The organism is Pseudophaeobacter sp. EL27 (genome assembly GCF_900313025.1).
Lineage (GTDB): Bacteria > Pseudomonadota > Alphaproteobacteria > Rhodobacterales > Rhodobacteraceae > Pseudophaeobacter.
In genome coordinates, this window is sequence record NZ_OMPQ01000008.1 from 1 (window position 1) to 115,343 (window position 115,343).

Below are 115,343 nucleotides of genomic sequence, written 5' to 3' on the forward strand. Positions count from 1 at the left end.
AAGCCAGCCTGACTGCGAGACTGACAAGTCGAGCAGAGACGAAAGTCGGCCATAGTGATCCGGTGGTCCCGAGTGGAAGGGCCATCGCTCAACGGATAAAAGGTACGCCGGGGATAACAGGCTGATACTGCCCAAGAGTCCATATCGACGGCAGTGTTTGGCACCTCGATGTCGGCTCATCTCATCCTGGGGCTGGAGCAGGTCCCAAGGGTACGGCTGTTCGCCGTTTAAAGAGGTACGTGAGCTGGGTTTAGAACGTCGTGAGACAGTTCGGTCCCTATCTGCCGTGGGTGTAGGATACTTGAGAGGAGTTGCCCCTAGTACGAGAGGACCGGGGTGAACGAACCACTGGTGGACCAGTTGTCGTGCCAACGGCAGTGCTGGGTAGCTATGTTCGGACAGGATAACCGCTGAAGGCATCTAAGCGGGAAGCCCCCCTCAAAACAAGGTATCCCTGAGGGCCGAGGTAGACCACCTCGTCAATAGGCCAGAGATGTAAGCGTGGTAACACGTTCAGTTGACTGGTACTAATCGCCCGATTGGCTTGATCTGATCTAGTAATAGACAGCCAAGAACCAAATAAGCACCACATGACAAAGACTTAATGTTGATTGTTTCTTCCGATATCAGCTGTGAAAACCGAAACATTCGGTGACATTACTGACGTGCGGCAACGGGCATTTGCTAAAGCAAATACCCTGCCTGCCGCGCGACCTCTTGGCGGAGCCAAGAGGGTCGGACTTGGATTTTTCTTGGTTTGGTGGCGATAGCGAGAGCAAAACACCCGGTCCCATCCCGAACCCGGAAGTTAAGTGCCTTTGCGCCAATGGTACTGCGGCTTAAGTCGTGGGAGAGTAGGTCACTGCCAAACCTAGTAAAATCCAAAATCTCAAAACGATAACATTAAGAATACCCTTCAGATCAAATCGCCCTGAAGGGGACACGCAGAATTGCTACCGGCAATACTGCAATTGTCCTCAAGTAGCCCAACGGGCAAGAGGACAAACGGGCTCAAATAGCGCTCCGCGCGGTAGCCCAAATAAAGTGTCGCGGGATGGAGCAGCCCGGTAGCTCGTCAGGCTCATAACCTGAAGGTCGTAGGTTCAAATCCTACTCCCGCAACCAGTAATCTAAAATAATATCAATACCTTACACCCCGCCTTGGCGGGGTTATCTGCGTTGCGCTAAACACGTTGGAAGCACTGTGGAAGCAATAGGAGCGTTTGGAGCTGTAGCAATTTCGTAACACTTCCGCAGCGCCAGGAAAGGCGATCGCAACGCAAAAACTAGCAGAAGGACAAAGCGGGTCGTAGTGTCCCTGCACTCTCCTGTAATCCGTTTGCTTTCAGTGGTGCTACTTCATACAATTTAGAGATGTTGAGATTTCTTTTTAGAGCTTTTTTTAAGCCGAGCTATCGACCTCGGGCTAAGCCACACAAGAAACCGGTTAGAGAAACGCTTGCCTATAAGGCAGGCCGCAGTATTGCCGCTTCTTCGGCGCAACCAAAAACGCCGCAGTCTAGTGCGCCCAAAAGGGTCGATGCGTTCGATGCAACGACCTCGCACTCAGTTACACTGCCACGCGTACTAGAAGGGCGAGCTTACGTTACAGACGGTGACACAATTACGATCCAAAAGACCCAAGTACGGCTTTACGGAATAGACGCACCGGAACTGCATCATCCCTACGGCAAGAAGGCCAAGTGGGCCATGGTGCATCTGTGTAAGGGCCATCGTATACGCGCGGAGATCACTGATGAAGATGAATATGGCCGTACAGTTGCAAAGTGCTTCCTGCCCGATGGTCGTGATCTATCCGAGGAACTAGTTAAACAAGGCCTAGCTATCGACTGGCCAAAGTTCTCAGGTGGTAAATACAGTAATCTTGAGGTCGCTGGCATCCGTAAGAAGCTTTGGCTTGCCGATGCTCGCCAAAAAGGCCGCATACATGTTTTGGAAAAATTTGATGCGCGAAAGAATGGTGAAAGCAAAGAAAAATGAAAAACCGGCCCATTGCAGCCTTTCGAGCGAAACGAGCCTAAGGGCCGCTCCCAGCCGCAGAGCGGACATGCTTCTATGCAAGTGGGGGTGGGAAATCGAAAATTCGCTGCGAATCGCACGAATGACGGCAAGGTGCAGGTAGATGCATCACGTATTCTTGTGTTGTCCTATTGATCCTTCACCCATCATGCGTTTCAAGTACTGACATTGATCAAATGGATTTGGGCGACGGGTATGGAAAACACTTTATTTAGAATCTTTGAGGGCATCCAAGAAGACAGCACCGCATCGCTATTTGTCACCATTTTAATTGCGTGGTTCACCGTTGCGTTTCTTTTCCTATTAGTCGGTACATTTCGTACTTGGACTATGACTGCCGCGATTGTCCGCCTCACACCGAATACCCTTTCAGCAATCGGCGTACTGGGTACATTTACGGGTATTCTAATCGGTCTTTTGGATTTCGACATTAGTGACATCGATCAAAGTGTCGAAGGTCTACTTGAGGGACTGAAAATCGCCTTCGCGACAAGTATCGTGGGTTTGGCGGGCTCCATTCTGTTTAGGCTTGTAGTCGCAATCATACCTGCGCGTCAGCAAAGCGATGACATTGGGGCCGACGACATTCACGCCGTCTTGACCGAAATTCGAGACAAGGCCGACGCCTCGCAGACGAAATCCGAAGAGCAGCTCACTGCACTTTGCAATGCCATCTCGTCTGATGGTGACAGCAGTCTGCTAACTCAAGTTCAAAAGATGCGCACCACTCTCCAAGACGGCCAGAACGAACTCATCTCGGAATTTAAGAGCTTCGCTGAGCACATGGTCGAAAACAACCAAAAGGCCATTATTGAAGCATTGGAAACTGTCATCAAGGATTTCAATGACAACCTCACCGAACAGTTCGGTGAGAACTTCAAAGAGCTAAACAGCGCCGTTGCCGCGCTCGTTGATTGGCAGGAGAAGTACAAAGACCACGTCACCAAATACGAGGAGCGGATTGATGTGGTCACAGCATCAATGGAAGCGACCGAGACAGCTATGGGGAAAATTACGGAACACACTGAAAAAGTTCCCGAAGCGCTTGCGCCTCTTGAACCCGTCTTGGCCGGGCTTGAAGGACAATTGTCGAGCCTCGACACGCATCTCGAAGCGCTGGCAGGATTGCGTGACCGCGCGATTGAGGCGTTCCCTTTTATCGAAGAAAACCTAAAGACCGTCACATCTCAGTTCTCGGAAAGCGCAACGGAGAATGTCGCGGCGATGCGTGAAAGCGTCAAGGAGAGTAAAGCTTCCTACGAGGTACTGCGACAGTCCCACACAAAGCTCATTGATCAATCTTCCGACGCGCAACAAAGCTTCTCCACCGAATTGGAGAAAACTATGTCGCGCCTGACGGACCAAGCAATCAACGAGTTCCAGAAGCATGAGGATCTGATTTCACAAGCCTCTGAAAAGGCACAGACATCGATCAATGAATCTTGGGCGCAAAGCACTGAGAAACTCAATGAGAATTTCGAGAACTTCGACAAAAGTATGCAAGATGAACTAACACGCGCAATCGAGTTGCTCGGGCAAAACTTGGCGTCCGTGTCCGAGAAATTGGTCGACGACTACACGCCGCTGACGCAAAAGCTCCAAAAGCTTGTCGCAAACGGCGGTAGCGTCTGATCATGGCGGCCCTATTTCAAAAACGCCAAGGTGATGACGGAAATGAATGGATGTCCGTCTCCGACTTGATGGCCGGGCTGATGGTAATTTTTCTATTCATTGCCATCGCCTACATTCGCCCCGTTGCAGAAAAGAACGCGGAGATCACTGCGATAAACGAAGAGATCACCGAGATCGTCGAAGAGGTATCTGAGAAGAACGAGCAGATCACGCAGATCGCTCAAACGTTCATACAAAACGAGACGCTGATTTACGACGCGCTTTGGGAGGAGTTTTCAGGCGACCTTGACGCGTGGGATGCTGAACTGGATCGCGAAAGTCTAACCGTCAGATTTCGCTCTCCAAAAGTTCTCTTTGCGCGCAGCGAAGCGCGCTTAACACGCCAGTTTGAAAGCATTATCGAGGACTTCTTTCCTAGATATCTCAGGGTTCTTCACCCCTTCAAATCCTCCATCGAAGAAATCCGCATTGAGGGACACACATCTTCGGAATGGACGTCAAAATCGAACGATATCGATGCTTACATTGGCAACATGGGGCTCTCACAGGAACGGACCCGTGAGGTGCTCCTCAAATGTCTGAGTCTACAGGAAACGCAGAGCCAAATGGAATGGGTGCGCCCATTGCTGACGGCCAATGGCCTCTCATCCAGCCGATTGGTTTTTGACGACAAGGGCGTTGAGGATCCCGTGCGCTCGCGCCGTGTAGAATTTCGCGTTCGTTCGATAGCAAGAACCGAAATCATCCGCATTTTAGAGCAGGTCGAATGAAGCTTTCCGTTTCATTCCCAGCTCTCGCAGCCCAAAGGCAGCGCATGAATGCACCTGTCTCAAAATGGGAACTCAAAGCGGAAAGCCTGTCCCCGCGCGAGCTCATTTTGGCCGAGTTGGAGACAGGGATCGTCATCGAACTGGACGATCTGGAAACTTCAACCGGCGGTTTGCTATCCTATAAAGGAGAACAAGTCCTCCTCTACATCAAAGATACAGGATCATCCCAATGGGTGCTGGAAAACGAACCTGAAAAGTCACGAAAATTCCATGTCGCCGAATGCAGTACGTTGGAGTCCATGAGGCAAAAGGGACGGTTTGAACGCTATGTTGTCATCAGCGGCAACGACGGTGTTTTCCCTGTGGATTGGAAAGACCCGGACACAGGGGAAAGAGGTGAGACAAAGGCCGAATTGAAGGTCTGCAAGAACTGCTTGAAAGCACTTGATTGGCTCGGGTACGAGAACCCTGGAAATCGAGAGGCATATGAGCAAGGTCAAAAAATGACTAAGCGCGATATTTTTCAAACTTTTGATATTTCTGACTTCTTTCTATCCTACTCAACATACTTCCATCAAAAACCGTCTCGCAAGGCCAGCGAAGCCGAACTCAACACCTATGTTCCCCAATGGGCAGAAATCTCTCACAGGAAAAGAGCACAGTCAAAGTGGCGCTGTGAGAAATGCAATGTTGACCTCAAGCATGCATCATGGGCGCTACATTGCCACCATCGCAATGGTGTGGTTACGGATAATCGAGCCTCGAACTTAGAGATCCTGTGCGCAATGTGTCACGCAGATCAGCCTAATCACGGGCACATGAAGGTCAATGCGAGAACAAAATCCATTATCTTCCAAGCCCGCGCCTGAACACTAGAGCCTATCCCAAAAGCTGCAAGTAGAGCATGCGGTCTAAAAGGATGGATATATATGCGGACCAAATCGATGGCAAAAGCGTCGATATTCTGATGCTTAGCTCAATTTGTGTTGATAAAATTATGCGGATGAAGGGCCAAGCGATGTTGGCGAATTTGACAAAGCTACCTTCGCCTATGAAGCGCCAGATAGTGCCCAGGCGAAAATTTGGTTGCGTCGCTTTCGCTTTGTCCGAGGCCATGCCTTCGTTTCACCCGCAAAGAACGTTCTAGATGCTTTGTCTACGAACGATCCCTTTGCCTTCCATATTTCTATACTTTCCTGTCAATTTTCGCTTTCGGGGAAACTTCAACCCGTCATGATGGTCTGTAAGAAATATCTGCTAAGGGCTACTCATTTGACGTTGTGAAGTTCACTTCTTGCGCATAGCTGCCGTTCGAGCGGTGCGCAGCGAAAGTCTGGTTCCCGCCCTGTATTACTTAAACCGATACCGCGTGGCTGCCTTTCTGAGGCGTTCTGGCAGGGGCGTGGGGTGTTCCCCTGATAGCCGTTTCAGTGTTTCGATATGGCTATCTAGGAAGTCTTGGAATTCGGCTGGTTGAACTTCTGAGGCGGTAGCCCGTGATACGAACAGCCCAAGGATTTGCCGGTCCAGCATGCGCATGTGTTCGGCGCGGTTGGTTTCGATCACTTCGCTCGGCAGGACGCCAGAACAGTTTTCGTGCAGATCATTGACAATGACGCTGGCGACAGCGTGCCAAAGGTCATGTGTGGGCCAGCGGGCGCGGTTGCTGTCGGTTGTGGGGCAGGTGTAGCGGATCTTTTCGCAGAACTCGGTGTAGGCGTCGCCTACCATATCGCGCAGATCCTGCCAGCTTCGCATTTCCCAGCGGTTGCGCAGTTGCTTGGACCCCATGCGTAGCTCAATGCGCCAGACTTGGCTTGCCAGTCGGTCGGACAGATCCAGGGGCGGGCGGTTCAGTTGGGCGCGGGCGTCGTTCCAGATGGTGAGCCAGCCCAGCTTGCCCTTTTGCATGACCTCTTGTCGTTTGTCATAGATCGCCAATTGCCGGTTGGCGACGGCCCCGGCGCGCAGCCCGGTGACGCGTGCGCCTGTGGCGTGGGTCTCGGTCTCATCGACCCCGGTATATTCCTGCACGCGGGTGCCGGGTGGCACCACCAGCGCCTCGCGGTCTGGTTCAAACCAGGGGGCGAGAAAGTCGATGGCGTAGTCCACGCGGGTTACGCGCAACAGGTGGTCGGCATAGCGGATGCCAAACGCATTCATGCAGGTCCGAAAGTGTTCCTCTGCGGCGCCCAGGCCACCAGTGGCCAGTAAGAACGCCCGAAAGTCTACGGTAATGCCAGGATTGTTCGCAGCGCGGTTTTCCGGGTCGAGAAAGTACCATTCAGCTCCGTATTCGCCAGTATGGGCGGAAAAGGCGGAACCGCCTGTGCGGCGCACTGAGAGAGCTACAGAACCGAATTCTACAACAGTCTCGGCATTGGTTTTGATTGCCAGGGCCTTAGCCTCTGCCAGGGCTTCACGCAGTGCAGGCGGAATATCGGTTTCCACGGTGAATTTCAGCCCATCAAAGCCAGAATGCAGGATATCCGCTTCCATTTACGCTGACCTTCGCTTTCGTATTCGTGGAGGGGGGTGTTACAAGACCCCCCTTTATTTCGCCGTCTTAGCGCTGCGGTTTGGGGAGTGTTTATTGGGTGTGCCCCGCCGGTAATGGTGCCTCCGGCGGGGCAGCTTGTGTTTTGGGGCCGGGCGGTGCCCGGCTTGGGTGTTAGTGCTGGGCGCTCAACTGTCTGCTGATCCAGATTTCTGCGCGTTCCGCGCATTTGGCGATATTCAGCAGGTCAGAATGGAAGAACCCGGACGTGTTTTTCCACTCGCCATCTGCGGTTTTGTAAGCGCGGGTAATATCGACGGAGTATGACCCGTCATTTTTCCAGATTGTGGCGGTGGTCAGGCCCAGTTTGATCTTATGGGCGGGAAGATTGGACATGTTATGTCTCCTGAATTGATTGTGTGATTTTAGATGTGAGAAAGGCGCGGGATGCCATTTGACCCCGCGCCTTGGTGAAGCCATCCGGCCCCAAAATCCCGCGCGGTGCTGCCAAGCCCAACGCGGGCAAAACTCATGCGGCGTTGTAGCTGCTGGTGCTGCCGTGGCGGCGTGTTTCGCCCCAGGCCAGAAGATCGCGGCGGCGATAGCGTACAGAGCGGCCTGATTTGTAGAACTTGGGGCCGTATCCGGTGACGCGCCATTTCTGGATGGTGCGGACGCTTTGGCACAGGAAGTCTGCGGCCATGCGTTCGTCAATGAAGCCGTCCAGATAATCCTGGGCGGGGGCGTTGTTTGCGTTAGCTGGTGTCTTGTTGAGCATCGTCAACTCCTGTTTGTTGGTTTGATGCTCTTGTCTTCGCTCAATTAGAAACCAGTAAAAACAGCAGTAAAATCCCCAGCAATTTACTGTTTATTGGTTTTCTTCAACTCATTGAAAAGAGGAGAAAAATATGTACGGATACCTTCGTCCCCAGGTTTAGTGTCGCTGTAGCTTGCTCCAGGTTGGATTGTCTGGAGGCACTGTCGAACGAGGGGGAAGTGGGATTTGGCTGACTTGGAAATGTCTATCAAGCCCTTTTGCAAGAGAGTTGCGAAGGCTTCTTCCACATCTGCTTTGATTGATGGGCGGCCCCGTTGCAGATCCGTGGTGGTCTCGTGGCTGATTCCGACAAGCCTGTCACGTACTTGTGTTGCTAGCACACGAACTTCTATGAACTCTAAGCCGTTGACCGTGAGTGTCGCGTTGTCCCATCGGACGCGGCCTGCCCAATAGGCTGCGGGGATTTCATAAGGCTGACTTTCCATCCGGCGGGGCGGTTCAAAGCCATAGGCTACGAGTATACCACTTTTAAGTGCTTTCAAGGTGGCTTCGTACCTTCTGCTGTACCAAGCCGAGCGTTTACTCATTACATTTGACATGGCGTTTAAACCAGAAATTGTTGCTTGGTTTGTCTCGGTTCCTTGGGCTTGTGCGTCTTGCAGTGTGTTTGTCAAAGCGCTTAGGGCGGACGCTTTATGCACACGCTGATAAGCTTCCTTCTCGGCGTCAGGAGAAAAGTGGAATGCAGCTTTGCTGAGATAAACGCCGCGCTGCCAAAGGGTCAGTAATGGAAGGGTCATGTGTCACTTTTACGGTTATGTTACCTATACGTAGGCAATGGCCGGTCCCTACGTATAGGTAACGGTCGGTGAGTGGGTCTAGAAACCCTTATACGTAACGTACGGGATTAGCGGCAACCTTAGCCCCTACGTATCGGTACGTGATCCTATACGGCGCGCAGCCTCGGTCGCCTCATATCCCCGACGATAGATCCCAGCCGCGCGGCGTTTTCTTCCGCGGCCTGCCGGACCGGATCATCCGCCAGATGGGCGTAGCGCATTGTGGTTTGGATCTGGCTATGCCCCAGCAACCGCCCGACCATCTGAATAGCCATTCCAGAGGATACGGCATTCGACGCATAGGTGTGGCGCAGGTCGTGGATGCGGACCCCGGCCAGACCTGCCCGCGCTCGGATGCGTCGCCAGGGATGCTGCAAATCGGTGGCGTATTGGCCCGCAAGTTTGCCTTCAATCACATAAGGATTGCCGGGTGTGCGCGGCAAATGGGTCAGGACGTCTCGCGCAGGTTGGGGCAGGGGGATGCGCCGTGCCCCTGTCTTGGTGTCCGGCAATTCCATGCCGGTGTCGGTAATGTAACCCCACTTCAAAGTCTGGATCTCGCCCAGGCGGCACCCGGTCAGGATCAGCAGCCGGAACGCAGCCACCACAAAGGGCGTTTCCGTGCCTTCGCGTTCAACCTCGCTTAGGACATGACCAAGGCGTTGCAACTCATTCTGGTTCAGATAGCGCTCGCGCTTGATTTCGCGGTATTTCGGAACATGACGGCAGGGATTTGAGCCATCCGGGCGCAGCCCCCAGATCTCAGCCAGATTGAACATTTTGGACAGCACGCCCAGGGTGCGGTTGGCCTGATAGGGCTTGTCGCGGAACCTGTGGTGCAACTCGGCAATGTCGCGGCGCTCCACATCGACCACTTTGAAACTGCCGATGGCGGGAACAATGAACAGGTCAATGGCGCGGCGGTATTCCTTTTGTGTCGAAGGCTTGCAGCGTTCTTTGGCGTGGGCCTCAAAGAACCGTTCACAGAGCGCGGCAACGGTGGGGGCTTTGCGGTGCTGGGAAATGTCCTCTGCGGGGTTCTCGCCCTTGGCGACCTGTCCCATGATCTCCTTGGCCAGCTTGCGGGCTTCTTCCACGGTGATCTTGCCATGACGCCCCACCGAAACGCGACGGGTGCGCCCGCCCTTGCGATATTGCGCCTGATAGGTTTTGGCCCCGGATGGCATCACCCGCAGCCCAAACCCGGCAATCTGGCTGTCCCAGACAAAGTAATCCTTGGCCGCTGGCTCCAGCGCATCAACCGCCCGTTTGGTGAGTTTTACCATCTCTATTCCCCTACCCCTGAAAGCTCTCGTGGAAGCACTGTGGAAGCAACTGGAAGCACACCACGGAGTAAGCCGTAGAAGATGAGTGCGCGACGCGTCAATTTAAAATGTGCAATAACAATAAGATAGGGTAGGTGGGCGTGAGGGGGCGTAACCGGTGCAACTTGGCCTAGGCTCTCTCATAACCTGAAGGTCGTAGGTTCAAATCCTACTCCCGCAACCAGTGTCCACAGAACGGCCGGAAGCATAACGCTTCGAGGCCGTTTCTTTTTGCCCCAAACTCAGCAAACCAGCCAGTTCCCTAACAAGCTCAATCTCCCCGACAGCCGGATCTCGGAGAGCATACTGCGGATATCGGAAGAGATCCTGTCGAGGTTATTTGAAACATTCGCAATCAGAATTCATAGCATCCTCGGTCGTTCAACGGGGGAGCTATTTGTGGTACACGAAACGCTCTTCGGCTCACTGGCAGAAGCCAGATCAACGCTGAAAAAATGGCAAGTGGACTACAACACCCAAGGATCGCACTCGGCTCTTGGAAGCACGACGCCCAGAGAATTTGCAGAGAAATGAACGATGGAAAAACTTACCGCGTAGGCCCATCAAAGCAAACCCAAGGACTCTCCACGAGGTGGAGGAAACTTGGGGCTCAGGTCACTCCAAGTGAGGCGGCGGATGCAATCTTTGGGGAGACGGCGGGTGAAAAAATGGCAGGAATTTCCTTGAAAACTTCATCTTTCCTTTATCTAGTGCCACGGAGGGAAATCGAGACAAGGTTTGAAATCGTTGAATGAAGCAAAAAGAGCCCTGATCGCCTTTGTTGACGACCATCCGCTGTTTCTTTCGGGCATTCAACACTGGGAAGCAGATTTAGAGCATCCAGTCGATTTCACCTGTTACGCGTCCGGTCTGGACCTGTTGCTGGCTTTGGATCAGGGTGTCGTGTTTGATGTTATCGTAACTGATCTGACCATGCGGGAGATGAACGGAATGGTTTTGATTTCCGCTATTCGGCAACGTGGCATCAAGACACCTGTCATTATCCTTACGGCCTCTGAAGGGGGAGAGCAGAAAGCTCATTCCGAGCTGATCGGGGCCTTTTGCTATCTGCATAAGACGAGTGATCCGGAGGTTTTGTTGAATGCTATCGTTGAAGCACAAAAGGCGGGAGACATTTCGGCGAGCACGTTGCAACGAAGCTCAAGCCGAGAAATTTCCGGTGTAGAGGGGGGCAGCCAGATTGTTGTACCCAAGCTAAGCCCACGGCAAATTCGAATATTGGCACTGATAGATAGGGGAATGTCCAACCAAGAGATTGCGGATGAATTGGTGATCAGCGAAAACACTGTCAAATCACATGCAAAGGTGATCTTTCGCGAGTTGGAAGTGACCACAAGAACTGCCGCGGCAAGCAGGGCGAGGACACTGGCGCTGATTTGAGCCAACTTACTGCAACGAGAGTTTTTCAATTTCTGATCGCAGTTGCTCTGGCGTGAACGGGGCTTGGAGCACGGGATCTGCGGGTGCGACGTCAAAATGAGTTTTCAAGCGATCAATTACCAGTACCGGTATGGCATCATTCTTGCTTAATCTTGGCCTCTGTGATGTGAGCGGCTCTTCCGGGTCCCAGATGATGAGATCTGGAGTAATACCCAAAGTGGATGTCAACAGCCGCGCCCGTGCCTCATCGGTTGCATGGGCAAATTTCCACATCCACGTAGAAAACATCTCGGACCAGCCGTCGTGAATTGTGTCGTCGTGTCTGCCAATGACCAATATGAAAGGTAGCTCATCCGCAGCGCCCTGTTGTTCAGTTTCAGCGCCTTCAGGCAAGATCAGGGAAACCCTGGTGCCATGTCCGGGCCTCGAATGAAGCTCTAATCGGCCACCAAGTAACTCTGCGAGCGTAGATGAAATGGCTAGGCCTAAGCCCAATCCAGGCTGGTTCTGATCGTTTGGAAGGCGCACGTATTCTTCTAGAACTCTTGCTTGTTGCTCTTCAGCGATGCCGGGACCATCATCCGAAACTGTCAGCACAACCTCCCCCTCTTGGGCCTGCACCTGTAGGATGATTGAGCTGCCGTCGAAAGAATACTTGATTGCATTGGACAACAGGTTTCTAAGCACCCGCAACAAAACATGTCGGTCTGTAGCTAGGTTGGCGTCTGCTACGTCCAACTGGATGGAAATAGAACGGTCTTTGGCGCGATCGGAAAACTCCCCTTCAAGCTGTTCAATCACAGCCGGCACATCAATCGAAACAAGAGAGAGATCTGTCTCCGACATTTCGAGCTGACTAAAGTCGACCAAGGCCGACAGCAGATGCTGTTGACTGGAAACTGTCTGTTCGATCATTGTGATCAGGTCTTGATTTTCTGGACCTTTGGTCCGAGCGCTCAAGGCTCTTAAAAGGTGCTTTTGGGCGACCAAAGGTTGGCTCATGTCATGACTAATGGCGGCCATGAAACGCGTTTTCTCCGCGTTCAGTCGCTCGATTTCTACATTCTTTTCATAGATCTGGCGGGTTGCATCACGGCCAAGGTCAGTAATGATCCCCTGACGGGTTCTGTCGGACACCTTTTCATTTGTGATGTAACAAAATGCAAAATAGAGAAAAATAAACAGGCCAAACACCTGGATCGGCCCTGCGGAAAACAGAACCAGTGCGGTACCAAACGGAAGTAGGGATGTGACAGCGAGAGCGATGTAGCCAGGGCGATAAACCGTTCCTTCCATACCTCCTCCCGAGGTGATGGAGGTTAGAAAAACCCCTGCGACGAAGGTCTTAATCTCTGACGCGGGATCTGTCTGATAAATCGCAAATCCCCCCCAGACCAATCCAGTCAAGGCGGTTACAAAAACATGGCCTCGAAGATAACTTTGGGTCTGTTCGGGCATGACCTCGTTTGGCCAAACAACATTGGCGTAGATCAATGTCAGGGCGACCATAGTGCCAGCAAGCGCCGCCCATATGACGGCATCAAGGTAGGCTCCATCGAATGCAAGCAATAGGGCTGCCAGGGCAATGATCCACATTACCATTCTGGCAGAACTCCAAGACCGTTTCTGAAGCATTCTGGCTTCTTCTGTCAGGATCTCAGAAAGGTCGAATGCATCAAAAGCGTTGGCGTCCTGTGTCATGCGTTGATGCCGTTTCCATTCTTCTTGCTGCGCATGGTCTTGGACAGGACAAGTAAGGCGAGCAAGCGTAGAAGAATTGGCAAGACCGCAAAAAAGAAGACCACCGTCAGAAGGGCTATTGGGGAATTGCTGCCGGTTTTGTCCAGGCCGGCCAATTCCAAAACCGGAAAGGCGAGGCCCATAGGGAACACAAAGGTGAGCTTGGAGACGGCGTTTTTCAGCGCCAGCAACATGGCAGCACGTTTGGGCTGACCTTCGCTTTCCCCTTTTGAGACGAGGTCGGCCAGCATGGATGTGGGCATGGTGGCATCGGCGCCAAAGGCAGCACCAATGACAATGCTCAGGCCTGCCATTAGCCAAATTTGGCCAGATCCAATAAGGCAGGCGAAGGCAAGGCTCAGGCAGGCAACTGATATGGCACAGACCCATGAAAAGGCCTTGGACCGGACTATTGAGAGCCAAATCCAAACTGGTAAAAAGATCGCAGTAGAAGCGAAAAGCAACAAAAAGAAGTGCCCAATCAAATCAGGCCGCCCGACGATCTGGGTAATGAACAACACCATGAGGCCCGCGGTCAGTGCGTTGCCAGCTTGAACAAGGAAGAAAGCTCCAATCAACAAGCGATAGTCCCGATGACGAAGAGCATAAAGACTTGCCTCCAACAGTCCCACGTTGTGCAGGGTTTCGTTCTGTGCTGTTCGGGGAACACCGAACAGAAACAAAAGGATCGCCGGTATTGAAAACCCGACAACGATCAGTGCGAGCACATGAAGTGATGCGCCCATTTGGGTGGCAAAGAGAATGGGAATGAGTGAAGCAATGAGGGCGCCAACCACCTGGAATGCGGCTTTGGAGCCAGCCAGATAGGTGCGCTCATTTGTGTTGGGGGAAACCTCTAAGCCGACGGATGAATACGGGACGTCTACAATTGTAAAAAACAAAAAGAAGGCTGCGCTTACGCAGATTAGGTACCAAAGGCCTGCGCCCTCTGGTGGGGACAAAAGCAGCCATACCGACAGGACCAAGCCCGGTAAACCCAGAACCATCCAGGGCAGTCGTGGCCCATATCGGCTGCGGGTCCGATCACTTAGATAGCCAATCAACGGGTCAGATATGACATCAAATACCCGCCCAAACATGAATACGGCACCAACGGCGGCCAGTCCCAGCCCCAAATCCACCGCATAGAATGTCGGGATGTAGATGACGAGCGCAAACCCCGCGACTGCTATGGGGGTGGTGAGAAAGCCATAGCAGAAGAGCTGCAAACTGCTCATGATTCGAGTTTGATCTGACATCCAGGCTCCTTGAATACTCTCTCAGGAAACAAATCACCGGAAAGTTTGAAACTACTATGAAGTAGCGAAACATTTAGCATTTCTTCAGTCGCAAAAACCACCCGAACGGGTGATTGTTTGGAAATCCGTAAAATTTTATCGTTCTTTCTGGGGTTTACCAGATTTCACTCGGGTTTGAGGCAGTGTTCTGCGCGCGCCACAATCTAGGGGGAGGCCGGTTCTATGGAATTCAAAAGGGAGTTGATTTATGGGTTATCGCGGGCGCGGGTTTTGGAGAAAGCACCTCAACAAAGATCAGGATATCGACCTGTCTGAAAGCAGTCACGGTGCTTTTGTGAGGACCCATCGGGGGGACGACACCATTGTTGGGTCCAATTTCAACGATTGGATCCTGTCCGATTCCGGAGACGACACTGTCGAAGGTGGGGCGGGCAATGACGTGATGTTTGGCGGTCGCGGACAGGATACCGGTGTTTTTTCCGGTTCGCTCTTAGACTACCAGGTCTATGGCTGTGGCCCCTGGACCTTTGTTGTGGGGCAAGACGGCTGTGATTTCCTGCACCGCTTCGAGATCCTGCAATTTGATGATTTCACTCTGAACCTTCGGGGTAACAATGGTCCCTTGGCAGCGCTGCGCAGCGCCGATCTCGACACATCAGAAGATGACGGATTTTCATTTCAGGTCGATGTTTATGACATGGATGGTGACCCGGTTTCAGTTGCTAGTGCCAGCGTCACCGGTGGCGGAACCGTAGCTGTTTCCCAAGGTGCTGCAAGCCAAGCTTCAGCAATGGGAACGAGCAGCGGACTGGAAATCACCTTTGATCCAGGAACCTCTTATGACTCTCTTGCGGCGGGGGAGAGCGCGACGGAAACAGTTACCCTGGTGCTAAGTGATGGCCAGGGTGGCACAACAACCGTAACCTACGATATCACCATCGAAGGCGAAAATGACGGTCCCGTAGCCGTTGCAGTCAACGCTACTCTTGCTGAAGATGGCCCTGAAGTCATTCTAGCCGCTGACTTCACGGATGTGGATGCCTCGGATAGTCATAGCTTCAGCGTGGATACCACCGGCACCCAGGGCACTGTGACTGACAATGGCGATGGCACCTTTGGCTATGATCCTGCGGGGGCCTTTGACAGCCTCGGCGCAGGCGAGAGCGCGACGGATACCTTCACCTACACGGTGGATGACGGCAATGGTGGCACCGCGACCGAGACGGTGACCATAACAATCAACGGCTCCAATGACGGGCCGGTGGCTGCGGCCGTTGTAGACAGTGCCGATGAAGATGGCCCCGGTATTACCATCGCTGCGAACTTCACGGATGTGGATGCCTCGGATAGTCATAGCTTCAGCGTGGATACCACCGGCACCCAGGGCACGGTGACTGACAATGGCGATGGCACCTTTGGCTATGATCCTGCGGGGGCCTTTGACAGCCTCGGCGCAGGTGAGAGCGCGACGGATACCTTCACCTACACGGTGGATGACGGCAATCGTGGCACCGCGACCGAGACGGTGACCATAACAATCAACGGGTCCAATGACGGTCCCGTAGCCGTTGCAGTCAACGCTACTCTTGCTGAAGATGGCCCTGAAGTCATTCTAGCCGCTGACTTCACGGATGTGGATGCCTCGGATAGTCATAGCTTCAGCGTGGATACCACCGGCACCCAGGGCACTGTGACTGACAATGGCGATGGCACCTTTGGCTATGATCCTGCGGGGGCCTTTGACAGCCTCGGCGCAGGCGAGAGCGCGACGGATACCTTCACCTACACGGTGGATGACGGCAATGGCGGCACCGCTACCGAGACGGTGACCATAACAATCAACGGCTCCAATGACGGGCCGGTGGCACAGCCAGTCACTGCCGTCTCAGAAGAAGACTCGCAGGTGGTGATTGGGGATAGTGTTGGCAGCCAGATCGTTCCCAATATGGGATATCACTATGTGTTCAACTTTGACACAGGTGTGGCTACTGCAATTCCTCGGGATGGTGGTGCGAACAAGACGCCGCAACAAATCGCAGACCAATACCTGCCCGATGGCAATGGTATGGTATTTGGGGCGAACCCAAATAATTCCGGTTGGGGAGCCTCTGCCGTTATCTTTGTCGATGGTGTCGAAACCACTATTCCGCCCACCGACTTTGTCGTTACGGATTCCGATGGTGGCAGCATTGACACTACCAACCCAGGTTGGATCGCCTTTGGCGACGACAACAAGAATGTCGATGAGATCAGTATCACGGTTACCGACCTTGCACTGAGCAACGGCACAACTGTTGATGTGACAGTCTCTGCCGGTCCGTTTGACTACGAAGTCAACGGCGCCACCGACAATGTCTTGGTTCAGGGTGTGTCATTCGAGGCGACCGTCAACACACCAAGTCCAGAAGTGACAATCACAGCAGATGTTTCCGATGTGGACGGCGATACTTTTGTCTTCAGTGTCGACACCACGGGCACATTGGGCAGTGTTGTTGATAACGGAGACGGCACCTTTGACTACTCTGCGGATGGGATGTTTGAGCACCTGGATGACGGCGAAACAGCGACCGATACCTTCACCTATACGGTGACGGATGATCAGGGGGCCACAGACACTGAAACCGTTACGATCGTTATCAACGGTGCAGACGATCTGTTGTTTGCCTAAGTGAAAGCCCGCAAGGCCAATTTATTTTGGCCTTGCGGCACTAACACTAATTCAGAGTTAAGTCGCAAGTCGGCTAGCAAAGCCTCTGAGACAGACTTGGATAGAGATAAAGGTCGTACTGTATCGCCTAATCTGGTGGGAGGCCAATTGGGCGAACAGCCTATATTCTTGGACGCGATGCAGGCCTGCATCTCATTTCTGAGATGGTTCAGACATGACACCTTAGGTGAGTTCTGCAACGCTGGTTGTGGGCTCCCGCAACCAATATACTTGTAAAGTAGAACACGACACCAAAGCCCCTTCGGGGTGGCTTTGCGCGTTCTACCGCTAAGCTCCTGATGCACTTGTTGAAGTTTAGAAAGCTCCGCTGCAATGCGGATGCTTTCCGACGTCGTTACAACCGACAGAATGCCTGTCAGGTCGCCAATCAGATCAACCGTCAATTCTTCACCCGTCTCGTTGGGGGTCAGAATCACTTTGTCGATCAACGCGCGCAGATGCTGTGACGCTTGGCTCAACCATCTTGCGCCTCACTTGCCGGTCCAGGGTTTGAGCTTTCTGGCCAAAAGTCGTTGGCGACGGCATTCGCTCATTATCCTCGGACCAATGGCGGACAAGGGCTGAATCTCCGATCCTGGCATGGAGGTCTTTGACCTGTTCTTCGTCGACCTCCGCGCTCAAATACGCCAAACGCACCTTCAAGCAGCGCAGGCTTCCATTGGTGGATCATGGTGGGATGCATCCCAAGCCGACTGGCCAATTCGCTGACCGTCTCCTCGCCCTTCAGCGCCTCTAACGCAACCTTGGCCTAAAACTCGGGGTGATCCTGCTTTCGTTTGGACATTCCTGATCTCCGTCGTATTGTAGATAAACAGACAACAAATTGCAGCTTACCTCAGTGTCCGAATTTCGGGGGGGAGCTCAGTTTTGACAAATTTTGAACGCGGTCCCTTGCAAGAGGGGGCGCGTTTTTTTTGTGACCGATCCGTTCAGCGCAGGCTGTTGATGTTCTGGATCAGAGATTCACGGGCCCCGGAAATATGCAGTCGCGTCAGTTCTGCAGCCTGGGCGGCATTGCCGGCAACACAGGCCTCCCAAATGGCGATATGTTCTTCATTGGCGCGTGCCATGCCGTTGGACATCACCAGCTGCGCGCGCAGGTAGCGATCAATCCGGTCCATGGCATTGTCGATGATATCCAGATGATATTGCAAACCACTGGCCCGGTAGAGGGTTGAGTGGAAATCACGGTTAAGATCCCCCCAGCTCATCGGATCAGCTGAAGCAGAGAATGCGGCCCAGGAAGTGCGGGCGGTGTCCAGGGTGTCCTGCGACATCAAAGGTACCGCGCGGCGGATCACCTCTGGTTCGATCAAAGCCCGGAAATCAAATATTTCCTCGGCTTCTGTGGCGGATAGCCCAGAGACAACGGCGCCCTTGTAGCGCTGCGTTTTGACCAGCCCTTGCTCTTCCAGCCTGGAGATCGCTTCGCGTACCGGGATTCGGCTGGTGTTGAACAACCGGGCGATTTCGTCCTGACGCAGGGGTTCGCCCTCTTTGACGTCGCCCTCGATGATGGCCTTGCGCAGGGCCTCAAAAACGATCGAGGACGCCGATGCAGTTTTTGAAATATCGACGGAATTCAACTTCATAAGGCACTCCTTCAATATCTCTCATAGCGGCAAATTCGTCTTCTGGAAAGCTGAGAGAGAAAATATATTGTAAATTGGATCCAATATAAAATAGAAGAACGCCAATGCAACCGCCAAGGCGCGCCTTTGCTTTTTCCTCCGGATCTCTGGGGAGGGTTGGGATTTGGTGTTTTGGTGCCCATCAATCGCCGGCCGTAGGGGCTGGCTCTGTGAGGAACAGACTATGAGCAAACCAATTTTCTCCGGGTGCATCCCGGCCCTGATGACCCCCTGCACAGCGGAGCGCCGCCCTGATTTTGATGCTCTGGTGCGCAAGGGGCAGGAGCTGATCGCGGCAGGCATGTCGGCGGTGGTTTATTGCGGCTCCATGGGGGATTGGCCGCTCTTGACCGATGCAGAGCGCATGGAGGGGGTTGCACGCCTGGTCGCAGCTGGGGTGCCCACAATTGTGGGCACCGGGGCGGTGAACAGTAAAATCGCCGCGGCCCATGCGGCCCATGCAGCTGAGGTCGGCGCCCAGGGCTTGATGGTGATCCCACGCGTGCTGTCCCGTGGATCCTCCGCTACCGCGCAAAAGGCGCATTTCAAGGCGGTTCTTGCTGCCGCTCCTGACCTGCCGGCGGTGATCTACAACAGCCCCTATTATGGCTTTGCCACCCGGGCGGATTTGTTCTTTGCCCTGCGCGCAGAGCACTCCAATCTGGTGGGGTTCAAGGAATTTGGCGGCGCTGATGACCTGCGCTACGCGGCTGAAAACATCACCGGGCATGACGACAGCGTCACTCTGATGATTGGCGTTGATACCACGGTTTTCCATGGCTTTGTGAATTGCGGTGCCGCCGGCGCTATCACCGGCATCGGCAATGCCCTGCCGCGCGAAGTGCTGCATCTGGTTGCCCTATGTGAGCAGGCCGCTGCAGGAGATGTCTCTGCCCGTATCCGCGCCAAGGAGCTGGAAGAGGCACTGGCTGTCCTGTCCTCCTTTGATGAAGGCGCCGATCTGGTGCTCTATTACAAACACCTGATGGTGCTGAACGGTGACAGCGAATATGAGCTGCATTTCAATGAAAGCGATACCCTGACAGAGAGCCAGTGCAACTATGTCGAGGCGCAGTATGCCCTGTTCAAAGGCTGGTATGCCAACTGGTCCACGCTGCCCGATGTTGCCGTCTGACGATGCGGGTGATCGACAGTCATACTGGGGGTGAGCCAACGCGGCTGATCCTGAGCGGCGGGCCGGATCTTGGATCCGGGCCGCTGGCTGACCAGGCTGCAAGGCTGGAGACGGAACATAGCGATTTCTGCGCCTCGGTCCTGCTGGAACCACGCGGCCATGACGCCATGGTGGGGGCGCTCTTGCTGCCGCCGAAAAGCCCGGACTCGGTGGCGGCAGTGATCTACTTTAACCCAGTGGGCAATCTGGGCATGTGTGGCCATGCGACCATCGGCACACTGGTGACACTGTACCATCTGGGGCGCATTTATTTTGGGCTCCACCGCCTTGAAACTCCGGTTGGGGTTGTCGAGGCAAAACTGATCTCTCCCAACCGGGTGGTGGTGGAAAACGTCGCCAGCTATCGCCATGCCAAGGCGGTTTGCCTGGAGGTGCCCGGGCTGGGGCAGATCACCGGCGATGTTGCCTGGGGCGGCAATTGGTTTTTCCTGACCCCGGACTGCCCTGCTGATCTGGAGAGTACAAACATCGCTCAACTGAGCACAGCGGCCTGTGCCATTCGCGACGCCCTCTGGACGCAGGGTATCACCGGAGCCAAAGGCGCCAGGATCGACCATGTTGAATTTCTCGGAGCGCCGCAGTCGCCACAGGGGCATGGGCGCAACTTTGTGCTCTGTCCGGGTGGCGCCTATGACCGCTCCCCCTGTGGCACCGGCTGTTCCGCCAAGCTGGCCTGCCTGGCCGAGGATGGGCTGCTTGATCCGGGAACATCTTGGATTCAGGAGAGCATTATCGGCAGCACCTATACCTTAAGCTATCGCCGCAATGACCGGGGGCAGGTGATCCCACAGATCGAAGGCGAGGCCCATGTCACCGCTGATGTGACCCTGCTTTTTGGCAAGGACGACCCCTATCGCACCGGCATTCGGGCCTGAAACCAGGCCTGAAACCGGGCCGAAAATCCAAAGGACTATTTTAAATGGACTATAAGAACCTGATCGCAGGCCAGTGGGAAGCAACCAGCGAAGCCTGCCCCAATGTGAACCCGTCGGATGTCAGCGATGTGATCGGCACCGCGGCGCAAAGCGATACAGCCGATATGGATCGCGCAATCGACAGCGCCAGTGCTGCTGCTCCGAGCTGGGCGGCGGCGACACCGCAGATGCGCTTTGATGTGTTGGATTTTGTTGGCAGCGAAATCCTGGCCCGCAAGGCCGAGCTGGGGCAGCTCTTGTCGCGCGAAGAAGGCAAGACCTTACCTGAAGGCATTGGCGAGGCAGCCCGTGCGGGACAGATCTTCAAGTTCTTTGCCGGGGAATGCCTGCGCCAAACCGGCGACCGCTTGGCATCGGTCCGCCCCGGTGTCGAGGTGGATGTGACCCGCGCGCCGGTTGGCGTTGTTGGTTTGATCACGCCATGGAACTTCCCCATCGCCATCCCGGCCTGGAAAATTGCTCCGGCCCTTGCCTATGGCAATGCGGTGGTAATGAAACCAGCCGAGCTCACGCCCGGCTGTGCCTGGGCCCTGGCAGAGATTATCTCGCGCTCGGGGCTGCCCGAGGGTGTGTTCAATATCGTCTTTGGCAAGGGCTCCGTGGTGGGGCAGCATATGGTGGATCACCCAAAGGTCGATGCTGTGTCCTTTACCGGATCGGTGCCAACCGGGCGTGGCATTGCTGTTGCCTGTGCCGGGTCCATGAAGAAGGTGCAGCTGGAGATGGGCGGCAAGAACCCGATGGTGGTGCTGGATGACGCTGATCTGGATCTCGCTGTCGAGGCCTGTCTGAACGGAGCCTTCTATTCCACGGGTCAACGCTGCACCGCTTCTTCGCGCTTGATCGTTACCGAGGGCATCCATGATCGCTTTGTCGCCGCACTTACAGAGGCGATGCAGGGGCTGAAGGTTGGCAATGCGCTGGAAGCGGGCATCCAGATGGGGCCAGTAGTGGATGCGCGCCAGCTGGAGCAGAACCTGTCCTATCTGAAGATCGCAGCAGAGGAAGGGGGCACTGTCATTGGCGGCGAAGGCCTCAGCCTGGCGCAGGAGGGGTTCTACATGGCACCCGCCCTGGTCACCGAAACCCGCAACGACATGCGCATCAACCGCGAAGAGGTCTTTGGCCCGGTGGCCTCGGTCCTGCGGGCCCGCGACTATGACGAGGCGCTGGCGCTGGCCAATGACAGTACCTTTGGTCTCAGTGCCGGGATCTGCACCACCTCATTGAAACGGGCGAGCCATTTCAAGGCGCAGGCGGAGGCGGGCATGGTGATGGTGAACCTGCCCACCGCTGGCGTCGACTATCATGTGCCCTTTGGCGGCACCAAGGGATCCAGCTATGGCGCGCGCGAACAGGGCTCATATGCGGCTGAATTCTACACCCGGGTAAAGACGGCCTATACACTGCCCTGACATCGCGAGATAACCCCGCCTGAGGCAGAGTGATTTGCCTCAGGTGATTTGGCACGAAGTGAGGAACGGGTGATGGGCAATGTGGCGGCAACGGATGTCTCTTCGCAGGCAGGCATGACAATTGCCGTCATCGGCGGTGGCATTGTTGGGGTAAGCTGTGCCCTGCGCCTGCAAAGCCTCGGCCATCAGGTGACGGTCTATGACCGCAAGGGGTTGGCGGCAGAGGCCTCTGCGGGCAATGCCGGAGCCTTTGCCTTTAGCGAGATCATTCCGCTGGCCACGCCCGGCATGATGCGCAAGGCACCAAAATGGCTGTTGGATCCGATGGGGCCCTTGTCGATCCCGCCACGCTATGCCCTCCAGCTGACTCCCTGGCTGCTGCGCTTTTGGCGCGCCAGCTGGCAGGACCGCTATGCTGCCTCGATGAGCGCGCAGGCGGCGCTGATGGGATTGGCCCGGGCAGCCCTGGAGCGCCAGATCAGCGACACAGATGGCGAATCCCTAATCCAGCGAGACGGTCAGTTGCAACTGTTTGAGGGCGAAAAGGAATACCGGGCCAGCCTGCCAGCTTGGGAGGTGCGTGGCGCCAATGGCACCCGCTTTGACCTGTTGCAAAACCCGGATGAGATTGCCGAAATCCAACCGGGCCTGAGCCGCCAGTTCACCCATGCCGGCTATACCCCGGACTGGATCAATACCGTGGATCCCAAGACCTGGTGCGAATATCTGGCCGGGCAGTTTCTGTCCCGGGGGGGGCGTATCGAGGTGCAGGAGGTCAAATCTCTCAGCGCCGACCGCAGCTCTGTAGCGCTGGATCTGGGCAGCCACAAAATCACGCCGGACCGGGTGGTGCTGGCGGCAGGGGCCTGGTCGCACCACCTGGCGCGCGGGCTTGGCGATGTGCTGCCGCTGGAGACAGAACGCGGCTATAACACCACCCTGCCTGCCGGGGCCTTCGATCTCAGGACCCATGTGACCTTTGGCAGCCATGGCTTTGTGGCCAGCAAGATCAATGGTGGCGTGCGCATTGGCGGCGCGGTTGAACTGGGAGGGCTGAAACTGCCACCCAACTACAAACGCTCTGAGGTGCTGTTGAAAAAGGCCTGCCGTTTTATGCCGGGGCTGGACAGCTCTGATGGCACCCAGTGGATGGGCTTTCGCCCCTCGATGCCTGACAGCCTGCCGGTGATTGGGGCCTCCACAGCATCAGATGCGGTGATCTACGCCTTCGGCCATGGCCATCTGGGTCTCACCCAGTCGGCGGCAACGGCAGAATTGGTGGCGGATCTGATCAGGGCCCGTCCCCCTGAAATCGCGCTGGCGGCAGTTTCGCCGCAGCGGTTCTAACGCTTTCAGATTTCCAACAGGGCCGCTGTCAAGCGGCCTGTTCGCTGACGGTATCCAGAGATTGCTTCAGGTCACGCAGGATATCTGCGGGGTCTTCCAATCCGGCAGACAGCCGTACCAGCACCTTCGGTGCTGCGATGTTCGACGCGCTCTTCCGGCGTGTAGGTGGAATGGGTCATTGAGGCTGGATGCTGGACCCGCGTTTCCACATCTCCCGGCGAAACCGCACGCGTGATCAACCCAAGCCGGTCTCGCTGCCAGCCCGCTTTTGAGATCAAAAGCAATCATGCCGCCCGGCAACGTCATCGCCGTGCCCGCCCAGGTATTTGGTGGCAGAATGCAGCACCAGATCGGCGCCCAGCTCGATGGGGCGGGTGAGAGAGGGGCTGGCATAAATGTTATTCACCACAACCCTGGCGCCATGGGCATGGGCGATCTGGCTGGCGCCCTTGATATCAACCAGGCGCATGTTGGAATTGCGGGAAAAGACATGACCGGCGCGTTCCCCTGCAAACATCTCACCGCCGGTTTGGGCCGTTTCAAAGGCAAAGGCAAAGGCAAAGGCAAAGGTAGAGGTGAGATGCAATGGTGGCGTCAGCGCGCCTTTGTTGGCCTGCGCGTCATGGGCGTGATGAATTGCCTGGGAGGCAAAACCAGCTGTGGTATTGGAGGGATGGTTCATTGCAGTCTTCTGTCACAGCGTTTCCGCTATAATACCTTGATGTGTGGTGTTGAAAGTGAGATTTATGACTACGATTTGGGGAAACTTGGCAGAAAATGCCAATTTTATGGGGTGACCACGTGGCGACATTGGACCAAAAAGACCGTCAGATTATTCGTGCTCTGCAACGAGATGGCCGGATGTCTAACCAGGATCTGGCCGAGGCAGTGAACCTCTCACCCTCTCCCTGTTTGCGGCGGTTGCGCAATTTGGAGAAATCCGGGGTGATCATCGGGTTTTCCGCCCTCGTAAATGCCAAACTATACGGGCTGGGCATGGAGATCTTTGTGCGCATTCGCCTTGAACGGCACCACGAAGAGGTGGTGCAGAATTTTGAGCGCCGGGTCACCGCGATGCCGGAAGTGTTGGAATGCCATATGATGACCGGCCAAGTGGACTATCAACTGCGGGTTCTGGTGGCGGGGCTGGACGCTTATGAGAATTTCATCCGCAACAAGATCCACCCCATCGGAGGGGTCGGGTCGATTGAAACCAGTTTTGTCTACGGCACGGTCAAGCAAACAGCCGTTTTCCCTGATATGGAATAAGTTTAAAACTGGCTTGCTTAGCGTCCAGATTGCTCAGCGTTCGGCAGGCATAAAGCTACCCTGCAAGATATCACTGGCCGACACGACTGTGCTGGGGGAGGCGTTGCGGCTAGCCATGCGCTCGAGATTGACAATCGTCGACAACATCAGCCGATCATGGCTCCAATCACCGGGTCGCTGCATCAGCACGGCAGTGGCGAAAACCGAAGCAACCATCAGACCGGACACCAGCGCCCAACCCAAACCGGTTTGGTCATGCGGGGCCTGTGTGGTGACGGCAATGATACGCTGCTGCAGCGTTGACGCGCGGCGCGTTTCACGCTGGTCAACCAGAGCAACAGCGGGGCTGCGACGGCTAAAGAAAACACGCTCCTGTGCGGCCTGGGCGCAGGCGCGGATCAGACATTCGCAATAGGCGCGGATATCGAGGCCCGGGCGTGCCATCAGCGCCTGATCGCAGGCGAACTCCCGCAGATGCCGGACTTCGCGCCGCCACAGGTAAAAGGCGGGGTTCCAGAACAGAAGCGGGCGTAGCAGTTCCAACAGGAATTCGCATTCGATGTCTCGCTGGCGGAAATGCTGCAGCTCATGCGCCAGGGTGAGTTTGAGATCCTGTGGCTGGCTTAGCAGGGCCGAGGGCAAGACCACATAACGGTTGAAAATGCTGCGGGTGGAATAGGCGACCGGAGTCTCATCGGAGACCAAAATTCGGGTGCGACCAATGCTTTTCCAGACATAGCTGCGACGCAATGCGCGGCGCAGGCGATAGACCGAGGAGGCCAATTGAGCGGCGCTGATCAGGCCACCAATAGCCAGCGCGCAGGTCAGCAGCCGGGTCCAGAGTGGCTGCTGGGTAGAGAGCACCCGCACGGTGTCCTCGCGTAGCCCAAGCAGGGTCTCAAAACTGGTGGCGCTCATGCTGACATTGCCCTGCAGGAACTGTGAGACCAATAGATCAGATATATTGGGCGGATGTGCCATCACCAGGCGGGTGAAGGCAAACATCATAAAGGGAGAGAGCGCCAGCAACAGGGTGAGCGTATTCATCAGCCGCAGCTGGGCGCCAAAAGCATGGGTCAGCTGGGTATGGGACAGGAGTTTTCGCACTGAGAGCCAAAGCAGGGTGCCCGCGAGCACCAGAAGGTTCAGATCCAGATAGCTATTTATCAGCGCGTCAGTTTCCATTGTCCCCCAACCTTTCGTTCAGCAGCGCCCGCATCTCAACGAGCATGTCGTCGGTAACTTCTTCATCGTCAACGAGGCGCGCGACCAGAGCCGCAGGTGTGTCGTTGAACAGCTTGCTCGAAAGGTTTTTCAGAGAGGTTTTTTGATACTCTGCTTTGGGAATGGCGGGGCGGTAGATCAGCGAACGGTCTGCCCTATCGCTGGTAAGAAAGCCCTTTTGTTCCATGATTTTGAGAACCGTGGCCACGGAGGTATAGGCGCGTTCCTGCGCCTGGTTCAGCACAGCGAGAATTTCCCTGACGGTGCCGCCCCCGGTGGCCCAAACGACGGTCATGAATTCAAGCTCAACCTCGGTCAGCAGTGAATTGTCCTGTTTCTTACGCATGTCGTCTGATGTCCGGTCCATTTTGGTCTTTCAGCGATGCTAGTGGAAAGCAGCGGGTTTGAAAACTATTTCTTTAGCAGAGGGCGGGCCTTGCCAAAATGTGCGCTTCCGCGCGCCGATTTCAATCTGAGGAGAGGTGATATGCCCACCCAACCTCTGGAGACTGAGGAGGGGTTGGGAGATTTGCTGAGACGGCCTGAAGGGCAGATCTGCCCTTCAGGCCCATGGCAATTGTGTTCAGGTTTGCGCGTCAAGGGCAGGCCGCTGGCGCGGCGCCTTTGGCGCCCTTGACCCGCAGTGTGGGGTTAGACCTTCCAAAAGGTGAAACAGCCCCAGGCGATGGAGAGCCCCAGTGGTGCCCAGAGGGGCATGCCGATGAGCCCGAGCCAGGCGAGGAAGATATAGCTGGTGCCCAGAAGGGTGATGAACAGACGATCCCCGCGGGTGGTGGTGAGACCCAGAACACCGCGGCGCGTGTCACCGCCGGGGGTGCGGATTTCGAGTAGCACCAGCACGCCAATCGCGGAGAAGATCCCGATGAAGACCAGCGCCGTGGGCCAGGTCCAGGCCATCCATGTCAGCATTATACCCTCCCCATCGCAAAACCCTTTGCGATGTAATTGCGGACAAACCAAATGACGATGGCGCCCGGAATGATTGTCAGTGTTCCTGCTGCGGCCAACAGGCCCAGCTCATAGCCCGCGCTTGAGGCGGTTTTGGTCATGGTGGCGGCGATGGGCTTGGCGGCCACGGCTGTAAGGGTCTTCGCCAGCAAGAGTTCGACCCAGGAGAACATGAAGCAGAAGAAGGCGGCAACGCCGACGCCTGCCTTGATTGATGGGATAAAGATGGTGCCAAAGAAGCGCGGGAAGGAATAGCCGTCCACATAGGCGGTTTCATCCAGCTCCTTGGGGATGCCTCCCATGAAACCCTCGAGGATCCAGACCGCCAGTGGGATGTTGAACAGGCAATGGGCCAGGGCCACCGCCAGATGGGTGTCAAAGATGCCCACAGCGGAATAGAGCTGGAAGAAAGGCAGAGCAAAGACAGCCGCCGGTGCCATCCGGTTGGTCAAGAGCCAGAAGAACAGCTGTTTGTCCCCCAGAAAACGGTAGCGCGAGAAAGCATAGGCCGCGGGCAGGGCAACCGCCACCGAGATCACCGTATTGATGCTCACGTAGATGATCGAATTGATATAGCCCCAATACCAGGTCGGGTCGGTGAAGATGGTGGCGTAATTCTCCAGTGTGAAGGTCTGCGGGAACAGCGAGAAGCCCGAGAGGATCTCGTTTGTGGTCTTAAAGCTCATCGCCACCAGCCAGTAGATCGGCAGCATCAGGAAGAGGATATAGACAATGGGGATGATGGATCGTTTCTGCATCTCTCAAACCCTCCTTAGTTCAGATCGTCTTTGGTCATCAGCGTGTAGAACAGCCAGGAGACCAGAAGCGTGATTGCAAAGTATATAAGTGACATGGCGGCTGCTGGGCCGAGGTCAAACTGACCCAGGGCGATCTTCACCAGATCAATCGACAAGAGCGTGGTGGAGTTGCCGGGGCCACCACCGGTGAGCACGAAGGGTTCGGTGTAGATGTTGAAGCTGTCCATGAAGCGCAAGAGGATGGCGATGGTCAGAACCGTCTTCATCTTGGGCAGCTGGATAAAGCGGAACACCGCCCAATTGGAGGCACCGTCGATCTTGGCTGCCTGGTAATAGGCGTCGGGGATCGAGACCAGCCCGGCGTAGCTGAGCAGCACCACCAGCGAGGTCCAGTGCCAGACATCCATGGTGACGATGGTCACCCAGGCGGCCAGCGGGTTCTGGGTCATATCATAGGTGACGCCCAGCACATGGTTGAGGAAATAGCCCAAAAGGCCAATGTCGGGCAGGGTAAAGATGTTCCACATCGCGCCCACCACGTTCCAGGGGATCAGCATCGGCAGCGCCATGGTAACCAGACAGACCGGCACCCAGAAGCCTTTGCGCGGCATCGACAGCGCGATAATGATGCCCAGCGGCACCTCGATGATCAGGATCAGGAAGGTGAACAGGAACTGACGCCCCAGGGCGGCGTGAAAACGGTCAGAGCGCAGGATCTGTTCGAACCAGTCCAGCCCCTGCCAGAAAAACACGTTGTCGCCAAAGGTCTCCTGCACCGAGTAATTGACCACCGTCATCATCGGGATCAGGGCATTAAAGGCCACCAGCACCAACACCGGTAGCACAAAGAACCAGGCTTTTTGGTTTTCGGTTTTCATCGCGCGGCCTCCGCTGAGGTTTGAGGGTCACTGGCCAGCCAGCCGTCCACATAGAGCCGGGTCTGATCTCGGTGGAAATCCAGATGCACTTCTGCGCCTTTTGCTGGGGTGTTGTTTTGCTCTGCACCCTCGAGGATGGCATTGATACGGGTGCCATTGGCATGGCATTCCACCACCGTGTGACGTCCCACATCCGAGATCTTGGTAACAGTTGCAGGCAGCCCCTTGTCGGACAGAGTCACAAATTCAGGCCGGATGCCGATCTCGGTCTCCCCAAGGGCATCACCTCGGATTGGGCCTTCCAGGGCAATTTTATGCGCGCCAAATCGGGCACAGCCGCCCTGCAAATCACAGGGCAGGATATTCATGCCGGGCGAGCCGATGAAATGGCCGACAAAGGTATGGGCGGGACGTTCAAACAGCTCGACAGGGGTGCCGATCTGTACCACTTCGCCGTTCTGCATCACCACAACCTGATCGGCAAAGGTCAGCGCTTCGGTCTGGTCGTGGGTTACATAGATCATCGTGGCTTTGACGCGCTGGTGAAGCTCTTTGAGCTTGGAACGGAGCTTCCACTTCAGATGCGGGTCAATCACCGTCAGCGGTTCGTCAAACATCACCACGTTGACGTCTTCACGCACCAGTCCGCGACCCATCGAGATCTTTTGCTTGTTGTCGGGGGACAGACCAGCAGCCTTTTGGTCCAGCATTTCGGTGACTTCCAGCATCTCGGCAATGGCCATGACGCGGGTCCGCACCGTGGCCTCGTCGCGGCCACGATTGCGCAGCGGAAAGGCCAGGTTGTCGTAGACCGTCATGGTGTCGTAGATCACCGGGAACTGGAAAACTTGGGCGATGTTACGTTGATCCGGTGGCAGGGCGGTGACATCCTGGCCGTCAAACAGGATCTGCCCCTCTGAAGGGACCAACAGGCCTGAGATGATGTTGAGCAGGGTGGATTTGCCACAGCCCGAGGGGCCAAGCAGCGCATAGGCACCACCGTCGCTCCAATCCAGATCGATCTCCTTCAACGCATAGTCTGACGGGGATTTGGGCGCGGGCATGTAGCTGTGCCGCAGCTTTGAAAGGGTAATTTTAGCCATATCTGCCTCAGGCTGCGCGGGAGCCATCGGGTGCAAAAAAGTAGCACGCCGAAGGGTCCAAATAGAAGTCATGCATTTCGCCAATCTCGTAGGGGTGTACCCCTGCCGCGAGAGAGACCCAATTGGCATGGGTGAGACCCAGGCCTAGATCAAAATGCGCCGAGCTTTCCGAGCCGGAGAGCTCGGTCACCTGCACTTCACCCGCAAGGCGCACACGGGCCTTGTCGCTGGGCGTGGGCAGCACGTGATAGGGGCGCACCGCAACCGAATAGGGCCCATCGGCCAGGTTGGCGGCGGCGCCGCTCAACTCCCAGGCAACATTGGGGCCCATGCGGACCTGGCTGCCCTGTTTCACCACTTCGGCGGTGTTGATGGGTGGGTCGGAAAACACCCGGGCCGCATCCAGATTGCCGGGGTTGCGGTAGATTTCGGCGGTGGGGCCAAACTGGGTTACACGGCCATCGCGCATCAAGGCGGTCTTACCGCCCAAGAGCAGTGCCTCTTCGGGTTCCGAGGTGGCATAGACCACCACAGCGCCACGCCCGGCAAAAAGCTCTGGCAACTGGTCGCGCAATTCCTCGCGCAGCTTGTAATCGAGGTTGGCGAGGGGCTCATCCAGAAACACCGCGCGGCTCTCCTTGGCAATGGCCCGCGCCAGGGCGCAGCGTTGCTGCTGGCCGCCAGAGAGTTCATGCGGGCGACGCTGCAGCATCGGTTCAAGCTGCAGGATCTTGGCCGCCTCGGCGACGCGATCTTCGATCTCGGACTTCGCCATCCCAGCCACCTTGAGGGGCGAGGCGATGTTCTCGTAGACCGTCATATGCGGATAGTTGATGAAAAACTGGTGCACCAGACTGATGTTGCGTTTCTGGGTGCTGAGCCGCGAGACATCTTCACCCTCCATCAACACCTGACCGCTGGCCATGGGGTCCAGTCCTGCCATCAGTTTGATAAGTGAGGTCTTGCCCGACCCGGTGGCGCCCAACAGGACGTTGAAATGACCGGGCTCCAACAGCAAGGAGGTATCCTTGATATGGGTGACCGCGCCAACGCGCTTGGTCACGTTTCTTAGTTCAAGTGCCATCGTTATTTAGCTTTCCGGCAACCGGCCATGCAGCAAAACTGACAGGGGCCGTGTCTGTACGTATGCAGGGGAGAAAGAGCCCCGAAGCATTGCAAGAACAACGCTGCGGGGCAAAGTATCGGGCCAGAGCCGAAGGGGATCCGGCCCGACGGGGAGGCGCGGTTACTGCGAGGCCCAGCGGGCGACCAGCTCGTCATAGTTGACGGTCTGACCTGCAGGTTTCTCGTTCTCCAGCGGAGGCTTGGCACCACCGTTGGCATACCACCACTCGGCGTCCTTTTCCTCGTTCAGACGTGGACCACAGCCGCCGTAGATTTCTGCCTGCTCATCAGCACGCTGCATCCGGGCCATGGTGATGTCCATTTCCTCGGCCAGACGGTTCATCGCTTCTTGCGGGGTAAAGGCACCCGAGTTCACGTCACCAATCTGCTGCCACCAGATCTGCGCCAGCTTTGGATAGTCAGGCACGTTCACACCAGTTGGTGACCAGGCCACACGATCCGGCGAGCGGTAGAATTCTACCAGACCACCGAGGTTTGCGGCACGCTCCGAGAAGCTCTCGTGGTTGACCGAGCTGTCACGGATGAAGGTCAGACCCACATGGGACTTTTTCACGTCAACCGTTTTGGAGACAACAAACTGAGCATAGAGCCAGGCCGCCTGCGAACGCTCCAGTGGGGTCGACTTGAGGAAGGTCCAGGAACCAACGTCCTGATAGCCAACCTTCTGGCCTTCTTCCCAGTATGGGCCGTGTGGGCTGGGGGCCATGCGCCACAGCGGTGCACCGGCTTCGTCCACGGTGTTGTTGCCTTCGGACTGCGGTTTTACCATGTCGGCGGTAAAGGCGGTGTACCAGAAGATCTGCTGGGCGACATTGCCCTGCGCCAGGGCGGGCAGCGACTGGTAGAAGTCATAGGACGCTGCACCGGGAGGTGCATATTTGCGCAGCCATTCGTCCCATTTGCGGATCGCATAGACCGCAGCCGGACCGTTTGCAGCGCCACCACGGGAAACACTTGCGCCCGCAGGGTTACAGGAGCCGGCTTCCATGCGGATGCCCCACTCATCGATTGGCACGCCGTTTGGCTCGCCTTTGGAGCCAGCACCGGCCATCGACAGCCAGGCATCGGTCATCCGCCAGCCAAGATCCGGCGCACGTTTGCCATAGTCCATGTGGCCGTAGATCGCTGTACCGTCGATTTCTTTTACGTCTTCGCTAAAGAACTCGGCGATGTCTTCATAGGCGGACCAGTTGACCGGAACACCCAGATCATAGCCGTATTTCGCCTTAAAGGCTTCTTGCAGATCGGCGCGGTCAAACCAGTCTTTGCGGAACCAATAGAGGTTGGCAAACTGCTGGTCGGGCAACTGGTACAGATCGCCATCAGGACCGGTGGTGAACTGAGTGCCCATGAAATCGTCGAGGTCAAGACCGGGGTTGGTCTGGTCCTTGAAATCACCCGCCATCATGTCGGTCAGGTTATGGGCCAGCTGCAGCCGCGAGTGGGTGCCGATCAGATCCGAGTCATTGACATAGGCATCATAGAGATTGCGCTGTGTCTGCATCTGGGTCTGAACCGCTTGCACCACTTCACCTTCGCCCAGGATCTGGTGGTTCACCTTGATCCCGGTGATTTCTTCAAAGGCTTTGGTCAGAACTTCCGACTCGTAAGAATGCGTCGGGATCCCCTCGGAGAGCACGTTGATCTCCATACCTTTGAAGGGCTCCGCAGCGGTGATAAACCACTGCATCTCGCTCATCTGTTCATCTTTGGTCAGGACCGAGGGCTGAAACTCCTCGTCGATCCACTTAAGTGCGGCTGCTTCATCGGCATAGACCGCCTGTCCCGCAGCCACGGCGCATACCGCTGCTGCGGACAAAAGATACCTGCGCATCTTTTTCCTCCCTAAAAGTCTGTAAGGCCAGCTGCGCTCTCTCGCATCTGACTGGCATTTAGGTTCCATATTGACGTCATGGTTGTCAAACTAAAAATTTAGTTTCAAGCAATCATATGAAAAGATTGGAAAAATAAACACTTGAAATGTGGAGGTTGGAACCGCCTTCGAGACTGGTCAGGCCTGGACGGTTGTTGCGTCGCAGCATTTTTCGGAGGATGAGAAGCGCTGCATTTTGCGTTTTGAACAGCAAAGGCTCACAGCGTGTACATATTGGAAGCTGCGAGGCCTCGCAGTTTGGTCAGGAATTCATCGGCTTAACGATTCTTCTCGCAACTAGGCTGCGAGACCTGGAGTAGAGCGACCCGAATCTCCAATACTTGAGCTAGATCCAGGTCAGTTTTTGTCCCGAAAGACATGCCGTCAAAGCCTCGGGAGGGAGCTGGCCCAACTGTTCAAACAAGGTGAAACTGTCGAACTTTGATGTCAGTTCAACAATCTTTTTCTCCCGAAACCGGATAAGCGCTATCCCCTCAACCTTTAAGGGGGTTGCTCCATCAGCCCCCTGTGCGGTCATCACATATCTGGTGGAGGTCCAGTCATTGCTTTCGAAAAACAGGAGGAATTCAACTTTCAACGGACCAGTGAGCATGTGAACTGTCTCGACCAAGATTGGAAAATCCTTTCGAGGGGCTGGCAGCCCGTCCAGCAAGTCATTTTCATCCAAAGACGGGTCAAGCATGTCATCCAACACAGACATATTGCCGTTTTCCCAGATCTCTACAAACCAGCGCTCAACTAAGTCCCGATTACTCATGTTATGTTCTACTTCTACCCAAGACCAAAAATGATACCGAAGGAGGCGCAACTATAGAGATCGTACTGCGAACACAATCAGGAAAGCTATAGCAATAACCTGTTCAGGCTTCCATCATCCTAAAGGAGTGGCGAGCATAGTACGCAAAAGTCAAATCACCAGTTGATTGAAGCCTGCTTTACCAACTCGTGGTGACTGTACGTCTGTCTCGCTGCAAACAATGTCTAAATAGCCATCGCCGCGCGCCCTCAACCGGGGTAAGAAAGCCGCATGAGCGATATAGACACATTCGAGATTTTCCTGACCGCAGCCCCCGGGTTGGAAGCCGCCCTTCTGGCGGAGACCCGCGAGGCCGGTTTTGCCGAAGCCAAATCCGTGCCCGGTGGCGTCACTGTTCAGGGTGATTGGCGCGAGGTCTGGCGCGCCAACCTCTGCCTGCGCGGCGCGGCCCGGGTGCTGGCCCGCATTGGCGAGTTCCGCGCCTTTCACCTGGCCCAGCTGGATAAGCGGTCGCGCAAATTCCCTTGGGGCGAGGTGCTGCGTAAGGATGTGCCGGTAAAGGTCGAAGTCACCACCAACAAGAAATCCAAGATCTACCATGCTGGTGCCGCCGCCCAGCGGGTGGAAAAGGCCCTGGTTGAGAGTTTTGGTGCGACGGTTTCAAAAGAGGCGGCTCTGACTCTGAAGCTGCGGATTGACGATAATATGTGCCAGTTCAGCGTTGATACCTCAGGGGAAGGGCTGCACAAGCGCGGTCATAAATCTGCGGTCGGCAAGGCGCCGATGCGGGAAAATCTGGCGGCGCTGTTTCTGCGAGACTGCGGTTTTGACGGGGCCGAACCTGTGATGGACCCAATGTGCGGCTCTGGCACCTTTGTGATTGAGGCCGCCGAGATCGCTCTGGGACTGGTACCGGGGCGCAGCCGCACCTTTGCCTTTGAACAAATGGCCAGTTTCGACGCCGATGCCTATGAAGCGCTGAAGACAGAGCTCACGCCGCAGGATGTCGATGCCTCGGCGCTCAAGTTTTATGGCTCTGACCGCAACGCGGGCGCGGTTGAGATGGCCACGGCCAACGCCGAACGGGCCGGGGTGGCGGGCTGCACGCAGTTCAGCCATCACGCGGTGAGCGACCTGATGCCGCCAGAGGGGGGCAAGCCCGGCCTGGTGATCGTCAACCCGCCCTATGGCGCCCGGATCGGCAATAAGAAACTGCTCTTTGCTCTCTATGGCGCGCTGGGCAAGGTCCTGATGGAGCGGTTTTCCGGCTGGCGGGTCGGCATTGTCACCAGCGAGACAGGACTGGCCAAGGCCACGGGGTTGCCGCTGTTGCCACTTGGGGCTCCGGTGGCCCATGGCGGTTTGAAAATCCGCCTGTTCAAGACCAAACCCCTGCCGTGACGTGAGGCTCTGCTTTCCCGAAGCCCTCATGCGGTGCATCAGGTGCGCAGAGTTCAATGAGGGTGGTTTGCATGACGACAGATTCAATTGGTGGCCATGATGGCCCCTATGCCGCGCCAATTCTGGTGGCGGAGCAGAGGGTCTTGCCGGAGTGGATCGACTACAACGGCCATATGAACGTGGGCTACTACGGGCTGGCCTTTGATCGGGCCATCGACCAGTTGTTTGACCAGCAGCTGGGCAATGGCGAGGCCTTTGTGCGTGCCGCAGAGCAGGGGCTGTTTGTCCTGCAATCCAGCATCCAATTCCTGCGAGAGTTGAAACAGGGGCAAAGTTTCTCCGTGCGTTTCCAGCTGTTTGATCACGATCACAAACGGATCCATTTCTGGGCCGAAATCCAGGCGGAGGGTCAGATCTGTGCCACTCAGGAAGTCTTGGCGATGAATGTTGATCACGCCAGCAAACGCGCGACGCCGTTCCCCGACTGGCTGCAGGCGCGACTGACGCAGATGCAGGCTGATCACAATGCGCTTGCGCGTCCTGCCCAACTCGGGGCCAAGATTGGCATTCGACGCGGCTGAAGGCTAGCTGCCGTACTTTCTGGTGTTCTCTGCAGTGGCGGATAAACAAAAGGGGGCGCTATGAGACGCCCCCCTTAGGTTCAGTAGCAGTGGCTGCGCGTTAGACGATGCAGTCGCTTTCCATCTCGTCCTCTCGGCAGTCCTCAGCGGGGTCTTCAACCGGCTGGTTCATCAGTGCCATAATTTCCTCAGTGCCTGGCGCGCCGGTGTCTTGGGCAGTGTCAGAACCACCTGATGGGGCGGTATTGGCTGCGTACCAGGTTTCCAGGCCTGCATCCGAAACCCCGCCATTGGCATAACTGCTGCTGTCTGAGGCCGCTGCAGCCGGGTCATAGCCACCAGACAGCACATCCTGGCTGCCATCCGGGTTACTCACCACCAATGACATCGAACTGAGGTCAATATCATCAAGTGTCAGGCCAGAGTCGGACCAGAGGGTGAAATTGGCGTTGTTCACTGTGCCGTCGGTACTGTCAGCCGCTTGGCCAAACTGCACCATGCCGTCGTAGTTTTCTGGCACAGTGGCGCCATCGTCCAGGCTGTTGACCGCATTGGCTTCTGCCGCGTGGCCGGTAACGGGCAGGGCGTTTTCATCCGGGAAGAAGTTCAGCCCATCGACAGTGGCATCATCAGACATGTTGAAGAACAACCCGTCGACATCGGCCACTTCGCCGTCATAGGAGGTTGGCTCCAGTTTGATAAAGAGCTGCCCCTGCGGCGTCTGGGTCACTTCGACTGTGACGCTGGGATCGCCATTGCCGCCGATCTCGAAGCTGACTGAGGTTTTGCCGTCCGTTCCACCATCGCCACCGTCACCTGTGCCACCTGTGCCGGAACCGCTCGTGCCGGAGCCACCTGTGCCGGAGCCACCTGTGCCGGAGCCACCTGTGCCAGTGCCACCTGTGCCAGTGCCACCTGTGCCAGTGCCACCTGTGCCAGTGCCAGCTGTGCCGGAACCGCCTGTGCCAGATCCACCTGTGCCGGAGCCGCCCGTGCCAGATCCGCCCGTGCCGGAGCCGTTTTCATCCTCGTCCCGGTTGCGATCCTGCCACCACTTCTTTTTGCCCCAACGGCCATGCCCGCCGCGACCGCCTCCGCTGCCGCAGCCATCTTTACCAGATCCGCCGGTTCCTGAACCACCTGTGCCAGATCCGCCTGTACCGGATCCACCCATACCAGATCCGCCAGTTCCTGAGCCGTTTTCATCCTCGTCTCGGTTGCGATCCTGCCACCATTTCTTTTTGCCCCACCGGCCATGACCACCGCCCGTTCCACCGGTGCCACCAGTGCCGGAGCCGTGGTCGTCGTCACGCTGCCAATGTTTGCGACCACCACGGCCGCCAAAGTGGTTGGAGAGCTTGTCACTGTACCAGCGATCAAATCCACCATCGCGCACGCCGCCGTCATGGTAGCTTTTGCTTTGGCAGGCACTTTTGCCGCCCCAGGCAGAACGTCCGCCACCCCAGTTAGAAAAATGTCCCCAGCCCATACTCAGCACCTCGCAAAAAGTCTTTCAAAGCCGCAGTGGAGCCCACGCGGCAAACGCATCCAAACCAAATAAAGTGGCGCTGAATTTGAGCCAAGTTTTCGCCGCATTTAGGGCAAATTTGCTGTATTTTGCTTTCATTTTCGAAACAAAACACATCCGGGTTGAGGGACTGTTCCTGAATTTGCGGTGAAGAGCCAACCCGACTCACCCAGAGGGTACCAAGGCAGCAAATGTTTGGCCAACCCCGCCATGTCTGTCCCATCAAGGCGACGCGTTCTCTCCTGAAAATTGCCATCTTCTGCACCTAAGGCGTTACCAAAGATGCCCGGATTGCAGGTGGTCCAGGAACAAGGAGAGGGTGGAGACGATGGCGGACGGAAGCTTTGATGAACGCGCGGCCTATATCGTCGCAAAAGCACAAGAGACTCTGGGAGAGGCTCCGGACCGGATCACGACGCCGGGCGGTAAATCCCGTTCTTCCATGCGATTGCATTTTGGCGAGGACACCGCGATTGCCACCCTGCGCGACAATTTTCGTCGCACCCATCTGGAGGCCTATGTGCTGGAAAAGCTGGGCCCGCATTGCGATGACATCCCGAGGGTTCTGGGCGTCAACGATGATGTGTTGTTCCAGTCCGACACCGGCGAGACCCGTCTCAGCAGCGAGGTCATGGAGCATGGGGCTGGTGACCAGGTGGAACTGGCAGCAGAGGCCTGCGCTGCGATCTTTCGCATCCATGCCGCCGCGCGCCAGACCGATCTGGCAGAGATGTTGCCACACCTAGGTTCCAACCGGGATTGGATCATCAATCTGGTGGGCTCCGTGGATGCTTTGCAGGCTTATTCCATGGGTATCCCCAAAGAGTTTGACTTTGTCGCCGTTGCGGAACGTATGGATCAGCCGGGGCGGCAGTTCCTGAAATGGGATTGTCGGGCAGGCAATGCCGCTATTGGCGACGATGGTTTTGTCCGCTGGTTTGACTTTGAATATGCAGGGCTGCGCCACGGTGCCGAGGATTTTGCCTGGCTCATCGCTGATGAGACCTGGCCGGTGGCGCCGGACAAGATGGCCGATGTGATGATCGACACCTTTGATCATGGTGCCGGCTATGACATCGCTGATTACCTCGATTACCTGTCGGTCTATACCAGCCTGCATGCGGTGCAGCGGCTGAAATTGATCCAGAAAGAGGTCAAGAAACGCGGCTGGCTCAGCAAGCGGCGGGTGATCAAATATGATGACGCTGGGGTACATCCTGACTATGCGCGCCAGCTATGTCGGGTTGGCGCCTATTATGCGGCGCAGTCAAAACTGACCGCGCCATTGACCCGCAATTTTGAGGCCGCCGGACGGGCCTTCAAGGCAATTGCAGAGGGCTAAGCGCCCAACCGGATAAGGGCAGAACCCGCCCACCGGGGGGCGGACGGGGGTTACACAGGGAGTGTTTTCAGCCTCGCTTCAGGATTATAGCCCCATCTGACGCACGGCGAGGTCGTGCATGATCTCTTCCGATCCACCGCCGATGGCCATGACCTTGACCTCCCGGTAGATGCGCTCGACCCGATTGCCGCGCAGATAGCCGGCACCGCCGAGGATCTGCATCGCCTCAGAGGCGCAGTATTCGCAGGCCTTGGTGGCAAAGAATTTGGCCTTGCTGAGCTCTGCCACTGGCATCTCGCCCTGGTTGACTTGCCAGCAGATCATCCGCAGCGTCGCCTCAACCGCGTCAATGCGGGCCGACATCTCGGCGATCTTGTGGCGGATCACCTGATGGCGGATCAGTTTCTTGCCAAAGGTCTCGCGCTCCTGCGCCCAGGCAATGGCGTCTTCCAGGCAGGTCTTCATCATGCCCAGAACCCCGGCAATCAGGCTGATGCGCTCCATATTGAAATTGTTCATGATGGCCAGGAAACCTGTGCCCTCTTCGCCCATCATATTGCTGGCAGGCACGCGCACCTCGTCCAGAAACAGGGTGGCCTGGTCCGAACACCACCAGCCCATCTTGCGGGTCAGGGCCGAGCGGGAGAAGCCCACGGTATCAGCCTCGACAAAGAACAGGGAAATGCCCTCCAACCCCGCTCCGCCAGTGCGGGCGGGGATGACAAAATAATCCGAGGTCATGCCGCCGGTGATGAAGGTCTTGGAGCCATTGATCACCCAATGGTTGCCATCGCGCCGTGCTGTGGTTTTGAGGTTGGCCACATCCGAGCCGCCGCCGGGTTCCGTCACCCCCAAAGACGAGCCTTTGCGCCCGGAGAGGATTTCGGGCAGCACCCGTTCGCGGATTTCATCGCAGGCCAGTCGGGCGATGGGTTCAACGGAGATGGTGCGCCCGGCCAGGGCAGCGGTGACACCGCCGGCGCCACAGCGGGCCAGCTCTTCGCTATAGGCCACGCGCAGGAAACAGTCGTCAAAGCCCAGGCCGCCGAATTTCTCATCAATGCCAAAGCCCCAGACACCAAATTCGCCAATCTTCTGGTGCAGCTCCCAGGGAACCTCCCCGGCTTCGTCCCAATCGTCGCAATAGGGTTGGATTTCTTTTTCCACAAAGCTGCGGATATTGTCGCGAAAGGCGCGATGTTCCGGCGTTTCAAATGGGTTCTTCATCTGTCTCTCCCTGCAGGCTGCGCGCGGACATATGCGGCGCCATGATGCGGCCAAATAGCTCGACCATCTTTGTTATGATTTTTGGATCCCGCTCATAGGGAACCTGGGTGTGCAGCCCCCGCATGAAACTACGGCAGATCGACCAGAGCAGCGCCAGCTCATCCTCATGGCCCGCGGCGGCCTGATAGAGATTGGCGATATTACGGTTGAACTCGTCGTTATAGGCGTGCAGCGAGGGGCTGATCCGCTGGCTCAGATCCTCGTCAGTGCGCGCCGCCACCAGGATTTCCATCAGCGCGCGCCCCTCACGGGTGTTGATCACCCGGCTCCAGAGCGCGTGCAGCTGGTCTTGCAGGTCATCACTGGCCTCGGAGGGACGCAGCAGATTGGCCTCCTGATCACCGGGGCGTGAGGGGCCGCGCACCGGTGCCAGAAGATGTTCGAGGGTTTTCACCATCATTTCCTCTTTGGAGGGGAAGTGATGGGTCAGCGCCCCGCGCGACACGCCCGCGAGGGTCTGCACCCGATTGATCGAGCACTCCGAATAGCCAACCCGGTCCAGAGTGGTTATGACCGCGTCAAAGATCTTGCCCCGAGTACGGGCGACACGGGCCGGATTACCCCGCATCAGCTGGTCGTCATCCGAGGTGACGTTCGGTTGGTCTTTGGTTCCTCTGTGCATCGGCCTATCCTTTTGGTGAATCGTAAAACAGAACGCTTGGTCTGTTCAATTGCATGAATGCGTTGCCGACGCAGCGGCATTTGTCCGAGGGAGGAAAGAAAAGATGCAACAAGCCGAAGATTTTCGCGCCGAAAGCCAGGCGCTGGCGGCGGTGCTCCAGGATTTGCCGGAGGCGGATCTGCACCGGGTGACCCTGTTCAAGGACTGGACCATTGATCATGTGCTGGGCCATCTGCACCTGTTCAACGTGGCAGCAGAGACCTCGCTCAAAGGGGCAGAGGATTTTGGGGCGTTTATCACGCCGATCGTGCAGCAGATGCAATCTGGCAAGTCGATCCTGGAAAGCCAGTTCGGCTGGTTGGATGGGCTATCGGGACGGGCCCTGTTTGAAGCTTGGTACGCAGGGGCAGAGAGCTGTGCCGATGCCTTTGCCCAGGCGGATCCCAAAGCCCGGGTGAAATGGGTGGGGCCGGATATGAGCGCGCTCAGTTCGATCACTGCGCGGCAGATGGAGACCTGGGCCCATGGCCAGGAGGTCTTTGATCTGTTGGGCGTGGAGCGGCAGGAGCAGGACCGCATTCGCAATATCGCCCATCTCGGGGTTTCGACCTATGGCTGGACCTTCATCAATCGCAAGGAAGCGGTTCCTGACCCCGCACCCTATGTGGAGCTGACAGGTCCATCGGGGGTGGTCTGGACCTGGAATGAGCGGCAGGAGGACAACCTGGTACGCGGCGCGGCAGTGGAGTTTGCTCAGGTGGTGACGCAGGTGCGCAACATCGCAGATACCGGGCTTGAGACCGGGGGAGCGACCGCTGCAAGATGGATGGATGTTGCCCAATGTTTTGCCGGTCCTGCTGAAACGCCACCCGCAAAGGGCGTGCGCTACAAGGCCTGAGGCCGAGCACGGGCTGAACCCTTCTTTAGGTGTGGTGGCCTGGACCAAAGAAGGGGGGCGCTCCCGCGCAGATTTATCTCCTTTGGGAGATTGCATCCCCTTGGGCCCAGCGCCGCCGCCCTAGCGGGCGGCGGCGCGGCACCGTGAGATGGCTAAGGTACTCTTCACTGTGGGTCTTGAAGTGAGATCGGCCTTGGGGGGAGAGGTGAGGGTCTCACGCAGACCTAGGTGCTGGCAGAGGTTCCTGTGCTCCGCCGCCAAGCCTGCTTTAACCCCTCTAAGGCCATCCGATCGGGCTGTGCCTGGGTGACCGGCAGGCCCTGGGCGGCGAGAGCGGCCAGATAGGGGCTGGCGAGGTGATCCGGGGCGATCAGCGCCATGTTCTGCCCCAACCAATAGGCCCGCGCGGCAGCCAGCTCGGCGCCAAGCAGATAGCCCCAAAGCAGGCCTGCGGCTTCGGGTTTATTGCTGTCTTTGGTGTTTTGATCCGCGACAAGCAGGCTGGCGCGCAGCTCTGCCAGCCGGGAGGCCAGTCGCTCGGGGCGGGACATCGTATCTGCAACGGCCTGGGCAAGGGCGCTTTCGGACCAGCTGGCAGGCAATGCCAGAGAGCTTGCCAGAGTGGAGTAGAGGCCGGTTGTCAGGGTGCTTTGAAAGCTGACAACCTCAGCGGCGCTGACCTGCACCCAATGGGTGACCTCGCCGGGCAGGCAGATCACCCCATCCCATTTGGGATTAAGCGCCAGAAAACCAGCGATCTGTGCGTTACCATGTTGCATCAGCCCTGTGGGGTTTTGCTGCTGAAACCCGAGAAGGGCCTGGAGTTGCCAGCCGTCCAGATCCAAGCGGCTCAGGTCCAGGTCACCGGGCTTGGCGGGAACCGCAACCGTTGAGGAGGCGGACATCAGGCCACAAACCAGAACCGGAGTGGATTTTGACACCTGGGCCTGATGCAGCGCCGCTGACAGATCTTGCTCTGGGCTGGGATGCGCGCGCGCGATACTCTGGTGGTGCAGCATCTCTCCGGCTGCGAGGCTCCAAAGGGTTACTTCATGGTCGCCAATCAAAGCGGCGGTCCAGTGTTTCTGGCTGTGTGATGCGCACATTGTCAGGCGACCTTTTGTGGGTTTTGTGTTGGGAGGCGGGTTTTGCCCCAACCGGTGCTGAGCACCGATATATCTGTGGTGTCATACTGCTGTCGGTCGCGGGTTTCAAACCGCCAGTGAGGCGGGGCTTTGAGACAGGCCATTGAGGGCGACCCTTAAAGCGGCCCGTTAGAGTAGCCAATGGGGGCCGGAACCAGGACGCATAAGCGGCCTGCGGGGCCACGGCATGAGAGAATCAGGCATTTTGAGGTCGAAAACATGAATGAGTTTTTGTGGTTGCGGCGGGTATGCGCGACAGTCCGTGACCCAAGGGTTGTATTGTTTCCCCTTTTGAGCCGCTGAGGCCCTTTTTTGCCTCAATTCCTAACCTTTGGTTATAATTCCTAACAATTTGATTAGATATATTCTGGTCACGGAATGCTGTAGCTTGAACAAGCCGCAGGGGTATCCAACCCAGGCATTCAGCGGGGCGAACCATGTGGGGGCATGGTTCGGCAAAACCCAGAACGTGATGATATTGCCCGCTTCGCTGCTGTTGCGGGGTTCGAAAGACTATCGAGCTGAGGTTCCGGGATTTTCCCGGAGCAAGAGCTGCGAGCGCATGGGGTGACGATGAAAGATTTCGTATCAAACGCAACAGAGCAGGCTTTGACTGCTCCTGGCTTGACCTTGACCGGCTTGACTGCCGGAAGATCCTCTTTGATTTGTGCTGCTTCCCCCGTTTCAGCATCTGATGCTGCCGGAGCAACGATCAGTCAGGCCCTTGCCATGGCACGCGGGAAAAACTCTGGCTACGCCGTGGTTGGGAAACGGGTGCTGGATTTGCTCTTGGTTTTGCTGGCGCTGCCTGTTGCCCTGCCGATTATCCTGCTGTCTGCCTTGGTGCTTTGGTTGGAAAGCGGCTTGCCCTTTTATAGCCAGGAGCGTCTTGGCCAGAAGGGCAAGCGTTTCCGTATTATCAAACTGCGGACCATGGTGCGTGATGCGGATGCACGTCTGCAGGACCATCTGAACAGCGACCCCGAGCTGCGCCACGAGTGGGAAACAACGCAAAAGCTCAAATCCGACCCGCGGATTACCCGAGTTGGGCGGATCCTGCGGATGACATCACTGGATGAGCTGCCGCAGTTGTGGAATGTCATAACCGGAGAAATGAGCCTGGTTGGTCCGCGCCCGATGCTGCCCGAGCAACTGCCGCTTTATGGTGAGGCGAGTGCCTATTTTGCCGTAAAGCCTGGGATCACAGGGATCTGGCAGGTCTCCACCCGTAACGAGAGCAGCTTTGCTTCGCGGGCAAAAGCCGATGTGGACTATCTGGGCCATATGGGGCTGCAGCAGGATTTATCCCTTATCTGGCGCACCTTTGGTGTCGTTGCCAAGGGCACTGGTTACTAACCCAGATATGACGTCACTGCAGGCAGAAGGGCACTGGATATTAACCTCTATGCCTTTGACTGTGGGGGACTTTGAAAAGGCCCGAAAAGGGAGTGAGCCATCCCGCAGACACTTTGCAAAAGGTTCGGAAAACGGTGGGGGTAAATCCCCTCAAAGCGGGGCAGAACAGTCCCTGAATGTTAGGTTTGTGATGTTGGAATTGTCAGGAGATGACGCATGAAGCATTTTGCTGTATCAGCCTCTGATGGCACTCCGGCCCATAGTGAAACGCGCCCAGACTTCAGGGCGAAGGACTTGGGCAACACAGCGCCTGCCTTTGAGCCGGATGGTGAGGATCGCATGACGCAAAAGGGTTTCAAGACGTTCCGCCGCCGCAATGCGCAAGCGCGCCAGAAGCTGGACCTGCAGGACGACAACAATGCTGCTGACCTCAAGGCTGCGACGCCTGAAACCACTGTAAAGAGACAGCGCTCCCTGGAATCCGCTGCACCATCGGAGCAACCTGGCCCAGAGCCTGAGGCGGCGCCGCCAAAAGCTGCTGCTTCCACAACAGCTGCACCGTCGCCCCCCGCCTCAGCGGCTGTAAAACCACAAACGATCAAACCAGCAGCAATGTCGCGCCGTGAACCCGTTCGTGCTGCGCAGGTTAAACCGATGCTGGAGCTGGACCCGCAGGCGCGTGTTGATATCCCGCAGGAGCCCCCGGTGATTTTGCCAACCCGCTATGATCCCTGGTTGCAGATCCCTGAGGTCCCTTTTGATTTTCTGGGGCAAAAACCGTCACGCCTCCCGCTGGTCAGCGCCTTTCGGGCCTCGCCAACGGCGCGGGCCTTTGATTTGCTGCGCACGCGATTGCTGCACAGCCTCAAGGCGCATGGCTGGAAACGTGTCGCAATCACCAGCCCTTCGGCGGGTGGCGGCACCACTTTTTGTGCGGTTAATCTGGCGCTTAGCCTCGCCCGTGTACCGCAAAGACGCACCCTGTTGATGGACATGAACTTTCGCAACCCCGGTATGGCTGCGGCGTTGGGCATCCCGCCACATGGCGATATGGCAGCCTTCCTCGCTGGTGAAGTGCCAACGTCTGAGCATCTGCAACGACTGTCTGACACTCTGGCGGTGGGCTGCAATTGCCACCCTGATCCCAATGCCTCGGATATCCTGCATGACCGCCGTGCTGCGGATGTGATTTCCGCCACGATCGACGAGACCAGTGCTGATACGATTTTGTTCGATCTGCCGCCGGTGCTGGAGCATGACGATGTCACGGCTTTTCTGCCGCAGGTGGATGGGGTGTTGCTGATCTCTGATGGGGATCACACCACTGCGGCCGAGCTTGCGGCCTGCGAAAAGATGCTGGCGGGCCATGCGCCGCTGCTTGGCGTGGTGCTGAACAGGGCGCAACAGTCCGACAAGACACAGGTTACCCCCTAAAAATCCGCATCTCTCCGCGCGCGCGACCGGTCAAAGCCACAGTTTTGCCCGGTTGCTGTGTTGTAACGACGCGTGAATACATCCGCGTGTTCTCTGGCCTGTTGTGCCAAGGACTGGCAGGATGATAGATGTGACGACAAGGTGAGCTGACCCATGGGGCCGATTTTTTCGCTGGCAGATTTTCTGGACATGCTGCGTCGCCGCGCTGCGGTCATTCTGTATGTGGTGGTGGCGGGCAGTATCCTGTCGCTCTGGCTGGCGCTGAACCAACAGCATATGTACCACAGCGCCGAGGTCATCCAGGTCACCCGGCCAACCATTGCAGACGAGCTAGCCAAATCCACCGTCGAGGGCTCCTCTGCGCGGCGCATGCAATTGATCGAGCAGCGGTTGATGGCCCGTGGAACCCTGCTCGATATTATCGAGAAGTTTGGCCTTTATGCTGAACTGCCCAGCCTCACACCAACCGAAAAAGTGGTGATGCTGCGCAATGCGGTGAGTATCACCGGCGTTGCTGCGGTGCGCGAAGGTTTTGCTGATGATGGTACGATTTCGGTGCTGACCATCACTGCGATGCTGCCCACAGCAGAGCAGGCCCGGCAGGTGGCCAGCGAGTTTGGCCGTCGCACCATCGAGTTGAGCGTGAGCAGCCGGATTGCGCAGGCGCGTGAGACCCTGAGCTTCTTTGCCGAAAAAGAAAACGCTCTGGTCAGCCAGATCGCCAAGCTGGAAGATGAAATCTCGGCCTTTCACACCGCCAATGATGTGGCCCTGCCTGGCACCGCTGAGTTTCGGCGCAACGAGGTGGCGACCATAAACGAAGGCCTGTTAGATATCGAACGCGAAAAGATCCTGATCCGGCGTTCTGCCGATCAGGCCAGTGCCACCGAACGTCCGGCAACCGCCCGCCGCATGTTGGCCGAGGCTCAGGAACAGCTGGCCACGCTGGATGCGCAGCGTGACCTGTTGATCCAACGTAAAAACGAGCTGGAAGCCGCGCTGCAAACCACGCCTGAGGTGCAACGGCAACTGGGGGTCTACGCCCGGCAGATGCAATCGCTGCAAGGCGAGCTGGAGACCGTATCGACCCGTCGCAACGAGGCCGAAGTGGGCTTTCGTCTGGAAACCTCAGGCCAGGGGGAACGGCTGACGGTGCTGGAACCTGCGGGGCTTGCGGATTACCCCTCGACTTCGGCACGCAAAAACAAGGCCCTGTTGGGGGGCGTCGCCAGTGTGCTGGCGGGGCTTGCCTTTGCCTTTGTGTTGGAGCTGCGCGCGCCGGTGCTACGCTCTGCCGCGCAGATGGAACGCGAAACGGGCCTGGCACCGGTGGCATCGATCCCGGTTCTGGATACCAAGCCGCAGGGCCGGGGGCTGCGGGAGATTCTGCGCAACTGGCGGCGACTCTTGCCGCAGAAAATGGCGCGTCGCTGAGCAGGCTATCGCCCCAGCGCAGAACTACTCCGATGATCAGAGCTAATGATGGGGACGGGCTGCTGCCGCTAGGCCGCCAGCGGCGCGAACAGGGTCATGATCCGCTCCAGATGCCAGAACACTGCGCCGATGCCGATCAACCCGGCAATTATGGCAAAGCCCAGGTCATGCAGCGGATCCCAGGCCTGGTGTTTGACGGCCAACCAGACCAGAACCGGATAGGCCGCCAGCATCGACAGGCCCATGGCAAAAATGCCGCCGGGCAGGCCAAACCACATGGTGGCCAACAGGAACAAACTGGTCTGCAATAGGGCGCGACTGGCGGTAAAGACAAAAAACGCCCGGCTGTCCCCGGCCGCCAAAGCTGCCTGATCATAGGTCATGGTAATCACCGCAGGCACCAGCGCCAGCGAGATCATCACGATCATCGCTCCGGCCTGTTGATAGCGCGCATCATACAGCAGATCGACCAACCAGGGCCCGATCCAGGCCATCAGCAGCAACATCGACAGGATCGTGGAGGTCAGCCCGACCCGCAGCAGCCGCTGCTTGCGCCGGTTGGCGGGATCCGCCGTGATGGGCTTGTCGCGATACACCGGGATCATCAGCCGCTGGTTCACCGCATGGCCCAACAGCATCGGAAAACTGGCAAGGAAAAAGCCGATATTGTAGATGCCCAGAACCTCGAGCGAGACAAATTTGCCCAGGATCGCCCGATCCCCCTGAGAGGTCAGAAACCAAAAGGCTGTCGACAGGAAAATCCATTTGCCAAAGCGCACCAGCTCTTTCACGGATTTGGCCTCCCAGCAAAAACGGTTGCGCAGCCCCGGCAGGCCAAAATGGGTGAGCGCCAGTTTGGCGGCAGCTTGAAGCACGCCCCCCAGGACCAGCGCAATCACCGAGCCGCTGATCCAGGCCAAGAGTACCATGGAACCGACACCAATCACCTGTGCGCCCAGATCCAGCAGAGTGACACGGCCCACCAGCAGATGGCGATGGGCGGTCTCAATGCGGGTGGGGTTGAAGCCGGCTATGGCCAGGCCAATGCCGGCAATCGGCAGGTAATACAGCAGCTCGGGCACCTGATAGAACCAGGCCATCGGCCAGGCCAGTGCCAGGGTTAGCGCCCAAAGGCCAAAGCCGCGCAGCACCTGAATGCTCCAGGCGGTGTTGAGAAAATCCGGATCATCGCCACGGCTGTTCTGCGCGATGGACGGGCCTATGCCAACGTCAGAGAACAGCGACAGCCCCACCGTGACCACGGTGACCAGCGCCATAAGACCAAAAGCCTCGGGGAAGAGCAGCCGCGCCAGCAAAAGATTTGCCGCCAGCCGCAGCGCCTGGCTGCCACCATAGCCGATCATCATCCAGGAGGCTGAGCGCAGCACCCGGGCCATCAATCCCTGTCCGGCAAAGTGAAGGGTCAGCTGTTTCATGTCATCTCCGGTTGGTCTGCTCTGATTTGGCCCGCAAATCAGCCCCATTTGGTCTAGGCTAGGCAGCGGTTGAGAGGGCGTCAATTGCCCCCTCTCATAGATCGCCTTCCATGGGGTTTTTCAGCGGTCGGGGGCAAACAATCTTGCTGGAAAGGGCGCATTGAGGTGGTTTTGGTGACAGGTTGCTGCGGCCTCTAGGCAAGTGCGAATAGAGCAGCTACCCTAGGCAAAACCGGTAGGCTGACAGGAGTATAGGCCTTTGAAAATTGCTTATGTTCTGAACAGTTACCCGCAGCCTTCCCATAGTTTTATCCGCCGTGAAGTGCAGGCGCTGGAGCGTCAGGGGATCGCTGTGTTGCGGCTGGCCATGCGGCCAGGATCATCACCTTTGGTGGACCCAGGTGATCAGGCTGAGGCCTCTAAAACCGAGTATGTCTTGCAGATGGGGATGCTGACATTGTTGCTGGGGCTTTTGCGCCAGGCGCTGGGCGCGCCGCGTGGCTTTTTGCAGGGCTTGAGCCTGGCAATGCGCCTCGGCAGGGTGTCGCAGGTCGGGGTGCTGCGACATCTGATCTACCTGGCAGAGGCCAGCTATGTGGTGGCGCGTTGCAAGGCCGAGGGCGTAGATCACATTCATGCGCATTTTGGCACCAATGCCACCGCCGTTGCCCTGCTGGCGCAGGCGCTGGGCGGGCCGGGGTATAGTTTCACCACCCATGGCCCGGAAGAGTTTGACGCCCCTGCCTCCCTGTCGCTGGGAGAGAAGATCAACCGGGCGCGTTTTGCTGTGGCAATCAGCAGTTTTGGCAAAAGCCAACTCAGCCGATGGGCCGATTTTGGCGCCTGGGATCAGTTGAAAGTGGTGCATTGCGGTATTGAACCGGCAAAATTCGCAGATCCTGCACCGCTGCCGGAGGGCCCCCTGCGGCTGGCGGCTATTGGTCGCTTTGTGGAGCAAAAGGGGCAGATGGTGTTGGTGCGGGCCATGGCAGAGGTGGTGCAGTCCCGGCCAGAGGTGCAGCTGGTGCTGATCGGCGATGGCGAGATGCGCGCGGATCTGGAAGCGGCAATTGCCGCAGCCGGGTTGCAGGGTAATGTGACCTTGACGGGCTGGTTGTCAGAAGCAGGGGTGCGGGCAGAGCTGGCGGCATCGCATGCGCTGGTGATGCCCTCCTTTGCCGAAGGTCTGCCCATGGTGGTGATGGAGGCCATGGCTGCGGCCCGCCCTGTCCTGGCGACCTTTATTGCCGGCACCCCGGAACTGGTGCTGCCGGGAGAGACCGGCTGGTTGGTTCCCGCTGGTGACGCGGGGATCCTGGCAGAGGCTATTGTTGAACTGACGCAGGTTTCCCCCGAGTGTTTGGCAGCAATGGGCGCGCTGGCACGGGAGCGGGTGCTGGAGCGCCACGACAGTGATATTGAAGCGGGCAGGCTGGCAGACCTGTTCCGGGCGGCCTGCCAAGAAGACTAAGCGGGCTTTTGGCTTGGGCTGACAGGTGGCTTGGGGCCCTACTGATAAGGTTGATCCAGCGGGCGCAGCCACCAAGGGGGGGCTCCCGCGCGCTGAGAGTGTTTCTGACGAAACCATCACATCCCTTGGGCCCGGCGCCGCGCTGACGCGCGGCGGGGCGCGCCTGTTGCAATCTTGCGTATCATTGATGCGCCTGCGCGTTAGCGCCCGCGGGTCCAGCGTTGCCTACTACGGAACAGGGGCGACTTTACGGCCAGGGAAACCAGAGCGTAAGCGGCAAACCCGATAGGATCTTGTCGCAAGAAACCGAAGAGTTGGCGCGGTGACAGCGAGAGCTTGTCATCATTGGCCAGAAGTTCAGGATATTTCTCGCTCAGCTCTGCCACCCCGGCATTCTGACGCCGCCTGACCCGGGTGAGATTGCGAAAGCCTTCGACCATGGGCCAGGCGTAGCGGGCCGAGAGTTTGATCCGTTCATCCGGCGTGAATGAAAGCCGGGCAAAGGTATCATCGGCAATAATATCAGGCCAGCTTTGCCAGCGGGCGCGCCCTGCGCGGTTCATCGCAAAGAGACCAAAGCCAGGGGTGCCCTTCTGGACAAAGGGCAGGCGCATCCAGAACCGGCCATAGGCGCGGGTCAGGCGGCTGTCTGCGCGGCTGAGTGTGGGGGTGCCGCTGGCATAACGGGCCTCTGGACAGTCGAGCGCGGTGGCAATTTGGCCGACTAATTCTGGCTCCAGGGTGACATCGGCATCCAGATAGATTAGGACCGCGCCGCGTGCTTCAGCATCGCCTGCGTTCAGGGCTTTGAGCTTGTTGCCCTCGGGCAGGTCAAAAACCCTGAGCTGCCAATGGGATGGCACGGTTTGGGCGGCGGCAAGGCTTGCGGTGGCATCAGAGCAGCCATTAGCCAGCACCAGGGCCTCGCCCAACATCCCCTCGGGCAATTCAGAGGCAAACAATGTGGTGAGACAGGCGGCGATGTAACCGGCCTCGTTATGGGCGGGGATCAGAACACTCACCTGCGGTGGAGAGGTCGCGGGGGCGGTATTGGTGTCTGGCGCAACCAAGCTGCTCATTTCACCGCCTCCAATGCGGACCAGCGGGGATTGTCATCACTGAGATGACGCAAAGCCCCCCAGCTGCCCCATTTACCAGGCACCGCTACATCCGCATAGGCGCCAAACAGACTGCCGCCAAGCTCCTGCCAGCCGCTGAGCAACTCCGCATAAAGCGTGCCCATCTCAGGCGTATAGTTGAAATGAGTGAAGAACCCGGTGAGCAGCGCGTCCTCGGCAATGGGGCCAATGCCAACCACATGGCTGCCGCCCTCATACATTACCAGATTTAGCCCATGCTGATCCGCCACCGCTCGGTGATAGGGCAAAACCCGCCCCAGCAGATCGCTTAACGTATCGGTATTATCGCCAGTGACCAGCCCGTCAGTCAGCTCAGCTGCGGCTTGAACGCTGGCAATATCATACTGATGGTCGGTAAAAAATTGCTCAGCTTCGGCGCCACGCAGGCCCCGGGCCGCAGCGGCGTCGCGGGCGTGCTGCTGGCTGTCGGCGATCCAAGCCCGCAGGATGGGCGCCCGTTCTTGCAGCCCTAGAATGCCGCCAAAATAGCCGGTCACCGCATAGGCGTCAAAATAGCTGGCGGGGGGCTGACGATCGGCAGCCTCCGCGACCCAAAGCGGCGCTGTCAGGATCTGTTCTTCCAGACCCAGCCAGCCAGTCTGGGTGGACATGACCCGCACCAAGCGCGCGGATGATGCCGCGCCGAAGACATGGGTCCAAATTTGCGCGACCTCCGCGGCGCGGCCACCGTAGAACTGCATCCACAGGTCGCGGCCTCCCCAGCGGGTCTGCGCCTGTTCATCTGCCCATTTGGCTTGCTCAAACTGCCAGTTCCAGACCTCGTTGGAATACTCCACATAGGTCTTTAGATCAAAATCCAGCCCTGCCTCGACCGCGCGGGCGAAATTGCGGATATAGCTATCATCTGCGCGGTGAGGCATGTTGAACCAGGCATCCGTCCCGAGCTCATTTACCAGCGCCAACATGACCTCCAGTGGTACGCCCTTGCGGGCCCAAGTATAGTCGCTCACCTGTGGGCGATCTTCCCAACCAATAAGGGGGGAGTCATTGGTGCCCATCCAATCCATGAACCGCAGCACCTCAAACCCGTCCAGAATGGTCAGCCAAATGGGGTTGAAGACCTCACCAGCAGCATAAGCCTCCAGATGTTCCTCTTTGACCACGGTGATATTGCGCGGGTAATCTCCCGCCTTGCCTATGCGCTGCAGCCGGATCTCAACCGGGCCGGGACCGGGGGTAAAGTCAAAGGAGACCTCGCCCTGCCCATAGCGCTGATTGCGCGCCCGGCCAGAAACTTCAACAATGCCCTGACCTTCAAAACGCAGCACATAGCGCCCCGCAAGGCTCTGCGCAGTCTCGGGCAGATCGGTCAGGATCACCGTGCCGATGGAGCCCAGCTCAGGCGGCAGGGCGGTGGGCCAGCCCTCCGGGTCCAGATAGCCGGCCGCCGCCAGATCCGCCTCGCTGGCGCCCCCCCATTGGCCAGGCAGATGCCCGACCCAGGGGCGTGCGGTTTTGAAATGATCCAAAAAGGGCGCCTGTGGGCTCCAATCGGCCACTGGCATCAGGTTCATCGCAATGGGTTGGCGGTTCAGGGAGGGCAGTGTCGGATCCTGTAGTGGCAGTTCTTCGGGGAACGGGCTGTTGAGCCGGGCGAGTTCCGGCTCTGCAGGCAGCGGATCCGGGTCGAGAGGCAGTGCGGGGGAAGCCCTTTCCGTGCCACCAGCAGCACTCCAGGCAAGGCTTTGCAATTGCCGCGCCAAAGTCTGCGAAGGGGCCTTATAGGCTTGGCCCCAGCGGTCCTGTAGCTGGTAGGGTAGCCCCTGCGGGTCCTGCCCGGTCAGGACCGCATATTGCACCAGACTTAAGTAATAAAACCCCAGCGCATTGGGGTGGATATCGTCGGAAAACACTTGTGAAATTGAGTGCAGCCCTGGCAGGGTGCCTGCCTGAATGGCATCATCCAACCGGGCCAGGGCCTGACCAGCAGGCAGCAGTTTTACGGTGCCGCCCGTGGCCTCATTGACCTCATCCACCAGCGCTTGCCAGCGGGGCAGATCCTGCTCCAGCCGGTCTCGCCAGGGGGTTGCGGCCCCCTCGTCAAAGGGCACGTCGGTGCCGGTGCCACTGTTGAGGCTGTGCCAGGTCTCTTGCAGGTAGAACTGCACCTCCGGGTTTGCGGTGCGGGCCAGCTCGTAGAACTGGGTTACGGAGGCCTCAGAATTGCTCCACTTCAGGTGATTGGCCAGGGGGATGGCCTCGGTGACGATCACTGCATCCACCGGGGCAGCCAGTCTTGCGCGGGCATTGATGCCCTCGGCACTGTCGGCGTGCTGCCAATTGTAGCTCAGCGGTGCGCCATTGATGATCTGCGCCTCCACCTGAACCGGCTGGGCGGTTGTTTGTTCCGCCAGCAGCTGTTGCAGCATCTGCGGATTATCCGGTCCAAACAGGGAATGCCCCACCATCACTACCGAGGTGATCAGCGTCTCTAGGTTCATCAGCTGCCGCTCCCCCGCGTTCCGGCGAGTGTTGCCTGTGCGGCTGCTGCCAGCCCGGTGCGTGGCTGCGCCAGGAGGGTTTGCCAGACGATTTGTTGCACCTCTATTGCTGCCTGCTCAGACAGGTGCTGCGCGGCGCTGCCATCGGCGCGGGTCAGGCGGTGCGGCAGGCCCAGGGGATCGCGCTGATAGAGCACCGAAAAATGGGTGAGCGCCACCACGTAACCCCCCAAATCATTGATATGGATGGTGTCCAGGTCTCCGTCGGAGTTGCGGGCAAAGAGATCCTCGCGCGAGCTCAGCCCGTCGATTTTTCCTTCCTCGGCAGCGCCGGCAACGGCGGCCATGACCTGTCCTGCGGGGATCAGATAAGCGGGTCGGTCGGGATTGCTTCGACTGTCAGCCCCGGAGAGTTTTTGCAGCCAGAGCACTTCCAGATCGCCATGAATACGGGCCTCCCAGCCCTCGGGGTCATTCAAATGATGCCAGGTCTCGTACAGGAAAATCCGGGTCTGAGGGCTGCCAGCCCGGGCCAGATCGGCCCAGCGTTGGAAGTAGTCCGCCCCGTCAAAATAGCGGATGGCATCGTGCAGTTCGACCATCTCGGTCAGCACCACCGCGTCATAATCGCCCGAACCGATGGCTTCGCGCGCGTCGCGATAGGCGGGGGGCTGGTTGGTGATCTCAAAGTCGAGGATCGCCAGTTCCGGCTCCCAATGCTGTTTCAGACTGGTGCCTGATCCCAGCTGGCTGTTCCAGCCATGCCCCTGGGGGGCCAGCTGTGCCAGCATATGGGGCATATCCGGTCCTACCAGCGAATGGCCAAGGTGAAACACCCGCAGTGCACCCTCAGGGACTGGCAGCACTGGCACATCTGGCAGCGGATCGGGGGGCAGCCAGCGGCTGAGCGGCCAAAGAGCAGCAAGGGCAGGCAAGGCAAAAAGGGCACGACGTGACATCATGGATCAGCCTCGCAGCTCTGCCGTGGTGACAATCACCCCGGCACCAATGGCAAAACGCCCCGTGATGTGATCACCACAGTTGAAAGGGGGCTGGTCGGCACAGAACCGGGCAGAAAAACGGCTCTCGGCCAGATTGAGTGTCAGCTCCATGCCGTCAAACCCGTAATATCTTTCGCTGACCGTGAACTGGCATTTATAGGCGGCCTCTTTGGCGGAAAACACCAGTTTGGCCAGCTGCCCCGGATTAGTCTGCTGGCGCAGCCAGTCTTGCTCCTGGGGCGAACAGATCGCGGGCCAGAGTTCATCCGCCAGCGGCTTGTCCTCTTCCACATCAATGCCGAGGCCCCGAATCTCTCCCTTCTGAGCGACCACGGCCATGGCGCAGCTGCGGGTATGGGTGATCGATCCCACCAGCCCTGTGGGCCAGATGGGCGCGCGGTTTTCGGCCACGGGAATGGCGACGGGGTCCTGCCCCAGGAGCGCCATGGCCTGATGCGCGGCGGCACGTCCGGCGGCAAATTCGCGGCGGCGTTTATCAACCGCGCTGGGCGACAGGCAGGCGAGTTCCGCAGCAAAGGGCGCGGGCGGATCCGCCAGCGGGTTGACCAGCGCCAGGGCGACATCATCTGCGAAGAGCGGCCGCACCAGGGTGAGCCGCTCCATCTCTTGTGTGGAAAGTTCTGCTGTCATCCTGCCCGTGCTTTGCGGTTTGCCCGCATCGCCCGCCGTTTCGACATGGTGTCGGATTTGGCGGCCTGTGCGGCCTCGTCTTCCACCGGATCATCGGGCTTTGTGCCTCCGCCCGCAAGGGCTTCGATATGGGCCGCAAGACCCGCAAGGGTGGGGAAGCGGAATATGTCGGTGATCGACAGTTTGGGCGCCTCCAGGGCTGCGCGGATGTCGCGGTGCGATTGCACCGCCAGCAGCGAATGGCCACCCAAGGCAAAGAAGTTGTCCTGTGCAGCAATACCTTCGACCCCCAGGATCCGCGACCAGATCTTGGCGATCTCTGCCTGTACCCCGGCGCTGAGTGGCACGATGGTTGCGGCGGAGGTCTCATCGCTGCTTGGCGCCACCGTTTTGGGATCGGGCAAGGCTTTGCGGTTGATTTTCTTGTTTGGTGTCAGCGGGAAGACTGCAAGCGCCACCAGTCGAGAGGGCACCATGACAGCTGCAAGACGACGGCTCAGGTCTTCTTTGATTGCTTCCAGATCGGCTGGTTTGGCTGTGTCTTGGGTGACGTAGCCGACCAGCTGTGTATCCTCGCCTATGCGCCGTTCCACAACCACCGCACCGGTGACATTGGGCTGGCTGGCCAGGGCGGCTTCGATCTCGCCCAGTTCAATGCGCTGGCCGCGAATTTTCACCTGATGATCGGTGCGCCCCAGGAAGGCCAGCTGGCCATCCGGAGTCCAGCGCACCAGATCCCCGGTGCGATAGAGCGCGTTCTCCGCAAGTGGCAGCTGCACAAACCGATCTGCGGTCAGTTCTGGCCTCTGCCAATAGCCCGAGGTCACACCCATGCCACCAATATACAGCTCTCCTGCTGCCCCCATTGGAACCGGGTTCTGGGCTGCGTCCAGCACATAGACCTGGGTATTGGCCAGCGGCGTGCCGATATCCGCCACGCCAGCCGGCAGGCCTGTCAGGGTTGTCGAGGTCGACCAGATGGTGGTTTCCGTCGGGCCATACATATTGTGGATCTGCGCAGGGGTGGCCTCGCGCAGCACCCCAACCAGATCGCCGGGCAGGGCCTCACCTCCGACCAGCAGATGTTTCAGCCGCCCCATGACCATGCGGGCTTCATCATCCTGTACCAGCATCCGCGCCATGGAGGGGGTGCATTGCATATGGCTGACACCGTGGCGCATCATCTGCGCCGACAGCGAATAGTCATCCGCCGCCAGTTCCTGCGGGGTATTGGCGCGTTTCAGCACTTCGGCCAGCGGCTTCAGCCCCTCCAGCACCACATCGGGCGCAATGCCATAATCGATCAGGCAGGCGATCTCATCTACGCCGATGCGTTTCAGCTGCTCGGTCCGCGCCAGCGCATCCTCGACAGTGCCAAACAGGCCCGATTCCTCAAAATAGCGCTCAAAAGCGAACTCCAGAATGGCTTCCAGCTCATCCGCGCTGAGCGCGTCCAGCTGCATGTCAAAGGCATTATTGACCCCCTTGGGCCGCTTGAAGGCCGGGAAGGCCCAGGCATATTGCTTGATGAGGCCAGCGGCCGAGCGCAGGTAATCCTTCATCGGTTCGCGGGCGATACGGCGGGACTCCTCGCGGGTTTCGGCCAGATAGCTGTGCAGCATCAGCGTGACCTTGAAATCCGCCGGATCGTGACCGGCAGCGCGCAGGGCATCGTGATAGATGCGGATCTTGCCGCCCACTTCCTCGATGCTTTGCCCCAACAGATGGGTCAGCACATTGGCGCCAATTTCACCCGCCTCGCGCCAGGTATCGGGGTTGCCAGCGGTGGTGACCCAGACCGGTAGCTCGCGTGAAACCGGACGTGGCTGGGTGACAACCGCATGAGTTGATCCATCCTTGCGGGGGAATTCCACCTCTTCGCCGCGCCAGAGTTTGCGCAGGGTCTCGATGCACTCATACATGGCCGGTTTGTTGGCAGGGGGCGTGTTTTCCGGGCGCAGCACAAAATCATCTGGCTGCCAGCCCGCCGCGATCCCCAGACCAGCGCGGCCATTGGTGAGGTTGTCGATCACCGACCATTCCTCTGCCACCCGGGCAGGATGGTGCAAAGGCGCGACGCAGGAGCCTGCCCGCACACTCAGGTTATTGGTGACAGCGGCCACCGCGGCCCCGGTGACCGAAGGATTGGGATAGGGGCCGCCAAAGGCATGGAAATGGCGCTCGGGCGTCCAGACCGCGTTAAAGCCATGGGCATCAGCAAATTTGGCGCCTTCCAGCAGCAGGTGGTATTTGCGCGGACCGGGGCCGTCGTCATTGCCCCAGTAGAACAGGTTGAAATCCATCTTCCTGTCCGAGATGGCGATGGGCCCGTTGGACAGCTCAAGCCGGCTTTCGTCGCTGGAGAGCACCAGTTTGAAACCCCGCGACAGGGTCCAGAACAGCTCCAGTACCGAGATATCAAAAGAGAGCGAGGTCACCGCCAGCCAGGTATCGCCCGCCTTGTGGGGAATACGCGCATCCATGGCGGCAAAGAAGTTGGCAACATTGTCCTGACGCACCATGACGCCCTTGGGGGTGCCGGTAGAGCCGGAGGTATAGATCAGATAGGCCAGATCCGCGCCACTGGCAGCGCTGGTCACATTCTCTGACACAGCTTCGGTGACCGGGAGGCTGTCTACGGTGACGATTTCAGCCTGGGTTGCAGGCAGTTCACCGCGCAGGGCCTCCTGGGTGACGACAACGCTGGCCTGGCTGTCGCTGAGGTAATGGGCAATCCGGTCACGCGGGTAGGCGGGATCCAGCGGCACATAGGCGCCCCCGGCTTTGAGCACCGCCAGGGCGCTGACCATCAGGTCGGCCGAACGTTTCACATAGACGCCCACATGGGCGCCGGGCTTGACGCCGGTGGCTTGCAGGCGGGCGGCCAGGGCATTGGCGCGGGCGTTCAGGCCTTCGTAGCTGTAGCTTTCCCCCTCAAACACCAGGGCGGTGGCCTTGGGCGTGCGGGCAACCTGGGCCTCAAATGCCGCTTGAATGGTGGTCTCTGTTGGCAGATCTGTCGCAGTCTGGTTCCAGTCTTCCAGCAGCAACTTACGTTCGGATTCGGGGAGGATTGAGAGCTCTGACAGGGGGCAGCCCGTGTCCGAGGTGAGGTGAGATGCGATGACACCCAGTGAGTGTTCAAGCCGCGCGGCGAGCAGCTCCGCGGCCCGAGCTTCCAGCTGGGTGTCATCCACATGCAGCGCCAAGGCGCCCTCAATCAGCGAAACAGTAAGGATGCAGCCTGGCAGGGCCGCATCTCGATCCGCTGTAAACCCGATCCCCGGCATGTCCTGCGCCGAGAGCTCTGGGGCGCGGGCCACCAGATCTAGGGCAAAACCGCCAAACCTGCGGGCCTTATCTATATCTGTGTCTATCTGAGTCGCTAAAAGGTTAACAGACAAATCGCGTGTTGCCCGCAGGGGAATCCAGTTGGAAACCACCTCTTGGGCATTGTCCATGTCATTCGGTGTGGCAAAGGCGATATCCGCCTGATCCGCGCCAGTGCCCAACAGGGCCCAGGCCAGGGTGCTGGCGACAATCTGCGCCTCTGTGAGGTCCTTGCCCTGGTCTTTTGGCAGGGTCAGCGCATAGCGCGTAACGCCGGCAGGTCGGGTGGTTTTGCCCGCCAGCGGTGTTGTGACCGGCTGCATGGAGGCCAGTGCAGCGCGCCAATGGGATTCGCCCCCTTGGGATTTTTTCAGCGCGCCGCCAACCGCTTGCGCTGCCTCTGGGCTGAGCGCGGGCAGCTGCTCGCCGGTGGCAAACAGAGCAGGCAGGTCCAGTTTTTCACCGGCGAGGCTGGTAATGTCCTCCAACGCGATAGCCGCATCAGCAGTGGCGACCGTGACCACGGCGCCAGTTGCTGAGAGCAGAGTCCCTGTCGGGCCGCGGCCCTCAATGGGGGTGGCCTTGCCCACCCGCAGAACCTGATCGGACAGCAAGAGTTTGGCGCAGCCAAGCGGGTTCCAATAGGCGCCATAATCCAAGCCCCGCACCAGACGGCTCAGGCTTTGGCTGGTCTGAGAGAAGTCCAGAATGGCGCCGGCGGCCGGGCGGTGATCCTTGGCAAAATAGCTGCGCTGGGACAGATCCTGCGGCTGACGGTGCAGATCATCTGCGCTCAGCTGGTCCAGGACCTCGCCAAAGCTGTCCATGGCGGCGGCGTAGCATTTGGAGTTGAGGCTGAAGGCAGTCTCCTCCTCGGCAATGTCGAACAGGCGCTGGGCGAGGATATCACCCTCGTCGATGCCGCCCTCCATCACATGCCAGGTGATGCCGTGCTGAGCCTCACCTGCCATCAGCGCCCAGTTGGGGGTATTCAACCCGGCATAGCCTGGCAGGGGCCCATCGTGGAAATTCACAGCACCTTTGCGGGGCAGGGCCAGAACGGGCTCGGGGATCACCCGCAGGTTGGCAATCGAGAGCAGCCAGTCAAAACCGCCCTCAAGATCCGTGAGGATGTCGCCGGGGGCATTTAAAACGGGCAGCTCTTTGCCCTTTGCCCAGGTGCAGATATCGCTGTCGGTCGAGACCACGGCCTTGATCTGGTGCCCACGGGCCAGCACGGCTTCGGCGCAGCCGACCAACAGGGATTCATTGCCGATGACAACACAGGAAAATTGGCTCATTTTAGGTCCTCCGAAACCGGGGAGTGAAGGCGCGTTTCACTTAGGGGTGAAGGCCCGCGCGACGCAGGCGCAGGCGTGAGAGCATGAGAGATCAGGTCTCTCAGGAAATGATCGGGATCGGCCTGCGGCTTGCCCTGGATCAGGCGGCGCAGCCCGTAAAGGCAGGTGCCGGTTATGCGGGCCAGTGTCGCCAGCGCGGCATAGGCACCCCCATGGGATTTGGTGAAGTAATGGCTGCGTGACTGGAACCAGTAGGTGGGCGTGCGCTGCCAGTCTTTCATGCCGGTAGAGGCAGATCCGAGGTGTTCGATCTTGCTATCGGGCACATAATGGGTGCGCCAGCCCGCGCGGGCGGCGCGGCGACACAGATCGGTTTCCTCAAAGTACAAAAAGAAAGTCTCGTCAAAGCCGCCGATCTCTTCGATCACCGGGCGGCGGATCATCAGGCTGGCACCAGCGGTCCAATCCACCTGGGTTTGAACCTGCGGCATCTCCATGGCCACCACCCAGGGGTGCAGCAATCGGGTAAAGATCCCGGTGCGCGCGGCCATTTCAAATTCGCCGGCAATCGAGGGAAAGCGAAAGGCGGTACGATGAGGCGTGCCATCTGTGCCATGCACAAAGGACCCCGCCAGCCCGGCACCGGGATGATCGGCCAGAAAATCGCGCAGGGTGCGAATGGTTTCGCCCTGCACAAAGGCGTCTGAATTCAGCAGGTAATAGTAATCCGGGGCAGAACCATCCGACAGACCGGCGGCAAAGCCGATGTTCATGCCAGCGCCAAAGCCGCCGTTGACCCTGGATTGCAGCAGTCTGATCTTACCACTGTCCTGCCAGCCACGTTGTGCCGCACCGGCCTGGAGTGCCTCCCAGGAGCCATCATCAGAGCCATTGTCGATCACCAGAACCTCACCGCAGAGATCCTCCATCTCAGCCAGTGCCGCCTCGGCGGATCTGAGGGTCATCTCAGGGGTACGGTAGTTCAGGATAATGGTGAGAATGCTGCCTGTGCTCATCGGGATCACTCCGCCGCTCTGGCATAGGAGGCCTGCATATTCGTGTCACCCGAGGCAGGTTGGGGCGGGGGGGGAACAATGACCAGCCGGGGTTTCAAGGCCGCAGCCAGGGTGCTTACATTGGGCACCAGCACCATGCTGTCATGATCCCCTGGGACCTCAACCACCTCCAGATCTGGCGCCCAGCCAGTCCAGTCGTTGTCGGCAAAGACATATTCCCGCTCGGAACTCACCCAATTGGCGCCCGAGACCTGCCAGTGGCGATCCAGTGGCGGTCGTAGCAGTGTCAGCGGGCCATTCCAGGGCTGCAGCGTGTAGCTCTCTACCGATTGGCGGAAAGCCAGCTCGATCTTGCGGTTGTTGAAGGCGGGCATCTGGCCGATTTCAGCGGGCTCCTGACGGCGTTTGGTGATCTCCCACAGGATGCGATTCTTGGCCCATTCCAGCAGGTAGCCCGCGCCCTTGCGACGCAACTCCTGCAATTTGATCAGCGCCTTGTCGACAGGTTTCAAGCTGGGGCGGACCGGCAGTGGCGTGTCCAGCAGCACCAGGGCGGCGGTCTCTTCTCCGGCGGCCTGCAATTGCTGCGCCATCTCATAGGCGGTGATACCGCCCCCCGAGAAGCCGCCCAGCAAATAGGGCCCCTGAGGCTGGATTTGTTTGATCTCAGCCAGGTAGTCCTGCGCGGCCTGCGCAATGCTGAGGTGCGGATCATCGCCGCCAATCAGACCTCGGGCCTGTAGCCCATAGACCGGACGTTCCCCGCCCAGCTCCAATGCCAGATGACGCAGGTTCAACACATTGCCAAACATGCCCGCCACCACAAAGAAGGGGGCGGCATCGCCACCGGATCCGGGGTGCAACATCACCAGATGGGTAAAGGTCGCCGCAGCATCCGAACCAGCCGGAGCCTCAGTGCCATCCTGTTCAGCGCCAACACCACGTTGGATTAACAAAGCGGCCAATGCCGCAACGCTGGGGGCCTCAAACAGGGTCGCGAGCGGCAGATCCAGATCATAATGGCGCTTGATCTGCGCAAAGAGCCGCACCGCGATCAGCGAATGCCCCCCAAGATCAAAGAAGCTGTCCTCCACGCCCACCTGGGAAACACCCAGCAGGCTTTGGAACAGTTCGGCTAATTGTTCTTCGACAGGGTTGGAGGGGGCAACATAGTCGGTATCCAGTTGCGGGCGCTCAAAACTCTGGCTCTCATTCGCCGAACTGTCCGCGCTGCTCTGTGCTGTCTGCTCAATCAAGGCAGGCAGATCCAATGATGAGACCACGATCTGCGCGCGCCCCGTGGCGATTGCACGGTCCAGCGCATCCGGGCCTTCTGCCGCGCGGATGCCATTGGCAATGTTCAGCTGCAGGCGGCGCTCGTCCTCGGACAGGGGCTGCTGCGATGTGCTGGCAACAAGGCCCAGAGCCTCGGCGCTGTGATCAGCATTGGTCTGAAGGACGGCAGCTTCAAAACCACCGGCAAGCCGGGTCATCTGAAAACCTGTGATCTCGACCAACACGCGGCCATTGGCATCGGTGAGGGTGATGTCAAAACTGGCGCTGTCTGTTGTGGCACCATGGCAGAGCCGCATATGGCTGTAGATCTCTGTTGTCAGGGGCCCAAAGACAACGATGCTGCGATAGCCCAGTGGGACCCAAAGATCGGTACCGGTATAGCCTGGAGCCAGTGAGATGGCCCAGCCGGTGGCCAGATCCATCAGGCCGGGATGCAGCAGGCAGTTATCATTCTGCGCCACCTGTGGCAGGCGCAGGCAGGCCAGACCCTCCTCCGAGCCAAAGGCCATTTGTTGCAGCACCTGCCAGCGGCGGCCAAAATCCAGATGCGCCTCTTGTGGGGACTGCAGGTGCCCGTCGCTGGAGGCGTTTTCCACCTGAGGACAGCGGGATGTGATGCCCGCCAGATCCAGGGCAGGCGGAGCGTTGGCCTCGGGCAGCAGTTTGATCTCCGCCTCGGCGTTCAGCGCATATCCCTCAGCAGTCAGGGCGCTATGGGTGGCAAAGGCATAGCCCGCGTCCTGTGCCTGAAGCCGCAAAACCACCTCGCGCGGGGCTGCTGCCTCGACCACAAGCGGGCGTAGGAAGTAGAGGTCCTTGATTTCAAAGGGGGCGTTGAGATCCTGTGCGGCCAGGCTCTCGGCAATCCATTCGATATAGCCAGTGCCCGGCACCAGCGCAGTGCCACCCTTGGTGCGGTGTTCATCCAGCAGCCAGGACTGTGTGCTGTTCAGCGTGCTGGCAAAGATCGGATTGCCAGTGGCATCAAAGCCCGCCTCACCCAGCAGCGGCTGGCTGCATTCACTGCGTTCGCTTGGCGCAGCACCACCCTGACGCGCTGCCATGGCTTCGGCGGCCATGCCGGTATCGGCCCAGACGCCCCAGTCAATCGCCACAACATGAGTCTGATCGCCCTGGCGCTGGGCGGCATAGGCATTCAGGTATTCATTGGCGGCGACATAGTCGATTTGACCGGCAGGCCGCGTCACCGTCGAGGAGGAGGAAAACAGCACCATCAGGTCAAGCGCGCCATCGGGGAACAGGTCGTGCAGAACCCGCAGGCCAGTGACCTTGGGGGCCAGAACCCGGGCGATCTGTGCCTCGGATTTGGCCAGAATAGGCCCGTCCTCAATGACACCGGCGCCATGGATCACCCCGTTGAGGGGAGCAAACTCGGCCTCAATCTGGGCCACCGCGCTGCGCATCTCGGCGCTGTTGCAGATATCTGCCGCCAATGGCAGCACCGCGCCTGATCCGATCTCTTCCAGCTCTTGCACAGCGCGGATGCGCTGGGCAGTGCGATTGGCGGGGCTATGGGTGGCCAGATAGCGGGGCCAGTTGGCGCGCGGCGGCAGGCCCTGGCGTGACACGAGGCCGACCCTGGCACCGTAGTGGCGCATCAGATGCGCCGCTGTGGCCAGTCCGATGCCGCCAAAACCGCCGGTGATCAGATAAATGCCACTCTGCTTGAAGTCACCCTGACTGATCCCCGTTTGATCGGCGGTAGTTTCGGCAGGGTTTTCTGGCAGTGCCAGGCTGCGCCAGCTCTTTTCAAACCGCTTGTCACCGCGCCAAGCAACTATTGCATTGGCGGGTTCGGCCATCAGCTCTTCCAGCAGGCGTGGGGTCAGATCCGTGGGCTCACCCCCGCGCAGGCTGGCGATAAAGCCGGGCGGCGCTGGCAGTTCGATATCCACCGTGGAACAGGTGAGCATGGGGAATTCGCGCGGGATGACCCCGGCGGGGCCAACGATCATCGATTTTTCCGGGTAGGGCAGGGGTTCAGAGGTGACCTGCGCCGCGCCGGTTGAAAAGACGCTCAGATGAATGGGGTGCTCCAGCTCCAGCCCGCCCAGTTCCTGCGCCAGGGCAGTGAGGGAGGCGAAGCCCATCTCGAGGTTGCGATCAAAAAAGGAGGAACCGGGGCGGAACTGTTCCACCGCGCCAGTGACCAGCCAGAAATGCGCAATGCGATGGGGCAGGGTGCCAGCCTCTGCCAGATCGGCAAACAGGGCGCCATAGCCAAAGCGGCCCTGTTCGGGTGGCAGGACGTAGTTTCCTTCCCCCAGATTGGCGTAGGTATCGCCGGGGTGCACCATATTGACCTGATGGCCCGCAGCGCGCAGCCGCGTGGCGGTGCTGGCGGCCAGCCCGCAGTCATCGGCAAAGATCAACCAGGTCTGTGGCGCCTCGGCCAGTTCGGCCTCAACATCCAAGGTGCAATCGGCCAGTCGCGGGCGCCAAGCGGGGCGGTAGCCCCAGTCGCTGATCGCGTCATGGCGCCGGGGCAGGGCTGCGTCTTCTTGCGCTTGCTGCGTGCCCGGCGCGATGAAATAGCGGCTCCTTTGGAACTGGTAGCCGGGCAGGGGCAGGCGGTGGCGCTTGGCCTCGCCCCAGATCTGATCCCAGTCGGCCTCGATACCGCAGGCCCAGAGACGACCTATGACGCCAAAGAAATAGGCGTCATCCATAATGTCCTGATCCGGATGGCGCAGGGCGCTGAGCACCTGGCCGGGCTGCACTGCAGGGCACATTTGCGCCAGCGCCGAGAGCGCCTTGCCGGGACCCACCTCCAGGAAGACACGGCCGGGTGTGGCGGCCAGGGTATTGATGCAATCGGCAAACATCACCGTATTGCGCAGCTGGCCGACCCAATAGTCGGGGTCCGTGGCCTGCGCCGCTGTCAGCGGCTGGCCGCTCCGGTTGGAGATGACCGGGATCTGTGGGGCCGCCAGCGACAGCCCGGCGAGGAAGGCGCGGTAGTTGGCCAGAATGCCATCCAGCATCCGCGAATGCGCAGCGATGTCGATCTGGATGCGCTGGTGGTCGATGTCTTTGGCGCTGAGATCAGCGGAGAGCTGGTCCAGTGCGGCCTGGGGACCGGAAACAGCTGTGAGGCTGGGACCGTTGACACTGGCAATATCCAGGTCCCGGCCAATCAGCGCCTCCACCTGCGCCAGGGGCAGGGCGATGGACAACATGCCACCCGCAGGCACCGTGTCAAACAGACGCCCGCGCAGCAGCACCAGATCGATGCAATCTTCAAAACTGATCACACCGGCCAGGCAAGCGGCGGTATTTTCCCCCATGGAATGACCAACCAAGGCAGCCGGGCGGACTCCCCAGCTGATCCAAAGCTGTGCCAGCGCATATTCAACGATCATGATCAGCGGCAATTGAGCTGAGGGTCTTTGCAGCTGCGCATTTGCTGCGGCCTCATCACCCTCTTCCGGTAGCCAGAGGGCGCGAATGTCGTAGTCAAGCTGGGGCTGCAGATGATCCAGACCCCGGTCCATGTAATCGGCAAAGACCGGCTCGGTCTCATAGAGGTCCCGCGCCATACCGGCATATTGCGCACCGCCACCGGGGAAGGAGAAGACCACCTCTGGTGCCTCGCCAAGGCTGTCATGGTCAAAGACCTGGCGTGGATCACCGGCCCGCAGCTGTGCGGCGGCCTCTGCCGCGGTTTCTGCCACCAGTACCCGGCGTTTGCCAAAACCGCGCCGTCCCTGTTTCAGGGTAAAGGCCACATCGGCGAGATCAACATCCGGGTTGGCCTCGAGATACTCGGTCAGGGCTGCTGCATTGGCGTTCAACGCGGCTTTGGATTGCCCAGACAGGCAAAGCACATGGAACGGAAAATCGCTTTCCTCTGAGGCACCACGCGTGGGGGCCTCTTCCAGAATGGCATGAGCATTGGTGCCGCCAACCCCAAGCGCGTTGATCCCGGCGCGGCGTGGGCCCTGATGCGAGACCCAAGGGCTGAGTTGGTCATTCACCTTGAAAGGTGAAGTGTCAAAATCAATCGACGGATTGGGCGCCTCATAGCCCAGCGAGGGCGGGATTTCGCGATGTTTCAGGCCCAGCGAGGTCTTCACCAGTCCGGCAATGCCTGCGGCGGTATCCAGATGGCCGATATTGGTTTTGACCGAACCGATACGGCAGTATCCTTCGGCCTCGGTGCTGTCGCGATAAGCCTCAGTTAGAGCAGAGACCTCGATCGGGTCGCCCAGATAGGTGCCGGTGCCGTGACATTCGACATAGTCGATGGTCTCAGCAGAGATATCCGCCGCATCCAGCGCCTGCCGGATGGCTCCGGCCTGCCCCCCAACCGATGGCGCCAGATAGCCGGCCTTGTCGGCGCCATCATTGTTGATGGCCGAGCTTTTGATGACTGCCCAGATATGGTCGCCATCTGCCTGCGCGTCCTCAAGCCGCCGCAGGGCAACCGCACCTGCGCCTGAACCAAAAACAGTGCCCTGGGCGCGGTGGTCAAAGGCGTGGCAATGGCCATCGGGGCTGAGGATTTCGTTCTCTTTATAAAGGTACCCGCGCCCCTGCGGCATATCGATGGTCACGCCACCGGCCAGCGCCATACCACATTCTCCCTCGCGCAGGGCCTTACAGGCGTAGTGCACCGCCACCAGAGAGGTCGAACAGGCAGTCTGGATATTGACCGACGGCCCTTTAAGATCAAAGACATGGCTGACGCGAGTGGTGAGAAAGTCCTTGTCGTTGCCAGTATGGCGCAGCAGGAACATGCCGACCTCATCCACCAGGCCGGGATTGGAGCAGATGTTGAAATAGAAATAGCTGCCCATGCCGCAGCCGGCATAGACGCCGATGGGCTCAGACAGGCTTTCGGGCGGATGCGCGGCGTTTTCCATCGCACCCCAGGCCACCTCGAGGAACTTGCGGTGTTGCGGGTCGAGAATGGCTGCTTCTTTGGGACTGAAGCCAAAAAATTCGGCATCAAAATCGGCAAAGCCTTCCAGCAGGGCGGCATGGGGCACATAGTTTGGATCGGCAAGGGTGGTCGCAGAGACACCGGCCTCCAGCAAAGCATCGTGGTCCAGCGGGACAATGGACTCGATACCTGCACGCAGGTTGTTCCAATAGGTCTCCACACCCTCGGCGCCGGGCACATTTACGGACATGCCAACGATGGCAATATCGCCGCTATACTGCGGGGCGGATGGGCTATGATCTGCTGTCTTTGCCACGAAAAACACCGACCTCTACTCTCGGCAAAACCAGGGTGACCCTCCTGCCCGCAAGCTCCGATATGCCGAAAAGCGGAGCCGGGTGCCCCAGGAGAGGCGATTGTCTATTGGGTAATCAGGGATGCAATCGGTTTGCAGATTGGCGGCTGGTGCCGATTTTCTGTCCCCCGGTTACGATTCCTTTTTGCCCAAGGCGAAATTGGTTCAACACTGCGGCAAAGCTGTGAACGTGCGGTGTTGAAAACGGGTATAAAAGCGGAAACAATAAGGCATGATACTCATATAAGGCGACGTGATTTCAGGGAAAGAGGCTGCGGCATCAAGATCTGCTTGCCGTCAAACAGGGGGCGCGGTGTCTCAAACAGGCCGGGGTAACGCAGTCGCTCTGCATAGCCCAAAACGGATCCCGCGCAGAGCCAGGTCATCGGCACCAAGGTATCATTGAGCATCATATCCACCATGGTTGCGGCCAGGATCAGCGCGATGGGCGTGGCATAGGGAGAGATGTCACGGGGCGCGCGGCGATGAATTTCTATCCCAAGCAGCACAACCGAAAGAGAGAGCAGGCCCATTTCCGCCAGGTAGCCCAGCCAGCCCAGGGTGCCAAAGACCAGGATCCAGTGGCCATCCGGGATCGAGAGGATAGCGCCGGTTTCCAGCTCGCGCACCAGATTGCGGCCCCAGCCGCCCCAGCCAAACCAAGGCTTTTCTGCTGCGCGTTCCAGCATCATGGCTTCATTGTCAAAGCGATAGCCCAACGACTGTGCCCGATCCGCGCTGATCGCCTCGGCCTGGGCCAGGATTGCCTCTGTAGGAATAAGTCCGAGGTTTCGGAGCATCGGGTAGGTGATGGCCAGGGTGGCCAGCACAATGGCTACCCGGATCTGCCAGCGCGGTGAGGCCAGCGCCACCAGCGGTACAAAGCTCAGCCCATAGGCCAGCGAGGCAAAGCTTTTGCACAGGACCAGCACTACAAAGAGATAGGCTGAAGCCAGAGCCAGATTCAGGCGCTTTTTTTCCTTTGCCGCCCGTGCCAGCGCGGTTGTGGCCAGAAGGGCCGAGAACATGAACACCGCCAGCCAAAGCGAATGCGGCATAAAGACGATGGGACGAAAGCCGCCCTGTCGCATGGTCTGCGAAAAGTCGTGCTGGAAAAAGCCATAGATCGTGGTGTTGATCTGCGGGCTGAAGCGGATTTCAAACAGCGAGGGAACGGAATAGGCAAGTCCGGCGATGCAGAAGGCCAGCAACAGCTCCTTTTGCCCCTCAGGTGAAGAGAGATAACGCCGGGCGAGCAGGAAGGGCATCAGGATAATCACCTGATTGATCATCACCGAGCCAAGATCACGCCAGCGCAGTCCGGGCAGCATATCAACGATAAAGACAATCGGATCCGCATCGGCCAGCACTTCAAAGATCACCGGGTCACCATTGGTCATCACCGTTGGCACCACGGCAAAGGCAAACAACAGGGTGAGCACCCGCGCCAGCGGATGGCGCGGCAGCAGGGGGACTTTTTTGCGCATCAGGCCAATGCACAGAACAAAGGCCATGATCGAGGGAATGGTGAATTTATCCATGTCCGGAACCAGCGGCAGATCGAATTCTGCCACCGGCGGCAGCACCAGATAGCCCGCCAGAATGCACCACAAAATTGCCCGTTCCAGCGGGAGACGCCGGAACAGCACTAGGCTGACCAGAGGCCAGAGCAGCAGCATCAAATAGGCAAGTGCATTAGGCATAAAAGGGAATTACTCTCCAATTGCGGCAAGGCGATGGGCATTTGATGACCAAGTGGTGACTGGGCGGGGCCAGGGGAACATTCGGTGGTGAAGGTGCAAAACAATTCTGATCCAAGAATATATCACCCGGGGGGAGCTGTCGCGGGGCATTCCGCGCTTGTTATATCCAAAGGGATAGGTCTGGGCACTCGAAAGGCTATTTTCAGCCGGTCCTGCTATGAGGAGCTTGAGGCGCTAGCCTTTGCGGGGTATTTGCGCAGCGCTGATGGAAAATTGGCGGATCTCGATTTTTGGGATCAGCGTGGGAGTGAACAGGTGTTTTTTGAGTTTCAAGGCCAGCGTGTTGCCGTGAACATGCCAACGCGCGCCGCGTTGGAGAGCGAAGTCCTGCGGCGGTTTTCAGCCGGCGAAGGCTTTGCGCTGGCAACGGTGAACCTGGACCACTTGGTCAAGCTGGCTCAATCACCGGAGTTTCTGAACGCCTACGCCGGGCAGGATCTGGTGGTGGCGGATGGGCGGCCAATTGTCTGGCTCTCGCGACTGGCCAACCGTCCGGTTGAGCTGATGCCGGGATCCGACATGGTGCTGCCGCTTTGTCGTCTTGCCGCTGCCGCTGGCGTGCCAGTGGCTTTGGTGGGCAGCACGGATGAGGCCCTCACGGATGCCAAGACCCATCTGGAAGCCCGCGTGCCGGGGCTCGACCTGGCCTGGTGTCATGCGCCGTCAGGGGTGTTTGACCCGCAGGGGGCAGAGGCCGATGCCATTCTTGAGAATTTGAACAGCAAGGGCATTCGGCTGTGCTTTCTGGCTTTGGGCGCGCCCAAACAGGAGAGCCTGGCGCATCGCGGCCGCACGGATGCCCCCTTGGTCGGATTTGCCTCAATTGGGGCTGGGTTGGATTTTCTGGGCGGTCATCAGACCCGGGCGCCGCTATGGGTGCGCAGAATTGCCATGGAATGGCTCTGGCGCGCCATGAGCAGCCCGGCGCGGATGGTGCCGCGCTATGCCAAGTGCTTTGCCATCTTGCCCGGACAGATCTGGAAAGCGCTGCGCAACCGCCCCTGAAGCGGACCTGGCAACCAAATCCTTCTCTCCGCCAGGAGGGCGCAACTGGGGCTATTTGTATTCCAGAATGCTGCGGTTCTTGCCGCGCAGGCGGTTCCATGCGAATTCCACCACTCCGGTGCATTCGGCAAATTTTCCCAGCATGGAAAACCAGGCAGGTTGCAACCCCATGCGTGATGTCAGACGCAGAAGTTGCAGAGGGTAAATCATGACCCCCAACAGCATCCAGGGCGTGATCACCACGGCGCTGAGGAACACAGCTAGCGGCAAGACCCCGCCCCAGAGCAGTGCGCGCCGGGTCTCGGCGACCCAATGGCGTTCAGGCGGGGCGCCATGCAACGCCGCCCCTTGCGCAAAGGCATAGCCGGCACGGCGGCTGCGTTTCCACCATTGGGCAAACCGGGTCATCTGCGCGTCATGCAGGGTCATTTCCGCATCAATCCGCCAGATCTTCCAACCCTTGCGCCGCAGTCGCAGGCACATTTCGGGTTCTTCCCCTGCAATCAGATCGGCGCGATATCCGCTGACCTCACGCAGCGCATCCAGCCGCATCAGCGCATCACCGCCGCAGGCCTTGGCTTCCCCAATGGGCGTGTTCCACTCTGCATCACATAGGCTGTTGTAAATGGAGGCCTCCGGAAAGCGTTCGCGGCGACGCCCGCAGACCACGGCCACCTCCGGGTGCTGTTGCAAGAAGGCGGCGGCCTGGGGGATCCAATTGGCATCAACTTCGCAGTCGCCATCCACCAGCTGCACCAGCCCCTCTTCCTGCGCCAGTTTCTCCAGCCCGGCATTGCGGGCGCGGGCGGCGGTGAAGGGCAGGGACATGTCCAGATCCACCACTTCAACGCCCATAGCCCGCGCGGCCTCAGCCGAGCCATCACTGGAGCCGCTGTCGACATAGATCAGGCGGCGCACTTGTGGGTTCAGCGAGGTCAGACAGGCGAGCAACCGCGCGCCTTCATTTCGGCCAATCACTACGGCACTGATGGTGGGGGGGCTGAGGGGGCTGGCTGGATCAGTCATTTTGGACCTCATGGCGGCGTTCGGCCAGATAGGCACTATAGGCCGGGTCCGCCTGCAGGAACCCCTGCTGCTGCAGGGATGAAATACCGGGGAAGTGCTGCGCCTGAGGTGACCAGAGGCTCAGGTCCGGGTTTTGCCCCAGCACCGACAGGCGCTGGCGATCTTCGCCATGGGCAATCAAAGCATCCGCTACCGAGGCCCGATCCCGTGCCAGCGCATCATTGGCAAATTTGTAATGTTTGATCAGCGCAGTCATCGGCGCCAGCCGCAATCCGGTTGAGGCATGGGGATGACAGGCGGGCTCAATACCGGCCCCGACAAAGATCAGCGGATGTTTACTCAGACAGCAGTTCTCGCCAAAGACCTTACCGCGGATGCCGCCAAACAGCACCTGAGGCGCAGGCTCCGCAACCTCGTTCTGCCGCAGAAAGTAGCCCAGCCCGGACCCTGGGCTTTGATAGTCATGGGCCGTCATGCTGGTGATATCGCAGTGATCAAACTGCGCCAGAGCCTGAACATAGGGCAGGGTGGCGGTTTTGCGCAACGGCGCCTTTGGAAACATCTCCAACATCTGGGCCATCAGCCCGGAATAGCCCTGTTTGGTCAGAAAACGGGTTAACCCCTGCAGGCCAATCTCTGCGCTGCCATCAAAGTCAAAGATCTCATCCATATCCGCGATGAGGCACCAGCGGTCCGTGGCATAGCGTTTGGCGGCATAGCTGCGAAAGCTGTTTTCATATCTGCCCCAGGGCAGGGTCGATTGCAGGATGCTGACGTCGGGCTGGTCGCGCAAGCTCTCCAGGGTGTCATCCCTTGATCCATTGTCAAAGAACACAAAATGCGCCACCCCGAGGCGGCGGTAATGGTCAAAAAAACCGTCCAGATAGTAGGAGCCATCCCGCATCAGGGCGACCAGAACCACTTCATCCCTGGTGGCGATGCGCTGTTTTGGCCCCTGTAGGTGGCGTATCGAGGCCAGAAACCGGGCGCGGTGCAGCGCCGATGCGAGCCGCTTTTTGATGCGGGCGGCAATCGAGGTCTGCGGCGGGTGATCACTCATGCACTCTGTCCAGCTGTCGGGTCTCTTGCCCAGGTTAAGCTGCTGCTCCGGTTTGGAAAAGCTTTTGCTGATCTAACCAGGACATGTGTCGAAATTACGCCGCAGCTGGGATTTGCTGATGGCGCTGTCTCGGTGGGCCTGGATCGGTCAGTAGTCCCGCTTGAAAAACAGGCCAAAGCCGCTTTCGCCTTCGCTGTCGACAGTGCCGGTCACGGTGACTGAATCGCTCAGGTCGATATTGATGCTCAGCTCGCTGTCGCCCTGCGTGTTCACGTTGAAATCGGTATAGGCCTTTTCCCCGATGTATCCGCCCAGCCCCAGGAGGCCAGAGCCGATACTATCAAGACCAACCTCAGCGTTGTCGGCTCCGGTTGCCTCGCGCAGGCGGCTTTGCCCGCCCAGCTCCCGCCCGCTCAGATCCAGCGCCGATTTGGCCAGCCGGGCCAGCGCCAGTGGCGATAGGTCGTCAATATTGTCGCCAAACAACAGCAGCGCCAGGGCCTCTTCGCTGGGGCGCGGCGGGTCAGAGGTGACCTTGATTTGTGGCGCATCAACGGTGCCTTCGATTTCCAGTGTTGCGGTTCCGGTGGAGGTGCTGGCTGAGGAGCGGAACTCGAGATGCGGTTTCAGATCGCCCAGCAGGGTGATGCGCCCCTCGTCCAGCTCCAACCGCCGCCCCAGGATGTCAAAGGTGCCGCGTTTGAGGCTGATCTGACCCGAAGGCGCCAGCGCGGCGGTGCTGCCGCGCAGGTGGATGCGTCCGCCCAATTCGGCATTCAGCCCGCGACCGCGCGCAAAGATGCGGGCAGGCGCGTCGATCACCAGATCCAACCCGATATTGGAGCTGGATTCCGTGCTGGCGGCGGTCTGGATCAGGCCCGCGCGGGCGCGGGTCTGGCGGGCCTGCCGTGCCTCGCCAATGTGGCGGATTGGCGGAATTGGCGCGGCTGAAATCGCCCCTCCGGCGGTGTTAAGGTTGATGTTGCTCTCCCCGACATCAATCCGCCCGCTCAAACGGCTGTTCCCGGTCAGTGGTCCGGAAAAGGCGAGATCGCCGTTAAGCAGGGTTTCATAGCTCAGATGATCGGTGACAGTGACATCCGAGAGACCAATTCTGAGGGCGCTGTCAAAGGGTGCTGTCAGCGCCATGGGGCCGCTTAATCGCAGCGTGCCGCCATCGCGTGGGCGCGCAGAGACCTGCAACTGTGCCCGCGCGTTCTGCAGGGTGATCGCGGCATTGATGGCGTCGATCCGCTGCGCTGCTGCGGGCAGTGCCAGCGAGGCGCCGCGGGTGGTGATGCTGCCGGACAAGGCCTCCAGTGAGGGCACGCCCTTGAGGGCGAGATCAAAGCTGGCACTGCCTTTCAGCAGGTTTGGCGTGATAAAGGGATTGGCGCCTTCCAGTCGCGCCCGCCCCTTGGCGGTCACATCCGCCAGGCCGCTGGTCTCGTCATAGCTGCCCGATAGCTGTGCCTCAGCGCCGGATGGTGCCTTGGCATCGCTGCTGATCTGCCAGCGCCCATCGCGGCGCTGGGCCGTTCCCTGCGCTGTCAATTTACCTGGCAATTCAGGCACAAAGCGCTGCATTTCCGCCAATGCGGCCGCAAAGGTGATATCCGCCGCGCCATCCAGCTGCGCGCTGCCTTCCAGCTGAGCAAAGGAGGCATGCGGCCCCCTGAGCTGCAACTGGCCTGTCAGCCTGTCGCCCGCGCGGGTCACATCTCCTTCCAGGCTCAATGGGCCCGAAACCTGTGGCACCAGCGGATTGAGGTCTCTGAGATCCGCCCGCAGGCTTAACGCCCCGGCGCGACTATCTAGGGTGCCACTGGCCTCGGCGGAGATCTGGCCGCTCTGCAGTTCGAACTGGTCAATTTCCAGCCCGCTTGAGCCGCGTGCGCCTTTGAAAACCAGCGCCAGATTGCCCTCGATCAACTCGTCGAGGATGGCAATCCCAGCCGAGATACCCTGTCCTTGCAGCGCCAGGTCGGCTTCAAAGGCGCCGGAGAGCGGTGTGACAGACCCTATGAACTGGCTTTGCATCGCCCCGGACAAAGGCAGCCCTGCCAAATCCGAGAACCGTTGCAGATTGCCAGCCCCGATGCGCAGGTTTGCATTGACCTTCAAGCCGCTTGCCAGCCCCTCAAACCCCAGATCCCCACTGGCCTGGTAGTCTTCCCCCTGCAAAAGCATGCCCTTCAGGGAGAAGGCCGAGGTTCCCGCGGTGGTGAGCGCGCTGGCCAGAGAAACCTCACTGCCGATTGCTGCCGCAAGGTCGGGGTCACGTAGTTTCAGCCCCTGCAGTTTTGCGGTGATAACCCCGTCCAGCCGCTGCGCTCCGCTATCGTCTAGCGCTAGCTCTCCGTTGGCAGTGATCACCCCGGCCTCAATCAAGGCTTCAGGGTGGCTGAGCTGGCGCAGCTCGGCCGCAACGGTCCAGGGGCCGTCGCTGGTTTTTTGGGCCAGGATCTCAGTGCCCGCCAGCGTGGTATCGGCACCGGGCAGCGGCAGGATGACTGCGGCTTGCCCCTTTGGCGGGGTGATGGCCGCGCGGATATTGGCGGTGTCCAGCTGGCCTGTGGCTGTGATTGCCAGGGCGCCAGTCAGGCGCAGGGCCTGGCTGCGCAGGGCAAAACTGTCCAGCGCGATACCTGCATCTGCCGTGGTGCTGCCCCGCACAGACATCTTGAGGTCAGGCCCAAAGAAGGGGCGGTAATCCGGCAGCAACAGCGCGTCGATATCACCGCCAAGATCGGCAGAGAAACCAATGCCTGTGCTGTCTTCGCCTGTTGTCGTCTCGGCGTCAGGGGAGTTGGTCAATCCAGACAGTGCGACAGTGCCCGTCAGCCGGGGGGTGTCGTTGGAGGCAAGGGCGATCTGGGCGGTGAAATCTTCAACCGGGCCAGTGCCCGCCACACTGACTTGCAGGCTGGGGGCTGCGGGCAGGGCCAGGGCGGTGGAGATCAGGCCACCTGCGGCTTCCTCCAGTGCCAGGTCAAGGGTGATCTGACGGCTGTCATTTGCATAGCCGGCTACAAGCTCCAGCCGATCCCCGGGCTTGTCGAGCCGGTTCACCTTGAGCTGCGTGGCCAGGCTGCCCTCTGCCAGTTTCAGATCACCCTGCAGGTTCAACCTGGCGGCAAAGCCAAACAGAGCCTCATCCAGATCAATGCGGGCGATACTGATGTCCCCCAGTTCAATCGAAACCGGGAGTTCGGGCAGTTGAAAGGGACTGGCCTCGGGGGCGGGCAGGCTGGGATCCTGCGGCAAGGGGTGCGGCGGCCGCAAGACGGTGATTTCGGCGGCCTTCAGGTGGTTGATCGACAATTCGCCCCGCAGCAGCGCCAGACGGTTCCAGTCCAGCTCAGCACCGCGCAGTTGCAGCCAGACCCCGGCCTCATCCGCCAGGGTGATCTGGTCGATGGTGGCCTGCGAAGAAAAGGCGCCGTTGAGGCCGGTCACGGTGATGTATTGGTTCTCCGCCGAGAGCGTGTCTTCCAGAAAGCTCTCAAGGTAGCTTGGCTCAGACGCGCTGTCCTGTGCGGTGTTCTGAGCGCCCAGGGGCAGCGCAGAACTGGCCAGCAATGTGGCGAGGAAGAGAGAGCGCTTGTGCATCAAAAGGCCTGCCCGATGCCGATGTAGAATTGCAAACCATCATCGGTGCCGCCATCTACCGGATAGGCAAAATCCACCCGCAGCGGTCCGATCCCGGCCAGATCGTAGCGCAGGCCAAAGCCGGCGCCAGAGTGGCTTTGGGAGCTGCTGGAAACAAAGGCATCGCTGTCCACATAGCCGATGTCAAAGAAACCAACCAGGGAGAGCTTGTCAGTGACCTTGCCGCGCAGCTCCCCGGAGAGCGCCAGATAGCCGCGTCCGCCAGCGGAATTGCTGCCCACAGGAACGCCAAGGGATTGATATTCATGCCCCCGTACAGATCCGGCGCCACCAGAGTAGAACAGCAATGTGGGTGAGGCATTGCTCAGTGATGGGCCAATCACCGAGCCCAGCTGGGCGCGTCCCGCAAGAACCAGACGGTCATTGCCACCCAGTCCGTGATAGATCCGCCCGTCCAGTTTTACCTGTAGCCCAGCGTCTGTGCCGTCCAATCCAAAAAAGGGCGTCAGACGGGCGTTGATGAAATAGCCCTCGGTGGCATCTACCCGGCTGTTGCGCTGGTCATATTCCGCCCGCAAGAAGCCTGCGATATATTTGAAGCGGCGTTTGCCAAATGCATCAGTGGCCAGGATCGAGTTGAAGCCAAGACCCGCTTCGGCAAACAGCTGATCAGAGTAGACACGGCGTACCCCTATGCCCCCCAGGCCCTGGGTGGCGGTGTAGTGCTCTTCGTCCAGCCGTTCGGCCTCGACCATGTAAAACAGATTGTCATCCGGTCCCAATGTGGCGGGGCGATCCAGCCGCAGGGCGATACGCCCGTCGATATCATTGCTGCTGCCCAGCCCGCTGAGCCGGGTTTCAAAGCGCAGTTTTTCCGCGCCACCAAACAGATTGCGATGCATCCAGGTGGTGGTAAGTTCGACCCCGTCAGAGGAGCTGAGCTCAGCCCCAAAGGTCAGCCGCCGCGGCGGCATATCCTCTACCGTGGCGAGATAGTCCAGCGTGCCGTCTGGGTTGGGCTGTTCCTCGGCCCGTAGGGTAACGGACGAAAAAGCGCCGGTGCGACGCAGGCGGGTGGCGGATTTGGCCAAAAGATCAGGGTGATAGATCTCTCCGCTGGGCAGACCCGCAATACGTTGGATCGCCTCGGCGCGCACGTTGCTGGGAGCCGCCAGTTGCAGCGCACCAAAGCGCAGCTGCGCCCCTGGCGCCAGGGTCAGCCGGGCGTCCAGGGTATGGGCGCGATGATTGGCGGTGATTGCCTGCTGGGCCAGCCGGGCCTTTGGATGGCCGGCGCGGCGCCAGGCCCGCAGCCCGGAGGCCCCTGTATCGCGTAGCACTCCTGTGGTGGCGGGCTGACCGGTGGCAAAACCCGCTGGCGGTTCGACATCACTATTGGCAGGCCAGGGGGTGATCTCGGCGTGGGAAAAGCGAAAGCTGGGGCCGGGCACGACGGTGATGCGCACCTGATTGATCTGACGTGGCGCATTTAAAGGCTGGATACGGGCGGCCTCTTGCCCGTCGAGCAGGATATTGACCTGGGGTGCAAAATGCCCGGCATCGTACAGCACCTGCACCAATGTTCGGTAATCCGACAGGGCGGCGGCCAGCAGCTCTTGTGCGTCGGCCTGTGAGGCCGCTCCCAGCGCGCTGGAGGCGCTGCGCAGGCGTTGAGTGAGTTCCTCTGATCCGCCGGGGGCTGTCAGTACCGCCTCAGCTGACGTGGAGGAACTCGGCAGGACGCCCCCGATCAAACACAGGCTTAACACCGCTGCGCGCAGGGGGGATTTGAAAAACATGGGCACTCCGGGCAGCGTGCAGAAATCGGGCGCAGATAAAACTTCCCGGTCACATGGCAATAGGCAGAATGGCCACTCGGGATAGCTTTGCGACCCTAGCACAGAGCAGCGGGAGGTAAAGTGGTCTAAAGGGGGATTTGGGTAACCTTTTGTAGAGCGGGCAGGAAGCCGCGCAGATAGGCCCTGCCGTGAGCTGTCCTAGCCTGTAGCGAACGACCGGAAGTCTGGACTACATGCGGGCGTTTTTGAACCAGCGGCGGATTGCGGCGCGATCCTCGGGCTCCATGAAGGTTACATTGGCAGGGGGCATGGCATCGGTCACACCAGAATGCAGAAACACCGCCTCTGCCTGTCGGGCCAGATCGCCTTCGGTTTCCAGCAGCACCGCCTTTGGCGCGGTGCGAATGCCGTCCCAGAAGGGCTCGCGCGCGTGGCACATGCTGCAGCGGCCCAGGACGATCTCATGCACCTCTTCAAACCCCTCGGCCTGTGACATCACCAGCGCAGTGCCGGTGAGCGCGGCGCTGTCTTCGGCCTCGCCATCATGCTCTAGCCCAAAGGTGGAGAGGATGATCACCCCCAGGAATAGAAGCGTGGTGGCCAGCCAGGTCCAGGTTGGATTGCCAGTGCCCGCATGTTTGGTGTTGAAATAATGCCGGATGGTGCCCCCCATCAGAAAGACCAGCGCCGCGATCAGCCAATTGTAGTCAGAGGCAAAAGCCAGCGGGTAGTGGTTCGACAGCATCAGGAAGATCACCGGCAGGGTGAGGTAGTTGTTATGGGTCGAGCGCAGCTTGGCGATCTTGCCATATTTTGCATCCGGCGTGCGCCCGGCCTGCAGATCCGCCACCACGATACGCTGGTTTGGCATGATGATGAAGAACACATTGGCGGTCATGATGGTGGCGGTAAAGGCCCCCAGATGCAGCATCATTGCGCGCCCGGTAAAGACCTGGTTCAGCCCATAACCCATAGCTACCAGCAGGACAAAAAGCAGCACCATCAATAGGGTGGGCCGCGTCGCCAGGCCGGATTTGCACAGCCGATCATAGATCAGCCAGCCAATCGACAGCGAGGCGGCGGAGATGGCGATGCCCTGCCAGAGGCTGAGCTCAGCCTTGGTCTGGTCAATCAGATACAGCTCGCCGCCGACCCAATAGACCACCATCAGCAAGGCAAAACCCGACAGCCAGGTGGTGTAGCTTTCCCATTTGAACCAGATCAGGTGCTCGGGCATTTCAGTCGGGGCCACCAGATATTTGCGGATGTGGTAAAAGCCGCCACCATGCACCTGCCACTCTTCGCCATGGGCGCCAACCGGCAGGTCAGGAGATTTCCGCAGCCCCAGATCCAGGGCAATGAAATAGAAGGATGAACCAATCCAGGCCATGGCAGTGATGACATGCAGCCAGCGAATGGCAAAGCCAAGCCAATCCCACATCATTAGAAGTTCATACATGTCCTGCCCTCATATCGTCTCTGTGCTGTGCTGTTGATTGGTCCAGGGTCTCCCCCAAGCTGACCCTAGTCAAAGGTGTGTTTATTCGGTATTCCAGTAAACTTCCAAGCTGTATCAAAAAAACAAGAAGAATGCCGCGAGGCAACCGGGGGCGCCATGTCATATCTCGACAACATCCGAACCTTTGTGCGGGTCTATGAGCTGGGCTCGATGTCGGCGGCGGGGCGGGATCTGCGGATCTCTCCGGCGGTGACCTCGGCGCGGATTTCGCAGCTGGAGGATTATCTGGGGGTGCGGCTGTTTCAGCGCACCACCCGCAATCTGACTGCAACCGAGCAAGGGCAGGCATTTTATTCCGGCGCGGTTTCGGTGCTGGAGGCGGTGGATCAGGCCGAGGCTCAGGTCATGCATCTGACCGATACGCCACGCGGCACCCTGTTTGTGGCGGCGCCTCTGGGGGCGGGACGGCGGCTGGTGGCACCGGAGGTGCCGCAGTTTCTGGCCGAGTACCCCGAGATCAACATGCGGCTCAGACTGTCGGATCGCACGGTGGATCTGACCACCGAGGGGCTGGACCTGGCGTTTTTTCTGGGTCAGCCGGAGGATAGCAACCTGCGCATTCGCAAGATCGCCGATTGTCAGCGGGTGCTCTGCGCTGCGCCGAGCTATATCGCTCGTCATGGCGCCCCTGCCAGTGGTGACGATCTGGTTGGTGGGGCGCATAACTGCCTGAACCTGCGCTATCCCGGCGCCAGCGAGTTCCAGTGGATGTTGCAGAGCGAGGAGGGGCCAAAGCGCTATGCGATTTCCGGGCGTTACGAATGCGATGACGGTGATGTGCTGACGGATTGGGCTCTGGCTGGGGAAGGGATCGCTTTGAAACCGGTGTTTGAGGTGGCGGAGCATCTGACCTCGGGGAGGCTGATTGCAGTGGCGCAGCAAACCCCACCGGTGCCGGTGCAGATGGCCTGTCTCTATACCCACCGTCGCCACCAGGACCCCAAGACGCGGTTGTTCATGGATTTCATGACCCAGCGCATGGCGGCATCAGTCCGGGCTGCAGAGGCTTTGGTGGCGGAGAAGGCGTTAGAAGAAGACTGATTGCGCTAGGCCACAGAGGCGCCTGCCTGCAGAACCACTCGCTGGCTTTACTTGAGAGGGCTTTTGCCGACTGTATGTAAGGGGGGAGCTCCCGCCCCCGGGACATGCCCTGACGGGCCCGCCCCGGCGTTGGGCCTGGCGCCGCTGCGCGGCGCGGTTTCCTCCTGATGGGTCGCAATGCTACACAGCGCGGTTTGCTTCAGGTTGGCCGCTGCTGAGCGTCCTCCGCTCTGCATGGGCGCCTGCGCCGTACCGGAGCGCAGCAAGAAAGTAAGAGAATTGGCTGAGAAGCGCTTCAGGGGGCAGTTTGCCCCTGAAGACGCCTTGGCGAGTGTAAATCTGTTCTGCCCGCCTCAAGGGCAAGCCGGGCGAGGCCCGGCGGCTGTGCCGCCCTTGACCCGGTCAGAACAGGAGGATGGTGTCGGCGGCAGAGGCGTCAGCTGCCGCGGTAGGTTGAATAGCCATAGGGGGAAAGCAAGAGCGGCACGTGGTAATGGGCCTGTGCATCACTGATGCCAAAGCGAATTGGCACCTCATCGAGGAATAGGGGATCCTCTCCGGCCTGACCGGAGGCGCGTAGGTAAGTACCAGCCTCAAAGACCAGCTCATAGGTGCCTGTGGTGAAGGCGCCCTGGGGCAGGATGGGGCTATCGGTGCGCCCATCGGCATTGGTGGTCAGTTCGGCCAGTTTGTGCCGAGTGTCGTCCTCCAGACGATAGAGCGTGATGGGCAGGCCTGCAGCGGGGCAGCCCCGCGCAGTGTCCAGAACATGGGTGGTGAGATATCCGGTCATTTAGTGGCGCTCCGTGAGATATATGCTGTATTTTCCTGCATCACTTGGGGTTTTGCTGCAAACATCGCTGCTTTGACAGTGTATTCGGGAAAATTTGAAAAAGAAGCCGCGCCTTTTACAATAGCAAGAGAGATGAGGCCGTTTGGCAGTTCGCTGGCAAAGAGCGGTGGTGAAGAACTTGGGAAAGAGACGCAGCGCATGAACAGATATCCGCGCAATATGATTGGCTACGGGGCGCAGGCTCCTAATGCGGCCTGGCCGGGGAATGCCCGTGTGGCGGTGCAATTTGTGCTGAACTACGAGGAGGGCGGCGAGAATTGTATCCTGCACGGCGATGCAGGCTCCGAGGCGTTCTTGTCGGATATCGCCGGTGCCGCGCCCTGGGCTGGGCAACGGCACTGGAATATGGAATCGATTTATGAATATGGCGCACGGGCCGGGTTCTGGCGGCTGCATGACATGTTCAACATGGCCGGCATCCCTCTGACGATCTATGGCGTGGCGGCGGCGCTGGCACGCTCGCCCGATCAGGTGGCGGCGATGAAATCCGCAGGCTGGGAGATCGCCAGCCATGGGCTGAAATGGGTCGAACACAAGGATATGCCTGAGGCGGAGGAGCGTGCCGCTATAGCTGAGGCCGTGCGTCTGCACACAGAGGTGGTCGGCGAACGCCCGCGCGGCTGGTACACCGGGCGCTGCAGCGCCAATACCGTGCGTCTGGTGGCCGAAGAGGGCGGCTTTGATTACGTCTCAGACACCTATGACGATGATCTGCCCTATTGGCTGGAGGTCGGCGAGCGTGATCAACTGGTGATCCCCTATACGCTGGAAGCCAATGATATGCGCTTTGCCACGGCGCCGGGCTATATCACTGGCGAGCAGTTCTTTCAGTACCTAAAGGATGCCTTTGATCTGCTCTATGCCGAAGGGGCAGCAGGCAAGCCCAAGATGATGAACATCGGCTTGCACTGTCGCCTGATTGGACGGCCAGGCAAGGCGGCGGGGTTGAAGAAGTTCATCGACTACATTCAGGGTTTTGATCAGGTCTGGTGCCCGCGCCGGATCGAGGTGGCCGAGCATTGGGCCAAGACCCACCCGCATCAGCGTCGTGAACGTCCCAGCCAGATGGAACAGGCGCGGTTCGTTGAGGTTTTTGGTGGCATCTTTGAGCATTCGCCTTGGATTGCCGAGCGTGCCCATGGGCTGGAGCTGGGTCCGGCGCATGACACAGCGGGCGGCGTGCACAATGCCCTGTGCCGGATGTTCCGCTCTGCCAGCGAAGATGAACGCCTGGGCGTTCTGACCGCCCACCCCGACCTGGCCGGCAAACTGGCGGCGGCAAAGCGATTGACAGCCGAAAGCTCTTCTGAGCAAGCCAGCGCCGGATTGGATGCGCTGACGGAGGCAGAGCATGCGCGATTTAGTGAACTCAACAGCGCCTATGTGGAGAAACACGGATTTCCCTTCATCATCGCGGTGCGCGACTACGACAAGGCCTCGATCCTGGCGAGTTTTGAACGTCGCATCAACAACGAGCGTGCGGTGGAATTTGCCGAGGCCTGCAAACAGGTCGAGCGCATTGCCGAATTCCGCCTGCGTGATCTGGTGCCCGCATGAGCGCGCCGGGGTACATTCAGATTCAGCTGATCAGCGCTGAGGCTTTTGCACCTTTTGGCGATCTCTTGGAGGTTTCCGGTCGCCCCGACAAGATGATCAATCAGGGGCTTTGCGGGCGCTATCATGACCGGGCGCAGATGGCGTTTTTTGAGGGGCGGGCGGGTTTGAGCCTGTTCAATGCGGAGCCCCGGGATCTGCCAATGCCCCTGGCAATGATGGAACGCCACCCCGAGGGCAGCCAGGCCTTTATCCCGATGAGCGAACACGGGTTTCTGGTGATCGTCGCCCCGGACGAGGGGGGCAAGCCGGGGGTGCCTAGGGCTTTTGAGACCCAGCCGGGGCAGGCGGTGAATTTTCATCGCGGCACCTGGCACGGGGTGCTGACGCCTTTGCAGGCGCCGGGGCTGTTTGCGGTCGTGGACCGGATCGGCGCAGGCGACAACCTGCAGGAACATTGGTTCGAAACGCCTTTTGTGGTGGAGCGAGCCTGATAACGACGAGAGAGACCACCCAAAGAAGGTGGCGATCTTGAAAACCAACAGAACGAGGGAAAACAGAAATGGCTGACGGCGCTTTAGGAACGCCCGCGCAATTGCGGGATCCGAATTATACTCCACCTCTGGCACGTGCGGTGCCGCTGGGCATCCAGCATGTGCTGGCAATGTTTGTCTCCAACGTGACACCGGCGATTATCGTGGCGGGGGCTGCGGGGTTTGGCTTTGGCTCCAACTCGCCAGATTTCCCGGAGCTGCTGTATCTGATCCAGATGTCGATGCTTTTTGCCGGGGTGGCCACGCTGTTGCAGACCATCACTCTGGGGCCAGTTGGCGCGGCGCTGCCGATTGTGCAGGGGACCAGTTTTGCCTTTCTTCCCATCATGATCCCGCTGGTGGCGGGCAAAGGCGTTGATGGTCTGGCGGCGCTTTATGGCGGGGTGCTGATTGGTGGCATTTTCCACGGGCTGTTGGGGCTGGTGATTGGCAAGATCCGCTTTGCCCTGCCACCGCTGGTCACCGGCTTGGTGGTGACGATGATTGGTCTGGCGCTGGTCAAGGTTGGCATTCAATATGCTGCCGGCGGGGTGCCTGCGATTGGCACACCTGAATATGGTTCACTGCTGAATTGGTCTGCGGCGCTGGTGGTGATTTTTGCCACGCTGGGGCTCAAGTTTTTTGCCCGTGGCATGTTGTCGGTATCGGCGGTGCTCTTGGGGCTGATCGTGGGCTATATCTATGCTTTGGCGATGGGCATGGTGACGGTTGAGGCTATCAGCGGCAGCTGGTCACGCGCGGCCTCTTTTGCCCTGCCTGTGCCGTTTAAGTACGGCTTTGAGTTCTCTTTTGCCGCCATCTTGGGGTTCTGCTTGATGGCCTTTGTTTCGGCGGTCGAGACCGTGGGCGATGTCAGCGGGATTACCCGAGGTGGTGCCAAGCGCGAAGCCACGGAAGAGGAAATCATCGGGGCCACTTATGCGGATGGTATCGGCTCTGCGGTGGCCGGGATCTTTGGCGGCCTGCCCAATACTTCGTTTAGTCAGAATGTTGGGTTGATTGCCATGACCGGCGTCATGAGCCGCCATGTGGTCACCATCGGGGCGCTGTTTCTGATCCTATGTGGCCTGGTGCCCAAGGTCGGCGCGATCATCCGTACCATTCCAATTGAGGTGCTGGGCGGTGGTGTCATCGTGATGTTTGGCATGGTTGTTGCTGCCGGTATTTCGATGCTGTCGGATGTGGATTGGAATCGCCGCAATATGGTGATTTTTGCCATTTCCCTGTCGGTAGGTTTGGGGCTGCAGCTGGAACCCGGCGCGGTGCAGTATCTGCCTGGGACGCTGAAGGTGCTGATGACCAGCGGCTTGTTACCCGCCGCGCTGATTGCCATTGTGCTGAACCTGATCCTGCCTGCAGAACTGGCCGATGAGGCGACTGAAGAGGTCTCTGGTGGCATGGCGGGTCATGGGGATGGCAGCCTGCCAGGAGAATGAGGTTAAAGGCCTCTGGGTTGAGGTGGGGCTCCCGCCCAATCCAGGACAATCAAAGACTGGCCTGGATCAGTTGGGCCCAGCGCCGCGCTTCGCGCGGCGCTTTTCTTTTGCTGAGAGGTTCTAAAGGGTAGGTTTGCCCCTTCAGAACTTTTGAAATCTTTGTGCTTCGGTCATCCCCTCCCAAAAAAACAGTGGTGTTCAAAAGTAGAGTTTTCTCGGCGGGATATTAGAGGAGGTTTTTGATGAAGACTGCACGATATAGCGAGGCACGGATCATGGGTATCTTGAAGCAGGCAGAGGGCGGTGCCCCGGTCTCTGACCTGTGCCGCGAACACGGAATCAGCAGCGCGAGTTTGTACAAATGGCGAGCTAAGTCTGGCGGCATGGACACGTGCTTGATCGCTGAGATGGAGTTCAAGGCAGACCAGCTTGCAGATGGGCCGTCGCTCCGGACCCTGAATGTGCTGGAGGACTTTAATCGTGAAAGTTTGGCCATTGAGGGCGGCTTCTCACCTCCGGCCGAACACGTTGTCCGAAGCCTGAACCAGATCATCGCGTGGCGCGGAAGGCCCAAAGCTATTCGTGTGGACAATGGCCGGGAGCATGTCAGCGGAAAGCTCCCTTTCGGGACATTGCATCACAATACCCTGCCGGTCGGTGGCTGGAATGGGCCGAGAAGCGCAACCTGCGGTTTGAATACATCCAGCCAGGCAAGCCACAGCAAAACGCCAATATCGAACGCTACAACCGCACGGTTCGCGGCGAAGGGCTGAGCCAATACATCATTGAAACCTTCGAGGAGGCGCAGGAACAGGCCACTGAATGGCTCTGGACTTACAACAATGAACGACCCAACATGGGTATCGGCGGCATGACACCCGCCATGAAACTGAAAACAGCCGCGTGAGTACTACGGCTGGACCCCATTGAAAATGGGGCGATACAACTCCTCCTGGCCCAAAGGTGGACCGCGCCTGCGCGCGGCAGCCAGGGCTGCCTCTGACCCGGGATGCGGCAAGTGGGGCGCTTGTCGCGAGGAGGAGTAGCGCCGCGCGAAGCGCGGCGCCGGGCCCAACGGGAGCCCTGCAGCTTGGCTGCTGTGGCGACGGGCGGGAGAGGCTGGCTCCGGAGTCTTAGCGATCGGTCATCAGGCGGGCGACGTCCAGCATGCGCGCCGAAAAACCCCATTCATTGTCATACCAGCCAAAGACCCGGACCTGTTGTTCGCCAACAAATCGAATTTCGGGTGCTGCGAGCACCAGAGATTCTGGGCGCGCTCGCAGGTCTGACGAGACCAGCGGCATCTCGGTCCAGCCCAGCACTTCGGCTGCCTCGGCTCCGGCCTTTAGGGCAATGCTAAATTGGGTCTCATCCATCGGGGTTTGCAGCCGTGCCACCAGATCCACGGCCGAGACACTGGCAGTTGGCACCCGCACAGCGGCGCCGCTTATGCGCCCTTTCAGATGTGGCAGAACTTCGTCAATCAGATGCGTGGCGGAACTGGTCGTTGGGACCATCGACAGGGCACCAGCGCGTGAACGGGCAAAATCGCCACGCGGCGCATCCACCATGGGTTGCGAGTTGGTGTAGCAATGGATGGTGGTCATATGGGCGCTGTCAATACCGCCGATCTCATCCACCAGTTTAACCAGCGGTGCCAGCCCATTGGTGGTACAGGAGGCGTTGGAGACAATCCGCGCCGCTCCCAACTGATCTTCATTGGCGCCATAGACCACCGTTAGCTCGGCGGCGGGCGAGGGACCTGAGATCAGGACCTTACTGGCCCCCGCCGCCAGGCCGCGCTGGGCCACATCCGAGCTGCGGGCAATGCCTGTGCAATCCAGCACCACGTCAACGCCAGAAAGATCGACCCGGGTCAGATCGGCCTCATGGTGCATCGGGATCGCCCGTTCCAGAACTCTGAGCTGGCCCTCCCCATGGGTTACCGCATGTGGGAAGGGGCCAAAGGTGCTATCATATTGAAACAGATAGGCACACATCTCCAAGGGGGCGATGTCATTGATCAGGGTGATCTCGACCCCCTCGCCGCGCGTCGTGGTGAGGATCTGGCGCAGAATCGCGCGGCCGATACGGCCAAACCCGTTGATAGCAATTTTCATGAGCGCAACTCTCCAGCGGTCCGGTTTGCCCTGCAAGGGGCGGCGCCCGGGATCTGTTCAGTGGATATGCTCTGGCTGACCAAATTCAGATCAGCGCGGGCGGTGATTTTGATGGTGTTACTTTCGAGGGCAGATCAGGCTGGCAAAGTAGGTGCCGGTGATGTCCCGATAGAGGGTGTCGAGGTTGGCGCTGCACCCGGTTGCATGTCGAAAAGCCCGCACGGCCTGCCGGGCGCTGAGCACCGCAGGAGGGCGTTCGGGCAGCAACTCGACGTTGAGCCGGGTGGCGTGATAAAACCCAGGCGCCTCTGCCGCCGGAGCCACAACCCAAGTGCGCCCCAGAACCGTGACCTGTTTGGCGGCTTCTGCCTCCTTGGCCGCAGTGGCCATGGGCATCAGGGCGCAGGTCAGCAAAAGGCACAGGGCAGCCGTCAGCTTTGCGGGCTGTTTTGAGGACAGGTTTGAGGACAGGGGACTGGTGATCATCACAAAAGCTCCGACAGTCAAAAGCACATGCGGCCAGCCTAGCGTCGCATCGAGGCTTTGCAATGGGCTTCTCCGCCAGCAGCCGCAAAGAATGCGGCAACTGAGGTGATTTGACGAGAAAGTGCTGACTGTAGTTTGTGTTTCTGCCGTCAAACTCGGAAGGACAATTGGTCTACAGGTCCAGCGGCATGTGGCGGTTTACATCTTTGTACAGCAAATAACGGAAGGGACCCGGCCCGGCGGCATAGCAGGCCTGCGGGCAGAAGGCGCGCAGCCACATAAAGTCCCCGGATTCGACCTCGACCCAATCCTTGTTCAGCAGATAGACCGCTTTGCCCTCAAGCACGTAGAGCCCGTGCTCCATCACATGGGTTTCTTCAAAGGGGATGACGCCACCGGGCTGGAAGGTGACGATGGTGACATGCATGTCGTGGGACATGTCCTCGGGATCCATAAAACGGGTGGTGGCCCAGCGTCCTTCGGTGTCGGGCATGGCATTGGGGGTGATGTCCTGCTCGTTGCAGGTAAAGGCCTGGGGTTTGTCGACACCGGGGGCCTCTTGCCAGCGTTTACGGATCCAGTGAAAGCTGGCGCTGGCCGGGCTGTGGTTGTGCAGGGTCCAATCACAGCCTGCAGGCAGATAGGCAAAACTGCCAGAGGTGAGGCTATGCACTGTGCCCTCAATGGTCAGCTGCACTGTGCCTTCGGTGACAAACAGACTGCCCTGGGCAGCTGCATCGCTTTCGGGGCTGTCTGAGCCGCCACCGGGTTGGAGCTCCACGATATACTGCGAGAAAGTCTCGGAAAATCCGGTCATGGGTCGGGCGATGACCCACATGCGCATGCCCTGCCAACCCGGCAGGAAGGAGGTGGTGATATCGCGCATGGTCCCCCCTGGCAGCACCGCATAGGCCTCGGTGAAAACCGCGCGCCCGGTGAGCAGCTGATCCTGGCCGGGAAGGCCGCCTTTGGGGGTGAAGTAGCTGCTTTGGCTCATGTTGCGTCCCTATTACTCGGTATCGCCTGCCAAAGGGGCAGGCCAAGGGCAATATGCGCCTCTCCCGGCACCTCTCCAAGCGGCACCGCGCTGATAACTACCTTCGTGTTTTTTTGAAAACGCTCTCGACGGGGACTGCCGGGAGGGACCCGGGGAGGTTAGAGATCGTCCACCGCATTGGTCTGGCGCAACTCAGCGGCGCAGACCTGCAGCCCCTGTAACAGCTCTTCGGCTTTGTGGTCATTTGTCAGACCGCCGGGGGCAGAGCTGCCCAGAACCACCGGTGTTTTTCCAGGCCGGGACAGCGGCACTGCATAGCCAATGATGCCGGGTTCGAATTCGCTGTTGGTCACACAGTAGCCAAGGCTGCGGGCCTCTGCGATCTGTTGCAAAATCGCGTCCCGGGACAGCAGCGACTGTTCCGTGTGGCGCGGGATTTCCGAAGTTTCCAGCAGGGCGGCGGCTTCATCCTGGGGCAGGCAGGCCATGAGCATCCTGCCAAGGCTGGTGTGAACCAGCGGGATATGGGCGCCAGCGGTGAAGCCATAGGTGACCGCTCCGCGCTCCGTCGTAGATTGCGCTAGCAGCAGTACGCGACCCTGATCCAAAATCGCCAGGCTGAGTTCGGTTTCCAGTTTGCGGGCATGTTGGTTCAGCACCGGTTGAACCCGGCGGCCAAACTGATTGGCCTGCAAAAAACCGCCGGCTAGGGCCAGAACTCTGGGAGTGAGCGACAGCATGCGCCCCTGTTGGCGCAGATAGCCGGCCTGAACCAGCGTCAGCGCGCCGCGTCGCGCTGTGGCACGATCTTGATTCGTGCGTCGGGCGATCTCAGCAAGTGTCATGCTCGGCGTGGCTGCATCAAACACGGCCAGTACGGATAACCCTTTGGCAAAGCTGGAGGAAATATTTCGATCTTGGTTGGGTTTGGTCATGAATTCGCCGTCTGTCAAAATTGAAAATAGTTTAGTGACCTTGACAATGGCCGGAACGCACAACAAAAATTGATCGTATTAACAAACATAAGTGCGTTTATCGAACTGTGTCAATGGCGCGAATGCGCGCACCCCGGTTTGAATTGCCAAAGAAAGAGCCAGCTATGATCAGCCAGGAATTGAACGACAGTCTTACCCGTGTTGGCAAAGGCAGCGATGCCGGAGAGGTGTTGCGACGGTATTGGCAACCTGCAGCGCTGTTGGATGAGCTGGAGGGCGGCCGCCCGGTGGTGCCGGTGCGTCTGCTGGGTGAGGATCTGGTGTTGTTTCGCGACAGCGAGGGGGAACTGGGGTTGATCGGGCGCCATTGCCCGCATCGCGGCGCAGATATGTGTTTTGGCCGTCTCGAGGACAATGGGCTGCGCTGCCCCTTTCATGGCTGGCATTTCAACCGCGCCGGCCAATGTGTTGAACAGCCCGGTGAACCCGAAGGCAGCCGGATGCATGAGCAGATCCAAAGCACCGCCTATCCGGTGGTGGAAAAGAACGGCATCATCTGGGCCTATATGGGGCCGGGCGAGCCGCCCGAATTCCCGGCGCTTGATTGTTTTCGCGCCCCCACCAGCCATGTCTTTGCCTTCAAAGGCCTGTGGGAGTGCAACTGGCTGCAGGCGATGGAGGTGGGGATCGACCCGGCCCATGCGTCCTTTTTGCACCGTTTCCTGCAGGACGAAGACCCGGCAGAGGCCTATGGCAAGCAATTCCGTGACACCGCCGGCAATACCGAAATCCCGATGACCAAGCTGCTGCGCGATTTCCCCCGTCCTGAGATCACCGCGGAAGAGGCAGACCATGGGCTCAAGATCACCGCGCTGCGGGATTTGGGCGATGGGCGTACACATGTGCGGATCACCAACCAGATCTTTCCCGAGGCAATCTGCATTCCGATGTCGCGCGAGATGACCATCACCCAGTGGCATGTGCCGATTGATGATGAAAACTGCTATTGGTATTCCATGTTTACCAGCTTTGATCAGCCGGTGAACAAGGAGCTGATGCGCGAACAGCGTCTGAAAGAGCACCGCCTGCCGGACTATGCGCCGTTGAAAGGTCGCCACAACAACTATGGTTTTGACCCCAAGGAGCAGGAACGCGAGACCTATACCGGCATGGGGCTGGACATCAATGTGCATGACCAATGGGCGGTGGAAAGCATGGGCGCCATTCAGGACCGCACCCAGGAACATCTGGGCAAGACCGATGTCGCCATTATCCGCTACCGCCGCCAGCTGCGCGCCGCGATTGCTTCAGTCAAGGAAGGGCGCGAACAGGATCTGCCGATGTGGGGTGATCTGGATCTCGCCACCGTCTTTGGTCCGATTTCCAATGATTCCATCGCCCAGGAGGGTGATTGGGGCCGGGCGGCGCAGCAGGCCGACCATGAACGGCGGGGGGGCTGCTCCTGGGATGCAAGCGTTGCGACTGACAAGACCTTGGATGACGCGTCCACCTGACAAAGCGATGTGAACAGCAATACCCAGCGTTACCCTACGGCAGATCGGGGGATCTGCCCGAGGCGGAGGCGCTATTGGTAGTGACCTGGAGGCAGCACAGCGGCAGGATGCCACCAGCGCGGACTGGTGTTGGCAGAGGAAGAATAAGACGCAATGACATATGATCTGGCAACAGGGCGATTGGCGCGCATGGGTCTGCTCGACTCCGAAGCGCTGCACCAGGCAGGCGAGGTTCTTGAGGCGGCAAAATCGGCGGGGATTGAAACCCTTAGGGTGCTCTTTGCCGATCAGCACGGCATTCTAAGGGGTAAAACCCTGGTGGTGGATGCCTTTGCAGGGCTGTTTCGCTCCGGGCTCAATGTGCCCTCGACGCTACTGCTGAAAGACACCTCGCACCGTACGGCCTTTGCGGTCTGGGAGGGCGAACAGGGCGGTGACGTGGATGACTTTGTGCCGATGCGCGGGGCGGGGGATGTGCTGCTGGTGCCACGACCCGAGACATTTCGGGTGCTGCCCTGGTCGCCGCATTCCGCCTGGATCCTTTGTGATCCGGTGCAGACTGATGGCAGCCCCATCAGCTTTTCTTCAACACAGGTCCTGCGCCGCGCCACCGCCGATCTGGATGCGCAGGGGCTGGAGGCGATTTTTGGTCTGGAGGTCGAGTTTCAGATCTTTGAACGGCTGGACCCGGCGCTGGAGCATTGGCAGGGCGCCATGCCCGGCGCGCCGGTGGCAACCCGCAATCTGACCCAGGGCCATCAGTTTCTGACCGAAAGCCGCTATAGCGACTGCGAGGCGGTGCTGGATGACCTCCGACGCAATGCGCAAGGATTGGGCTTGCAGGTGCGCTCGGTTGAGATCGAGATGGGGCCCAGTCAGTTTGAATTCACCTTTGCGCCGCTACCCGCGCTGCAGCAGGCCGATGCCATGGTGATGTTCCGCACCATGGTCAAAGAAGTCTGTTCCCGCGCCGGGTTGCACGCCAGTTTCATGGCCAAACCGCGGTTGGAAAACGCCATGGCCAATGGCTGGCATCTGCATCAGTCGCTGGTGGAGCGCAGCTCTGGGCGCAACCTGTTTGAACCCGAGGCCGATGGCAGCCTGAGTGCGCAGGCCTCTGGCTGGATTGCTGGGTTGCTGACCCACGCGGCGGAGTGTTCGCTGATGATCGCACCAACGGTGAACAGCTATAAACGCTATCTGCCCTATCAACTGGCGCCGGACCGTATTCAGTGGGGCTGGGACAATCGTGGCGCCATGCTGCGTGCCTTGATGCAGCCCGGTGATGCCGCCTCGCGCATCGAAAACCGCGCGCCGGACAGCTCTGCCAATCCCTATTATGCCATAGCGGCGCAAGTGCTTGCGGGGGCTGCCGGGATGGCGGCGGGGCTACAGGCACCAGCGCCAACCTCCTCGCCATATGATGTCGGTGCCGCACGTCTGCCGCGCTCGCTGGGGCAAGCATTGGAAGGGTTTGTTGGCTCTGATCTTTTTACCGCCACATTGGGGGGCGAGTTCACCAGCTACATGGCGCAGCTGAAACGATTTGAATGGGACCGCTACCTCAATACCGTCAGCGAGTGGGAACAGGCGGAGTATTTCAACCTGTTCTGAATTGGCTTGCATGCGGTTCGAGATCGGGATGGGCAAAAGCGACAAACCCAGGCGCGATTGCGCCTTGAACGCCTGTGGTGGCGCTGGTATTTGTGGACCTGTGTATACGGGAGAACCGTCGCTGTGGAATTGGGCCTTTGCCCGGTCACGCAAGCCCGGTGCCGAAGGAGCAACCGCCCCGGAAACTCTCAGGCAACAGGGACCTTATACGCGCTAAAGACTCTGGAGAGAGCCTGGGGGACCTCAGGCCGCCGAAGGGATAACGATCTCAGGCATCGGGACAGAGGGGGCATCGAACCACGCGGGCGAGAAACCTGCGCGGGGATGCCGGAATGACTTGACCAGATCCGACTGATCAAGCCGGCCCCAGTTTTCGGCTCCTGGTCGGGGTGCCGGAAGGCCAGATTTAACCACCGGACCCACGGCGTGCCGGGGCAAGCAATACGGGATGAGAGCGATGAAATTTACTGAAGAACACGAATGGCTGGACGTGGACGGCGATATTGTGACCGTGGGCATCACCGCCCATGCTGCCGAACAGCTGGGCGATGTGGTCTTTGTTGAACTGCCCGAGGTTGGTGACGAATTTGCCATGGATGATGAGATCGTGGTGATTGAATCGGTCAAGGCTGCCTCTGATATCCTGTCGCCACTGGACGGCGAAGTGGTTGAGGTCAACGCGGCCCTGACCGAGGCCCCTGGCAAGGTGAACGACGACCCACAGGGCGATGCCTGGTTCTTCAAGCTCAAGGTCGAAGATATGTCGCCCATGGACGACTATATGGAAGAAGCCGCCTATAAGGCCTTCATCGAATAAGATTCTCATCCCGCTGCAGGAAGACTACACGCCGAGGCGGAGGAGTAATCGCAGGTACAGATTGAGTTAAATTGGACGGGCCCTGTGGGGCCCGTTCTCGTTTGTTTGTCTCTGCTTTGTAGGCGTTGTGAACCAGCGCCGGACTTGGCATACTTTTGGTATGAGATTGCCCCAAACTCCCGAAGAGATCCCCGCGCAGTTTGCGGCTGCCTGGATGGCCCGCGACGCAGAGGCGCTGGCGGCGCTGTTTGTGGAGGATGCGGATTTTGTCAATGTGGTCGGGCTGTGGTGGCACAACCGGGCGGATATTCAACGCGCCCATGCCTATGGGCTGCGGGTGATCTTTGATCAAAGCAGCCTGCGGGCTGGCGGCATCAGGGTCCGCAGCTTGGGAGAGTCATATGCCATTGTGCATTGCCGCTGGCATCTTACCGGTCAACGCGATCCGGCGGGGGAATTGCTGGGAGAGCGTACTGCGGTGATGGTCTTTGTGGCAGAACACAGGCCCTTGGGCTGGCAGGTTGTTACCGCGCAGAATACCGATGTGATCCCCGGTTCTGAAACCCTGGGAATAGGGTCTGATGGCGTTGAGACGCTGAATTATCAGAAACGGTAAGACACCACCGGTGCGCTTTGAGCGCAAGGGGTGTATTGCCCGGCTAAACTCCCGTTTAATTTGTGACCTTGCGTGACGTCAGCCTTGTTTGGAATCGACGCGGCTCCAATCCTGCCGGACAAATGCCGGGGAGGGCTGCGCGATGAAAGGGTTGGGTCGGATATTCAAGGGAATCCTGCTGCTGGCTCTGCTGGCGACGGGTTTGGTCTGGTACCTCTTGCGGCCAGAACGGGTGCCAAGCCAGCTGATCCTCACCGGCGGGGAGATCATCCCCATGAGCGGAGCGGCAGCGACACCGGGCCCGGAGGCCATTTTGATTGAGGATGGCGTCATCTCCGCAATCGGATCGCTGGCTGAGCTGCAAGAGAGCGGTGCCAGTCAGTTTGATCTGGGGGGAAAGGTGCTGACACCGGGCTTCATCGAACCGCATACCCATCCCATTGCCACGGCGCTGCTGGGGGCGGTGGTGGATGTCAGTGGCTTTAACCACAACAATCGCGCCGAGGTGATGCAGACGCTGGAGCGGGCGGCAGATGGCAGGGCGCTCACCCCCTGGCTGGTGGCCTATGGCTGGGATCCGGTGGCGATTTCGGATCTTACGGCTCCGACCCTGGCAGAGCTGGACGCCCTCGCACCGGATCGCCCCTTGGTGGTGATCACCCAGATGCTGCATGAGGTCTTTGCCAATAGCGCCGCCATGCAGGCCTCAGGTATCTCCCTGTCTGCCCCCAAAGACGGCGAGCCCCATGGCGTCATCCGCGACGCAACAGGGCATGCCACCGGGGCCTTTCGCGAGTTGCAGGCCGTGAACGCGGTGCTTGGCGCCATGCCCTCGGCGGATCCGGCGCTGATCGAGCTTTTGGTGCGCCGCGCATACACCGCCTATGCCAAGGCAGGGTATACCACGATTGGCATCACCGGAGCGGTTGGCAAACATCCCGACCCGGTTGGGTTGCTGCGCCATATCGGCGCCACGGAGGCGCCGCTGCGGGCCTATCTCTATCTGTTACCCCATCAGGGCAAGACGCTGGGCGGCACTGATGATTTCCGGGTGCTGGGCACCAAATACTGGATGGATGGCTCACCCTTTACCGGCGGAGCCGCCTTTGCCGATGCCTATGAGCACAGCGACCTCACCTCGGAGCGCATGCATATCCCGCATGGGCATCTGGGGCCGGTGAACCATGAGATCGGCGATTTCAACGCCAAGGTGGCGGCACTCCAGGCAGAGGGGCATCAGATTGCGGTGCATGGTCAGGGCGAACGCGCCATTGACCGGATCCTTGATGCTTTTGAAGCCGCAGGCCCGAACCCCGGCCTGCCGCATCGGCTGGAGCATAACGCCTTGATCACGACGGCGCAGATCGCGCGGGCCAAGGCGCTGGGCATCAGCCTTGGATTTTTTGTGGATCATATCCACTACTACGGGGACGCCCTGCCGGATATCGTTGGAACCCGGGCTGATCGCTATATGCCGGTGGGGGCTGCAATGCGCGCCGGGGTGGTGACGACATTGCATGGTGACCACCCGGCCTCTCCGATTGATGCATTGCGGACCCTGCGCACGGCGGTGGATCGCAGGTCAGTTTCGGGCCAGACAATCACCGCAGCGGATCAGGCAATCAGTCGCTATGAGGCCCTATCGGCGATGACAGTGCAGGCGGCTCAGCAGCTGGGGCAGGGGGAGTTGATCGGCTCGATCGAAGTGGGGAAACGCGCGGATTTCACCCTGTTTGAGGGCAATCCACTGACCAGCGACTGGGGGGACCTGTCGGTGGCAGGAACCTGGAAGCAGGGGCAGCCTGCTCATATCGGGCTGACCAGCTGGCTGCGCATTGGGCCGGCCTGGGCCGCCGCAAAATCGCTGGTGTTTTGACCCAAGCAGACCGCGGATTCCGCTGTCGGCGGATGAGCAATTGAATATTTGAGGAAAGATGATGGAGGGCACCCTCTGGCCCTGTCACCTTTCCAATAAATATTCACGGTGCAGGGTGGCAACCGGGGTGGTGCTGCTGGGAGGCAGGGGCCTGGACACAGGCTCCCCCCCAAATTCCAATGACAGGCAGTGGTCAGAGCTTGATCACATAGTCCTTCATAGTGGTCTCGATCACTTCCCAGATGCCTTCAAAGCCGGGGCGGATCAGAAAGCTGTCGCCCTCTTTCAGCACTTGTTCGCTGCCATCCGCGCCTTTCAGTATCGAATGCCCTTTGCGGATGCGGCAGTACTCCCATTCTTCGTAGCTGACGCGCCAGGCACCGGGGGTGGATTGCCAGATCCCGGCATAAAGCCCATCGGCCTCGCGCTCTTCAAAATCCCAGGTGGTGAAAACAGGGTCTCCCGAGACCAGTTTTTCTGGGGCAGGGCGGTCGGTGGTGGGAGTGAGGGTCGATGGATCAAGGGGTTGGAAGAGGTCCATGGGGATCTTTCGTGTTTTGGAGTTTTGAGCTGTTAGGAGGGAGGGGCACCCTCAGTAGCCACGGGCGCGGTCCACTGCGTGTAGCAGGTCTTCTCCGGTGCTGAGGCGGCGGAAGTTTTCAACGACATCCGCCAGGGCTTCGCCCAGGTGCCAGCCCGAGACATGTGGCGTGATAGTCACTTGGGGGTGGGACCAGAGCGGATCCGTCGCGGGCAGCGGTTCAGTGCAGAGCACATCCAGCACCGCATGGCCCAGGTGGCCGCGATCCAGATCGGCAATCAGTGCGGGTTCATCCACCAGATCCCCACGGCCCGCATTAATGAATGTGGCGCCGGGCTTTATCGCGGCCAAGGTCTGCGCATTGATCAACCCCCGGGTCTCTTCGGTGGCAGGCAGAATGGCGCAGATGTAATCGCAGATGCCCAGCATCGGCTCCAGCGCCGCCGCGCCGTGGTGGCAGGTGACACCCTCCATGTCCTTGGCAGAGCGGCTCCAGCCGTGGACCTCGAACCCGAGATCCCGCATCAGCCGGGCGGTTTCGCCGCCGATATGACCCATGCCCAGCACCCCGACCCGGGTCTTGTGGTTCTGCTTTGGTTCGAGCGATTCCCATGCGGCGCGGGACTGGCTTTCGGCATGGGCGGCAACGTTGCGCTGCCCCATCAGCACATAGGTGAGGCAGTATTGGGCAATCTCTCGGGCGGGCTCCAGCGGTTTGAGCCGGGTCACCTGCACATGCGGGGCCAGGGCTGGGTGGGCGACGATGGTTTCCACCCCGGCGCCAAGTTTTTGCACCAGGGCGAGATTGGGCAATTGCGCAGGCAGATCGGCGGCAAGACCCGAGACCGCCAGCATGGTGATCTCAGCCATATCGCCGGGCGCCTCCAGGGTGCGAATATCCGCCCCAGGCATCAGGGCGCGCAGCTCGTCCGCCAGTTCCGTGTCGCTATACCAACCGTTGTGACCAATATTGACCAATAGCGCCATGTCGTTCCCCTCCGTCTATTTTCCTTTGTCAGCCAATGACGTCCCGTCATTGCGCTGGACAGTTGTCGCGCGACTAAGCCATGGTTTTTGCAAAAGGGAAAGCGCACTGGAGGAGAATGTAGGATGGACATGAATTTTGGCATGCGGGCCGAGAACCGCAAGCTGCTGGAGCGGGTTGCCGCTATGGTGCGCGATGAGATCATGCCGCTGGAGGCCGAGTATCAGGCGGAGATCGGCAAAGAAGATCGCTGGCAGTATACTGCCCGTCAGGCCGAGATCCTGGAAGGGTTGAAAGCCAAGGCCAAGAGCGAGGGGCTGTGGAATTTCTGGCTCACCGACAGCGACAAGGGCTTTGGGCTGTCGACTGTTGAATACGCTTATTTTGCAGAGGAAATGGGCAAGACGCCGCTGGGGGCCGAGGTGTTCAACTGCGCCGCACCCGATACTGGAAATATGGAAGTCTTTGAACGCTACGGCACGCAGAAGATGAAAGAAGAGTGGCTGGCGCCGCTGCTCGAGGGCAAGATCCGCTCCGCCTATCTGATGACCGAACCCGATGTGGCCTCCTCTGATGCGACCAATGTCTCGATGGCCTGTGTACGCGACGGCGATGACTATGTGCTGAATGGCGAGAAATGGTGGGCCTCGGGGGCGGGGGATCCGCGCTGCAAGGTCTATATCGTTATGGTGAAAACTGGCGGTGAGGAGCAGTCCAAGCACCAGCGCCAGTCCATGATTGTGGTGCCCGCCGACACGCCGGGTATCGAAGTGCTGCGTCCCATGGAGGTCTATGGTCACGACGATGCGCCTCATGGCCATATGCATATCCGCTTTACAAATGTGCGGGTGCCTGCGGAAAATATCCTGCTGGGCGAAGGCCGCGGTTTTGAAATCGCCCAGGGTCGCCTTGGGCCTGGACGGATTCACCACTGCATGCGGGCCATTGGTCAGGCCGAAAGCGCTTTGGAGCAGATGTGCAAACGCGCGCTGCAGCGCGAGGCCTTTGGCAAGAAACTGGCGCATCTGGGCGCCAATTACGACATCGTTGCCGAATGCCGCATGGAGATCGAAATGGCGCGTCTTCTGTGCCTGAAGGCGGCCTGGTACATGGATCAGGGCGATGGCCGTGCTGCGGCACCCTGGATCAGCCAGATCAAGGTGGTTGCGCCGCGGGTTGCACTCAAGGTGATCGATGAGGCGGTGCAGATGTTTGGCGGTCAGGGCGTCAGCCAGGACACACCACTGGCGATTGCCTGGACCCATGTGCGTACCCTGCGTCTCGCCGATGGTCCCGATGCGGTGCACCGTCGTCAGGTGGCCCGGGTCGAGCTGAAGAAATACACCCAGGAAAAGGTCTGATCCGATGACCTCCAAGGCCCTCACCGCGCCGCCCTTTTTCTCGCAGAACGCCGATGGGGTGTTTGTGGGCAATGACCCGGCGCGCGGGCCTTGGTCCCTGGATCACTGTCACGCTGGGCCGGTCACTGGTCTGGCTGCCCGCGCTGCCGAATTAGAAGTCGGCGCCGAAAAGATGCTCTGTCGTTTGACGCTGGATATCCTGCGCCCACTGCCTCTGGCAGGGCTGCGGGTTGCAGCGGAAACCACGCGCCACAGCCGGACGCTGGCCACCACACAGATCACTGTGCATGATCTTGAAGAAACCCTGTGCGCGCTGGGCACCTCGATGCATCTGGTGCGCAAGGATCTGGGCGCGGTGCCAACCGCCGCGGTGACGCCTTTGAACCGGGCAGAGGCCGAGCCGGGCCCCTTTTCCATTGGGGCTGGGCTGCATGATAGGCCCTATTTTGGCCAGTTTCTGGATGTGGCCTATCCACCGGAATTCGGGCTGAATCCCGGACCCAAAACCCTGTGGATGCGCACAACCACCCTGCTGGAAGGGGAAGAGCAATCGCCGATCCAGTCGCTCTGCGCGCTGGCGGATTGTGGCAATGGCATCTCCTGGAATGCTCGCCCCAGCGAGATGGGTTTCATGAATACCGATCTCACCCTCAATGTGCACCGCGAACCGATTGGCGACTGGCATGCCTCAGAGTCGATTTCGCATTGGCACAGCACCGGCATTGGCATGTCGCAATCGGTTTTGCAGGATGAGCAAGGTCCGGTGGCAACCGCCCTACAGACGCTGGTTTTACATCCTCCCAAGGGCTGACTTCTCATCTCGCGGGTGCCGCAGAGAGGTCGGAGTTACTGGTCGCGGGCTTGGCGAATGATCCGGTGCATAAACTCCATGAATTGCGCCTGCTCGGCATCGCTCAGGGCAGAAAGGGACGCATTGTTTACTGCGGTTGCGGCTTGATAGGCTTGGGGGCGGATGCTTTTTGCAGCCTCGGTTAGCCAGATCTGCTGGGTCCTGGCATCAGCGGGATTTTTTGTGCGCTTGATTAACCCATCCCGCTCCATACGGTTGAGAGTATTGGCCAGGGTGGCCTGCTCGATATCCAGCTTGGCCAGCAAATCCCGCTGCGACACGCCGTCTTTCTGCCACAGCTCCAGTAGGATCGGGAATTGCCCGATGACAATTCCCAAGGGAGTTATGCGCTCCTGTAGCCCCTTGGCGAACAGCCGGGCCATGTGATTGACGAGATATCCCGCCGAGGTGTCTTTGTTGAAATCCATGTCGGAACCCTAGGCTTGCATAGCGTGCTATTCAATATTATATAGCTTGCTATATTAATTCACCGATCACCCAAGGAGATCCAAGATGCTGAAGAAAATTCATCCTATAGCAGGCGTCATCGGCTTTTTAACGATTCTGACATTTTGGAGCTCCACAGTGCTGAGCGAGCTTTTTTCAACTCCCGAAGGTATTGCCGCAGTAAAGGCGATGATCCTGAAGGGAATGTTCGTGCTGATTCCGGCGATGATTATAGTCGGAGCTTCTGGTATGAAACTGGGCGCGCGGCGCAAGGACGCCCCAGCACGTGCCAAGAAAAAGCGCATGCCAGCTATTGCCATCAATGGTCTGGTCATCTTGCTGCCAGCGGCAATTTTCCTCGAATCCCGTGCCAGCGCAGGGCAGTTTGATACGAGTTTTTTTATGGTGCAATTCATCGAGTTGATCGCCGGAGCGACAAACCTGATACTAATGGGGCTTAGCATTCGGGATGGCCGCAAAATGACCGAGCATCGGCGCCGATCAGTTTGAAAGGCCCCTGCCAGTCTAGTTGCCATTTCGCGGTGGATCAGGCCAGTTCAGCCCTCTCAGCGGGAGATGGCGAAGGGGTCCACAGGATAACCCACCCGCGCCAGATAGAGCCCATGACCGGGGCAGACCGGACCGCAGGCGGCGCGGTCTTTTGCCTCCAGTGCGGATTTAACATCCTCTGGCGCCCAGGCGCCGGCGCCAACGCGCTCCAGCGTACCGACAAAGCTGCGCACCTGATTGTGTAAAAAGGAGCGCGCCCGCACATGGAAATGCACCTCGGGACCTGACAGGCCCGAGACGCGTTCAATGCGCAGCTCATCCAGAGTTTTCTGCGGGCTTTGCGCCTGACAGATCGACGAGCGGAAGGTGGTGAAATCATGGTTTCCCAGCAGGTGGTTGGCCCCCTGCTGCATGGCCTCGACATCCAGATCGTTTTTTACCTGCCAGACCTGACCGGCGTCATGAGTGGCGGGCGCACGGCGCACCAGGATGCGGAACAGATACTGTCGCTCGATGGCCGAAAACCGTGCATGCCACTCTGGGTCAACCTCGGCGCAGTCGACAATCGCCACCGGCAGGGGTTTCAACTGGAAATTCAGCGCCTCAGATAGGCGAAAGGGCGTCCAGGGTTTTTGCAGATCACAATGGGCCACCTGTCCCAGCCCATGCACCCCGGTATCGGTGCGACCGGCGGCGGCAATGGTATGGGGGCCGGGCTCCAGCCGCGCCAGCGCATCTTCGATCGCGCCCTGAACCGAGGGTTGATCTTTCTGCCGCTGCCATCCGGCAAAGGGCTTTCCGTGATATTCAACTTTGAGAGCAAAACGAGGCATGGGCGGGCAAGTAACCCGGCAACAGGGCTGAGGCAAGTGTTCAGGCGCACTGGAAACCCCCAGAGGTGCTGCCTATCTTGAGGCGAGACAAACAATAGCAGGTGAGCCGGGTGGTATTATCGACATTGACCGAGGGTGCCGCACGCGGGCTGGATACGCTCGGCAGCACCGTGTCCTCACGGTTTTTTGAACCCACGCTGCGACTTGGCGTCACCGGATTGGCGCGGGCCGGTAAGACGGTGTTTATCACCTCGCTGGTGGCCAACCTGTTGAACCGGGGCCGGATGCTGCAGCTGGAGGCTGCCCGCACCGGGCGTATCGACAGCGCTTATCTGCAGCCGCAACCCGATGATACCGTGCCACGTTTTGCCTATGAGGACCACCTGGCAGCCCTCACCGGTCCGCAGCCCCATTGGCCCGCCAGCACCCGCGCGGTGTCCGAGCTGCGCCTGAGTCTCACTCTGCGTCCCTCCGGTCTGCTGTCTGGGTTTCAAGGCCCCCGGCGGCTGCATCTGGACATTGTTGACTATCCCGGCGAATGGCTGCTGGATCTGGCGCTGCTGGACAAATCCTACAGCCAATGGTCCGCCGAGGTGCTGGCCCGGCTGCCCGCCCGCGAGGCGGCGCAGGATTTCCTGCAGGTGCTGACAACTGTTGCCGCTAACGACCCCCATGATGAGCCACAGGCGCAGATGCTGGCGGCGGAATTCACCGCCTATCTGAACGCGGCGCGTCAGGCCGGGTTTTATGACTGCTCGCCGGGACGCTTCCTGCTGCCCGGCGACCTGGAGGGTTCTCCGGTGCTGACCTTCGGCCCCTTGCCACCAGCAGACGCCGCGCCGCGCCGCAGCTTGTGGCGCGAGATGGAGCGCCGCTATGAAGCCTATAAATCCAAGGTGGTGCAGCCCTTCTTTCGCGATCACTTCACCCGGATCGACCGTCAGGTGGTACTGGTGGATGCGCTCAGCGCCATTCATTCCGGCCCGCAGGCGGTGGAGGATCTGCGTCTGGCCATGGGGGATGTGCTTTCGGCCTTTCGTCCCGGCCGCAATGGTTTTTTGACCTCGCTTTTGCGCGGCAAGCGGGTTGAGAAAATCCTCTTTGCCTCCACCAAGGCCGACCACCTGCATCACCAGCAACACGGCGAGATGACCGCCATCATCGAAGCGCTGACCAGCGATGCGCGTGACCGTGCCCAGTTTGCAGGCGCCGAAACCGCCGCCCTGGCGCTGGCCTCTTTGCGCGCCACCACCGAAGAGATGCGCCCGCACAATGGGGTCGAGCTGGCCTGTGTGCGCGGGCGGCTGTTGGAGACGGGGAAACAGGCGGCCTTTTACCCCGGTGCCCTGCCGCAGGACCCGGCGCAATTGCTGTCGCCGGCCCGTCAGGGGGCGACCCGCTGGCTGGAGGGCGACTACAGGGCGATGCAGTTCGCCCCTGCAGCGCTGAGCCTGAAACCCGGCGATGGTCCGCCGCATATCCGGTTGGACCGGGCCGCAGAATTTCTGATCGGAGACGCCCTGTGAGTTGCTCGCTGCGGCCTGCCAATGCTCTGGATGCGGGCACCACAGGCTGGATCCTGCACCGCTTTGCACTGGATACGCCCTGGATGCCGGTGCTGCATTCCGAGGTCGAGGCGATTTCTTTTTGCGGTGTGATGATTGACCGGGGCTGGGTCACCGTCGCCGAGCAGGAGGGGCGCGTCCGGGGGTTTCTGGCCCGCGATAGGGCCGAGATCTGCAGCCTGTACCTGGCGCCGAACTGCTGTGGGCAGGGCCTTGGCCGGGCACTGCTGCAACAGGCCAAGGCCGCGCAGCCGCAGCTCTGGCTGCAGGCCTTTGTGGCCAATACCGGGGCGCGCCGTTTTTACCAGCGCGAGGGGTTTGAGGAAGTTGATCGCTCAGACGGTAGCGGCAACGAAGAGGGCTTGCCGGATGTCCGGATGGTCTGGCAGCAGGCCGAGGAAACCCCCCAACGATCTAGCCCGCAGGAGGCACAGAGATGAGCCAGAAACCAGTTGTGTTTGACCTGGACCAGGATGAGGTCGATCAGGCGCCTGATGTGGCAGCCGCTCCGCCGGTGCCGGACCCACAGCCAGTTCTGGCAGAGCTGGCATCTCCGGCGGCGATGGAACAGGCGGCGCGTCTGGCTGCACGGCCCCCCTCACGGCTGGCGCGATGGTTCTGGGGGCTGGTTCTGGCTTTGCTGGGCACCGTTGTCTCCCTCGCAGCCTGGGATTTTGCCGTTGGTCTCATTGCGCGGCTGCCACTCCTGGGCTGGGCGGTCAGTGCCGGGCTGGTGCTGGCGCTGCTCCTGGCCCTGGTGATGCTGCTGCGCGAGCTGGCGGCACTGGCCCGGTTGAAACGGGTGGATGGGTTGCGGCAGGAGGCTGTGCAGGCCGGTACAGATCTGGCAACGGCCAAGGCGCATGTTGCCAAGCTGGAGAGCTTTTATGCGGGACGCCCGGATATGGCCTGGCAATTGGCGCGGTTCACCGAGCGCCGGGAGGGGGTTCTGGACGCGGATGCATTGCTGATGCTGGCCGAAGAAGAGCTGCTGCTGCCACTGGATGCCCGCGCCCTTAAGGAGGTCGAGGCTGCCGCCCGTCAGGTTGCGACGGTGACGGCATTGGTGCCCCTGGCCCTCGCTGATGTGGCCGTCGCATTGCTGGCCTCAGTCCGGATGATCCGGCAGGTGGCGCAGATCTATGGCGGGCGTTCAGGGCTGTTCAGCTCCTGGCGTCTGACCCGTGCGGTACTGGCGCATCTGGCGGCGACAGGCGCGGTTGCGGCGGGGGATGATATCTTGGAATCCGTCCTTGGTGGCTCGGTCCTGTCCAAACTGTCGCGCCGCTTTGGCGAAGGCGTGGTGAACGGCGCCCTGTCAGCGCGCGTCGGCATTGCCGCGATGGAGGTCTGCCGTCCTATGCCCTTCACGCCAGCGCATCGCCCTGCGACCCGTCGGGTGATCAAAGGCGCCTTGGCTGGGCTGTTTCGCCGCGATCAAGCCTCGGGAGCAAAGAGCTCCTGATTTGGCGAGGCAAAACTCGGACAAGGCGGGGTAACAGATGATCTCTGCTGGGTGAGGTATTGATTTCTCATCAGTTTCTTTCACGGCCTTGGCGGCGGCTGAGGCGGTGTGGATATCGGCAGTTCATTGGGGCAAGCCCGCTCCCAATCGCACCCAAAAGCCCTAGCAAGTGAGAGCGCGCCTTGTGGGTAACCCTGTGTGCAGGCTTGTGTGTAAGCCTGTGGGAGGGGATGTGGGTAAACTGAAACCATATGGTTTCAGTACGATGCGCCCCTCCGTTAAGCGGTTGATGGCTACAGTACAGCTCTGGTTCTGCTGCACTTCAGCGATTGCTGAGGTCGCAGGATTTGCGCCTCGCCACAAGACTGAGCAGCCTACAACGCTAAGCGAAGCAGCCGGATAAGGGCAAGCTGGCCATAGGCTGGGGGAGAGAAGACGCAGTTTGGGTTCTCCACAAGCGGAATGGGGTTTTCCACAGAGGGGAAGAGGTTATGCACAGCGGAGGCAAATTCCGCAGGGCCTCACTATGCCAGTTTTGCCTTGATTGAAATTTTCTTTGTTCAACCTTTCATGGGAATTTTGTTGAATTTTGTTGAGTATTTTTCGCTCTTTAAAACCTTTCGAGCCACGGAGGCTATGTGGATCATGCGTCACGTAGATTGATCAAGGGCTTTTAACCAAAGACGGTGGACCCTGGGGGAACAAGACCAGAAAGGCTGGCGCATCAGAACAGTTTTGGCGGTGCGTCCTTGGGTTGGCGCATGGCGACAATCCCGGTGCGAAAGCCCTCACCGATGCGATCCGCCAGCGCGCCCCATTGCCGCGCGATCAGCTCGGGCAGCTCTGCCTGCAAGACCTCGTGGAACAGCCCGAGCCACTGCGGGAAATGCTCCGCCTGGATTTCAGGCCGTGAGACATGCACCCGCATCGGATTGCCGCTGTAGCTTTTCTCACGCAGGATTGCATTGCGCCAGAACCGGGCGATCTTGGCCTCGTGTTCGGGCCAATCACCATCCGCCACATAGCGCGCAAAAATCGGCCCCAGCTCTGCATGGGCGCGGATGCGGATGTAGAACAGAGCCACCACCCGGTCGATCTCTGGCCCGGAGATGTCAAAGCGTTTCATCGGGTGATCGGCTGTCTGGAGCTCATCGGTCATGATCTTGTCTCGCTCTGGTGGGGCAGGCCAAATGCCCGTCGCGCTGCTGCTCTCACATAGGGGCTTGGCCAGGTGATGGATAGGGGTGGCGTTGATCTGTCGCAAGGCAAAGGCGCCGGGATCACTTAGATGTAGAGGCACAGGAGAACGAGCCCGCCATGGTCGATCACGGTCACAGCCCGCAGGAAATCAGCGATCGCATCGGAGCGCCACCGGGACGCGGGGTGCTGCGCGACGTGGTATACGGCGCGATTGATGGCTCGGTCACCACCTTTGCCATTGTCGCCGGGGTGGCCGGCGCCGGGTTGTCGCCCTTCATCATTGTTGCCCTGGGGCTGGCCAATGTGCTGGCGGATGGGTTCTCGATGGCGGCCGGGAATTACTCTGGCACCAAGGCGGAACTGGATAACCTCAAACGGCTGCGCCGGGTTGAGGAAAGCCACATTCAGAACTACCCCGAAGGGGAGCGTGCTGAGGCCCGCGAGATCCTGCGGCTCAAGGGGCTGTCGGGGCCGGTGCTGGACGCGGCGACGGATGCGATCTGCGCCGACAAAGAGGCCTGGATCAATCTGATGATGGAGGGCGAATACGGTGCCAGCCCGGTTGATCCGGATCCGATGCGCGCGGCCTTGGCCACCTTTGCCGCCTTTCTGGTCGCAGGTATGGTGCCGCTGCTGCCCTTCCTCTTTGGTCTGGCTTCGGCCTTCTCAATTTCGGTCTGGCTGACGCTGATTACCTTTTTTGGCATCGGCGCGATGAAAAGCCACTGGGCGCTGTCGCCTTGGTGGCGCTCCGGTTTGGAGACATTAGCGATTGGCGGTGCCGCCGCCTTGCTGGCCTACGGGGTGGGGAGCCTGTTTCAGGCCTGACGGGCAGCAAAGGTTTCGTGCGCGAAACAGATTAATCTACTCTCAATCCGGGCGCTCTGCTTGTTTCTACAATGTCAACAAATCTGCTTTCCCTCTAACCCCGGAGGCGATGAGGCCATGTTCCCCCCTCGGAGGGCGCTTCTGGGGGACATGAGTGCAAAAGCAAAACAGAGAAATTGGCCAGGTTATGCCTCCCCGTTTGATCAATCGAAGTCTGGGTGGGAAGTGGGTCGGTGTCTGACAAGCGGCGGTTCAGCGGTCCCTGGATCAGTCGCATGACTGCGACACTCAGGCGGGGACAAGCCCGCTTTACCCCAAGCCCCAGTCAGCCTATAACGCCCCCATGTCCTATATACTGGCCATCATTATTCGAATTATATCCCCGGCGCTCTGATACAATGAGACGCCGGGCAAAGGCGCTTGAGCCATCGCGCCGCACCGAACACCCTGATTACCGAACAGTTTATCCAAAGGACGCCACCCATGTGCGCCGACACTGCTGACACTCCCGAATACAAACAGACCCTGAACCTGCCCAAGACCGATTTCCCGATGCGCGCGGGCCTGCCCAAGCGCGAGCCAAACTGGCTGGAGCGCTGGGCCAAGATCGGTGTCTATGACCGGCTGCGCGAGAAAGAGGGGCGCACGCCTTTCACGCTGCATGACGGCCCGCCCTATGCCAACGGGCATCTGCACATCGGTCACGCGCTGAACAAGACCATCAAGGATATGATCGTGCGCTCGCATCAGATGATGGGTTTTGATGCGCGCTATGTGCCGGGCTGGGATTGCCACGGTCTGCCGATCGAGTGGAAGATCGAAGAGCAGTATCGCAAGAAGGGCAAGAACAAGGATGCCGTGGATGTGGTGGAGTTCCGCCAGGAATGCCGCAAGTTCGCCGAGGGCTGGATCGACATCCAGCGCGAAGAATTCAAGCGCCTGGGCATCACCGGCAACTGGGCCGATCCCTATATCACAATGGATTACCACGCCGAGGCGGTGATCGCGGGTGAATTCCAGAAATTCCTGATGAACGGCACGCTCTATCAGGGCTCCAAACCTGTGATGTGGTCGCCGGTTGAGAAAACCGCCCTGGCCGAGGCTGAGGTGGAATACAAAGACAAAGACAGCTTTACCATCTGGGTGAAGTTTAAAGTAACGGGTCACGGAGTAAGTGGCGCTTCCGAGGCTGAAGTCGAGGAAAAGGCATCTCGGGTAAATGAGTTGCTTAACGCTCATGTAGTAATCTGGACCACCACGCCCTGGACCATCCCTTCGAACAAGGCAGTGGTTTACGGCGACAGCTTCGATTACGGCCTTTACGAGGTCACTGACGCGCCAGAGGAATGCTGGGCCGCCAAGGGCGACCGCTTCCTGCTGGCCGACAAACTGGCCGATGACGTCTTCAAACGCGCCCGTCTGGAAGAGGGGCAATATACCCGTGTCCGCGCTGTACCTGCGGATGAGCTGGCGACTTTGCAGCTGAGCCACCCGCTGGCCGGGGCCGAAGGCTCCAACGGCGAATGGGATGCGCCCCGCGACTTCCGTGCTGCACCTTTTGTGACGGATGAGGAAGGCACCGGATTTGTCCACTGCGCGCCCAGCCACGGTATGGAAGAGTTTGAGCTCTACCGCGATCTGGGCATGCTGGAAGATGTCATCACCTATAACGTCATGGATGATGGCGGCTTCCGCGCCGATCTGCCCTTCTTTGGCGGCAAATACATCCTTAACCGCAAGGGCGGCGAGGGCGACGCCAACAAGACCGTGATCGACAAGCTTGTCGAGGTTGGCGGTCTGCTGGCCCGTGGCAAGATCAAGCACAGCTATCCGCACTCCTGGCGTTCCAAGGCGCCGATCATCTATCGCAACACGCCGCAGTGGTTCGCGAGCGTTGATCGCGCGGTTGGTGATGGCCAGGACGAGATGGGCACAACCATCCGCGAACGCGCCCTGCGCTCGATCGATGAACTGGTGAAATGGACCCCGCAAAAGGGTCGTAACCGTCTTTACTCCATGATCGAAGCCCGCCCTGACTGGGTGCTGTCACGCCAGCGCGCCTGGGGCGTGCCGCTGACCTGCTTTGTCAAAAAGGGCCTGTTGCCCACCGATGAGGGCTTCATCCTGCGCGATGACGCGGTCAACGCCCGCATTGTTGCGGCTTTTGAGGTCGAAGGCGCCGATGCCTGGTACGCCGACGGCGCCAAAGAGCGCTTCCTGGGTGCGGACTATAACGCCGAGGAGTGGGAGCAGGTCTTTGACGTGCTGGACGTCTGGTTTGACTCCGGCTCCACCCATGCCTTTGTGCTGCGCGACCGTAAGGACGGCACCGAAGACGGTATCGCCGATGTCTATATGGAAGGCACCGACCAACACCGGGGCTGGTTCCACTCGTCGTTGCTGCAGGCCTGTGGAACCAAGGGACGCGCACCTTATAAAAACGTTGTCACTCATGGGTTTACCCTGGATGGAAAGGGCAACAAGATGTCCAAATCCCTGGGCAATACCATCGTGCCTGAGGAAATCGTCAAACAGTACGGCGCCGATATCCTGCGGCTCTGGGTGGCGCAGACCGATTATACCTCGGATCAGCGCATCGGCCCCGAGATCCTGAAAGGCACCGCCGACAGCTATCGCCGTCTGCGCAACACCATGCGCTATATGCTGGGCTCGCTGCATGATTTCAGCGAGGATCAGCGCGTCGCGCCCGAGGACATGCCCGAGCTGGAGCAATGGGTACTGCACCGTCTGGCCGAGCTGGATCATCAGGTTCGCACCGGCTATCAGAGCTTTGATTTCAATGGTGTCTGGCAGGCGATCTTCACCTTCGCCACCGTGGATCTCTCGGCCTTCTACTTTGATGTGCGCAAAGATGCGCTTTACTGCGATGGTGACACGCTAAATGCCCGCGCCGCGCGCACCGTGCTGGATATCCTGTTCCACCGTCTCACCACCTGGCTGGCGCCGATCCTGGTCTTCACCATGGAAGAGGTCTGGCTGGAGCGTTTCCCCGGCGAGCAGAGCTCGGTACACCTGACCGATATCCCCAATACCCCAGCGGATTGGCTGAACGAGCCGCTCTCGGGCAAATGGGCGCAGATCCGTCAGGCCCGCCGGGTGGTGACAGCCGCGCTGGAAGTGCAGCGGGTGGACAAGGTCATCGGTGCCTCACTCGAGGCCAATCCGGTGGTGCATGTGCGCGATCCAGAGGTGCTGGAGCTGCTGAAATCGGTGAACTTTGCCGATGTCTGCATCACCTCCGATATCTCCCTCACCAATGATCCTGCTCCGGCAGAAGCCTTCCGCATGCCCGAAGTCGATGGCATCTCGGTGGTCTTTGAGAAAGCCGAAGGCGACAAATGTCAGCGCTGCTGGAAAATCCTGCCGGATGTTGGCAGCCATGCCCATGCCGGGGTTTGTGGTCGCTGCGACAGCGCCCTGGATTGAAGATGGAATTGATCTAGGGCCTGTCGAATGCTGTGACCCTTGGAAAACACAGCGCCCGGTGGCAAGCCGGGCGCTGATTTTACTGAATGCCCTGGGTCTGTAGTCTAGGCATTGGTAAGTTCTTTTGCATCCCAATAGAGGGAATGGATGTCCTTAGCGTTTTTGACGGGGCTTTTGTCAGTTTCGCCATTGTCTTGGCTGGACATTAGGTTTTGCACAATGGTTTGAATGGCAGAACTGCTGGAGGCCGACAGGCTGGAAGGCAAGCGGTCTCCAGCTGTATCCAGTGAGTCAAAGACTGCATCCAATATGTCATAGAGCCCTTTCAGGGCTTTGGTCTGGTTGGTCTTGGGGGCATCGTTGGTGGTGATTGTGTCGCCTAGTCCATCATCTTGGTTCTTGGCGCCATCTTCCGTCCCCTCATTCTTGTGCCCAGTTTGGATCTTGTCTGTCAGAGCCTGCAAAAAGGCGTCTACCGCCGACGTGGTATCAGAGCTGTCCTCGCGTTGTTCGTCGAGACCTTCGGCGTAGGCATTCAACTCCGCGACAGTGATTCCCCCGTCGCCATTGGTGTCGAGGTCAGCAGAAATCGTCTCGATGATGGAGATCAATTTTCCGCCCTTGAACGCGCTCTCAACGGATGGGTCCCGGAAATTCTCGACACTGCTCTGAGCGCGGGTCTGTGTTGTAGCAGGAGCGTTTTGCAGAATGGCCTTGCCATTTGTGCGACCAGCTGTGGAGCCTTCTACGAGAAGTATTCTGAGCTGCCTTGGTATCGGCGTTGGCGAAGGCGCGGTCCTCAAAACTGGCTGCGCTGCCTTGTGAACTCGGGCGGTTACCTGCGCCGTATGTATTTGAGCCATAGCCAGTGGCCGCGATTGATCCAATCATTCTTAATCCCTTCTGGGTTGCAATTAGGTGCTGCCTATTTGCCAAGAGGAGACTAACGATTACTTGTGCTTTTAGGTTTCTTTGTTATCGTTGAGGTGAAATTTTGTTTCAATTCTATTGGTTTGGCCAAGAGTGGGATGGGTTTTTATGCTTGAGAGATCAGCGAATTGAAGCGGTAGCGGTCATTTCAGATCGCAGCACGCGCTTGCAAATACTGGTTTTCAGCAACAAGGGCGCTAACGAGTTTGGGGCCAGGTGCGTGATCCGAGTTTTGCTCTAGAAAACGCGCTATCAGGGCCTGCTCACTAAAGCCTTCACGGCCCAAAGCCCGATTCCTTGCCGCTTCGCGGGCCGGACCTCCGAGCTCATTGCCCCCTGTCTTGGTCTGAACACGAGTATCTGCTGCCTCCAGAGCCGTGCTGCGCTGGATGGCACGATCCTTGCCTTCGGTCTTGCCCTCATTCAGGCTTGCATCCATTGCAGGAACGCCCGCCTTCAAAGAGGAAGTGATGTTGCTGGTGCCAAAGTTCAAACCAATTCCAGAGATCATAGCCTAAATCCACTTGTTTCATTTGAATTTGTTTTAACAGGATTTTAACAGAATCCACGTGCACCTTGGGTCACCGGCTTTGCCCGATCGGATAGCGACCTATACGAACGAAGTAGATTCTCCTGTCTCCAGCCCGGCTTTCAGGGCATAACCGTTAAAATCATCCTCATCTTCCTGGACCGCCAACCATGCCTTCAGCCCGGATTGACACAATTGTCGGAACTTTAAGCGTGACAGAGGCCGAAGGGGCGATAACCAGCCTTACCTGGAAGGATCAGGGCAACGACCGCACTGCGCTGCTCGACCGCGCCATTGAACAGCTCAAAGCCTATTTTGCCAGGGAACTGCAAAACTTTGATCTGCCTCTGCATGTTGCGGGGTCAGATTTTCAACGGGCAGTCTGTGATGCGATGCTGGCGATCCCTCTGGGCCAGACCCGGACCTACGGCGATATTTCAAAGGCGCTCAAGGTGCCACCGCAACCTGTGGGCAATGCCTGCGGGGCCAATCCGATTCCGGTGATCATTCCCTGTCATCGGGTTCTGGGTGCCAATGGCTTAGGTGGATTTTCCGGCGGCACCGGGATTGAAACAAAGATTGCTCTGCTCAAACACGAAAGCGCTGCCAGTCTGTTGATCTGAACCCGCGCTGCTTTTCAAGCCAGCGCGGCTTTCACCTTTGCAAAAGTATTCCGGGGTGAATGGGCCGCAGGCCCAGAGGGGCTGGCCCCTTCCACCCTTTCACGCTTGCTCAGGCGCTGCGATTTTCCGGTATGATCTGCTGGGCGATGCCGACAAAGACCAGATAGATCGAGGTGATGACCAGCCCCCAATGCGCCCAGCTCTCGGGGTGAAAATCAACCCAGGCAGCCCAGCCGGCAAAAAAGGTCCAGGCCAAGGCCACCGGCAAGGACACCCTGCGCCAGCGTTCTGTGCGCACCGGATGGATGAACTTCAACGGCAGGAACATAGCTGCCGACAATAGGGTCACCAGCACTAGAATTACCCAGTGGCTTGGCTCCAGGGCAAAGATCACCAGCACCAGCATGTTCCAGCAGCCCGGGAAGCCGGAAAAGGAATTATCCTTGGTCTTCATGCGGGTGTCGGCAAAATACATCGCGCTGGCAAAGGTGATCACAATAATCGCAAACCAGCCGGTCCAACCGGCCATCAGCCCCGATTTAAACAGGGCAAAGGCCGGGATGAACACATAGGTTAAGTAATCGATGATCAGATCCAGCAACACGCCGTCAAATTGCGGCGCGTAGCGGCCAACCTGATAGTGCCGCGCCAGCGGCCCATCAATGCCATCCACCGCAAAGGCCACTACCAGCCAAACAAACATAAGGCTCCACTTGGCATCCACTGCGGCGAGCATGGCAAGCATTGCAAAAACTGCACCGGTGGCGGTGAGCAGGTGAACGGAGAGGGCGCGGATCTGTGGTGTCATGTGCCTGTGATGGCGAATTTCATCCGCGCCTGCAAGGCTTCAGTGCAACCAAGTCGGGTATTCCTGACGCTGCGTCCGCGCCTCATCGCTGCTGATCTGTTCTTTGAGCGATCCGAACAGCATCAATTTGCCTTTTGCCGAACCAGGCAGGGGAAGATCGGAGCGGCGCCTAGGGTCTGGAAGATCCGGATAGCGGATCTGAGAGGGGGCCGGAGCCGGGGCGGCCGGGGCGGGGTGAAGGTCAAGAGTCTGTGGGCGCATCTGCGGCATCCTTTCTGGAGCAATGAGAGGCCCCAGATAAGCGGCAAGCTCTTAACCCCTGATGCAGATTGTGGGAAAACTTATCTCGAATTTTAACAATCTCACAGGTTTCCCCTCCGCACAGCAAAACAAATTCCAAAAATGGAATTTTTGTGACATAATGCAAAAAGCAGAGCAGGTAGGGAGGCTTAGGTGGGGCAGCGGGCGCGGTATTGGAACAGGGTCTACGAGACCAAGGAGACAGAGAGGGTGAGTTGGTTTCAGGCCGACCCGGTCCCGTCTTTGCAGGCTATATCGCTTTGTGGCCCGCGGTCTTTGTCTGTCATTGATATCGGCGGTGGTGCCTCGCGCCTGGCCGGCGCTTTGGTGGATCAACGCCGTCAGGATGTCACGGTACTGGATATCTCCCAACGGGCCCTGACTTTGGCCCGTGTCCGACTGGGGGCTGACGGCCACCAAGTGGCCTGGATCGCCGAGGACATTACGAGGTGGCAGCCACACCGGCAGTGGGACATATGGCATGACCGGGCGGTGTTTCACTTTCTCACCGAGAAACAGGATCGCCAGGCCTACCTGCAGGCCCTGCACTCTGCGGTGCCAAAGGCAGGTCATGTCATTCTGGCCAGCTTTGCGCTTGAGGGGCCAGAAACCTGTAGCGGTTTGCCCGTGCGGCGCTACGCCCCCGAGGGGTTGCAGGCAGAACTGCGGGAGGGTTTTGAGCTCCGGCACAGTTGGGAAGAATCCCATGCCACTCCGGCAGGAAACATGCAGGCCTTTACCTGGTGTCTGTTCCAAAGGGTTTGAAATACCCAATGTCGGCCCTGGAGAGGGGGATCAGGCCTTTGGGTGGCTGCGATTGTAGACAGCCATCAGATGCGCCGTATCCACAGCGGTATAGGCCTGGGTTGTCGAGAGCGAGGCATGGCCGAGCAACTCTTGAATGGCGCGCAGATCGCCGCCCGCTTCCAGCAGATGAGTGGCAAAGCTGTGGCGCAGCGCATGGGGCGTTGCGGTTGCGGGCAGCCCCAGCTGCGCCCGGGCCTGGGCCATGGCACCCTGGATCTGGCGCGGGTTCAGCGCACCGCCTCGGACCCCCCGAAACAGGGGTCCATCATCCTGCTTGGGATAGGGTGACAGGGCGAGATACCGCTCTACCGCCTCGCGGGCGGCCTGGATCACCGGCACCAGCCGCTCCTTTCCCCCCTTGCCCAGGATCCTGAGACTGGCAGGCAGGGGCGCGGCCTTACCGGTCAAGGCCAGCGCCTCCGAGATCCGCAGCCCGCAGCCATACAGCAGCGTTACAACCGCCACATCTCGGGCGGCGACCCAGTCGGAGGCGGATTGCAGCTCAACTGTTTCAATGACCGCACGGGCAGCATCCTTGGCCAGCGGGCGGGGCAGTTTCTTTTGAAACTTGGGGGCACGGGCCGCCAGAACAGCCGTGGGTTCAAAGCCTTCGCGCTCAGCCAGCCAGCGATAAAAGCTTTTGACCGCAGAAAGTTTGCGCGCCAGGGAGCGCGCGCCAGTGCCGGAGCCGCGCTCCTGCGCCATCCAGGACCGCATATCCGAAGTGGTGATCCGGGCCAGCGCCCCCAGCCCCTGCGGCGCGCCGCTGTGGCTGGTCATAAAGGCCAGAAAACTGCTGAGATCGCCCTGATAGGCGCTGATGGTATTGGCGGTGGCCCCTTCCAGCGCGCTCAACCCTTGCAGCCAGAGCTGCAGCGCATCGCGGCAAGCCGGAGAGATCAGCATCTGCGCCTCAAGATCACCCATGGTGAGGACTCCCTAAACAAGGGGCGGGTTCTGAACAGGCAAAACCATGGGGGATGCGCAGGTCTTTGCAGGCATATCCACGACGTCGAGCTTGTCGGGATATGCCTCGAGAGATCATGCCAGCCAGCGGCACATGGCGCGTTCAAAGACACCGGCAAAGAAGGTCAAAAGATCTGTGCCATGCTGCGGAGTGAATTGATGCGGGTCTTCTGACCCCAGCACCAAAAGACCGGGCAGGCGGCCAGCGCCAAGATCCAGGCGCAGGCAGGCCTCTGAACGGATCCAATCGGCCTTGTCGCCATAGATCTTGCTTGTGCCGCCCTGCAATTGGCGCAGGGTGACCTGACGCGCAGGGCCGCCCCGGCTGGAGCCGGCATAGCTGTCAATAAAGCCTGGGCTGGCGATTTTGAGCATCTCGCCCATGCGGGCAGCTGCGACACCGCCATCGTCCTGCAGGGTTTCCAGCACCAGAGAGATAGAATCAACCCGCATGATTTCGGCCAGATCGCCGTTCAATGCCTGCAAGAAGCCAGCAAAATCGGTGGGATCCAGCAAGCGCAGGATGGCGCGGTGGATCTGATTCGTGCCAGCGAGGTTTTCATAGGCCGCCGCAATCACTGAGCGATGGGTATCTTCCAGCCGGTCAAGGCGCGCCTCCATACGTTCCATAGCAATGCCGCGCAGGTCGACAATATTGGAACCCATGGCGCGTTCATTGGCGGAAACCAAGGCTTCCATCAGGCCCTGATCTTCAAGGATCGCATCTGGCTTGGCCAGAATCGCATCGCGTAGGGGAGTGTCTAATTTGGCTGTCGTGCTGCTCATTCTTGAACCTTTATGGGGCTTGAACCTCTGAGGGGCTTTGCGCCCGGGTATAGCACGGGTTTTGGCGCAATGTGGCTAAAAATGTGTTACGGGCAGGAAAAGGCCGAAGCTGTCACCATAGGGCAGGGGCTCCCGCCCGGGACGGCTGGATCACAGATCCATTGTCCCCGTTGGGCCGGGCGCCGGGCTGCGCCCGGCGCAAAACAGAAAAGAATAGGTGCTGAGAAGCGGTTTAAGGGCAGGTCTGCCCTGAAACGCGCTAATTCGATTCTGGGTGGGGCCTTGCTGACCTCAAGGGCAAACCGCGCCAGGGCGCGGGCGCGAGTGCGCCCCTTGACCCCAGCAAAACCCCGGCAAATCGCCGCTCCAGGAGGCGCGTAAAGATCTTGGTGAATCATGCGATGTGCGGGGCACAAAAAAGGACGCCCAATTGGGCGCCCTTG

91 protein-coding genes, 1 tRNA gene, 2 rRNA genes, 2 pseudogenes and 1 riboswitch are annotated in these 115,343 nt (G+C 59.1%); of the genes and pseudogenes, 44 read left to right on the plus strand and 52 right to left on the minus strand.

What is annotated here, in order from left to right:
- The 7 genes from ED661_RS04575 to ED661_RS04605 form a co-directional block, all read left to right on the plus strand.
- Window positions 1–552, plus strand: a 23S ribosomal RNA gene (locus tag ED661_RS04575); the annotation flags it as partial.
- A 204-nt stretch (window positions 553–756) separates the two neighbouring features.
- Window positions 757–871: ribosomal RNA gene (gene rrf / locus ED661_RS04580) — 5S ribosomal RNA — on the plus strand.
- Window positions 872–1,048: 177 nt separating this feature from the next.
- Window positions 1,049–1,125, plus strand: a tRNA-Met gene (locus ED661_RS04585).
- A 249-nt stretch (window positions 1,126–1,374) separates the two neighbouring features.
- Window positions 1,375–2,001 (plus strand): thermonuclease family protein, encoded by a 627-nt coding sequence (locus ED661_RS22160; RefSeq protein ID WP_254054768.1) that lies wholly within the window; start codon window positions 1,375–1,377, stop codon window positions 1,999–2,001.
- A gap of 234 nt (window positions 2,002–2,235) precedes the next feature.
- Window positions 2,236–3,672 (plus strand): hypothetical protein, encoded by a 1,437-nt coding sequence (locus tag ED661_RS04595; RefSeq protein WP_122072776.1) that lies wholly within the window; start codon window positions 2,236–2,238, stop codon window positions 3,670–3,672.
- 2 nt (window positions 3,673–3,674) lie between these two features.
- Window positions 3,675–4,442, plus strand: coding sequence for an OmpA family protein (locus tag ED661_RS04600; protein ID WP_122072777.1), 768 nt, complete (start codon window positions 3,675–3,677; stop codon window positions 4,440–4,442).
- Window positions 4,439–5,311, plus strand: coding sequence for an HNH endonuclease signature motif containing protein (locus ED661_RS04605; RefSeq protein WP_122072778.1), 873 nt, complete (start codon window positions 4,439–4,441; stop codon window positions 5,309–5,311). Before ED661_RS04600 ends, ED661_RS04605 begins: the two co-directional genes overlap by 4 nt.
- 481 nt (window positions 5,312–5,792) lie before the next feature.
- Here ED661_RS04605 and ED661_RS04615 read toward each other — a convergent pair whose 3' ends face one another.
- The 5 genes from ED661_RS04615 to ED661_RS04635 form a co-directional block, all read right to left on the minus strand.
- The gene (locus ED661_RS04615) at window positions 5,793–6,941 is read right to left on the minus strand and encodes a hypothetical protein (protein WP_122072780.1); all 1,149 of its coding nucleotides are present in this window, start codon (window positions 6,939–6,941) and stop codon (window positions 5,793–5,795) included.
- A 172-nt stretch (window positions 6,942–7,113) separates the two neighbouring features.
- Entirely contained in the window at window positions 7,114–7,335 is a 222-nt protein-coding gene (locus tag ED661_RS04620; RefSeq protein ID WP_014878825.1) for a hypothetical protein, read from the minus strand.
- A gap of 133 nt (window positions 7,336–7,468) precedes the next feature.
- A complete protein-coding gene (locus tag ED661_RS04625) occupies window positions 7,469–7,717 on the minus strand; it encodes an AlpA family transcriptional regulator (RefSeq protein WP_254054769.1) in 249 nt (82 codons plus the stop codon).
- A gap of 83 nt (window positions 7,718–7,800) precedes the next feature.
- Window positions 7,801–8,517 (minus strand): hypothetical protein, encoded by a 717-nt coding sequence (locus tag ED661_RS04630; RefSeq protein WP_122072781.1) that lies wholly within the window; start codon window positions 8,515–8,517, stop codon window positions 7,801–7,803.
- A 146-nt stretch (window positions 8,518–8,663) separates the two neighbouring features.
- Window positions 8,664–9,842, minus strand: a complete 1,179-nt coding sequence (locus ED661_RS04635) for a site-specific integrase (protein ID WP_122072782.1) — start codon at window positions 9,840–9,842, stop codon at window positions 8,664–8,666.
- 438 nt (window positions 9,843–10,280) lie between these two features.
- On the opposite strand from ED661_RS04635, the gene ED661_RS22380 reads away from it, so the two are divergent.
- Both ED661_RS22380 and ED661_RS04645 read left to right on the plus strand, forming a co-directional pair.
- Window positions 10,281–10,415: an integrase core domain-containing protein gene (locus tag ED661_RS22380; protein ID WP_371412411.1), complete on the plus strand. Its 135-nt coding sequence runs from the start codon at window positions 10,281–10,283 to the stop codon at window positions 10,413–10,415.
- A gap of 204 nt (window positions 10,416–10,619) precedes the next feature.
- Entirely contained in the window at window positions 10,620–11,282 is a 663-nt protein-coding gene (locus tag ED661_RS04645; RefSeq protein WP_122072784.1) for a response regulator transcription factor, read from the plus strand.
- Between the two features lie 6 nt (window positions 11,283–11,288).
- On the opposite strand, the gene ED661_RS04650 is transcribed toward ED661_RS04645, so the two are convergent.
- Both ED661_RS04650 and ED661_RS04655 read right to left on the minus strand, forming a co-directional pair.
- A complete protein-coding gene (locus ED661_RS04650) occupies window positions 11,289–12,983 on the minus strand; it encodes a HAMP domain-containing sensor histidine kinase (RefSeq protein WP_122072785.1) in 1,695 nt (564 codons plus the stop codon).
- Window positions 12,980–14,281 carry an MFS transporter gene (locus ED661_RS04655; protein ID WP_122072786.1) on the minus strand — a complete coding sequence of 434 codons (1,302 nt, stop codon included), beginning with the start codon at window positions 14,279–14,281 and terminating at the stop codon, window positions 12,980–12,982. Before ED661_RS04655 ends, ED661_RS04650 begins: the two co-directional genes overlap by 4 nt.
- A gap of 247 nt (window positions 14,282–14,528) precedes the next feature.
- Between ED661_RS04655 and ED661_RS04660 the strand changes: the two genes are divergently transcribed.
- The gene (locus ED661_RS04660) at window positions 14,529–16,949 is read left to right on the plus strand and encodes a VCBS domain-containing protein (protein WP_122072787.1); all 2,421 of its coding nucleotides are present in this window, start codon (window positions 14,529–14,531) and stop codon (window positions 16,947–16,949) included.
- Between the two features lie 989 nt (window positions 16,950–17,938).
- On the opposite strand, the gene ED661_RS04665 is transcribed toward ED661_RS04660, so the two are convergent.
- On the minus strand, window positions 17,939–18,601 hold the full coding sequence (locus ED661_RS04665; protein ID WP_122072788.1) for a GntR family transcriptional regulator: 663 nt from the start codon (window positions 18,599–18,601) through the stop codon (window positions 17,939–17,941).
- A gap of 223 nt (window positions 18,602–18,824) precedes the next feature.
- Here ED661_RS04665 and ED661_RS04670 point away from each other — a divergent pair, with 223 nt between their 5' ends.
- The 4 genes from ED661_RS04670 to ED661_RS04685 all read left to right on the plus strand — a co-directional run bounded on the left by ED661_RS04670 (window position 18,825) and on the right by ED661_RS04685 (window position 23,532).
- Window positions 18,825–19,775 carry a dihydrodipicolinate synthase family protein gene (locus tag ED661_RS04670; RefSeq protein WP_122072789.1) on the plus strand — a complete coding sequence of 317 codons (951 nt, stop codon included), beginning with the start codon at window positions 18,825–18,827 and terminating at the stop codon, window positions 19,773–19,775.
- 2 nt (window positions 19,776–19,777) lie between these two features.
- On the plus strand, window positions 19,778–20,710 hold the full coding sequence (locus ED661_RS04675; protein ID WP_122072790.1) for a proline racemase family protein: 933 nt from the start codon (window positions 19,778–19,780) through the stop codon (window positions 20,708–20,710).
- A 44-nt stretch (window positions 20,711–20,754) separates the two neighbouring features.
- Entirely contained in the window at window positions 20,755–22,185 is a 1,431-nt protein-coding gene (locus tag ED661_RS04680) for an aldehyde dehydrogenase family protein (RefSeq protein WP_122072791.1), read from the plus strand.
- 72 nt (window positions 22,186–22,257) lie between these two features.
- Entirely contained in the window at window positions 22,258–23,532 is a 1,275-nt protein-coding gene (locus tag ED661_RS04685) for an FAD-binding oxidoreductase (RefSeq protein ID WP_122072792.1), read from the plus strand.
- A gap of 28 nt (window positions 23,533–23,560) precedes the next feature.
- On the opposite strand, the pseudogene ED661_RS04690 reads toward ED661_RS04685, so the two are convergent.
- Window positions 23,561–24,214 (minus strand): annotated as a pseudogene (locus ED661_RS04690) (PLP-dependent transferase).
- 95 nt (window positions 24,215–24,309) lie between these two features.
- Between ED661_RS04690 and ED661_RS04695 the strand changes: the two are divergent.
- Window positions 24,310–24,801: an Lrp/AsnC family transcriptional regulator gene (locus ED661_RS04695; protein WP_216822432.1), complete on the plus strand. Its 492-nt coding sequence runs from the start codon at window positions 24,310–24,312 to the stop codon at window positions 24,799–24,801.
- Window positions 24,802–24,834: 33 nt separating this feature from the next.
- On the opposite strand, the gene ED661_RS04700 is transcribed toward ED661_RS04695, so the two are convergent.
- From ED661_RS04700 to ED661_RS04740, 9 genes are all read right to left on the minus strand, one after another.
- A complete protein-coding gene (locus tag ED661_RS04700; protein ID WP_122072794.1) occupies window positions 24,835–25,986 on the minus strand; it encodes a M56 family metallopeptidase in 1,152 nt (383 codons plus the stop codon).
- Complete coding sequence (locus tag ED661_RS04705; protein ID WP_254054770.1) at window positions 25,976–26,392, minus strand: BlaI/MecI/CopY family transcriptional regulator; 417 nt, start codon at window positions 26,390–26,392, stop codon at window positions 25,976–25,978. The genes ED661_RS04700 and ED661_RS04705 overlap by 11 nt, the downstream gene beginning before the upstream one ends.
- A 284-nt stretch (window positions 26,393–26,676) precedes the next feature.
- The gene (locus ED661_RS04710) at window positions 26,677–26,955 is read right to left on the minus strand and encodes a DUF2160 domain-containing protein (protein WP_122072795.1); all 279 of its coding nucleotides are present in this window, start codon (window positions 26,953–26,955) and stop codon (window positions 26,677–26,679) included.
- Window positions 26,955–27,752: a carbohydrate ABC transporter permease gene (locus ED661_RS04715; RefSeq protein ID WP_122072796.1), complete on the minus strand. Its 798-nt coding sequence runs from the start codon at window positions 27,750–27,752 to the stop codon at window positions 26,955–26,957. The genes ED661_RS04710 and ED661_RS04715 overlap by 1 nt, the downstream gene beginning before the upstream one ends.
- A gap of 14 nt (window positions 27,753–27,766) precedes the next feature.
- A complete protein-coding gene (locus ED661_RS04720) occupies window positions 27,767–28,630 on the minus strand; it encodes a carbohydrate ABC transporter permease (protein ID WP_122072797.1) in 864 nt (287 codons plus the stop codon).
- Window positions 28,627–29,733 carry an ABC transporter ATP-binding protein gene (locus ED661_RS04725; RefSeq protein WP_122073326.1) on the minus strand — a complete coding sequence of 369 codons (1,107 nt, stop codon included), beginning with the start codon at window positions 29,731–29,733 and terminating at the stop codon, window positions 28,627–28,629. The genes ED661_RS04720 and ED661_RS04725 overlap by 4 nt, the downstream gene beginning before the upstream one ends.
- Before the next feature lie 7 nt (window positions 29,734–29,740).
- On the minus strand, window positions 29,741–30,817 hold the full coding sequence (locus ED661_RS04730) for an ABC transporter ATP-binding protein (RefSeq protein ID WP_122072798.1): 1,077 nt from the start codon (window positions 30,815–30,817) through the stop codon (window positions 29,741–29,743).
- Between the two features lie 162 nt (window positions 30,818–30,979).
- Window positions 30,980–32,713 carry an ABC transporter substrate-binding protein gene (locus ED661_RS04735; RefSeq protein WP_122072799.1) on the minus strand — a complete coding sequence of 578 codons (1,734 nt, stop codon included), beginning with the start codon at window positions 32,711–32,713 and terminating at the stop codon, window positions 30,980–30,982.
- 385 nt (window positions 32,714–33,098) lie between these two features.
- Entirely contained in the window at window positions 33,099–33,530 is a 432-nt protein-coding gene (locus tag ED661_RS04740; protein ID WP_122072800.1) for an ester cyclase, read from the minus strand.
- Window positions 33,531–33,800: 270 nt separating this feature from the next.
- On the opposite strand from ED661_RS04740, the gene ED661_RS04745 reads away from it, so the two are divergent.
- Together ED661_RS04745 and ED661_RS04750 are read left to right on the plus strand one after the other, a co-directional pair.
- Window positions 33,801–34,931 (plus strand): class I SAM-dependent RNA methyltransferase, encoded by a 1,131-nt coding sequence (locus ED661_RS04745; RefSeq protein WP_122072801.1) that lies wholly within the window; start codon window positions 33,801–33,803, stop codon window positions 34,929–34,931.
- A gap of 71 nt (window positions 34,932–35,002) precedes the next feature.
- Window positions 35,003–35,512 (plus strand): thioesterase family protein, encoded by a 510-nt coding sequence (locus tag ED661_RS04750; protein WP_122072802.1) that lies wholly within the window; start codon window positions 35,003–35,005, stop codon window positions 35,510–35,512.
- Window positions 35,513–35,612: 100 nt separating this feature from the next.
- Here the strand turns inward: ED661_RS04750 and ED661_RS22075 are convergent, their stop codons facing one another.
- Window positions 35,613–37,001: a hypothetical protein gene (locus ED661_RS22075; protein ID WP_216822433.1), complete on the minus strand. Its 1,389-nt coding sequence runs from the start codon at window positions 36,999–37,001 to the stop codon at window positions 35,613–35,615.
- A gap of 367 nt (window positions 37,002–37,368) precedes the next feature.
- On the opposite strand from ED661_RS22075, the gene ED661_RS04760 reads away from it, so the two are divergent.
- Window positions 37,369–38,382, plus strand: coding sequence for a hypothetical protein (locus ED661_RS04760; protein ID WP_122072803.1), 1,014 nt, complete (start codon window positions 37,369–37,371; stop codon window positions 38,380–38,382).
- An 84-nt stretch (window positions 38,383–38,466) separates the two neighbouring features.
- On the opposite strand, the gene ED661_RS04765 is transcribed toward ED661_RS04760, so the two are convergent.
- A complete protein-coding gene (locus ED661_RS04765) occupies window positions 38,467–39,609 on the minus strand; it encodes an acyl-CoA dehydrogenase family protein (RefSeq protein WP_122072804.1) in 1,143 nt (380 codons plus the stop codon).
- Complete coding sequence (locus ED661_RS04770; RefSeq protein ID WP_122072805.1) at window positions 39,593–40,291, minus strand: TetR/AcrR family transcriptional regulator; 699 nt, start codon at window positions 40,289–40,291, stop codon at window positions 39,593–39,595. The genes ED661_RS04765 and ED661_RS04770 overlap by 17 nt, the downstream gene beginning before the upstream one ends.
- Window positions 40,292–40,394: 103 nt before the next feature.
- Between ED661_RS04770 and ED661_RS04775 the strand changes: the two genes are divergently transcribed.
- On the plus strand, window positions 40,395–41,189 hold the full coding sequence (locus tag ED661_RS04775; RefSeq protein WP_122072806.1) for a TIGR03084 family metal-binding protein: 795 nt from the start codon (window positions 40,395–40,397) through the stop codon (window positions 41,187–41,189).
- Between the two features lie 224 nt (window positions 41,190–41,413).
- Here ED661_RS04775 and ED661_RS04780 read toward each other — a convergent pair whose 3' ends face one another.
- Entirely contained in the window at window positions 41,414–42,295 is an 882-nt protein-coding gene (locus ED661_RS04780; protein ID WP_122072807.1) for a 2-dehydro-3-deoxygalactonokinase, read from the minus strand.
- A gap of 768 nt (window positions 42,296–43,063) precedes the next feature.
- On the opposite strand from ED661_RS04780, the gene ED661_RS04785 reads away from it, so the two are divergent.
- From ED661_RS04785 to ED661_RS04795, 3 genes are all read left to right on the plus strand, one after another.
- A complete protein-coding gene (locus ED661_RS04785; RefSeq protein WP_254054771.1) occupies window positions 43,064–43,690 on the plus strand; it encodes a sugar transferase in 627 nt (208 codons plus the stop codon).
- A 216-nt stretch (window positions 43,691–43,906) separates the two neighbouring features.
- Window positions 43,907–45,124, plus strand: a complete 1,218-nt coding sequence (locus ED661_RS04790) for a CpsD/CapB family tyrosine-protein kinase (protein ID WP_122072809.1) — start codon at window positions 43,907–43,909, stop codon at window positions 45,122–45,124.
- Window positions 45,125–45,277: 153 nt separating this feature from the next.
- Window positions 45,278–46,558: a DUF874 domain-containing protein gene (locus tag ED661_RS04795; RefSeq protein ID WP_122072810.1), complete on the plus strand. Its 1,281-nt coding sequence runs from the start codon at window positions 45,278–45,280 to the stop codon at window positions 46,556–46,558.
- Between the two features lie 68 nt (window positions 46,559–46,626).
- Here the strand turns inward: ED661_RS04795 and ED661_RS04800 are convergent, their stop codons facing one another.
- A complete protein-coding gene (locus tag ED661_RS04800; protein WP_122072811.1) occupies window positions 46,627–47,994 on the minus strand; it encodes an oligosaccharide flippase family protein in 1,368 nt (455 codons plus the stop codon).
- A 259-nt stretch (window positions 47,995–48,253) separates the two neighbouring features.
- Between ED661_RS04800 and ED661_RS04805 the strand changes: the two genes are divergently transcribed.
- Window positions 48,254–49,465 carry a glycosyltransferase family 4 protein gene (locus ED661_RS04805; protein WP_122072812.1) on the plus strand — a complete coding sequence of 404 codons (1,212 nt, stop codon included), beginning with the start codon at window positions 48,254–48,256 and terminating at the stop codon, window positions 49,463–49,465.
- Between the two features lie 200 nt (window positions 49,466–49,665).
- On the opposite strand, the gene ED661_RS04810 is transcribed toward ED661_RS04805, so the two are convergent.
- The 8 genes from ED661_RS04810 to ED661_RS04845 form a co-directional block, all read right to left on the minus strand.
- Window positions 49,666–50,544 carry a glycosyltransferase family 2 protein gene (locus ED661_RS04810; protein WP_122072813.1) on the minus strand — a complete coding sequence of 293 codons (879 nt, stop codon included), beginning with the start codon at window positions 50,542–50,544 and terminating at the stop codon, window positions 49,666–49,668.
- Window positions 50,541–53,066, minus strand: coding sequence for a hypothetical protein (locus tag ED661_RS04815; protein WP_122072814.1), 2,526 nt, complete (start codon window positions 53,064–53,066; stop codon window positions 50,541–50,543). The genes ED661_RS04810 and ED661_RS04815 overlap by 4 nt, the downstream gene beginning before the upstream one ends.
- Window positions 53,066–54,028, minus strand: a complete 963-nt coding sequence (locus tag ED661_RS04820) for a hypothetical protein (protein ID WP_122072815.1) — start codon at window positions 54,026–54,028, stop codon at window positions 53,066–53,068. Before ED661_RS04820 ends, ED661_RS04815 begins: the two co-directional genes overlap by 1 nt.
- A gap of 3 nt (window positions 54,029–54,031) precedes the next feature.
- Window positions 54,032–54,718 (minus strand): 4'-phosphopantetheinyl transferase, encoded by a 687-nt coding sequence (locus ED661_RS04825; RefSeq protein WP_122072816.1) that lies wholly within the window; start codon window positions 54,716–54,718, stop codon window positions 54,032–54,034.
- Window positions 54,715–59,349: a MupA/Atu3671 family FMN-dependent luciferase-like monooxygenase gene (locus ED661_RS04830; protein WP_122072817.1), complete on the minus strand. Its 4,635-nt coding sequence runs from the start codon at window positions 59,347–59,349 to the stop codon at window positions 54,715–54,717. Before ED661_RS04830 ends, ED661_RS04825 begins: the two co-directional genes overlap by 4 nt.
- A complete protein-coding gene (locus tag ED661_RS04835; RefSeq protein WP_122072818.1) occupies window positions 59,346–60,365 on the minus strand; it encodes a glycosyltransferase family 2 protein in 1,020 nt (339 codons plus the stop codon). The genes ED661_RS04830 and ED661_RS04835 overlap by 4 nt, the downstream gene beginning before the upstream one ends.
- A gap of 5 nt (window positions 60,366–60,370) precedes the next feature.
- Window positions 60,371–66,892 carry a type I polyketide synthase gene (locus ED661_RS04840; protein WP_122072819.1) on the minus strand — a complete coding sequence of 2,174 codons (6,522 nt, stop codon included), beginning with the start codon at window positions 66,890–66,892 and terminating at the stop codon, window positions 60,371–60,373.
- A 269-nt stretch (window positions 66,893–67,161) separates the two neighbouring features.
- Entirely contained in the window at window positions 67,162–68,625 is a 1,464-nt protein-coding gene (locus ED661_RS04845) for a hypothetical protein (protein WP_122072820.1), read from the minus strand.
- 315 nt (window positions 68,626–68,940) lie between these two features.
- On the opposite strand from ED661_RS04845, the gene ED661_RS04850 reads away from it, so the two are divergent.
- Window positions 68,941–69,690, plus strand: coding sequence for a WecB/TagA/CpsF family glycosyltransferase (locus ED661_RS04850; protein WP_122073327.1), 750 nt, complete (start codon window positions 68,941–68,943; stop codon window positions 69,688–69,690).
- Window positions 69,691–69,741: 51 nt separating this feature from the next.
- Here ED661_RS04850 and ED661_RS04855 read toward each other — a convergent pair whose 3' ends face one another.
- From ED661_RS04855 to ED661_RS04875, 5 genes are all read right to left on the minus strand, one after another.
- Window positions 69,742–70,716, minus strand: coding sequence for a glycosyltransferase family 2 protein (locus ED661_RS04855; protein ID WP_122072821.1), 975 nt, complete (start codon window positions 70,714–70,716; stop codon window positions 69,742–69,744).
- Window positions 70,709–71,776 carry a glycosyltransferase family 2 protein gene (locus ED661_RS04860; RefSeq protein ID WP_122072822.1) on the minus strand — a complete coding sequence of 356 codons (1,068 nt, stop codon included), beginning with the start codon at window positions 71,774–71,776 and terminating at the stop codon, window positions 70,709–70,711. The genes ED661_RS04855 and ED661_RS04860 overlap by 8 nt, the downstream gene beginning before the upstream one ends.
- A 147-nt stretch (window positions 71,777–71,923) precedes the next feature.
- Window positions 71,924–75,388, minus strand: a complete 3,465-nt coding sequence (locus tag ED661_RS04865) for a translocation/assembly module TamB domain-containing protein (RefSeq protein WP_174214162.1) — start codon at window positions 75,386–75,388, stop codon at window positions 71,924–71,926.
- Window positions 75,388–77,187, minus strand: coding sequence for an autotransporter assembly complex family protein (locus tag ED661_RS04870; RefSeq protein ID WP_122072824.1), 1,800 nt, complete (start codon window positions 77,185–77,187; stop codon window positions 75,388–75,390). Before ED661_RS04870 ends, ED661_RS04865 begins: the two co-directional genes overlap by 1 nt.
- A gap of 229 nt (window positions 77,188–77,416) precedes the next feature.
- A complete protein-coding gene (locus tag ED661_RS04875; RefSeq protein WP_122072825.1) occupies window positions 77,417–78,646 on the minus strand; it encodes a urate hydroxylase PuuD in 1,230 nt (409 codons plus the stop codon).
- Between the two features lie 156 nt (window positions 78,647–78,802).
- Between ED661_RS04875 and ED661_RS04880 the strand changes: the two genes are divergently transcribed.
- Window positions 78,803–79,747, plus strand: coding sequence for a LysR family transcriptional regulator (locus ED661_RS04880; RefSeq protein WP_122072826.1), 945 nt, complete (start codon window positions 78,803–78,805; stop codon window positions 79,745–79,747).
- Between the two features lie 436 nt (window positions 79,748–80,183).
- Here ED661_RS04880 and uraH read toward each other — a convergent pair whose 3' ends face one another.
- Together uraH and ED661_RS21850 are read right to left on the minus strand one after the other, a co-directional pair.
- Window positions 80,184–80,540 (minus strand): hydroxyisourate hydrolase, encoded by a 357-nt coding sequence (uraH, locus tag ED661_RS04885; protein WP_122072827.1) that lies wholly within the window; start codon window positions 80,538–80,540, stop codon window positions 80,184–80,186.
- Window positions 80,537–80,740, minus strand: coding sequence for a hypothetical protein (locus ED661_RS21850; protein WP_162930041.1), 204 nt, complete (start codon window positions 80,738–80,740; stop codon window positions 80,537–80,539). Before ED661_RS21850 ends, uraH begins: the two co-directional genes overlap by 4 nt.
- On the opposite strand from ED661_RS21850, the gene puuE reads away from it, so the two are divergent.
- The 4 genes and pseudogenes from puuE (at window position 80,739) to ED661_RS04905 (ending at window position 85,051) form a co-directional block, all read left to right on the plus strand.
- On the plus strand, window positions 80,739–82,157 hold the full coding sequence (puuE, locus tag ED661_RS04890) for an allantoinase PuuE (RefSeq protein WP_122073328.1): 1,419 nt from the start codon (window positions 80,739–80,741) through the stop codon (window positions 82,155–82,157). The two genes, ED661_RS21850 and puuE, sit on opposite strands and share 2 nt — an antisense overlap.
- The gene (locus ED661_RS04895; protein ID WP_122072828.1) at window positions 82,154–82,648 is read left to right on the plus strand and encodes an ureidoglycolate lyase; all 495 of its coding nucleotides are present in this window, start codon (window positions 82,154–82,156) and stop codon (window positions 82,646–82,648) included. Before puuE ends, ED661_RS04895 begins: the two co-directional genes overlap by 4 nt.
- Window positions 82,649–82,716: 68 nt before the next feature.
- A complete protein-coding gene (locus ED661_RS04900; protein ID WP_122072829.1) occupies window positions 82,717–84,144 on the plus strand; it encodes a uracil-xanthine permease family protein in 1,428 nt (475 codons plus the stop codon).
- A gap of 242 nt (window positions 84,145–84,386) precedes the next feature.
- A pseudogene (locus ED661_RS04905) lies at window positions 84,387–85,051 on the plus strand (integrase core domain-containing protein).
- 226 nt (window positions 85,052–85,277) lie between these two features.
- Here ED661_RS04905 and ED661_RS04910 read toward each other — a convergent pair.
- The 4 genes from ED661_RS04910 to ED661_RS04925 all read right to left on the minus strand — a co-directional run bounded on the left by ED661_RS04910 (window position 85,278) and on the right by ED661_RS04925 (window position 88,682).
- Window positions 85,278–86,264, minus strand: a complete 987-nt coding sequence (locus tag ED661_RS04910; protein WP_122072830.1) for a type I glyceraldehyde-3-phosphate dehydrogenase — start codon at window positions 86,262–86,264, stop codon at window positions 85,278–85,280.
- Between the two features lie 117 nt (window positions 86,265–86,381).
- The gene (locus ED661_RS04915; RefSeq protein ID WP_122073329.1) at window positions 86,382–86,750 is read right to left on the minus strand and encodes a hypothetical protein; all 369 of its coding nucleotides are present in this window, start codon (window positions 86,748–86,750) and stop codon (window positions 86,382–86,384) included.
- A 172-nt stretch (window positions 86,751–86,922) separates the two neighbouring features.
- Window positions 86,923–87,747, minus strand: a complete 825-nt coding sequence (locus tag ED661_RS04920) for a bifunctional allantoicase/(S)-ureidoglycine aminohydrolase (protein ID WP_122072831.1) — start codon at window positions 87,745–87,747, stop codon at window positions 86,923–86,925.
- Between the two features lie 158 nt (window positions 87,748–87,905).
- Window positions 87,906–88,682: an IclR family transcriptional regulator gene (locus ED661_RS04925; protein ID WP_122072832.1), complete on the minus strand. Its 777-nt coding sequence runs from the start codon at window positions 88,680–88,682 to the stop codon at window positions 87,906–87,908.
- A gap of 164 nt (window positions 88,683–88,846) precedes the next feature.
- On the opposite strand from ED661_RS04925, the gene ED661_RS04930 reads away from it, so the two are divergent.
- From ED661_RS04930 to ED661_RS04950, 5 genes are all read left to right on the plus strand, one after another.
- Window positions 88,847–90,196: an aromatic ring-hydroxylating dioxygenase subunit alpha gene (locus tag ED661_RS04930; RefSeq protein ID WP_122073330.1), complete on the plus strand. Its 1,350-nt coding sequence runs from the start codon at window positions 88,847–88,849 to the stop codon at window positions 90,194–90,196.
- A 153-nt stretch (window positions 90,197–90,349) separates the two neighbouring features.
- Window positions 90,350–91,810 (plus strand): glutamine synthetase family protein, encoded by a 1,461-nt coding sequence (locus tag ED661_RS04935; protein ID WP_122072833.1) that lies wholly within the window; start codon window positions 90,350–90,352, stop codon window positions 91,808–91,810.
- 212 nt (window positions 91,811–92,022) lie between these two features.
- A riboswitch (glycine riboswitch) is annotated at window positions 92,023–92,104 on the plus strand.
- Between the two features lie 163 nt (window positions 92,105–92,267).
- Window positions 92,268–92,627, plus strand: a complete 360-nt coding sequence (gene gcvH, locus ED661_RS04940; protein WP_122072834.1) for a glycine cleavage system protein GcvH — start codon at window positions 92,268–92,270, stop codon at window positions 92,625–92,627.
- A gap of 160 nt (window positions 92,628–92,787) precedes the next feature.
- Window positions 92,788–93,243, plus strand: a complete 456-nt coding sequence (locus ED661_RS04945) for an SgcJ/EcaC family oxidoreductase (protein ID WP_122072835.1) — start codon at window positions 92,788–92,790, stop codon at window positions 93,241–93,243.
- Between the two features lie 142 nt (window positions 93,244–93,385).
- Window positions 93,386–95,119, plus strand: coding sequence for an amidohydrolase (locus ED661_RS04950; RefSeq protein ID WP_122072836.1), 1,734 nt, complete (start codon window positions 93,386–93,388; stop codon window positions 95,117–95,119).
- 193 nt (window positions 95,120–95,312) lie between these two features.
- Here the strand turns inward: ED661_RS04950 and ED661_RS04955 are convergent, their stop codons facing one another.
- Together ED661_RS04955 and ED661_RS04960 are read right to left on the minus strand one after the other, a co-directional pair.
- Complete coding sequence (locus ED661_RS04955; protein WP_122072837.1) at window positions 95,313–95,660, minus strand: cupin domain-containing protein; 348 nt, start codon at window positions 95,658–95,660, stop codon at window positions 95,313–95,315.
- Between the two features lie 51 nt (window positions 95,661–95,711).
- Window positions 95,712–96,647, minus strand: coding sequence for a glyoxylate/hydroxypyruvate reductase A (locus tag ED661_RS04960; RefSeq protein ID WP_122072838.1), 936 nt, complete (start codon window positions 96,645–96,647; stop codon window positions 95,712–95,714).
- 123 nt (window positions 96,648–96,770) lie between these two features.
- On the opposite strand from ED661_RS04960, the gene ED661_RS04965 reads away from it, so the two are divergent.
- Together ED661_RS04965 and ED661_RS04970 are read left to right on the plus strand one after the other, a co-directional pair.
- The gene (locus tag ED661_RS04965) at window positions 96,771–98,006 is read left to right on the plus strand and encodes an acyl-CoA dehydrogenase family protein (RefSeq protein WP_122072839.1); all 1,236 of its coding nucleotides are present in this window, start codon (window positions 96,771–96,773) and stop codon (window positions 98,004–98,006) included.
- A gap of 4 nt (window positions 98,007–98,010) precedes the next feature.
- Window positions 98,011–98,817 carry a thioesterase family protein gene (locus tag ED661_RS04970; RefSeq protein ID WP_122072840.1) on the plus strand — a complete coding sequence of 269 codons (807 nt, stop codon included), beginning with the start codon at window positions 98,011–98,013 and terminating at the stop codon, window positions 98,815–98,817.
- Between the two features lie 35 nt (window positions 98,818–98,852).
- Here the strand turns inward: ED661_RS04970 and ED661_RS04975 are convergent, their stop codons facing one another.
- Window positions 98,853–99,284, minus strand: coding sequence for a MarR family winged helix-turn-helix transcriptional regulator (locus ED661_RS04975; protein WP_122072841.1), 432 nt, complete (start codon window positions 99,282–99,284; stop codon window positions 98,853–98,855).
- A gap of 85 nt (window positions 99,285–99,369) precedes the next feature.
- Between ED661_RS04975 and ED661_RS04980 the strand changes: the two genes are divergently transcribed.
- Window positions 99,370–99,813 (plus strand): hypothetical protein, encoded by a 444-nt coding sequence (locus ED661_RS04980; RefSeq protein WP_122072842.1) that lies wholly within the window; start codon window positions 99,370–99,372, stop codon window positions 99,811–99,813.
- Window positions 99,814–99,869: 56 nt separating this feature from the next.
- Here ED661_RS04980 and truA read toward each other — a convergent pair whose 3' ends face one another.
- Entirely contained in the window at window positions 99,870–100,646 is a 777-nt protein-coding gene (gene truA / locus ED661_RS04985) for a tRNA pseudouridine(38-40) synthase TruA (protein WP_122072843.1), read from the minus strand.
- 110 nt (window positions 100,647–100,756) lie between these two features.
- On the opposite strand from truA, the gene ED661_RS04990 reads away from it, so the two are divergent.
- Genes ED661_RS04990 through ED661_RS05000 form a run of 3 tightly spaced genes read left to right on the plus strand, consistent with a single transcriptional unit; the run spans window position 100,757 to window position 103,676 of the window.
- Window positions 100,757–102,172: a YcjX family protein gene (locus tag ED661_RS04990; protein ID WP_122073332.1), complete on the plus strand. Its 1,416-nt coding sequence runs from the start codon at window positions 100,757–100,759 to the stop codon at window positions 102,170–102,172.
- Window positions 102,169–102,651, plus strand: coding sequence for an N-acetyltransferase (locus ED661_RS04995; RefSeq protein ID WP_254054772.1), 483 nt, complete (start codon window positions 102,169–102,171; stop codon window positions 102,649–102,651). The genes ED661_RS04990 and ED661_RS04995 overlap by 4 nt, the downstream gene beginning before the upstream one ends.
- Window positions 102,648–103,676 carry a YcjF family protein gene (locus tag ED661_RS05000; RefSeq protein ID WP_122072844.1) on the plus strand — a complete coding sequence of 343 codons (1,029 nt, stop codon included), beginning with the start codon at window positions 102,648–102,650 and terminating at the stop codon, window positions 103,674–103,676. The genes ED661_RS04995 and ED661_RS05000 overlap by 4 nt, the downstream gene beginning before the upstream one ends.
- Before the next feature lie 724 nt (window positions 103,677–104,400).
- On the opposite strand, the gene ED661_RS05010 is transcribed toward ED661_RS05000, so the two are convergent.
- Entirely contained in the window at window positions 104,401–104,835 is a 435-nt protein-coding gene (locus tag ED661_RS05010) for a group III truncated hemoglobin (RefSeq protein ID WP_122073333.1), read from the minus strand.
- Window positions 104,836–104,993: 158 nt separating this feature from the next.
- Between ED661_RS05010 and ED661_RS05015 the strand changes: the two genes are divergently transcribed.
- Entirely contained in the window at window positions 104,994–105,704 is a 711-nt protein-coding gene (locus ED661_RS05015) for a VIT1/CCC1 transporter family protein (protein WP_122072846.1), read from the plus strand.
- Between the two features lie 483 nt (window positions 105,705–106,187).
- The gene (gene ileS, locus ED661_RS05020; protein WP_122072847.1) at window positions 106,188–109,151 is read left to right on the plus strand and encodes an isoleucine--tRNA ligase; all 2,964 of its coding nucleotides are present in this window, start codon (window positions 106,188–106,190) and stop codon (window positions 109,149–109,151) included.
- A gap of 104 nt (window positions 109,152–109,255) precedes the next feature.
- On the opposite strand, the gene ED661_RS05025 is transcribed toward ileS, so the two are convergent.
- Together ED661_RS05025 and ED661_RS05030 are read right to left on the minus strand one after the other, a co-directional pair.
- Entirely contained in the window at window positions 109,256–109,762 is a 507-nt protein-coding gene (locus ED661_RS05025) for a hypothetical protein (RefSeq protein ID WP_122072848.1), read from the minus strand.
- 467 nt (window positions 109,763–110,229) lie between these two features.
- Window positions 110,230–110,592 (minus strand): hypothetical protein, encoded by a 363-nt coding sequence (locus ED661_RS05030; RefSeq protein ID WP_122072849.1) that lies wholly within the window; start codon window positions 110,590–110,592, stop codon window positions 110,230–110,232.
- Window positions 110,593–110,780: 188 nt separating this feature from the next.
- On the opposite strand from ED661_RS05030, the gene ED661_RS05035 reads away from it, so the two are divergent.
- On the plus strand, window positions 110,781–111,233 hold the full coding sequence (locus ED661_RS05035; protein WP_122072850.1) for a methylated-DNA--[protein]-cysteine S-methyltransferase: 453 nt from the start codon (window positions 110,781–110,783) through the stop codon (window positions 111,231–111,233).
- A 109-nt stretch (window positions 111,234–111,342) separates the two neighbouring features.
- Here ED661_RS05035 and ED661_RS05040 read toward each other — a convergent pair whose 3' ends face one another.
- The gene (locus tag ED661_RS05040) at window positions 111,343–112,041 is read right to left on the minus strand and encodes a phosphatidylcholine/phosphatidylserine synthase (protein WP_122072851.1); all 699 of its coding nucleotides are present in this window, start codon (window positions 112,039–112,041) and stop codon (window positions 111,343–111,345) included.
- Between the two features lie 510 nt (window positions 112,042–112,551).
- Between ED661_RS05040 and ED661_RS05050 the strand changes: the two genes are divergently transcribed.
- Window positions 112,552–113,106, plus strand: a complete 555-nt coding sequence (locus ED661_RS05050) for a trans-aconitate 2-methyltransferase (RefSeq protein ID WP_216822434.1) — start codon at window positions 112,552–112,554, stop codon at window positions 113,104–113,106.
- A gap of 30 nt (window positions 113,107–113,136) precedes the next feature.
- On the opposite strand, the gene ED661_RS05055 is transcribed toward ED661_RS05050, so the two are convergent.
- Both ED661_RS05055 and ED661_RS05060 read right to left on the minus strand, forming a co-directional pair.
- The gene (locus tag ED661_RS05055) at window positions 113,137–114,075 is read right to left on the minus strand and encodes a tyrosine recombinase XerC (RefSeq protein ID WP_174214163.1); all 939 of its coding nucleotides are present in this window, start codon (window positions 114,073–114,075) and stop codon (window positions 113,137–113,139) included.
- A 114-nt stretch (window positions 114,076–114,189) separates the two neighbouring features.
- Window positions 114,190–114,900, minus strand: coding sequence for a DUF484 family protein (locus ED661_RS05060; protein WP_122072854.1), 711 nt, complete (start codon window positions 114,898–114,900; stop codon window positions 114,190–114,192).
- Window positions 114,901–115,343 lie beyond the last annotated feature (443 nt).

Excerpts from the sequence above, each read along its gene's own strand:
- ED661_RS22160 (WP_254054768.1), top strand. The coding sequence starts at position 1,375 with ATGTTGAGATTTCTTTTTAGAGCTTTTTTTAAGCCGAGCTATCGACCT.
- ED661_RS04595 (WP_122072776.1), top strand. The coding sequence starts at position 2,236 with ATGGAAAACACTTTATTTAGAATCTTTGAGGGCATCCAAGAAGACAGC.
- ED661_RS04600 (WP_122072777.1), top strand. The coding sequence starts at position 3,675 with ATGGCGGCCCTATTTCAAAAACGCCAAGGTGATGACGGAAATGAATGG.
- ED661_RS04605 (WP_122072778.1), top strand. The coding sequence starts at position 4,439 with ATGAAGCTTTCCGTTTCATTCCCAGCTCTCGCAGCCCAAAGGCAGCGC.
- ED661_RS04615 (WP_122072780.1), bottom strand. The coding sequence starts at position 6,941 with ATGGAAGCGGATATCCTGCATTCTGGCTTTGATGGGCTGAAATTCACC.
- ED661_RS04620 (WP_014878825.1), bottom strand. The coding sequence starts at position 7,335 with ATGTCCAATCTTCCCGCCCATAAGATCAAACTGGGCCTGACCACCGCC.
- ED661_RS04625 (WP_254054769.1), bottom strand. The coding sequence starts at position 7,717 with ATGCTCAACAAGACACCAGCTAACGCAAACAACGCCCCCGCCCAGGAT.
- ED661_RS04630 (WP_122072781.1), bottom strand. The coding sequence starts at position 8,517 with ATGACCCTTCCATTACTGACCCTTTGGCAGCGCGGCGTTTATCTCAGC.
- ED661_RS04635 (WP_122072782.1), bottom strand. The coding sequence starts at position 9,842 with ATGGTAAAACTCACCAAACGGGCGGTTGATGCGCTGGAGCCAGCGGCC.
- ED661_RS04650 (WP_122072785.1), bottom strand. The coding sequence starts at position 12,983 with ATGACACAGGACGCCAACGCTTTTGATGCATTCGACCTTTCTGAGATC.
- ED661_RS04655 (WP_122072786.1), bottom strand. The coding sequence starts at position 14,281 with ATGTCAGATCAAACTCGAATCATGAGCAGTTTGCAGCTCTTCTGCTAT.
- ED661_RS04660 (WP_122072787.1), top strand. The coding sequence starts at position 14,529 with ATGGGTTATCGCGGGCGCGGGTTTTGGAGAAAGCACCTCAACAAAGAT.
- ED661_RS04665 (WP_122072788.1), bottom strand. The coding sequence starts at position 18,601 with ATGAAGTTGAATTCCGTCGATATTTCAAAAACTGCATCGGCGTCCTCG.
- ED661_RS04670 (WP_122072789.1), top strand. The coding sequence starts at position 18,825 with ATGAGCAAACCAATTTTCTCCGGGTGCATCCCGGCCCTGATGACCCCC.
- ED661_RS04675 (WP_122072790.1), top strand. The coding sequence starts at position 19,778 with ATGCGGGTGATCGACAGTCATACTGGGGGTGAGCCAACGCGGCTGATC.
- ED661_RS04680 (WP_122072791.1), top strand. The coding sequence starts at position 20,755 with ATGGACTATAAGAACCTGATCGCAGGCCAGTGGGAAGCAACCAGCGAA.
- ED661_RS04685 (WP_122072792.1), top strand. The coding sequence starts at position 22,258 with ATGGGCAATGTGGCGGCAACGGATGTCTCTTCGCAGGCAGGCATGACA.
- ED661_RS04695 (WP_216822432.1), top strand. The coding sequence starts at position 24,310 with ATGCCAATTTTATGGGGTGACCACGTGGCGACATTGGACCAAAAAGAC.
- ED661_RS04700 (WP_122072794.1), bottom strand. The coding sequence starts at position 25,986 with ATGGAAACTGACGCGCTGATAAATAGCTATCTGGATCTGAACCTTCTG.
- ED661_RS04705 (WP_254054770.1), bottom strand. The coding sequence starts at position 26,392 with ATGGACCGGACATCAGACGACATGCGTAAGAAACAGGACAATTCACTG.
- ED661_RS04710 (WP_122072795.1), bottom strand. The coding sequence starts at position 26,955 with ATGCTGACATGGATGGCCTGGACCTGGCCCACGGCGCTGGTCTTCATC.
- ED661_RS04715 (WP_122072796.1), bottom strand. The coding sequence starts at position 27,752 with ATGCAGAAACGATCCATCATCCCCATTGTCTATATCCTCTTCCTGATG.
- ED661_RS04720 (WP_122072797.1), bottom strand. The coding sequence starts at position 28,630 with ATGAAAACCGAAAACCAAAAAGCCTGGTTCTTTGTGCTACCGGTGTTG.
- ED661_RS04725 (WP_122073326.1), bottom strand. The coding sequence starts at position 29,733 with ATGGCTAAAATTACCCTTTCAAAGCTGCGGCACAGCTACATGCCCGCG.
- ED661_RS04730 (WP_122072798.1), bottom strand. The coding sequence starts at position 30,817 with ATGGCACTTGAACTAAGAAACGTGACCAAGCGCGTTGGCGCGGTCACC.
- ED661_RS04735 (WP_122072799.1), bottom strand. The coding sequence starts at position 32,713 with ATGCGCAGGTATCTTTTGTCCGCAGCAGCGGTATGCGCCGTGGCTGCG.
- ED661_RS04740 (WP_122072800.1), bottom strand. The coding sequence starts at position 33,530 with ATGAGTAATCGGGACTTAGTTGAGCGCTGGTTTGTAGAGATCTGGGAA.
- ED661_RS04745 (WP_122072801.1), top strand. The coding sequence starts at position 33,801 with ATGAGCGATATAGACACATTCGAGATTTTCCTGACCGCAGCCCCCGGG.
- ED661_RS04750 (WP_122072802.1), top strand. The coding sequence starts at position 35,003 with ATGACGACAGATTCAATTGGTGGCCATGATGGCCCCTATGCCGCGCCA.
- ED661_RS22075 (WP_216822433.1), bottom strand. The coding sequence starts at position 37,001 with ATGGGCTGGGGACATTTTTCTAACTGGGGTGGCGGACGTTCTGCCTGG.
- ED661_RS04760 (WP_122072803.1), top strand. The coding sequence starts at position 37,369 with ATGGCGGACGGAAGCTTTGATGAACGCGCGGCCTATATCGTCGCAAAA.
- ED661_RS04765 (WP_122072804.1), bottom strand. The coding sequence starts at position 39,609 with ATGAAGAACCCATTTGAAACGCCGGAACATCGCGCCTTTCGCGACAAT.
- ED661_RS04770 (WP_122072805.1), bottom strand. The coding sequence starts at position 40,291 with ATGCACAGAGGAACCAAAGACCAACCGAACGTCACCTCGGATGACGAC.
- ED661_RS04775 (WP_122072806.1), top strand. The coding sequence starts at position 40,395 with ATGCAACAAGCCGAAGATTTTCGCGCCGAAAGCCAGGCGCTGGCGGCG.
- ED661_RS04780 (WP_122072807.1), bottom strand. The coding sequence starts at position 42,295 with ATGTGCGCATCACACAGCCAGAAACACTGGACCGCCGCTTTGATTGGC.
- ED661_RS04785 (WP_254054771.1), top strand. The coding sequence starts at position 43,064 with ATGGCACGCGGGAAAAACTCTGGCTACGCCGTGGTTGGGAAACGGGTG.
- ED661_RS04790 (WP_122072809.1), top strand. The coding sequence starts at position 43,907 with ATGAAGCATTTTGCTGTATCAGCCTCTGATGGCACTCCGGCCCATAGT.
- ED661_RS04795 (WP_122072810.1), top strand. The coding sequence starts at position 45,278 with ATGGGGCCGATTTTTTCGCTGGCAGATTTTCTGGACATGCTGCGTCGC.
- ED661_RS04800 (WP_122072811.1), bottom strand. The coding sequence starts at position 47,994 with ATGAAACAGCTGACCCTTCACTTTGCCGGACAGGGATTGATGGCCCGG.
- ED661_RS04810 (WP_122072813.1), bottom strand. The coding sequence starts at position 50,544 with ATGAGCAGCTTGGTTGCGCCAGACACCAATACCGCCCCCGCGACCTCT.
- ED661_RS04815 (WP_122072814.1), bottom strand. The coding sequence starts at position 53,066 with ATGAACCTAGAGACGCTGATCACCTCGGTAGTGATGGTGGGGCATTCC.
- ED661_RS04820 (WP_122072815.1), bottom strand. The coding sequence starts at position 54,028 with ATGATGTCACGTCGTGCCCTTTTTGCCTTGCCTGCCCTTGCTGCTCTT.
- ED661_RS04825 (WP_122072816.1), bottom strand. The coding sequence starts at position 54,718 with ATGACAGCAGAACTTTCCACACAAGAGATGGAGCGGCTCACCCTGGTG.
- ED661_RS04830 (WP_122072817.1), bottom strand. The coding sequence starts at position 59,349 with ATGAGCCAATTTTCCTGTGTTGTCATCGGCAATGAATCCCTGTTGGTC.
- ED661_RS04835 (WP_122072818.1), bottom strand. The coding sequence starts at position 60,365 with ATGAGCACAGGCAGCATTCTCACCATTATCCTGAACTACCGTACCCCT.
- ED661_RS04845 (WP_122072820.1), bottom strand. The coding sequence starts at position 68,625 with ATGCCTAATGCACTTGCCTATTTGATGCTGCTGCTCTGGCCTCTGGTC.
- ED661_RS04855 (WP_122072821.1), bottom strand. The coding sequence starts at position 70,716 with ATGACTGATCCAGCCAGCCCCCTCAGCCCCCCCACCATCAGTGCCGTA.
- ED661_RS04860 (WP_122072822.1), bottom strand. The coding sequence starts at position 71,776 with ATGAGTGATCACCCGCCGCAGACCTCGATTGCCGCCCGCATCAAAAAG.
- ED661_RS04865 (WP_174214162.1), bottom strand. The coding sequence starts at position 75,388 with ATGCACAAGCGCTCTCTCTTCCTCGCCACATTGCTGGCCAGTTCTGCG.
- ED661_RS04870 (WP_122072824.1), bottom strand. The coding sequence starts at position 77,187 with ATGTTTTTCAAATCCCCCCTGCGCGCAGCGGTGTTAAGCCTGTGTTTG.
- ED661_RS04875 (WP_122072825.1), bottom strand. The coding sequence starts at position 78,646 with ATGTATGAACTTCTAATGATGTGGGATTGGCTTGGCTTTGCCATTCGC.
- ED661_RS04880 (WP_122072826.1), top strand. The coding sequence starts at position 78,803 with ATGTCATATCTCGACAACATCCGAACCTTTGTGCGGGTCTATGAGCTG.
- uraH (WP_122072827.1), bottom strand. The coding sequence starts at position 80,540 with ATGACCGGATATCTCACCACCCATGTTCTGGACACTGCGCGGGGCTGC.
- puuE (WP_122073328.1), top strand. The coding sequence starts at position 80,739 with ATGAACAGATATCCGCGCAATATGATTGGCTACGGGGCGCAGGCTCCT.
- ED661_RS21850 (WP_162930041.1), bottom strand. The coding sequence starts at position 80,740 with ATGCGCTGCGTCTCTTTCCCAAGTTCTTCACCACCGCTCTTTGCCAGC.
- ED661_RS04895 (WP_122072828.1), top strand. The coding sequence starts at position 82,154 with ATGAGCGCGCCGGGGTACATTCAGATTCAGCTGATCAGCGCTGAGGCT.
- ED661_RS04900 (WP_122072829.1), top strand. The coding sequence starts at position 82,717 with ATGGCTGACGGCGCTTTAGGAACGCCCGCGCAATTGCGGGATCCGAAT.
- ED661_RS04910 (WP_122072830.1), bottom strand. The coding sequence starts at position 86,264 with ATGAAAATTGCTATCAACGGGTTTGGCCGTATCGGCCGCGCGATTCTG.
- ED661_RS04915 (WP_122073329.1), bottom strand. The coding sequence starts at position 86,750 with ATGATCACCAGTCCCCTGTCCTCAAACCTGTCCTCAAAACAGCCCGCA.
- ED661_RS04920 (WP_122072831.1), bottom strand. The coding sequence starts at position 87,747 with ATGAGCCAAAGCAGCTACTTCACCCCCAAAGGCGGCCTTCCCGGCCAG.
- ED661_RS04925 (WP_122072832.1), bottom strand. The coding sequence starts at position 88,682 with ATGACCAAACCCAACCAAGATCGAAATATTTCCTCCAGCTTTGCCAAA.
- ED661_RS04930 (WP_122073330.1), top strand. The coding sequence starts at position 88,847 with ATGATCAGCCAGGAATTGAACGACAGTCTTACCCGTGTTGGCAAAGGC.
- ED661_RS04935 (WP_122072833.1), top strand. The coding sequence starts at position 90,350 with ATGACATATGATCTGGCAACAGGGCGATTGGCGCGCATGGGTCTGCTC.
- gcvH (WP_122072834.1), top strand. The coding sequence starts at position 92,268 with ATGAAATTTACTGAAGAACACGAATGGCTGGACGTGGACGGCGATATT.
- ED661_RS04945 (WP_122072835.1), top strand. The coding sequence starts at position 92,788 with ATGAGATTGCCCCAAACTCCCGAAGAGATCCCCGCGCAGTTTGCGGCT.
- ED661_RS04950 (WP_122072836.1), top strand. The coding sequence starts at position 93,386 with ATGAAAGGGTTGGGTCGGATATTCAAGGGAATCCTGCTGCTGGCTCTG.
- ED661_RS04955 (WP_122072837.1), bottom strand. The coding sequence starts at position 95,660 with ATGGACCTCTTCCAACCCCTTGATCCATCGACCCTCACTCCCACCACC.
- ED661_RS04960 (WP_122072838.1), bottom strand. The coding sequence starts at position 96,647 with ATGGCGCTATTGGTCAATATTGGTCACAACGGTTGGTATAGCGACACG.
- ED661_RS04965 (WP_122072839.1), top strand. The coding sequence starts at position 96,771 with ATGGACATGAATTTTGGCATGCGGGCCGAGAACCGCAAGCTGCTGGAG.
- ED661_RS04970 (WP_122072840.1), top strand. The coding sequence starts at position 98,011 with ATGACCTCCAAGGCCCTCACCGCGCCGCCCTTTTTCTCGCAGAACGCC.
- ED661_RS04975 (WP_122072841.1), bottom strand. The coding sequence starts at position 99,284 with ATGGATTTCAACAAAGACACCTCGGCGGGATATCTCGTCAATCACATG.
- ED661_RS04980 (WP_122072842.1), top strand. The coding sequence starts at position 99,370 with ATGCTGAAGAAAATTCATCCTATAGCAGGCGTCATCGGCTTTTTAACG.
- truA (WP_122072843.1), bottom strand. The coding sequence starts at position 100,646 with ATGCCTCGTTTTGCTCTCAAAGTTGAATATCACGGAAAGCCCTTTGCC.
- ED661_RS05000 (WP_122072844.1), top strand. The coding sequence starts at position 102,648 with ATGAGCCAGAAACCAGTTGTGTTTGACCTGGACCAGGATGAGGTCGAT.
- ED661_RS05010 (WP_122073333.1), bottom strand. The coding sequence starts at position 104,835 with ATGACCGATGAGCTCCAGACAGCCGATCACCCGATGAAACGCTTTGAC.
- ED661_RS05015 (WP_122072846.1), top strand. The coding sequence starts at position 104,994 with ATGGTCGATCACGGTCACAGCCCGCAGGAAATCAGCGATCGCATCGGA.
- ileS (WP_122072847.1), top strand. The coding sequence starts at position 106,188 with ATGTGCGCCGACACTGCTGACACTCCCGAATACAAACAGACCCTGAAC.
- ED661_RS05030 (WP_122072849.1), bottom strand. The coding sequence starts at position 110,592 with ATGATCTCTGGAATTGGTTTGAACTTTGGCACCAGCAACATCACTTCC.
- ED661_RS05035 (WP_122072850.1), top strand. The coding sequence starts at position 110,781 with ATGCCTTCAGCCCGGATTGACACAATTGTCGGAACTTTAAGCGTGACA.
- ED661_RS05040 (WP_122072851.1), bottom strand. The coding sequence starts at position 112,041 with ATGACACCACAGATCCGCGCCCTCTCCGTTCACCTGCTCACCGCCACC.
- ED661_RS05055 (WP_174214163.1), bottom strand. The coding sequence starts at position 114,075 with ATGGGTGATCTTGAGGCGCAGATGCTGATCTCTCCGGCTTGCCGCGAT.
- ED661_RS05060 (WP_122072854.1), bottom strand. The coding sequence starts at position 114,900 with ATGAGCAGCACGACAGCCAAATTAGACACTCCCCTACGCGATGCGATT.